112 protein-coding genes and 2 pseudogenes (1 of these 114 only partly in view) are annotated in these 113,625 nt (G+C 54.2%); 52 read left to right on the top strand and 62 right to left on the bottom strand.

Annotated features, from left to right (window positions below; translation table 11 throughout):
• The 4 genes in view from AC2FH6_RS13615 to AC2FH6_RS13600 are tightly spaced (each overlapping or abutting the next) and all read left to right on the top strand, a layout consistent with a single transcriptional unit that may run on beyond the window.
• Positions 1–298, top strand: the 3' portion of a protein-coding gene (locus tag AC2FH6_RS13615) for a 2-dehydro-3-deoxygalactonokinase (protein WP_496703136.1). It extends 596 nt beyond the left edge of the window; the window shows 298 of its 894 coding nt (coding positions 597–894); the start codon falls outside the window, past its left edge; it ends in the stop codon at positions 296–298.
• Positions 295–900 (top strand): 2-dehydro-3-deoxy-6-phosphogalactonate aldolase, encoded by a 606-nt coding sequence (locus tag AC2FH6_RS13610; RefSeq protein WP_496703134.1) that lies wholly within the window; start codon positions 295–297, stop codon positions 898–900. Before AC2FH6_RS13615 ends, AC2FH6_RS13610 begins: the two co-directional genes overlap by 4 nt.
• Positions 897–1,757: an SMP-30/gluconolactonase/LRE family protein gene (locus AC2FH6_RS13605; protein WP_496703132.1), complete on the top strand. Its 861-nt coding sequence runs from the start codon at positions 897–899 to the stop codon at positions 1,755–1,757. Before AC2FH6_RS13610 ends, AC2FH6_RS13605 begins: the two co-directional genes overlap by 4 nt.
• The gene (locus tag AC2FH6_RS13600) at positions 1,754–3,673 is read left to right on the top strand and encodes a beta-galactosidase (RefSeq protein WP_496703131.1); all 1,920 of its coding nucleotides are present in this window, start codon (positions 1,754–1,756) and stop codon (positions 3,671–3,673) included. Before AC2FH6_RS13605 ends, AC2FH6_RS13600 begins: the two co-directional genes overlap by 4 nt.
• Positions 3,674–3,700: 27 nt before the next feature.
• Here the strand turns inward: AC2FH6_RS13600 and AC2FH6_RS13595 are convergent, their stop codons facing one another.
• The 14 genes from AC2FH6_RS13595 to AC2FH6_RS13530 form a co-directional block, all read right to left on the bottom strand.
• Positions 3,701–4,951: an ABC transporter permease gene (locus AC2FH6_RS13595; RefSeq protein WP_142636150.1), complete on the bottom strand. Its 1,251-nt coding sequence runs from the start codon at positions 4,949–4,951 to the stop codon at positions 3,701–3,703.
• A complete protein-coding gene (locus tag AC2FH6_RS13590) occupies positions 4,948–5,868 on the bottom strand; it encodes an ABC transporter permease (RefSeq protein ID WP_142636148.1) in 921 nt (306 codons plus the stop codon). Before AC2FH6_RS13590 ends, AC2FH6_RS13595 begins: the two co-directional genes overlap by 4 nt.
• A gap of 12 nt (positions 5,869–5,880) precedes the next feature.
• Positions 5,881–6,993 carry an ABC transporter ATP-binding protein gene (locus tag AC2FH6_RS13585; RefSeq protein ID WP_142636146.1) on the bottom strand — a complete coding sequence of 371 codons (1,113 nt, stop codon included), beginning with the start codon at positions 6,991–6,993 and terminating at the stop codon, positions 5,881–5,883.
• A 117-nt stretch (positions 6,994–7,110) separates the two neighbouring features.
• The gene (locus AC2FH6_RS13580; RefSeq protein WP_496691368.1) at positions 7,111–8,235 is read right to left on the bottom strand and encodes an extracellular solute-binding protein; all 1,125 of its coding nucleotides are present in this window, start codon (positions 8,233–8,235) and stop codon (positions 7,111–7,113) included.
• Positions 8,236–8,376: 141 nt separating this feature from the next.
• Positions 8,377–10,341, bottom strand: a complete 1,965-nt coding sequence (locus tag AC2FH6_RS13575) for a beta-galactosidase (protein ID WP_496703129.1) — start codon at positions 10,339–10,341, stop codon at positions 8,377–8,379.
• On the bottom strand, positions 10,338–11,984 hold the full coding sequence (locus AC2FH6_RS13570) for an amino acid ABC transporter permease (RefSeq protein ID WP_496703127.1): 1,647 nt from the start codon (positions 11,982–11,984) through the stop codon (positions 10,338–10,340). The genes AC2FH6_RS13575 and AC2FH6_RS13570 overlap by 4 nt, the downstream gene beginning before the upstream one ends.
• Before the next feature lie 65 nt (positions 11,985–12,049).
• Positions 12,050–12,799 carry a basic amino acid ABC transporter substrate-binding protein gene (locus AC2FH6_RS13565; RefSeq protein WP_142636138.1) on the bottom strand — a complete coding sequence of 250 codons (750 nt, stop codon included), beginning with the start codon at positions 12,797–12,799 and terminating at the stop codon, positions 12,050–12,052.
• A gap of 22 nt (positions 12,800–12,821) precedes the next feature.
• Positions 12,822–13,868, bottom strand: a complete 1,047-nt coding sequence (locus tag AC2FH6_RS13560) for a LacI family DNA-binding transcriptional regulator (protein ID WP_496703125.1) — start codon at positions 13,866–13,868, stop codon at positions 12,822–12,824.
• On the bottom strand, positions 13,868–14,620 hold the full coding sequence (locus AC2FH6_RS13555) for a sugar phosphate isomerase/epimerase family protein (RefSeq protein ID WP_496703123.1): 753 nt from the start codon (positions 14,618–14,620) through the stop codon (positions 13,868–13,870). The genes AC2FH6_RS13560 and AC2FH6_RS13555 overlap by 1 nt, the downstream gene beginning before the upstream one ends.
• Before the next feature lie 84 nt (positions 14,621–14,704).
• Complete coding sequence (locus AC2FH6_RS13550; RefSeq protein ID WP_496691373.1) at positions 14,705–15,787, bottom strand: ABC transporter ATP-binding protein; 1,083 nt, start codon at positions 15,785–15,787, stop codon at positions 14,705–14,707.
• Between the two features lie 3 nt (positions 15,788–15,790).
• On the bottom strand, positions 15,791–17,446 hold the full coding sequence (locus AC2FH6_RS13545; RefSeq protein ID WP_496703121.1) for an alpha-amylase family glycosyl hydrolase: 1,656 nt from the start codon (positions 17,444–17,446) through the stop codon (positions 15,791–15,793).
• A 9-nt stretch (positions 17,447–17,455) separates the two neighbouring features.
• Entirely contained in the window at positions 17,456–18,604 is a 1,149-nt protein-coding gene (locus AC2FH6_RS13540) for a carbohydrate ABC transporter permease (protein ID WP_281972974.1), read from the bottom strand.
• Positions 18,605–18,607: 3 nt separating this feature from the next.
• Positions 18,608–19,615, bottom strand: coding sequence for a carbohydrate ABC transporter permease (locus AC2FH6_RS13535; protein WP_496703120.1), 1,008 nt, complete (start codon positions 19,613–19,615; stop codon positions 18,608–18,610).
• Between the two features lie 66 nt (positions 19,616–19,681).
• Complete coding sequence (locus tag AC2FH6_RS13530; protein WP_282027174.1) at positions 19,682–20,950, bottom strand: ABC transporter substrate-binding protein; 1,269 nt, start codon at positions 20,948–20,950, stop codon at positions 19,682–19,684.
• A gap of 223 nt (positions 20,951–21,173) precedes the next feature.
• Here AC2FH6_RS13530 and AC2FH6_RS13525 point away from each other — a divergent pair, with 223 nt between their 5' ends.
• The 7 genes and pseudogenes from AC2FH6_RS13525 (at position 21,174) to AC2FH6_RS13495 (ending at position 27,057) form a co-directional block, all read left to right on the top strand.
• Complete coding sequence (locus tag AC2FH6_RS13525) at positions 21,174–22,205, top strand: LacI family DNA-binding transcriptional regulator (protein ID WP_496703118.1); 1,032 nt, start codon at positions 21,174–21,176, stop codon at positions 22,203–22,205.
• Between the two features lie 2 nt (positions 22,206–22,207).
• Positions 22,208–23,512: pseudogene (locus AC2FH6_RS13520) on the top strand (GH1 family beta-glucosidase); the annotation flags it as partial.
• A 39-nt stretch (positions 23,513–23,551) separates the two neighbouring features.
• Positions 23,552–24,532, top strand: coding sequence for a glucokinase (locus AC2FH6_RS13515; protein ID WP_496703232.1), 981 nt, complete (start codon positions 23,552–23,554; stop codon positions 24,530–24,532).
• 36 nt (positions 24,533–24,568) lie between these two features.
• The gene (locus tag AC2FH6_RS13510; protein WP_496703116.1) at positions 24,569–25,495 is read left to right on the top strand and encodes a carbohydrate kinase family protein; all 927 of its coding nucleotides are present in this window, start codon (positions 24,569–24,571) and stop codon (positions 25,493–25,495) included.
• Between the two features lie 16 nt (positions 25,496–25,511).
• A complete protein-coding gene (locus AC2FH6_RS13505; RefSeq protein ID WP_496701954.1) occupies positions 25,512–26,177 on the top strand; it encodes a D-lyxose/D-mannose family sugar isomerase in 666 nt (221 codons plus the stop codon).
• A 127-nt stretch (positions 26,178–26,304) separates the two neighbouring features.
• On the top strand, positions 26,305–26,574 hold the full coding sequence (locus AC2FH6_RS13500; RefSeq protein ID WP_496701956.1) for a hypothetical protein: 270 nt from the start codon (positions 26,305–26,307) through the stop codon (positions 26,572–26,574).
• Positions 26,575–26,583: 9 nt separating this feature from the next.
• Positions 26,584–27,057 (top strand): hypothetical protein, encoded by a 474-nt coding sequence (locus AC2FH6_RS13495; RefSeq protein ID WP_496703113.1) that lies wholly within the window; start codon positions 26,584–26,586, stop codon positions 27,055–27,057.
• Positions 27,058–27,060: 3 nt separating this feature from the next.
• On the opposite strand, the gene AC2FH6_RS13490 is transcribed toward AC2FH6_RS13495, so the two are convergent.
• The 6 genes from AC2FH6_RS13490 to AC2FH6_RS13465 form a co-directional block, all read right to left on the bottom strand.
• Positions 27,061–28,233, bottom strand: coding sequence for an acetate/propionate family kinase (locus tag AC2FH6_RS13490; RefSeq protein ID WP_496701960.1), 1,173 nt, complete (start codon positions 28,231–28,233; stop codon positions 27,061–27,063).
• Positions 28,226–29,650 carry a bifunctional enoyl-CoA hydratase/phosphate acetyltransferase gene (locus AC2FH6_RS13485; protein WP_496703111.1) on the bottom strand — a complete coding sequence of 475 codons (1,425 nt, stop codon included), beginning with the start codon at positions 29,648–29,650 and terminating at the stop codon, positions 28,226–28,228. The genes AC2FH6_RS13490 and AC2FH6_RS13485 overlap by 8 nt, the downstream gene beginning before the upstream one ends.
• A 491-nt stretch (positions 29,651–30,141) precedes the next feature.
• On the bottom strand, positions 30,142–31,218 hold the full coding sequence (locus AC2FH6_RS13480) for a helix-turn-helix domain-containing protein (RefSeq protein WP_496701962.1): 1,077 nt from the start codon (positions 31,216–31,218) through the stop codon (positions 30,142–30,144).
• Between the two features lie 54 nt (positions 31,219–31,272).
• Positions 31,273–32,013, bottom strand: coding sequence for a hypothetical protein (locus AC2FH6_RS13475; RefSeq protein WP_496703109.1), 741 nt, complete (start codon positions 32,011–32,013; stop codon positions 31,273–31,275).
• Positions 32,010–32,558: an RNA polymerase sigma factor gene (locus tag AC2FH6_RS13470; RefSeq protein WP_496703108.1), complete on the bottom strand. Its 549-nt coding sequence runs from the start codon at positions 32,556–32,558 to the stop codon at positions 32,010–32,012. Before AC2FH6_RS13470 ends, AC2FH6_RS13475 begins: the two co-directional genes overlap by 4 nt.
• Before the next feature lie 293 nt (positions 32,559–32,851).
• Entirely contained in the window at positions 32,852–33,784 is a 933-nt protein-coding gene (locus AC2FH6_RS13465; RefSeq protein WP_496701964.1) for a LysR family transcriptional regulator, read from the bottom strand.
• Between the two features lie 146 nt (positions 33,785–33,930).
• On the opposite strand from AC2FH6_RS13465, the gene AC2FH6_RS13460 reads away from it, so the two are divergent.
• The 7 genes from AC2FH6_RS13460 (at position 33,931) to AC2FH6_RS13430 (ending at position 40,407) form a co-directional block, all read left to right on the top strand.
• Entirely contained in the window at positions 33,931–34,677 is a 747-nt protein-coding gene (locus AC2FH6_RS13460) for a class II aldolase/adducin family protein (protein ID WP_496701966.1), read from the top strand.
• A gap of 88 nt (positions 34,678–34,765) precedes the next feature.
• Positions 34,766–35,947: a 3-hydroxybenzoate 6-monooxygenase gene (locus AC2FH6_RS13455; RefSeq protein ID WP_496701968.1), complete on the top strand. Its 1,182-nt coding sequence runs from the start codon at positions 34,766–34,768 to the stop codon at positions 35,945–35,947.
• A 10-nt stretch (positions 35,948–35,957) separates the two neighbouring features.
• Positions 35,958–36,653, top strand: a complete 696-nt coding sequence (locus AC2FH6_RS13450) for a fumarylacetoacetate hydrolase family protein (RefSeq protein ID WP_496701970.1) — start codon at positions 35,958–35,960, stop codon at positions 36,651–36,653.
• Complete coding sequence (maiA, locus tag AC2FH6_RS13445; protein WP_496703105.1) at positions 36,650–37,297, top strand: maleylacetoacetate isomerase; 648 nt, start codon at positions 36,650–36,652, stop codon at positions 37,295–37,297. The genes AC2FH6_RS13450 and maiA overlap by 4 nt, the downstream gene beginning before the upstream one ends.
• A 22-nt stretch (positions 37,298–37,319) precedes the next feature.
• Positions 37,320–38,423 (top strand): cupin domain-containing protein, encoded by a 1,104-nt coding sequence (locus AC2FH6_RS13440; protein WP_496703104.1) that lies wholly within the window; start codon positions 37,320–37,322, stop codon positions 38,421–38,423.
• A 32-nt stretch (positions 38,424–38,455) separates the two neighbouring features.
• On the top strand, positions 38,456–38,974 hold the full coding sequence (locus AC2FH6_RS13435; RefSeq protein WP_496702092.1) for a maleylpyruvate isomerase N-terminal domain-containing protein: 519 nt from the start codon (positions 38,456–38,458) through the stop codon (positions 38,972–38,974).
• Positions 38,975–39,309: 335 nt separating this feature from the next.
• Positions 39,310–40,407, top strand: coding sequence for an autotransporter outer membrane beta-barrel domain-containing protein (locus AC2FH6_RS13430; protein WP_496703103.1), 1,098 nt, complete (start codon positions 39,310–39,312; stop codon positions 40,405–40,407).
• A 139-nt stretch (positions 40,408–40,546) separates the two neighbouring features.
• Here the strand turns inward: AC2FH6_RS13430 and AC2FH6_RS13425 are convergent, their stop codons facing one another.
• Complete coding sequence (locus AC2FH6_RS13425) at positions 40,547–40,984, bottom strand: MarR family winged helix-turn-helix transcriptional regulator (protein ID WP_496703101.1); 438 nt, start codon at positions 40,982–40,984, stop codon at positions 40,547–40,549.
• 100 nt (positions 40,985–41,084) lie between these two features.
• On the opposite strand from AC2FH6_RS13425, the gene AC2FH6_RS13420 reads away from it, so the two are divergent.
• Positions 41,085–42,164 (top strand): CDGSH iron-sulfur domain-containing protein, encoded by a 1,080-nt coding sequence (locus AC2FH6_RS13420; protein ID WP_496703099.1) that lies wholly within the window; start codon positions 41,085–41,087, stop codon positions 42,162–42,164.
• A gap of 27 nt (positions 42,165–42,191) precedes the next feature.
• Positions 42,192–42,728, top strand: a complete 537-nt coding sequence (locus tag AC2FH6_RS13415; RefSeq protein ID WP_496703097.1) for a cytochrome b — start codon at positions 42,192–42,194, stop codon at positions 42,726–42,728.
• Between the two features lie 33 nt (positions 42,729–42,761).
• Here the strand turns inward: AC2FH6_RS13415 and AC2FH6_RS13410 are convergent, their stop codons facing one another.
• Entirely contained in the window at positions 42,762–43,202 is a 441-nt protein-coding gene (locus AC2FH6_RS13410; RefSeq protein WP_496703095.1) for a MarR family winged helix-turn-helix transcriptional regulator, read from the bottom strand.
• A gap of 141 nt (positions 43,203–43,343) precedes the next feature.
• Between AC2FH6_RS13410 and AC2FH6_RS13405 the strand changes: the two genes are divergently transcribed.
• The 6 genes from AC2FH6_RS13405 (at position 43,344) to AC2FH6_RS13380 (ending at position 46,213) form a co-directional block, all read left to right on the top strand.
• Entirely contained in the window at positions 43,344–43,796 is a 453-nt protein-coding gene (locus AC2FH6_RS13405; RefSeq protein WP_496703093.1) for a hypothetical protein, read from the top strand.
• The gene (locus AC2FH6_RS13400; protein ID WP_496703092.1) at positions 43,793–44,248 is read left to right on the top strand and encodes an anthrone oxygenase family protein; all 456 of its coding nucleotides are present in this window, start codon (positions 43,793–43,795) and stop codon (positions 44,246–44,248) included. The genes AC2FH6_RS13405 and AC2FH6_RS13400 overlap by 4 nt, the downstream gene beginning before the upstream one ends.
• Before the next feature lie 32 nt (positions 44,249–44,280).
• Positions 44,281–44,670: a hypothetical protein gene (locus tag AC2FH6_RS13395; RefSeq protein WP_496703090.1), complete on the top strand. Its 390-nt coding sequence runs from the start codon at positions 44,281–44,283 to the stop codon at positions 44,668–44,670.
• Between the two features lie 12 nt (positions 44,671–44,682).
• Complete coding sequence (locus tag AC2FH6_RS13390) at positions 44,683–45,015, top strand: c-type cytochrome (protein WP_496703088.1); 333 nt, start codon at positions 44,683–44,685, stop codon at positions 45,013–45,015.
• A gap of 2 nt (positions 45,016–45,017) precedes the next feature.
• Positions 45,018–45,524, top strand: a complete 507-nt coding sequence (locus AC2FH6_RS13385; RefSeq protein WP_496703086.1) for a cytochrome b — start codon at positions 45,018–45,020, stop codon at positions 45,522–45,524.
• A 107-nt stretch (positions 45,525–45,631) separates the two neighbouring features.
• A complete protein-coding gene (locus AC2FH6_RS13380; RefSeq protein ID WP_496703084.1) occupies positions 45,632–46,213 on the top strand; it encodes a DUF2269 family protein in 582 nt (193 codons plus the stop codon).
• A gap of 167 nt (positions 46,214–46,380) precedes the next feature.
• Here AC2FH6_RS13380 and AC2FH6_RS13375 read toward each other — a convergent pair whose 3' ends face one another.
• Positions 46,381–46,749, bottom strand: a complete 369-nt coding sequence (locus tag AC2FH6_RS13375; RefSeq protein ID WP_496701997.1) for an antibiotic biosynthesis monooxygenase family protein — start codon at positions 46,747–46,749, stop codon at positions 46,381–46,383.
• Positions 46,750–47,128: 379 nt separating this feature from the next.
• Here AC2FH6_RS13375 and AC2FH6_RS13370 point away from each other — a divergent pair, with 379 nt between their 5' ends.
• From AC2FH6_RS13370 to AC2FH6_RS13360, 3 genes are all read left to right on the top strand, one after another.
• Positions 47,129–48,118 carry a TAXI family TRAP transporter solute-binding subunit gene (locus tag AC2FH6_RS13370; protein ID WP_496701999.1) on the top strand — a complete coding sequence of 330 codons (990 nt, stop codon included), beginning with the start codon at positions 47,129–47,131 and terminating at the stop codon, positions 48,116–48,118.
• Positions 48,119–48,261: 143 nt separating this feature from the next.
• Positions 48,262–48,975, top strand: coding sequence for a dienelactone hydrolase family protein (locus AC2FH6_RS13365; protein WP_496703081.1), 714 nt, complete (start codon positions 48,262–48,264; stop codon positions 48,973–48,975).
• A gap of 158 nt (positions 48,976–49,133) precedes the next feature.
• Positions 49,134–49,553: a DUF4345 family protein gene (locus tag AC2FH6_RS13360; protein WP_496703079.1), complete on the top strand. Its 420-nt coding sequence runs from the start codon at positions 49,134–49,136 to the stop codon at positions 49,551–49,553.
• Between the two features lie 94 nt (positions 49,554–49,647).
• Here the strand turns inward: AC2FH6_RS13360 and AC2FH6_RS13355 are convergent, their stop codons facing one another.
• Both AC2FH6_RS13355 and AC2FH6_RS13350 read right to left on the bottom strand, forming a co-directional pair.
• A complete protein-coding gene (locus tag AC2FH6_RS13355) occupies positions 49,648–50,235 on the bottom strand; it encodes a YceI family protein (protein WP_496703077.1) in 588 nt (195 codons plus the stop codon).
• A gap of 75 nt (positions 50,236–50,310) precedes the next feature.
• Positions 50,311–51,531 carry an NAD(P)/FAD-dependent oxidoreductase gene (locus AC2FH6_RS13350; RefSeq protein ID WP_496703075.1) on the bottom strand — a complete coding sequence of 407 codons (1,221 nt, stop codon included), beginning with the start codon at positions 51,529–51,531 and terminating at the stop codon, positions 50,311–50,313.
• Between the two features lie 262 nt (positions 51,532–51,793).
• On the opposite strand from AC2FH6_RS13350, the gene AC2FH6_RS13345 reads away from it, so the two are divergent.
• From AC2FH6_RS13345 to AC2FH6_RS13325, 5 genes are read left to right on the top strand one after another with little or no spacing between them, the layout of a single operon-like run.
• A complete protein-coding gene (locus tag AC2FH6_RS13345; RefSeq protein WP_496702006.1) occupies positions 51,794–52,114 on the top strand; it encodes an SCP2 sterol-binding domain-containing protein in 321 nt (106 codons plus the stop codon).
• Positions 52,115–52,152: 38 nt separating this feature from the next.
• On the top strand, positions 52,153–52,845 hold the full coding sequence (locus AC2FH6_RS13340; protein WP_496703072.1) for a cupin domain-containing protein: 693 nt from the start codon (positions 52,153–52,155) through the stop codon (positions 52,843–52,845).
• Positions 52,846–52,866: 21 nt separating this feature from the next.
• Complete coding sequence (locus AC2FH6_RS13335) at positions 52,867–53,436, top strand: cupin domain-containing protein (protein ID WP_496702010.1); 570 nt, start codon at positions 52,867–52,869, stop codon at positions 53,434–53,436.
• 52 nt (positions 53,437–53,488) lie between these two features.
• Positions 53,489–54,271 carry an IclR family transcriptional regulator gene (locus tag AC2FH6_RS13330; RefSeq protein ID WP_496703070.1) on the top strand — a complete coding sequence of 261 codons (783 nt, stop codon included), beginning with the start codon at positions 53,489–53,491 and terminating at the stop codon, positions 54,269–54,271.
• Between the two features lie 43 nt (positions 54,272–54,314).
• Entirely contained in the window at positions 54,315–54,785 is a 471-nt protein-coding gene (locus AC2FH6_RS13325) for a flavodoxin domain-containing protein (protein WP_496702014.1), read from the top strand.
• Between the two features lie 115 nt (positions 54,786–54,900).
• On the opposite strand, the gene AC2FH6_RS13320 is transcribed toward AC2FH6_RS13325, so the two are convergent.
• From AC2FH6_RS13320 to mhpA, 12 genes are all read right to left on the bottom strand, one after another.
• Complete coding sequence (locus AC2FH6_RS13320; RefSeq protein ID WP_496703067.1) at positions 54,901–55,665, bottom strand: LamB/YcsF family protein; 765 nt, start codon at positions 55,663–55,665, stop codon at positions 54,901–54,903.
• 31 nt (positions 55,666–55,696) lie between these two features.
• Positions 55,697–57,601, bottom strand: a complete 1,905-nt coding sequence (locus AC2FH6_RS13315) for a TRAP transporter permease (protein ID WP_496703065.1) — start codon at positions 57,599–57,601, stop codon at positions 55,697–55,699.
• Positions 57,602–57,619: 18 nt separating this feature from the next.
• The gene (locus AC2FH6_RS13310; protein WP_496703063.1) at positions 57,620–58,576 is read right to left on the bottom strand and encodes a TAXI family TRAP transporter solute-binding subunit; all 957 of its coding nucleotides are present in this window, start codon (positions 58,574–58,576) and stop codon (positions 57,620–57,622) included.
• Between the two features lie 318 nt (positions 58,577–58,894).
• The gene (locus AC2FH6_RS13305) at positions 58,895–59,734 is read right to left on the bottom strand and encodes a 3-oxoadipate:acetyl-CoA acetyltransferase (RefSeq protein WP_496703061.1); all 840 of its coding nucleotides are present in this window, start codon (positions 59,732–59,734) and stop codon (positions 58,895–58,897) included.
• A gap of 4 nt (positions 59,735–59,738) precedes the next feature.
• Positions 59,739–60,614: a dioxygenase family protein gene (locus AC2FH6_RS13300; RefSeq protein WP_496703059.1), complete on the bottom strand. Its 876-nt coding sequence runs from the start codon at positions 60,612–60,614 to the stop codon at positions 59,739–59,741.
• A 25-nt stretch (positions 60,615–60,639) separates the two neighbouring features.
• A complete protein-coding gene (locus AC2FH6_RS13295; protein ID WP_496703057.1) occupies positions 60,640–61,674 on the bottom strand; it encodes a branched-chain amino acid ABC transporter permease in 1,035 nt (344 codons plus the stop codon).
• Positions 61,675–61,684: 10 nt separating this feature from the next.
• Positions 61,685–62,548, bottom strand: a complete 864-nt coding sequence (locus AC2FH6_RS13290; RefSeq protein ID WP_496703055.1) for a branched-chain amino acid ABC transporter permease — start codon at positions 62,546–62,548, stop codon at positions 61,685–61,687.
• Positions 62,545–63,258: an ABC transporter ATP-binding protein gene (locus AC2FH6_RS13285; protein ID WP_496703053.1), complete on the bottom strand. Its 714-nt coding sequence runs from the start codon at positions 63,256–63,258 to the stop codon at positions 62,545–62,547. The genes AC2FH6_RS13290 and AC2FH6_RS13285 overlap by 4 nt, the downstream gene beginning before the upstream one ends.
• Complete coding sequence (locus AC2FH6_RS13280; protein WP_496702032.1) at positions 63,255–63,974, bottom strand: ABC transporter ATP-binding protein; 720 nt, start codon at positions 63,972–63,974, stop codon at positions 63,255–63,257. The genes AC2FH6_RS13285 and AC2FH6_RS13280 overlap by 4 nt, the downstream gene beginning before the upstream one ends.
• 59 nt (positions 63,975–64,033) lie before the next feature.
• Positions 64,034–65,299 carry an ABC transporter substrate-binding protein gene (locus AC2FH6_RS13275; protein WP_496702034.1) on the bottom strand — a complete coding sequence of 422 codons (1,266 nt, stop codon included), beginning with the start codon at positions 65,297–65,299 and terminating at the stop codon, positions 64,034–64,036.
• A gap of 41 nt (positions 65,300–65,340) precedes the next feature.
• Positions 65,341–66,399, bottom strand: coding sequence for a maleylacetate reductase (locus AC2FH6_RS13270; RefSeq protein WP_496703050.1), 1,059 nt, complete (start codon positions 66,397–66,399; stop codon positions 65,341–65,343).
• An 11-nt stretch (positions 66,400–66,410) separates the two neighbouring features.
• Positions 66,411–68,057: a bifunctional 3-(3-hydroxy-phenyl)propionate/3-hydroxycinnamic acid hydroxylase MhpA gene (gene mhpA, locus AC2FH6_RS13265; RefSeq protein ID WP_496703048.1), complete on the bottom strand. Its 1,647-nt coding sequence runs from the start codon at positions 68,055–68,057 to the stop codon at positions 66,411–66,413.
• A gap of 331 nt (positions 68,058–68,388) precedes the next feature.
• On the opposite strand from mhpA, the gene AC2FH6_RS13260 reads away from it, so the two are divergent.
• Positions 68,389–69,027 carry a TetR/AcrR family transcriptional regulator gene (locus AC2FH6_RS13260; protein ID WP_496702039.1) on the top strand — a complete coding sequence of 213 codons (639 nt, stop codon included), beginning with the start codon at positions 68,389–68,391 and terminating at the stop codon, positions 69,025–69,027.
• A gap of 17 nt (positions 69,028–69,044) precedes the next feature.
• Here the strand turns inward: AC2FH6_RS13260 and AC2FH6_RS13255 are convergent, their stop codons facing one another.
• The 3 genes from AC2FH6_RS13255 to AC2FH6_RS13245 are packed head-to-tail and all read right to left on the bottom strand — an operon-like array spanning position 69,045 to position 71,813.
• Positions 69,045–70,334, bottom strand: a complete 1,290-nt coding sequence (locus AC2FH6_RS13255) for a TRAP transporter large permease (RefSeq protein ID WP_496703046.1) — start codon at positions 70,332–70,334, stop codon at positions 69,045–69,047.
• Between the two features lie 4 nt (positions 70,335–70,338).
• The gene (locus AC2FH6_RS13250) at positions 70,339–70,818 is read right to left on the bottom strand and encodes a TRAP transporter small permease (protein ID WP_496703044.1); all 480 of its coding nucleotides are present in this window, start codon (positions 70,816–70,818) and stop codon (positions 70,339–70,341) included.
• Positions 70,819–70,823: 5 nt separating this feature from the next.
• On the bottom strand, positions 70,824–71,813 hold the full coding sequence (locus tag AC2FH6_RS13245; RefSeq protein ID WP_496703042.1) for a TRAP transporter substrate-binding protein: 990 nt from the start codon (positions 71,811–71,813) through the stop codon (positions 70,824–70,826).
• A gap of 500 nt (positions 71,814–72,313) precedes the next feature.
• On the opposite strand from AC2FH6_RS13245, the gene AC2FH6_RS13240 reads away from it, so the two are divergent.
• The 6 genes from AC2FH6_RS13240 (at position 72,314) to AC2FH6_RS13215 (ending at position 78,115) form a co-directional block, all read left to right on the top strand.
• A complete protein-coding gene (locus AC2FH6_RS13240; protein WP_496697140.1) occupies positions 72,314–72,607 on the top strand; it encodes a ribbon-helix-helix domain-containing protein in 294 nt (97 codons plus the stop codon).
• A 110-nt stretch (positions 72,608–72,717) separates the two neighbouring features.
• The gene (locus AC2FH6_RS13235; protein ID WP_496703040.1) at positions 72,718–73,113 is read left to right on the top strand and encodes a VOC family protein; all 396 of its coding nucleotides are present in this window, start codon (positions 72,718–72,720) and stop codon (positions 73,111–73,113) included.
• Between the two features lie 18 nt (positions 73,114–73,131).
• Positions 73,132–73,656, top strand: coding sequence for a twin-arginine translocation signal domain-containing protein (locus tag AC2FH6_RS13230; RefSeq protein WP_496702048.1), 525 nt, complete (start codon positions 73,132–73,134; stop codon positions 73,654–73,656).
• Positions 73,657–73,672: 16 nt separating this feature from the next.
• Positions 73,673–75,244, top strand: coding sequence for a GMC family oxidoreductase (locus tag AC2FH6_RS13225; RefSeq protein WP_496703037.1), 1,572 nt, complete (start codon positions 73,673–73,675; stop codon positions 75,242–75,244).
• A gap of 301 nt (positions 75,245–75,545) precedes the next feature.
• The gene (locus AC2FH6_RS13220) at positions 75,546–76,028 is read left to right on the top strand and encodes a hypothetical protein (RefSeq protein WP_496702052.1); all 483 of its coding nucleotides are present in this window, start codon (positions 75,546–75,548) and stop codon (positions 76,026–76,028) included.
• 143 nt (positions 76,029–76,171) lie between these two features.
• Complete coding sequence (locus AC2FH6_RS13215) at positions 76,172–78,115, top strand: sigma-54-dependent Fis family transcriptional regulator (protein WP_496703035.1); 1,944 nt, start codon at positions 76,172–76,174, stop codon at positions 78,113–78,115.
• A 101-nt stretch (positions 78,116–78,216) separates the two neighbouring features.
• Here AC2FH6_RS13215 and AC2FH6_RS13210 read toward each other — a convergent pair whose 3' ends face one another.
• The 9 genes from AC2FH6_RS13210 to AC2FH6_RS13170 form a co-directional block, all read right to left on the bottom strand.
• Entirely contained in the window at positions 78,217–79,260 is a 1,044-nt protein-coding gene (locus AC2FH6_RS13210) for an NAD(P)-dependent alcohol dehydrogenase (RefSeq protein ID WP_496697152.1), read from the bottom strand.
• Between the two features lie 48 nt (positions 79,261–79,308).
• Positions 79,309–80,946, bottom strand: coding sequence for a molecular chaperone GroEL (locus tag AC2FH6_RS13205; RefSeq protein ID WP_496702055.1), 1,638 nt, complete (start codon positions 80,944–80,946; stop codon positions 79,309–79,311).
• 66 nt (positions 80,947–81,012) lie between these two features.
• Complete coding sequence (locus AC2FH6_RS13200; protein WP_496703032.1) at positions 81,013–81,816, bottom strand: iron-sulfur cluster assembly protein; 804 nt, start codon at positions 81,814–81,816, stop codon at positions 81,013–81,015.
• A gap of 4 nt (positions 81,817–81,820) precedes the next feature.
• Positions 81,821–82,843, bottom strand: a complete 1,023-nt coding sequence (locus AC2FH6_RS13195; protein ID WP_496697158.1) for an amidohydrolase family protein — start codon at positions 82,841–82,843, stop codon at positions 81,821–81,823.
• An 87-nt stretch (positions 82,844–82,930) separates the two neighbouring features.
• Positions 82,931–83,302 carry an MmoB/DmpM family protein gene (locus tag AC2FH6_RS13190; RefSeq protein WP_496697160.1) on the bottom strand — a complete coding sequence of 124 codons (372 nt, stop codon included), beginning with the start codon at positions 83,300–83,302 and terminating at the stop codon, positions 82,931–82,933.
• 18 nt (positions 83,303–83,320) lie between these two features.
• Positions 83,321–84,385, bottom strand: a complete 1,065-nt coding sequence (locus AC2FH6_RS13185; protein WP_496697161.1) for an aromatic/alkene monooxygenase hydroxylase subunit beta — start codon at positions 84,383–84,385, stop codon at positions 83,321–83,323.
• Between the two features lie 51 nt (positions 84,386–84,436).
• Positions 84,437–85,495 (bottom strand): NADH:ubiquinone reductase (Na(+)-transporting) subunit F, encoded by a 1,059-nt coding sequence (locus tag AC2FH6_RS13180; protein WP_496703029.1) that lies wholly within the window; start codon positions 85,493–85,495, stop codon positions 84,437–84,439.
• A gap of 89 nt (positions 85,496–85,584) precedes the next feature.
• Positions 85,585–87,249: an aromatic/alkene/methane monooxygenase hydroxylase/oxygenase subunit alpha gene (locus tag AC2FH6_RS13175; protein ID WP_496697165.1), complete on the bottom strand. Its 1,665-nt coding sequence runs from the start codon at positions 87,247–87,249 to the stop codon at positions 85,585–85,587.
• 1,080 nt (positions 87,250–88,329) lie between these two features.
• Positions 88,330–88,605 carry a hypothetical protein gene (locus tag AC2FH6_RS13170; protein WP_496703027.1) on the bottom strand — a complete coding sequence of 92 codons (276 nt, stop codon included), beginning with the start codon at positions 88,603–88,605 and terminating at the stop codon, positions 88,330–88,332.
• 54 nt (positions 88,606–88,659) lie between these two features.
• On the opposite strand from AC2FH6_RS13170, the gene AC2FH6_RS13165 reads away from it, so the two are divergent.
• Genes AC2FH6_RS13165 through AC2FH6_RS13155 form a run of 3 tightly spaced genes read left to right on the top strand, consistent with a single transcriptional unit; the run spans position 88,660 to position 90,283 of the window.
• Complete coding sequence (locus tag AC2FH6_RS13165; protein ID WP_496703025.1) at positions 88,660–88,941, top strand: hypothetical protein; 282 nt, start codon at positions 88,660–88,662, stop codon at positions 88,939–88,941.
• Positions 88,941–90,071 (top strand): WD40 repeat domain-containing protein, encoded by a 1,131-nt coding sequence (locus tag AC2FH6_RS13160; protein ID WP_496703024.1) that lies wholly within the window; start codon positions 88,941–88,943, stop codon positions 90,069–90,071. Before AC2FH6_RS13165 ends, AC2FH6_RS13160 begins: the two co-directional genes overlap by 1 nt.
• A gap of 32 nt (positions 90,072–90,103) precedes the next feature.
• Positions 90,104–90,283, top strand: coding sequence for a hypothetical protein (locus tag AC2FH6_RS13155; protein WP_496697173.1), 180 nt, complete (start codon positions 90,104–90,106; stop codon positions 90,281–90,283).
• A 2-nt stretch (positions 90,284–90,285) separates the two neighbouring features.
• Here AC2FH6_RS13155 and AC2FH6_RS13150 read toward each other — a convergent pair whose 3' ends face one another.
• Positions 90,286–91,254, bottom strand: coding sequence for a hypothetical protein (locus AC2FH6_RS13150; protein WP_496697175.1), 969 nt, complete (start codon positions 91,252–91,254; stop codon positions 90,286–90,288).
• A 119-nt stretch (positions 91,255–91,373) separates the two neighbouring features.
• Here AC2FH6_RS13150 and rpoN point away from each other — a divergent pair, with 119 nt between their 5' ends.
• The 3 genes from rpoN to AC2FH6_RS13135 all read left to right on the top strand — a co-directional run bounded on the left by rpoN (position 91,374) and on the right by AC2FH6_RS13135 (position 94,531).
• Entirely contained in the window at positions 91,374–92,738 is a 1,365-nt protein-coding gene (gene rpoN / locus AC2FH6_RS13145) for an RNA polymerase factor sigma-54 (RefSeq protein WP_496703021.1), read from the top strand.
• A 79-nt stretch (positions 92,739–92,817) separates the two neighbouring features.
• Positions 92,818–93,327 (top strand): GNAT family N-acetyltransferase, encoded by a 510-nt coding sequence (locus AC2FH6_RS13140; protein ID WP_496703019.1) that lies wholly within the window; start codon positions 92,818–92,820, stop codon positions 93,325–93,327.
• A 316-nt stretch (positions 93,328–93,643) separates the two neighbouring features.
• Positions 93,644–94,531, top strand: a complete 888-nt coding sequence (locus AC2FH6_RS13135) for an MBL fold metallo-hydrolase (RefSeq protein ID WP_496702067.1) — start codon at positions 93,644–93,646, stop codon at positions 94,529–94,531.
• A gap of 151 nt (positions 94,532–94,682) precedes the next feature.
• Here AC2FH6_RS13135 and AC2FH6_RS13130 read toward each other — a convergent pair whose 3' ends face one another.
• The 8 genes from AC2FH6_RS13130 to AC2FH6_RS13095 all read right to left on the bottom strand — a co-directional run bounded on the left by AC2FH6_RS13130 (position 94,683) and on the right by AC2FH6_RS13095 (position 105,207).
• On the bottom strand, positions 94,683–96,197 hold the full coding sequence (locus AC2FH6_RS13130; protein WP_496703017.1) for a M81 family metallopeptidase: 1,515 nt from the start codon (positions 96,195–96,197) through the stop codon (positions 94,683–94,685).
• Positions 96,194–97,840, bottom strand: coding sequence for an amidohydrolase (locus AC2FH6_RS13125; RefSeq protein WP_271948714.1), 1,647 nt, complete (start codon positions 97,838–97,840; stop codon positions 96,194–96,196). The genes AC2FH6_RS13130 and AC2FH6_RS13125 overlap by 4 nt, the downstream gene beginning before the upstream one ends.
• A gap of 11 nt (positions 97,841–97,851) precedes the next feature.
• Positions 97,852–98,775: an oligopeptide/dipeptide ABC transporter ATP-binding protein gene (locus AC2FH6_RS13120; protein ID WP_142636099.1), complete on the bottom strand. Its 924-nt coding sequence runs from the start codon at positions 98,773–98,775 to the stop codon at positions 97,852–97,854.
• Positions 98,772–99,752 carry an ABC transporter ATP-binding protein gene (locus tag AC2FH6_RS13115; RefSeq protein ID WP_496691388.1) on the bottom strand — a complete coding sequence of 327 codons (981 nt, stop codon included), beginning with the start codon at positions 99,750–99,752 and terminating at the stop codon, positions 98,772–98,774. Before AC2FH6_RS13115 ends, AC2FH6_RS13120 begins: the two co-directional genes overlap by 4 nt.
• Positions 99,749–100,606 (bottom strand): ABC transporter permease, encoded by an 858-nt coding sequence (locus tag AC2FH6_RS13110; protein WP_496703015.1) that lies wholly within the window; start codon positions 100,604–100,606, stop codon positions 99,749–99,751. The genes AC2FH6_RS13115 and AC2FH6_RS13110 overlap by 4 nt, the downstream gene beginning before the upstream one ends.
• Positions 100,607–100,618: 12 nt before the next feature.
• Positions 100,619–101,557, bottom strand: a complete 939-nt coding sequence (locus tag AC2FH6_RS13105; RefSeq protein WP_271948705.1) for an ABC transporter permease — start codon at positions 101,555–101,557, stop codon at positions 100,619–100,621.
• Between the two features lie 86 nt (positions 101,558–101,643).
• Positions 101,644–103,209 (bottom strand): ABC transporter substrate-binding protein, encoded by a 1,566-nt coding sequence (locus AC2FH6_RS13100; RefSeq protein WP_496703013.1) that lies wholly within the window; start codon positions 103,207–103,209, stop codon positions 101,644–101,646.
• Between the two features lie 21 nt (positions 103,210–103,230).
• The gene (locus AC2FH6_RS13095) at positions 103,231–105,207 is read right to left on the bottom strand and encodes a CocE/NonD family hydrolase (protein ID WP_496703011.1); all 1,977 of its coding nucleotides are present in this window, start codon (positions 105,205–105,207) and stop codon (positions 103,231–103,233) included.
• Between the two features lie 128 nt (positions 105,208–105,335).
• Between AC2FH6_RS13095 and AC2FH6_RS13090 the strand changes: the two genes are divergently transcribed.
• Positions 105,336–106,097 (top strand): helix-turn-helix transcriptional regulator, encoded by a 762-nt coding sequence (locus AC2FH6_RS13090; RefSeq protein ID WP_281972993.1) that lies wholly within the window; start codon positions 105,336–105,338, stop codon positions 106,095–106,097.
• A 371-nt stretch (positions 106,098–106,468) separates the two neighbouring features.
• Here AC2FH6_RS13090 and AC2FH6_RS13085 read toward each other — a convergent pair whose 3' ends face one another.
• Positions 106,469–108,295 carry a BCCT family transporter gene (locus AC2FH6_RS13085; RefSeq protein WP_496703009.1) on the bottom strand — a complete coding sequence of 609 codons (1,827 nt, stop codon included), beginning with the start codon at positions 108,293–108,295 and terminating at the stop codon, positions 106,469–106,471.
• Between the two features lie 485 nt (positions 108,296–108,780).
• Positions 108,781–108,936 carry a hypothetical protein gene (locus tag AC2FH6_RS13080; protein ID WP_496703007.1) on the bottom strand — a complete coding sequence of 52 codons (156 nt, stop codon included), beginning with the start codon at positions 108,934–108,936 and terminating at the stop codon, positions 108,781–108,783.
• Positions 108,937–109,023: 87 nt separating this feature from the next.
• On the opposite strand from AC2FH6_RS13080, the gene AC2FH6_RS13075 reads away from it, so the two are divergent.
• The 4 genes from AC2FH6_RS13075 to AC2FH6_RS13060 all read left to right on the top strand — a co-directional run bounded on the left by AC2FH6_RS13075 (position 109,024) and on the right by AC2FH6_RS13060 (position 112,530).
• Complete coding sequence (locus AC2FH6_RS13075) at positions 109,024–109,782, top strand: IclR family transcriptional regulator (protein ID WP_282021716.1); 759 nt, start codon at positions 109,024–109,026, stop codon at positions 109,780–109,782.
• Between the two features lie 81 nt (positions 109,783–109,863).
• Positions 109,864–111,264 carry a selenium-binding protein SBP56-related protein gene (locus AC2FH6_RS13070; RefSeq protein WP_142636082.1) on the top strand — a complete coding sequence of 467 codons (1,401 nt, stop codon included), beginning with the start codon at positions 109,864–109,866 and terminating at the stop codon, positions 111,262–111,264.
• A 21-nt stretch (positions 111,265–111,285) separates the two neighbouring features.
• Positions 111,286–111,936, top strand: a complete 651-nt coding sequence (locus tag AC2FH6_RS13065) for a hypothetical protein (RefSeq protein WP_496703005.1) — start codon at positions 111,286–111,288, stop codon at positions 111,934–111,936.
• A gap of 285 nt (positions 111,937–112,221) precedes the next feature.
• A complete protein-coding gene (locus AC2FH6_RS13060; protein ID WP_496703230.1) occupies positions 112,222–112,530 on the top strand; it encodes a DDE-type integrase/transposase/recombinase in 309 nt (102 codons plus the stop codon).
• Here AC2FH6_RS13060 and AC2FH6_RS13055 read toward each other — a convergent pair.
• Positions 112,441–113,328: a LysR family transcriptional regulator gene (locus AC2FH6_RS13055; protein ID WP_496703003.1), complete on the bottom strand. Its 888-nt coding sequence runs from the start codon at positions 113,326–113,328 to the stop codon at positions 112,441–112,443. The two genes, AC2FH6_RS13060 and AC2FH6_RS13055, sit on opposite strands and share 90 nt — an antisense overlap.
• A 201-nt stretch (positions 113,329–113,529) precedes the next feature.
• Positions 113,530–113,625 (bottom strand): annotated as a pseudogene (locus tag AC2FH6_RS13050) (IS6 family transposase); the annotation flags it as partial.

Raw genomic sequence — 113,625 nt, 5'->3', positions numbered from 1 at the left:
CCGACCGGAACAACTTGCCGCGCGCCTTTTCGGCCTGCGGGCCACTGATCTGCTGCAGGGTCAGGGCTCCGGTGTCGCACGTGCGCGTCTGTCGGGATACCTGATCGGAGCGGAACTGGCCGCGTCCCGTCCCTATTGGTTGGGCCAGCAGATTGCCATTATCGGGGACCAAAGCCTCTCGGAAATCTATGCCATCGCGCTGAAACAGCAGGGTGCATTTGTTGAAATAGCCGACAGCACGCAATCTACATTGGCAGGTCTTTTGCAGGCCCGAAATCTGACGAGGCAAACCGCATGAGCCGTCCTATCATTGCAATTCTGCGCGGTCTGCAACCCACCGAGGCCGCCGAAGTCGGGCATGCCCTGATCGACGCGGGCATAGACCGGATCGAGGTGCCCCTGAACTCACCCGATCCGTTGACCAGCATCGGCATTCTGGCGGAACGTTTCGGCGATCGCGCATTGATCGGCGCCGGAACCGTCCTGACCATCGAACAGGTTGATGCGGTGGCCGGGGTCGGCGGCAAGCTGATCGTCTCGCCAAATTTCGACGCTGAGGTGATACAGCAGACGATCCAACTGGGCATACAAAGCTGGCCTGGCGTCTATACCCCGACCGAGGCCTTTGGCGCGCTCAGGGCAGGGGCAACCGGGCTCAAACTGTTTCCGGGCGTGATGGCGGGGCCCTCGGGCCTGGCCGCAATACGCCCGATCGTGCCCAAAGACGCGCTGGTCTTTGCTGTGGGCGGGGCGGGCCCCGAAAACTTTGCCGATTGGCTCAAGGCCGGGGCGGACGGGTTCGGGATCGGCTCGGCCCTGTATAAACCGGGAATGGCCGTTGCCGACATTGCAGAGCGCGCGCGAAAGATCGTCTTGGCCTATGACAAGGCCGCCCAATGAGTGTGGTGTTTGACGACCGTCCCTGCGATCTGGGCGAAGGGCCTTTGTGGCACCCGGAACGGGCGCAGCTATTCTGGTTCGACATCACCGGAAACCGCCTGATGACCCAGAAGGACGGGCAGCAGCAAAGCTGGCAGTTCCCGGAAAATGTTTCAGCAGCAGGCTGGGTGGATAGGGACACGCTGTTGATGGCTTCCGAGACCGGGCTGTGGCGCTTTGAACTGAAAACCGGTGAGCGTAGCTTGGTCACCCATCTAGAGGCGGACGATACGGTCACCCGTTCCAACGATGGCCGCGCTGATCCCTGGGGCGGTTTCTGGATCGGCACCATGGGCAAAAACGCCGAACCCGGCGCTGGGTCCATCTATCGGTTCTGGCGCGGAGAACTGCGGCGGCTGGTGCCGGATGTCACGATCTCGAACGCCATCTGTTTTGCGCCGGATCGCTCTTGCGCCTATTTCACCGACACGGTCACCAGACAGGTCATGCGCTGGAGTTTGGACCCGGAAACCGGGTGGCCAGAAGGCCAAAGCACCGTGTTCCTCGACCTTACCAAAGACCAGCTGAACCCTGATGGAGCAGTGGTCGATACGAGCGGAAATATCTGGATCGCCCAATGGGGCGCCAACCGCGTGGCTGCTTACTCGCCTGAGGGTCGGTTCCTGAAGGCGTTCGGTTTTGACGCGGCCCATGCCTCGTGCCCGGCTTTTGGCGGGCCAGACCTGACAACGCTGTTCTGCACCACCGCTCGCCAAGGGCTGGATGCGGCACAGATTGAAACCCAACCTACCAACGGAATGACCTTTGCCGCGCCCGACGCAGGCAAAGGTCAGGCAGAGCACAGAGTCATCCTATGAATCCCGAACTTGGCGTTTGCTATTACCCCGAACATTGGCCAGAGGCGATGTGGGCGGACGATGCAGCACGTATGGTCGAAACCGGCCTGACATGGGTGCGGATAGGCGAGTTCGGCTGGAGCCGGATGGAGCCCACGTCGGACGATCTGCACTTCGACTGGCTGGATCGCGCAATCGAAACCTTAGGTTCTGCCGGGTTGAAAGTGGTGCTGGGCACGCCAACAGCGACGCCGCCACGCTGGATGCTGGACAAACACCCGGACATGCTTGCCGTGGATGCGCAGGGTCAGCCGCGCAAGTTCGGCTCTCGCAGACATTATTGCTTTAGCCACACCGGGTATATCGAAGAATGCGTTCGGATCGCACGTGTCATGGGCGAACGCTATGGGCGCAACCCGCATGTCGCAGCATGGCAGATCGACAATGAATATGGCTGCCACGACACCACTGTCAGCTATAGCCAACCCGCCCTACACGCATTTCAAAACTGGCTGGAAGGTCAATACAGCACGATTGAAACCCTGAATGCAGCGTGGGGAAATGTGTTCTGGTCAATGGAATATGACAGGTTTGATCAGATCGACCTGCCGAACCTGACAGTGACAGAACCCAACCCGGCCCATGTTCTGGCCTTCCGGCGGTTCAGTTCAGATCAGGTGGTGGCCTTCAACAGGGCACAGGTCAAAGTGCTGCGGCCCCTGACCGATGCGCCTTTGCTGCACAATTACATGGGGCGTGTGCTGGATTTCGACCACTTCGCAGTGGGTACCGATTTGGATATCGCCACATGGGACAGCTATCCGATCGGGTTTCTATCTGACCGGCTTGAGGCGGATAAGGCACATAAGTCGGCCTTTCTGCAGCAAGGCGATCCCGACATGCAGGCCTTTCATCACGATCTGTATCGCGCTGTGGGGCGCGGGCGTTGGTGGGTGATGGAACAGCAACCCGGCCCGGTGAACTGGGCCCCTTACAACCCTGCACCTCTGCCCGGTATGGTGCGCCTGTGGTCGCTTGAGGCCGTGGCGCATGGGGCCGAGGTGGTCAGCTATTTCCGCTGGCGGCAGGCGCCCTTTGCGCAAGAACAGATGCATGCAGGACTGCTGACGCCGGACAACCGCTCTGCCCCGGCTTTGGCCGAGGCACGCCAAACCGCCGATGATCTGGCCGGGCTGGGAGCAATCACACAGGCCCGAACGGATGTCGCGATCCTGTTCGACTATGCCTCGGATTGGGCCTGGGCGACGCAACCTCAAGGGGCTGGGTTCGACTATTTCAAACTGGTCTTTTCAACCTACCAAGCCCTGCGCCGGGCTGGATTGTCAGTGGATTTCCTGCCTGCGGATAACATCCCAATGGCGGGATATAAGGTGATCCTTGCACCGGGTCTGGCGACCATTGGTCCCGATCTGGAACAACGCCTGACCGATGGTTGTGATCTGGCTGTTCTGGGCCCGCGCTCTGGCGCCATCACGCAGGACTTTCAAATACCCGCAACTGGTCGCCCTGGGCTGACTGCACTGGATTGCACTGTCGCTCTTGTGGAAACCCTGCCCCCTCAGGTGACCCGGGAAGTTGATGGTGGCGGCGCATCCCGTCACTGGGTCGACCGCCTGTCAGGAAAGGCCCCGGACCTTTTGACATTTCAAGACGGAACACCTGCCCTGAAAGGAACCGACCACATGTGGTATCTGGCCGGGTTCCCGGATGACACGTTATGGGCTCGCGTGATCAGCATGGCCGCTGCTCGGACAGGCATTGCCTTGCATCCGATGCCTCAGGGTCTGCGGCGGCGCCAGACGGCCGGGCATACATTCCTGATCAACTACAATTCGGCGCCGGTTGAATGGAACGGCCGGATGATCGAAGCCTGTGATGTGTTCATTCAGGAAAATGACACGCCCGCCGAGGGGTAACCTCGGCGGGCGCAAACTGCGAGGCGCTTAGTTCGCCTGCAAACTGTTGGGATCAAAGGCACCGCCATTGCCCGAAGGCGTTTCAGTACCAGAATCCTCTTCTTCGTCACCCAGAGTATTCGGCGCAAACACATTGCCGAAACCGCTGTTATTCGAGGGTTTCGGGGCCGATTCCTGCGCACCCTCTCCCTCTTGCTCAGCCGCTTCCGCCTCGCGCTTTTTGCGCTGTTCTTCGCGCTGCTTGCGCAGCTCTTGAATACGCAGATCAGCTTCAAGGCGCTTTTGCTCTTTGACATCTGCGACACACTGAGCCGGATTGTAGGCGGTTGCGGTTCCGACCACAGTGATCGTGGCAACCGCAAAGACAACCAGCAGAACCGCAGCAAGGTTCCCGGCAAAGAAGCTGGGAAGCTTGATCTTGCCCGCCAGTTCCTCGACCGTGGCGTTCTTGCGTGCAGCAGCCACCAGTTCCTGTCGCTTCAGCTTGGCCTCGTTCAGCAGGGCAAAGAACACCGTCAGCGCCACGATGATGAAGGCCAGCGCCGAGATCGAGGGCGTGATGCCATAGCGCACCTTCTGCGCCAGTTCGATGGTCAGCGTCGGGTATTCACCAAAGGTGAAGGTGGTGGTGTTGTAGTTCTCAAACGAGGCCAAGAACGCCAGCACTGCCGCGCTGGCAATCGCCGGACGCATGAACGGAAGCATGATCTTGCGGAACGCCTGAGCATGGGTTGCACCCAGATCCAGCGCGGCCTCGGTCAGCGCCATATCATAGCGCTGCAACCGTGCCACCAGCACCAGCATGCAATAGCTGGCGATAAAGGTGGATTGGCCGATCACCGTCAGGAATATCCCGTTTGACAGGAAACTGTCGGCACCCAAGCCCAACATCCGGTTGATCCGGTCCCAGAACACCAGTGTCGAGATACCCAGAACAACGCCCGGGATCAGGATCGGCGCGATGATGACCGTATAGTAGGTCGCGCGCAGTTTTGGCCAGATCTGCGTCAGCATCAGCGCGCCCGCAAGACCCATCGCCACCGATAGAACCACCGTTCCGGCGCCGATGATCAGTGAGTTCTTGATGCCGTTCAGGATACGTTGGTCCTGAAACAATTCGCCAAACCACTGGAAGGTCAGACACTCCCACGGTGTCATCCTTGGGAATTCGGACGAGTTGAAGGCCGTGACCGACATGATCACCAGCGGACCCAGAAGGTACAGGAAGAACAGCACCAGGTAGACCCAAATGCTTACACGGAGGAAGGACAAATTCATTTCCCGATATCCCCCATATTCACCTTGAACAGGCGCATAACGGCCAGCACGAACAAGATACAGGTCACCAGCAGAACGATGGCGTAGGCGGCACCCTGCGGCCAGTCATTGTTGTCGTTGAACTGCTGATAGATCAGCTGCGTGAACCACAGGGAGGACGGCCCGCCCAGAATTTGCGGCGCGGCCAGCGCACCCGCGGACAGCATGAACACCATAGTACAGCCCGAACTGATCCCTGGCTTGGCATAGGGAATGACCACGCGCCAATGGATACGCCACCAGGGGGCTCCCAAATCTCGCGCCGCCTCGATCTGGTTTTTATCCAGACTTTCTATGACGTTATACATCGGGAAGATCATCAGCAAGATATAGGCATAGCCCAGCCCGGCATAGAGCGCGATGTCATTGCGGATGAAATCAAACGGCATATCCCAGACCCCCAGCCCAGTGAACAGCGTGTTCAGTACACCGGTTTCGCCAAAGATGATCCGCAGGGCAAAGGCGCGCAGGATCTCATTGATCCAGTAGGGGATGATCAGCATGATCGCAAAGATGCGGATGTGACTGCCCTTGGACTGACCCAGATAATAGGCGATCGGATAGCACAGGATCAGGTTGAAAATCGTAACGCATACCGCGGCCAGAAGGGTGCGGAAAAACACCCTCAGATCGACGGCGTTATAGTCCTGGCTGCCGCCTTCCGGGCCATAGATCAGGTATTTGTAGTTCTCCAGCGTATAGACATCCTTTGGCCCCCCGATCTCGGGCGGGGGCAGGTTTGGCCGGAATGAGAAATCCAGCATCGACAGCTGCGGCAGGATGATCAGGCCGATGGTCCAGAACAGGACCAAACCCAGTATCATCAATCCCATGCCGGTGCCGTTGCGGTTGAAGAATTCTTTCAGAAAATGGGGCATATTTTTATCCCCTTATTCCGCGGCCAGCTCACCCGCTGGAACCAGAACCGCATTATGGGTCTGATATTCCAACGTGATGGTCTGCCCGGTATGGTCATCGAAAGATTGGCCTAGATTGGGCAGCGATACCTTAATTTCCTTGCCGCCATCGCCTTCGGTGAAAATATTGAAGGCGTTACCTTCGAATTCTTCATGGTTCACGCGGGCGGTTACAAAATGGTCGCCCACTGCACCGTCCGGTGCAATCGCCAGCGCCTCGGGGCGAATGAACATCATCGCGTCATCGCCTTCTTTCAGCTTACCCTGATTTACAGTGGAAATCCGTGCAACCAGATCGCCGGATCGGTTGGTTGCAATCAGCGCCTCATCTCCCATGACTTGCTTGATCTTGCCGCGGAAAACGTTGTTTTCGCCAACGAACGACGCCGCAAAAGCCGTGTTGGGGTCATTGTAAATTGTCTTGCCATCGGCAATCTGGTCGATCACTCCTGCACGCATTACGGCGATATTGTCCGACATGGTCAGCGCTTCGCCCTGGTCGTGGGTGATGTAGATGAAGGTGATACCGACACGCTTCTGAATCTCGCGCAGCTCGGTGCGCATATGCTGGCGCAACTTCAGGTCCAGCGCCGAAAGCGGTTCGTCCAGCAGCAGTACATCGGGTTCGGCACATAGGGCGCGGGCAATCGCCACGCGCTGACGCTGACCACCCGAAAGTTCGCTGGGCAGCTTGTCACCCTGTCCCGGCAGCGCGATCATGTCCAACAGCTCATCGGCCCGCTTGCGGCGCTCGGCCGCGCTGGCGCCTTTGATCTCCATCGAGAAAGTGATGTTTTCCCAGACTTTCATCAAGGGGAACAGCGCGAGGTTCTGAAAGATCAGGGCAGTCGGGCGCTTGTTGGGCCCGATGCCGCGCATGTCATTACCACCGATCAGAACCTTACCCTCGCTGGGGTCCAGAAACCCCGAAACAGCGCGCAAAATCGTTGTCTTGCCGCAACCGGATGGTCCCAGGAACGAAAAGAAATCGCCCCCGTTTATGTTCACATTTGCGTCCCGCACCGCGACAAAATCGCCGAAACGGATCCACAGGTTTTCAAGATCTACACCGACCCCTGCACTCATTTTTGGTATCTCCGATTGATGCGCTTGGTGGTGCGCACCCAAATGGGTTCCGTCACGCAGTGGCGTGCGGGTTGGGAGCCCCCCGCGTTTGGCGGAGGGCACTTTTTTGAAAAGCTATCAGGCGCTTTTGAACTTGTTGACGAACTCGGTCCGGGTTTCCGCATACCAGGGCGCTTCGGCCGGCCACGGATTGAGGTTGGCCAGCGAGTCGCCCGGATAGGCTTCGGCGAAGTTCTTCTTGTAGGTGTCGCCCGAATATTGGTCGGCACCCAGAACGGGCGAGTTGTACCCGTGGCTGTCGATCGCAACACCGGCCGGTTTGGCCTGGTAGGCAAAGTCGATGAAGGCATAGATCTGGTCGATATTGGCAGCACCTGTTGGAATTGCCATACCATCAACCCAGGCCATCGCCCCTTCAACCGGAGCCTGATAATGCACAGGCTCACCTGCAGATTTAAGTGCCAGCGGCGGGCCATCCCATGTCTGACCAACAATCACGCCTTCGTTCAACAGACCGTTCTTCTGTGTGTCGGCGTCGTTCCAGATCAGCTTGATGCGGTTCTTACGTTCGATGCACCAATCTGCGATCTGACCCCAAACCTTGCGCATGGTATCTTCGTCGCCATAGGCGGCCCAGACGGAACCGGGCTCCATCTCGCCTGCGCGCTCCATGTACAGGCCTGCGCCCAGCATCATCGAGTGCGCGCGGCCCATGGTCTTACCTGCGTTTGCTTCGGACCAGACGTCGCCATAGGACGGCGCGTCACCTTCAGGCAGCCACAGGTCAGTCCGATATGCGATGCCTTCAGTTCCCCAGATATGTGGCAACCAATGCACACCGGAATCGCCAAAGTTCCAGGCATCTGTACCAATCGCTGCCATCGCCGGGTTCACCAGATCAATCGGAACCTTGTTCATGTCGAAAGGCTGCAACAGCTCAAGCGGTTCCCACTGCAAAGACCGGTTATTGGTCGGCGACACGATGTCGAAACCCTGACCCTTGGTGGCCTTCATCTTGTTGATGATTTCTTCGTTCGACCCGATACCGGTATAGTTCACCTTGATTCCGGTCAGTGTTTCGAATTCCTGCAAGAATGCTGGTGGCAGGTAATCGGACCACATCAAGATGTTGATCTCACCCGAGGACGCCAGCGCGCTTTTGCTGTAAAGCGGTGCAGCAAGTGCTGCCGCCCCTGCGCTCTTCAAGATAGTACGTCTGGAAAGGTTTTTCCGTTCGGCCATATTCGATTCTCCCATAGTTGGACTTTCAGTCCTATTGTTATGCAATCACAGGCTAGAGGGTTGCTGCAAAGCTGTCAGTCCAAAAGGGACAGTTTGCAGAATTCATAGGTCCAGTTTGCAATCATGTCCGCAAGCTCTGGTTTACTTCCACTTCCAGACTGAGACACCATAGGATGGGATTTCTGAAGTACCAACAATATATTGCCGATTTTCGTCATCCGGCAGAACCTGTGCGGCAGCCCCGAAGTTGAACGCAAAGCCGAGGTCACCCCGCTGTGTAACACGAAGGTCCGGGTCACATTCCCGTATCGGAAGGCCCGCCCATGTCAGCGCTTTAATAAGGATCGCCCGTAGCAACGGCCCGTTGGGGATCATCGCCAGATACAAAGCCCGGTCCGATTGCACAATCGCCGGACTGCCAGCCCTGTAAGCACTTACGAAATGCGCGATTACCTGATTTTCGGTCTCGATGACTTCCCGCCAGCCCTTAAAATCAAAGGTTCCGGTGCTCTCGAGGCTTACGGATTCACCCGCCAGATCCGGCAGGGATTCGACGCGTATGACTTTTATCCCTGCAAGATCGGCCAACTCTCCGGGAGCGAGATTTTCAGGGGTCCACATGTCCACAGTCTTGCTGCCCGCACGGGCACCGATCAGCAATTTGGCCTGGCTGTGGTGCAATCTCTTTGCCAGATCGGGCGAGATGATCATGTTTTGCGGCAATACGATCAATGAATACCCTGTCAGATCATCATCGGGACCAACGAAATCCAGATCGACCCCCAATGCACGCAGGCCAGCATACCAAACCCGGAAAATCCCGGCATTCGGGAATGCGTCATCTTGCGGCAGGATATCTGCAGCCCAAATGGATTCGTAATCCAACAGAATTGCCACAGCTGCCTTCTGCCGGGTGACTTCCGGCAGGGCAGCACGCTCTTGTGCAACCTGCGCCAGTTCCAGCGCAGCCTGATCCGGGCTGCCATCCGATCGCAGAAGCGCCGTGTGGAATTGTTCCTGCGCGAACTTCGCCTGACGCCATCGGAAGAACATCACTGCCTGTGCACCGTGGGCAAAAGCGGCCCAAGTCCAAAGCCTGACCATCCCATCCGCAGGTGAGGGGTTCTTTTCGGCCCAGTCCACCGGACCGGGCTGTTGTTCCAGAACCCACATTCGGCCCCTGCCCTGGCTGCGATACAAATCGCAGTGAAACCCCTGATAGTCCGGCGCGCCTGTTCGCAGGTATCGACGTTTGTCTTCATCAGACAGCGACGATCCCAACAGGTTGCCAAGCGGATAGCTGTCAAAACCGACTACATCCAGATCCGCCGCAACAGCGTGATGGTCGAACTCAAAGCTGCCTGCCATGAAATTATGGGTAATATCGCGCCCCGGCGCAAACCTGCGCAGAATATCCGCCTGAGCACGATTGAAATCCCGCACCCGATCCGAAGAATAGCGGGCAAAATCCAGAGCATGGGTCGGGTTCGGGCTGGCCACCAAACTTATAGGCAGTTCGATCTGATCAAAATCGGAATAGAGCGACCCCCAAAACACTGTCCCCCATGTTCGGTTAAGCGCCTCAATCGTGCCATAGCGGTCTTGCAACCATCTGCGAAAACCGGTGCGAGCGGCATTGGAATAGCTCAGAACCGTATCGTGATCGTTATATTCATTGTCGATCTGCCAGGCACGAACAAATGGATTTTCGCCATATCGACGGGCATATTCCGTGGTGATCCGACGGGCCTCGGTCAGGTAGATATCGCTGGAAAAACAATAATGTCGGCGCGACCCGAACCCACGCACCCGGCCATCCGGCCCCACTGGCAGGATCTCAGGGCAGTCATCCACTAGCCATTTCGGAGGTGCAGCCGTAGGCGTCGACATCATCACGCGCAAACCGGCATCGCCCAAAATTCCAATTACCTCGTCCAGCCAGCCCCATTCAAACCGGCCTCTTTCCGGCTCGATCAGGCCCCAGGTGAATTCAGCAATCCGAACCCAATCCAATCCCATATCGACCATGCGCTTAGCATCGTCGCGCCACAGCGATTTGTCCCATTGCTCGGGGTAATAGCAAACGCCCAGCTCAAGCCTGCTCATCGGTTTACCCGTGCGCTGCGGCGTTCGATCCATTTGAGGAAACTAGCGCAACCAAGCGTCACCACGACATAGAGGATCGCCGCTGTGTTGAATGGCGCGAAGGGCAGAAAACTTGAGGCCTGAAACTCGCGCATGCGTTGGGTCATGTCGCGAACCGACAGGATAGACAGCAATGAGGTATCTTTAATCATCGCGATAAACTCATTGCCCAAAGGCGGCGTCACGATGCGCAACGCCTGCGGCAGGATGATCAGCCGGGCAGTTTGCCAGCGGGACAGCCCAAGCGAGCCGCCTGCTTCGATCTGACCTCGTGGGATGGCCTCAATCCCTGATCGGAAAATCTCGGCCATATAGGCCGAATACCCTATGGAAATGGCGATGATGCCGCGAGTCATGTTGGTCATGTCGATGCCGCCACCTGTCGCATCCTTGACCGCACCGGCAAGCGGCAAGCCGATATAGAGGATGATGACCAGCATTGGAATGCCGCGAATGGTATCGACAAAAAACTCGGCCCCTACAGCCAGCGGATGCAGCTTGTGCTGTGCGCCTCCGACCGTCAGTGTCAGAAGCAAAAACCCAAAAACCGCAAAAGTCAGCGCCGGGTTACGAAACTTGTCTGGCAGAAAACTGGATTGCCAGATCACCGGATAGCCCTGCGTATGAACGCCAGCCGGAACAAAAGCACCAGATACGCTGTCGACGGTTGTAATCTGATCCAGTGCAGAGACGGCATCGGGGGCGCTGCGAATGCGATACTGTTGGCCTTCACCTCCGTCGAACTCTCCGAAGCGGATCAAATCCGCCTGGGCCTGCGGCGTACCCCGAACAATGGCAATTCTTGCTTCAGTACTGCCAACCAGAACAAAGCTCACCTTTGGTTGCATAAAAAAGAACGCCGACACGGCCAATAGTGTCAGGCTGATGGACCCATAGACAACGGTTGTCCGAGCTTTGGGCTTGAAGGACTGCAAACCGACCCAGACCAGACCCATAATGGCCGCAAAGATATAGGCAAAGATCGCTGCACGGAACGTTATCGCGACCCCGGTCGCAAATTGCCAATGCGCCAGAAACATCAGGTAAAACAAAACCAGCCCGGTCAGCAGTTCGAGTCCAATCTGAACATAGACTTTCATGGATTGTGGGAAACGGGCCGTAAGAGGGATCACCGCAACCACCATCGCAAACCCTACCAGCAGGGCCTGTAATCTCATTTGCACCTTTGCGACGATCTCGGGGAACAAGACCCAAGGTTGCGAAGATCGGTCAATGAACTCAGACGTGTTTTCGCTGAGCGCATTAAAGAAGACGGATTCCGCAAAGGGCATCAGCACCTGAGGCTGGACAAGTCCAAGGATCGCCAACCCGACCGAGGCCGGGATTGCCAAAACCGCCGCAACCCTCAACCAGTTCGGCGCTATCGTTTGAAACCGGATGTGGCGCGCCGAGAGATAGGCCAATATGGCCACAGCCAGTATCAGAAGAAACCCAACAAAAATGGGCCCCGCATTTTCACCAATCCCCAAAATGGCAACCAATGACCTCAGATATTTCGAGGATGAGGCAAACAGGTAGATGATGAACGGGGCAGCGGCGAGCAAAACAAGATTACTCGGCCGGATCGAGCTTAGGCGGATCATGGCGTCCCTCGGGTTATGCGTGACCCGGCAGGTTTTCCCGCCGGGTCAGAAAGGGTTTCAACGGCTCAATCAGTGCCCCAGTATTTGGCAACCAATGCGTCCATCGTACCGTCAGCCTGAATGGCGGCCAGCCCTTCGTTTATGGCGTCAACGGTTGCGTCGCCTTCCTGAAACACAATACCCAGTGGATCAGACTGAAGGCCTGTTATGCCTACAGCCAATTCCCCGGCAAATTCCTGTTCATATGCCGATGCCGAGGTTCCATCAATGATTACCCCCTGTACGTCAGCATTCTGCAAAGCCAGAATCGCAGCCGAAAAATTGTCATACAGGCTGACATTCTCGCGTCCGACCAGCTCTTCGGCCAGCTGGGCATTGGTGGTGCCGGTCTGCGCGGCCAGTTTCTGACCGCCCGCCTTGAAGTCGTCCAACGTCATGTCGGCATTATCGACCTGCAGCAGGATGGCCTGACTTACAATGATATAAGGCTCGGAAAAATCCATGTTCTCTTCGCGTTCCGGAGTGATCGAGACACCCGAGATCACGAGGTCGAACTCCCCTTGCTGAAGCGCGGCAAAGATCCCATCCCAGGCTGTATTTACGAAATTCGGGACGCAGTTCACCTTTTCACAGATCGCATTCATGACATCGACATCAAATCCCACAATCTGACCCGTGGACTCATCGACCGTCTCCATGGGCGGATAGGTGGCATCTGTTCCGATCTTAAGTACGCGCCCTTCAAGATCCGCTGCAAACACAGCAGGCGCGGCAAGCGCGGTCAGGGCGGCGGCGGCAAATAGGTTTCTTAACATCTCCGGTTACTCCTTTGTTGGTTCAGGTGTTTAGCGCCGCTTCCGGCGCGACTGTGTCAGGTTGCCGCTCGATCAAAATGGCCCTGATCTTTTTTTGTGTTTCGGACGGGTCAACCCCGTCCAAAGCCTTGAGCATATACTCACCCAGCAATCGACTGGTTTCCTCAATAGGGACGTAATAGGTGCTGGGCGGAGGGACAAAATAACGGCTAAGTTGCAGATCATCGGTCGAGATCACGGTCAGTTCGCGACCGACCTCAACACCCGCCGCATGGGCAGCAGAAAGCACACCCAGGGTCATGGCTTCGTTCGCGCAGATGATCGCGGTTGGCCTGTCGGATAGCCGCATCAAAACTTCAAAGGCATTATACCCCGTTCGCGCGGTCGTAGGCCCGCTGAAGATCAGGGCCGGGTCAACGGCCAGACCGGACGCTCTGAACGCCTGGGCATAGCCCGTTCGACGTTGCGTCGCATAAACCAGATCATCCGGCGGGTTCACCAGGGCAATCCGGCGATGCCCCAAGGCTAGCAGTCGTTGCGTTGCATCGTGACCTGCTGCCTGACTGTCTATATCGACATAGGCATGTGATCTGCCGCTGTCGCTCATACCCATGGTGACAAAGGGGAAACCATTCTGTTGCAGATAGGCAATGCGCGGATCGGCGTGGCGCGTACCCGAGAATATCACCCCGTCTGCCAATCCGTTCTGAACGATTTCCTTCAGCGTCGCCATCGTTCCCTGCAGGCCCGCCACGCTGTGAACGCCAAGCTCATAACGCGACCCTTTCAAAGCCCGCGAAATACCCGCGACAATGCGTGTGAATTCGACGCCTTCCCATTCTTCATCTGAATCAGGTGACACGCTGACCAGAACGCCGATGCGATAGGACTTTTTTGTCCGCAGCTTCAGCCCGTCCAGATTGACCCGGTATCCAAGCTGTTCGGCGGCAGACTGAATCTGCTGCCGCGTTTCTTTCTTGACGGTTTCGGCACCACGCAGCGCGTTCGAGACGGTTCCGACAGAAAACCCCGTCTGCTTTGCAATCGACTTGATCGTCGCGCGCGCCACTATGTCACCTCAACGCTGCGCATTCGCATCAACAGGTCATGTCCCGTCTGCAATGTTTGCGCGTGATCGGCAGTTTCATCATGTTCCACAAAAAGGTCAGCGCAGGGACTGTCAGCCAGTACACGCAGGACCAGAGGCCAGTCCACAACCCCCTGCCCCAGATTTCGCCAGCGCTCGTCGCCTTGCCCGGCCAATAGATCGACGTCTTTAGTATGGACGGAAACGATCCGGTCGGAATAACGGCTCAGCAGTGCAGCCGGGTCAGAAAGCGCCGAATATAGCCAACCGATATCCGGCTGCCATCCAATGGTCTCATGCGACAGGACCATATCCAATGGCGAGCCCTGCCCAAGATCGACAAGGTCAAAATCGTGGTTATGATAGGCAAGGCGCACACCGTTTGCCGACAAGGCAACAGCCCATTCCGCCAACCGGCCCGACACTGCCTTCCACCCCTCGGCGGTGCCGGGCCGAGCCTTGGGCGACAGCCAAGGCATGACCGCCACAGGGCATTCCAAAGCTTCAAGCATTCTAAGAATGTCATCAAACCGTGTTTCAAATTCTTCCCAGTCAAAATGGGCCGATCGAACGGTGAAACCAGCCTGTCTAACCTCATTGGTAACCTGCTTGGGGGTAAGATCGTGGAACCCGACCGTTTCAATATCGGTGAACCCGCAGGCACGCACCAAGTCAAGCTGGGCCGCCAAATCCCCAACCTGCCGGACTGTGTATAACTGCGCTGAAACTCGCATTTTCACGGTTCTACCACAAAATGAAACGTTTCAATCAAGTTGAAACAGCATCAGGGGTCTTGTCAAGAACCGTGTTGGAAAGGGTTATTTCCGCATGGAAACCCCCTGATGGAACAAATGAACCTTGTCAGGATTCGCAGAGACCATCACAGTTTTGCCCCGCATATTCTTCTGAACGCCCGGAAGCTTGGCAATAAGGGCATCCGTCCCATCCTCGACCGCGAAGTATAACAGCGTCACCTCGCCCAAAGCCTCGGTAAAGTCTACGACCCCTTCAAGGATTGGGTCGCTATCCACGGACACAAAATCCTCGGGGCGGACGCCGATATTCACCTGCTTGCCTTCGTCTCCAGCCTCGGTTGGTACCGCTGATATCGCCGTGCCGCCACCGTCCAGCTTGACGACTGTCTGTGCGCCGGTCGCGGTAATGACCCCCGACATCAGGTTCATTGCTGGTGAACCGATGAATTGCGCGACAAACTCGTTGTCCGGCGTCTCATACAGCTCCAGCGGCGTGCCAACTTGGGCGATCCCTTTGTTGGCTAGCACAACGATACGGCTGGCCAGGGTCATCGCTTCGACCTGATCATGGGTGACATAGATCATCGTGCTGTCCGGCATCGCCTCTTTCAGGCGGGCGATTTCGATCCGGGTGGCGACACGCAGCGCCGCGTCCAGGTTCGAAAGCGGTTCGTCGAACAGGTAAACCTTGGGGTCACGCACAATGGCGCGCCCGATTGCGACACGCTGACGCTGACCGCCGGATAGCGCTTTGGGCAACCGGTCCAGATAAGGTTCAAGCTGTAGGATGCGGGCCGCCCGATCGACCGCGGCGCCGACTTCAGCCACCGGCATTTTGGCTATCTTCAGCGCAAAGGCCATGTTTTCGCGAACGGTCATATGTGGGTACAGCGCATAGCTTTGGAACACCATCGCGATGCCTCGCTGTGCTGGCGGCACATCGTTCATCACCTGCCCTTCAATCTCGAGCGTTCCGCCCGAGATCTTTTCCAACCCGGCGACCATGCGCAGCAAGGTGGATTTGCCACAGCCCGAAGGCCCGACAAAAACGATCAACTCGCCCCGCTCAATCTCAAGATTGATGTTCTTCAGAACATCCACATTGCCATAGGTTTTGGCGACATCTGTGAGGTTTAGCTCTGACATGGTTTATTCCTTCTCCCTCAACAGCAGGCAGAATTGTGCAGCACCCAGAGACACTGTCCCCGTTCCTGCGACGCCGCCCAACTCTTCCCCGATCACGCGCCAGTTCCCGTCTGGCAAAATTACTTCGGAACGTTCGGTACCGAGGTTAAATGCGCAGAACACCTCTTCTGCATGATCTTCACGCGTGAAGGTCAAAACGGTCCCGATCTGCGTCATGTTCTTTTGCGCCCCCAACATCAAAGCCGGATGGGCATGGCGGAATGCAATCGCACGACGATAGTGGTGAAGCATGGACTTGGGCTCAGCCTCTGATCGGTCCACGGCACGCTCGGCCTGAGGGTCACTGACAGGCAACCAAGGCTTGCCGGTGCTAAAGCCCGATTGTTCATCCTGCGCAGCCCAAACCATCGGCGTCCGGCATCCGTCGCGGCCCTTGAACTCGGGCCAGAATTCGACGCCATACGGGTCTTGCAGATCGTCAAAGGCCACGTCCGCCTCGGGCAGGCCCAACTCTTCGCCTTGATACAAGCAGGCCGAGCCGCGCATGCACATCATCAAAACTGCATGCTGTCTGGTGGCCGGATCGTCCAGACGCCAGCGCGACGCGTGACGTTCCACGTCATGGTTCGAAAATGCCCAGCAAGGCCAGGCATCACCTGCTTTGTCCTCGAGCTGATCAAATACCTGCTGTGCATAGCTGGCAGTCAAAGCGCGCTTTTCAAGGAACTCGAACGCATAGCACATGTGCATGCGCTTATTACCGCTGGTGTATTCGCCCATAATCTCAAGCCCACGCTGTGCGTCGCCCACCTCGCCCAGACAGGCGCGACCTTCATATTGATCGGTCAGGGCCCGCAGGCGTTCCAGAAAGGCAATGTTCTCGGGCTGGCTTTTGGAGAACAGGTGGTCCTGATGGTTATACGGGTTTACCATCGGCGCGATTGAGGCATTGCGCTGCTCCACGGGCAGGGCAGGATTATCTCGCAGCTTTTTGTCGTGTAAATAGAAGTTGATTGTATCCAGACGAAACCCATCGACACCCAGATCAAGCCAGAAACTGGCGACATCCAGCAAGGCGTCCTGCACATCCGCGCAGTGAAAATTCAGATCCGGCTGTGAGGTCAGGAAATTATGCAGGTAATACTGCAACCGCCGAGCGTCCCACTGCCAGGCCGAGCCCCCGAAAATCGACAACCAGTTGTTCGGCGGCGTACCGTCCGGTTTTGGATCGGCCCAGACATACCAGTCGGACTTGGCGTTTTCACGGCTGGCGCGGCTTTCGCTGAACCAGGGGTGCTGATCTGACGTGTGCGACAGAACCAGATCGATCATCACCTTCAACCCCTGGGCATGGGCGTGATCCAGCAGGTCCCGAAAATCCTCCATCGTGCCGAACATCGGATCAACATCGCGATAGTCGCTGACGTCATATCCGAAATCCTTCATCGGAGATTTGAAGAAGGGCGAAATCCAGATCGCATCAACGCCCAGAGAGGCAATGTACCCCAATCGCTGGGTGATGCCTTTCAGGTCTCCGATCCCGTCACCATTGCTGTCCTGAAAGCTGCGCGGATAGATCTGATAGATGACGCCACCACGCCACCAGTCAGCGGCCACCTTGGTTGCATTGGAAAGTTCTGTTGTGTTCTGCACGTTCATCAGACGCCTCTATTTGACGGACCCGGCCAGCAGGCCTCGGACCAGGTATTTTTGCATTGCGAAAAAGACAGCCAGCGGCACAGCGATCGAGACGAAGGCCGCCGTGGCAAGGATTTCCCAGTTCCCACCGCGCGTGCCCAACAGCTCGACAATCCGGTTTGTCATCACTGTGGTCTGGCCGGACGCATCGATCAGGAACACTTTGGCAACCAGCAGATCATTCCAAGTCCAGAGAAATTGGAAGATGGCAAAAGACGCCAATGCCGGAAAGCTGAGCGGCAGGATCAGTTTGGTAAAGATCTGGAACTCGGTCGCGCCATCAACGCGTGCGTTTTCGATCAGATCGCGCGGCAGCCCGGCCATGTAGTTGCGCAACAGGTAGATGGCCAAGGGCATCCCGAACCCGGTATGGGCCATCCAGACGCCCAAATAGCCTTTCTCAATTCCGATGCTCAGGTGAAATTTCAGCAGTGGGATCAGTGCCAGTTGCAGCGGCACCACCAACAGGCCAACAACCGCAGCGATCAACAGTGCCCGACCGGGGAAATCCATCCACGCCAAGGCATAGGCGGCAAAAGCGGCTACAAGGATCGGAATGATCGTTGCCGGTATCGTGACCGTCAGCGTATTGAAAAACGCCCGTCCCATACTGTCGGTGCTGTCTTCTGCCAACAGAACCTTATGGTAATTGGCCAAGGTGAACTCGGGAGGCAGTTCCGCCGTCACAAAGACGCGCGTGCCGCGACTGCCGGTGAACTCTTCGGTGTTTTCCATCCGGTATTTGCCATCGGCATCCACCGTGATCGTGCCACCCTTGCGCAGCTCTGCCGTGTCACCGGGTACAAAATCATCGATCGCACGAGAACTGATGCCCCATTTCGAGATCGCCGCCTGCGCGCCGGTTTCAAACAGGTTGCCCTCGATCATGTAAACGCCGTTCTCCAGCACCTGAGTTTCCGGTGCGGCAGCGCGCAGCGTTAGGTTCTGCTCGGATGGGAACAGCGACCGCCACCAGCCGCTTGTGGCAATCTGGTCGGCAGTACGAAAGGATGAGATCAACAGCCCCAGCGTCGGCACCACCCAGAGCACGACCAAAAAAAGCACCGAGGCATGGACAGCCCAGCGAAGGGCGGGTTTGGTTCCTGCTATATCGCTCATGGCCTACTCCATCTCTTTGCGCGCATTGCGCACATTCCAGACAAGGATCGGTGCCACCAGCAGCATGATCACCATGGCCGAAGCCGAGCCCACGCCCCAGTCATTGGTGCGGAACAGCTTGTCATACATGTAATTGGCCAGAACCTGCGTTTCCCACTGGCCGTTGGTCATGGCAAACACGATGTCAAAGACCTTGAGCACGGTGATGGTGATCGTGGTCCAGACCACCAGGATGGTGGTCTTGATCTGCGGCACTTTGATACGGAAGAAAATCTGGAACGGATTGGCCCCATCCAGAATGGCAGCTTCGATGGTTTCCTCGGGAATGCCGCGCAGGGCGGCTGACAGGATAACCATGGCAAAACCAGTCTGAATCCAGACCAGCACAACCATAAGAAAAAAGCTGTTCCAGAAGGGAATGGTCAACCATGTCTGCGGCTCGACTCCTCCGAAAAAGATGTAAAGCGCGTTCAGCATCCCGATCTGGTCCTGCTCAACCGGACGGGTGTCATAGACCAGCTTCCAGATCACCGAGGCCCCCACGAACGAGATGGCCATCGGCATGAAAATCAGAGACTTGGCGATGTTGCCCCAACGGATGCGGTCGGTCAGCTGAGCCACCAATAGGCCAAACGCTGTCGACATTGCAGGCACCACGATCAGCCATAGCATGTTGTTGCGCATGGCTTCCCAGAATTTGGGCTCTTGCGCCATCTGGACATAGTTGTCCAGCCCGACCCATTTGTAGCCGCCGCCCGGGACACGATCAGTCAGTGACAGGCGTAGGGTTTCGACAACCGGATAGGCCAGATACAAGCCCAAAGCAGCCAGCGCTGGGAACAGAAACAACCAAGGCCGGATCATGTTCGCGCGGTTGATATTGCGGCCAGCATTCGGCCCCCTAGGCGGGAACAGAACTTTGTCCAGAAACTGATTGGATAGATAGAAGTAGCCCACGCAACCTGACACGCCGATGGCGATGGTCAGCAGGCCTTGAAATGCCGGGTGCATGCCGCTCTCCCTTGCGACGATAGGTTCGGGCAACCCGGCAGAGCGGGTTGCCCAATCTCAGACGCTTTAGTCCAGCGCGTCCCACGAGGATTGGATTTCGTCGGCGACGTCCTGGGCAGGTGTTCCGCCCGTATAGTCGACCATACCAGTCCAGAAGGTTCCTGCACCCACGCCGCCCGGCATCAGGTCGGAACCGTCAAACCGGAAGGTGGTGGCCCCCAGAAGAATGTCGTTCATCTTCTTCAGCGTTGGGTCTGAGAAGACCGAGGTATCGACGCCTTTGTGCGGCGTCAGGAACCCGGTCAGAGCCATCCAGGCTTCATGCGCCTCGGGTGTCTCCAGGTATTTCATCAGCGCATGCGCGCCCGGGCTGTCATTGGTGATTGCCCAAACTGTTCCGGCCCCAAGGACCGGGCTGCCGAGATCCTTGCCTTCATAGGCCGGGAAATAGAAGAAATCGGCATCCTCGCCCACAACCGTGCCTTCAGGGAAGAAGGCCGGAATGAACGAAGCCTGACGGTGCATGTAGCATTGCGGAGGCGAGCTGAACATGCCCTTCGGGCTGTCACGGAAGTCAGTCGTTGCAACCGCGCCAGCTCCGCCGGCCACGTAATCATCGTTGCGCGCAAACGCTCCGAATTCTTCAATCGCGGCGACAACCTTAGGATCGTTAAATTTCAATTTGTTGGCGACCCAGGCGTCATAATCTTCGGGCGGCAACGTGCGCAGCATCATGTCTTCAACCCAGTCAGTCGCTGGCCAACCTGTCGCTCCGCCGGAACCCAGCCCGATGCACCATGGCGTTTCGCCATCTGCAACGATCTGATCGGACAGCGCCTTGAGCTCTTCCATCGTGGTCGGAATCTCATAACCGGCATCTTCGAAGTTTTCCGGCACGAACCAAACCAGCGACTTCACGTCGACCTTGTAGAAGAAGCCATATAGGTGATCCTGCCCGTCCGGACCTTGGTAGGTTCCCAGATCCACCCAGGACTGACCAGCCGCATAGTTGTCGCGAATCCAATCCGCGGTTCCTTCACTCAGGGGAGTCAGGAAACCCGCCTTGGCCATATCTGACGCCAGACCGGGCTGAGGGAACACTGCTACGTTGGGCGCCGATCCGGCTTCGGCATCAATTCTGATTTGCTGCTCAAAGCTGTCCGAGCCGACATAGCTGTACTCATGCCCGGTCGCCGCCGCGAACCCATCCAGTACCTTTTCGACATTCTCTTGGTCCGGCCCCAGCCACGGGCCGAATACGGTAACCTTGTCGGCCTGCGCGACGCCCCCGACCAGGGTAAATGCGGCGACGCCAGCATAAAGCGAGTGTTTCATGAATTTCTCCTCCCAACGATATCTCGCGCCTTTGGTCTCAAATATCCAAAGCGCTTTGGTTGGAGTGAGTTTATGCGCTAACAGCCTCCACCTGTCAATGATTGCTTTGCGAATGTCCATAAATACAAATATCAAACGAGATGTTCGTGAAATCTGTTGACCACCAGAGAAAATGCCCGCAAAAACAAGAATACGCAGTAATTTGTAGGCGCTTTGAACAAATATGAACCTAAAGCAGCTCTCTGAAATCCTTGGTTTGTCCCAAACAACCGTCAGCCGTGCGCTGAACGGATACCCCGAGGTCAGCGAAGCCACGCGCACAAGGGTTCAGGCCGCCGCAACAAAACACGGGTACCGCCCGAACAGCCGGGCCAAGGGTCTGGCGACAGGTCGATCACACGTGATCGGGCACGTGATTCCCAGCTCATCCCAGCATGAAATGGTGAACCCAATCTTTGGCGATTTTGTCGCCGGGGCTGCTCGTAGATATGCCGAACACGGCTATGACATGATGTTCACCAGCGCCGACGACACATCTATTGAACGCGCATATCGCGACCTGTTTCAGCGTGGTGCCGTGGACGGTGTCGTTCTGCAGGGCCCCAAGGTGAACGAGCAGCGGATTGAAGTCCTCAATCGCATGGGCGCGCCCTTCATTGTGCACGGACGATCCACTGGAATAGACGCGCCCTATGACTGGGTTGATGTGAACAACAAAAGCTCGTTCAAGCGCGCCACCCAGTTTCTGATCGACCTGGGGCATCGACGGATCGCCCTTATCAACGGACTTGAAGATATGGATTTCGCCCAACGCCGCCGGGCCGGTTACCTGCAGGCCCTGGATCAAGCCGGTCTGTCACCGGACCCTGAATTGATGCGCAGCGCCGAGATGACAGAGGTGTATGGCCACCACGAAGCGCGCGATATGGCTCAACTTAAGAACCCTCCGACCGCCATCCTGGTTTCGTCAATGATTTCGGCCATCGGAGTTCGGCGGGCATTGAACGAAGCAGGGCTGCAGATGGGCCGCGATGTTTCGGTGATCGCCCATGATGACGACCTGTCCTATCTGAAAAACGGGCAGGATGTACCGATCTTCACCGCCACGCGATCCTCGGTTCGGTTGGCCGGTGAAATTGCTGCCGAAATGCTGATCGAACGAATAAATGCGCCCAAAGACCCGGCCAAAACTAGATTGCTGGAGGCCGAGCTGGTAGTTGGCGGCTCGACCGGCCCCGCCCCCAACAGGTTCTGAATATGAAATACAACCGCACTGATTTCCCCAAAGATTTCCTCTTTGGCGTCGCGACCTCGGCCTATCAGATCGAAGGCCACGCACAGGGAGGGGCCGGGCAAACCCATTGGGATACCTTTGCCAGGACCCCCGGCAATGTTGTGCGAAATGAAAACGGGGATCTGGCCTGTGACCACCTGAACCGGTTCCCGCAGGATCTGGATCTGGTGCGCGATGGCGGCTTTGATTGCTACCGGTTTTCGACCAGCTGGGCGCGGGTTCTGCCCGAAGGCCGTGGTCAGGTGAATGAGGCCGGGCTGGATTACTATGATCGGCTGGCCGATGCGCTGCTGGAACGCGGTATCCGCCCCTGCGCCACGCTTTACCATTGGGAGCTGCCCTCGCCGCTGTCCGATCTGGGCGGCTGGCGCAATCGCGATATCGCCGGGTGGTTCGCCGATTTCACCGAGGTCATCATGGGCCGCATCGGCGATCGGATGTACAGCGTCGCCCCCATAAATGAGCCGTGGTGCGTCAGCTGGCTCAGCCATTTCGAAGGCCATCACGCTCCGGGTCTGCGCGACATCCGTGCAACCGCCCGCGCAATGCACCACGTCCTTCTGGCCCATGGCAGCGCCATCGACGCGATGCGGGGCCTTGGCATGTCCAACCTGGGCGCGGTTTTCAACCTGGAATGGGCCGAACCCGCAGATGACAGCCCCGAAGCGCGCCGCGCGGCTGATCTGTATGACGGCATCTACAACCGGTTCTTTCTGGGCGGCGTTTTCAACAAGGCCTATCCAGACAACGTTCTGGAGGGGTTAGAGCCCTACCTGCCCGCTGGCTGGCAGGATGATTTCGACATCATCGGTACGCCGGTCGATTGGTGTGGTCTGAACTACTATACCCGCAAGTTGATTGCGCCTTCGGAGACCACCTGGCCCAGTCTGCAGGAAATCGCCGGCCCGCTGCCCAAAACTCAGATGGGGTGGGAGATCGAACCCGCCGCCCTGACCCGGTTTCTGACCCGCACCAAGCAGGATTACACCGGGGACCTACCGATTCTGGTGACGGAAAATGGCATGGCCAGCCCCGAACGGCAGCAGGATAGCGACCGGATCGACTATCTGAACCAACATCTATCGGCGGTACAGGACGCCTTGGCACAGGGCGTGCCGATCAAGGGTTACTTCATCTGGTCCCTGCTGGACAACTACGAATGGGCGCTGGGATATGAGAAGCGGTTCGGCCTTGTGGACGTGGACTTTCAGACGATGGAACGGACACCCAAGGCATCCTACACCGCAGTACAAAAGGCCCTGACGGGAGGCACCGTGTCCTTGCCGCTGGCGCAACCGGCAGGGGCCATGCACGACCATTGGAACCTCGTGGCCGATATCGGCGGCACCAATACGCGGCTTGGCGTGATCACCAATGGTGAGCTGACGGATCTGCGCAAATACCCCACCGGCAAGCTGCCCGAATTGCTCGAAGCCTTTCACAGCCTGCGCGACGAGATCGGAACCGACCCACGGGCCGTGGTTGCCGCCGGGGCAGGACCTGTCCGCAACGGTACAATCAGGCTGACCAACGCCCAACTTGATCTGTCAGAGGATGATATCGCTCAGGCAACGGGCGCCCGGCATACCTTTGTGATCAACGACTTCACTGCCGCTGCGTGGTCTGTTGCCGAAATTTCCCATGACAATGTTGAAGTCTTGCAAGGGGCCAAGCATCCACCGACCGGCACACGTCTGGTCGTCGGGCCTGGAACCGGGCTAGGTGTCGGATCGCTGCTATATTCGAATGGCCGCTATCACACGGTGTCCGGCGAAGGCGGCCATATCGGCCTCTCGCCCCGAAATCAGGACGAGGTCGAAATATTCAACGCCGCGCGGCAGGTAGCCCCCGAGTGTTTCTTTGACGACACCCTGACACTTGAGGCGGAAATGTTCCTCAGCGGTACGGGTTTGCCAATCCTCTATCAGGCCATCGAACTGGCAGGGGGTCGGGCAAAGGCCGAGCCCCGAACCGCGCGCGATATCCTTCAGGATGCACGCGACGGAACCGATGCCCATGCCGTCAAGGCCGCGCATATGTTCACCACACATCTAGGCGCGGTCATGGGCGATCTGGCGGTCGTCATGATGCCTTCCGGTGGCGTGTTCCTTGTGGGCGGCGTGGCCGAAAAAAACCGCTGGCTGTTCAAGGACGCCTTCCGAGACGCCTTTAATGCCGGAGGCCGGTTCAGCGAGTTGCGCCGATCCATGAACCTGTATGTCTCGGAACAGGATGAATTTGGCATTGTTGGCGCTAACAATTTCTGTAAAAATGCGCTAAGGCGGTAGTCTGACCGCACGTTTCAGAAACAGAAAGGTCCCGGCATGATCCTATGCTGTGGTGAAGCCCTGATCGATATGATCGAGACGCCCACGATCTCGGGCGAACTGGGGTTTGTGCCCCATTCTGGCGGTGCGATTTTCAACACGGCTATTGCCCTGGGTCGATTGGATACGCCGGTGGGTCTGCTGACCGGGCTTTCCTCTGACATGTTCGGGCAACAGCTTATGACCGCCCTCAAGGCCAGCCATGTTGACTCCGACCGGGTAATCCACTCGGACCGCCCGACAACATTGGCATTTGTACAGCTCAAGGATGGGCAGGCGGCCTACAGTTTCGTCGATGAAAACTCGGCCGGACGGATGTTGACGCCAGAGGATATGCCAAGCCATCTGCCCTCGGTCTCGGCGCTGTATCTGGGCGGGATCAGTCTGGCATGCGAGCCTTGCGCAGATGCCTATGCGGCGGTGCTTGACCGCTTTGGATCAGAGCGCGCCGTCATGTTGGACCCAAACATTCGCCCGGATTTCATCCGGGATCAGACCCGGTATCGCACCCGGCTGAACCGCATGATTGCGCAAGCGGATATCGTCAAGGTCTCGGACGAAGATCTGAACTGGATCATTCCGGGCCCAGAAAGCCTTGCTGAGAAAGTTCCGCTGTTGCTGCAGGCAGGACCTTCGGTGGTGATCGTCACCCGGGGCAGCGAAGGCGCGATCGGGTATCTTGCGGACGGGTCCGACGTTTCTGTTCCCGTAAAAAAGGTCGAGGTCGTCGACACCGTTGGCGCCGGTGACACTTTCAACGCAGGCGTCTTGTCCGCCCTAGATCAATCAGGCCACTTAACAAAACCCGAATTGCGCACATTGCCAGCAAACGCCTTGCGCGCAGCCCTTTCGAAAGGGGCGGAAGTCGCCGCTGTTACTGTCGCACGCGCCGGGGCAAACCCGCCCTGGGCACATGAACTTTGACCCAACGAAGAAGCCGATGAAACGTTCCGAAATCAACGAAATCAAATCCGAGGCCGAGGCCTTTATCCGTTCCTTTGGGGCAGTGCTGCCGCCGTTTGCGGGCTGGTCGCCCGAGAAAATGCGCAGCGAACAGGCCGCCGGTATCCGTGAACGCGGGCTTGGGTGGGACATAACCGACTATGGCCAGGGTCGGTTTGACGAACTTGGCCTGTTCCTGTTCACCCTACGCAATGGCGATGTCAGCGATCTGAACAAGGGGCAAGGCATGCTCTATGCCGAGAAACTGCTGGTGTCGCGGGACAAGCAGCTTTCGCCGATGCACCGGCACATCGTCAAAGCCGAGGATATCATCAACCGGGGCGGTGGCGATCTGGTGATGGAAATCTACGCCTCAGACCCTCAGGGCGGCATTGACCGCGATACCCCTGTGACCGTGCCTAGCGACAACTGCCCTGTGACGCTTCAACCTGGCGAACTGCTGCGGCTAAAGCCCGGTCAAAGCGTGACCTTGATGCCGGGTATCTGGCACGCGTTCTGGGCGGAAAAAGGCGATTGTTTGATTGGCGAAGTGTCTACCGTCAATGACGACCGAACCGACAACGTCTTCGAACAGCCGATCCCTCGCTTTGCGACAATCGAGGAAGACGCCATCCCGGATTTCCTGCTGGTTGCGGATTATTGACATTGGCGCATAGGCGCGCTGGCACCGGCTTTGAACCCGATAAGCCCCTTTTACTAAATCGGAAAATCAGTCTACCATGGGCGATACTGGCACGCTGATAGTGGTCCGCCGGGAAGGAGCCTGAGCAATGGTGACAAAAGCCGAGCTTGAAGCAGAGATCGCAGAGTTGCGGCGGCAACTTGCCGAGCAGCCAACTGCAAAAAACGCTTCGCCAGATAAAGGGGCTGACGCCCCGCTGCACGAAACCATCGCCGACCGGCTTACAGATAACCTCGAATCCTGGTCCACACAGCTTGACGATATACTTGAGGAATTCGAAGATCTGCCGCACAGAAAATCAATTCTGTTTGCCGCTGGTATTTTTGCCCTAGGCTACATGCTTGGCCGGTCACGCTAGGAGACGCCCATGAGCCGCATATCCCGCAATGTCTCAGTCATTTTGCGCGCTGAACGCTTGATCGCACGCGCACAGCTTGCGATCACCGTGAAACGGGCCGGGTTTTACCTAGCCGCCGGAGTGGCGGTGGGCCTGGCGATCATCATGCTGAATCTCGCCGGATTTTTCTGGCTTTCCGCGACCCTGTCGAAACCCGTTGCTGCGATACTTGTTGCGGGGACCAATCTGGTACTTGCTTTGGTTCTGGTTCTGCTCGCCAATTCGATAAACCAACACGGCGATGCCTCGGCCGCAGTCGAACTTCGGGATATGGCGCTGCAAGACATTGAATCCGAAATCAGGGAATCCCTGGCCGAGGTCCAAAACACCGTAGTCGGAATTCGCCGCGACCCGGTTGGCGTACTGGCGCCCGAAGCCATCACGGCCTTGCTGAGCATGCTGCTGAAATACGCCCGGCGCCGGAAAGAAACGCCGAACGAATAAGACCTACTCCAGAAAATTCACCGCAGCCTGCGCGATCACCATCTCCTCATTTGTGGGGATCGTCAGAATCCGGACACGGCTGAAATCCGTGGACAGAACTGTTCCACCATCGGCATTCCTGGCGTGATCCATTTCGATCCCGATCCATCGCATTCCATCACACACCATCTGCCGGATCTGGGCCGCGTTCTCACCAACGCCACCGGTGAAGACAAGCGCATCAATCCCCTCAAGTGCGGCGGACAGGGCGCCAAGCTCTCGCCGGATACGGAAGACGTAATAGTCGATTGCCTTTCGGGCTTCGGGCGTATCAGCGGCCAACAACGTGCGCATATCCGATGATATCCCCGACAGGCCCAGCAGGCCGGATTTTCTGTACAACATTTCGGCAATCTCTTCTGCGGTCATTCCGTCCTGCTGCAGCATATACAGCACGACACCTGGATCCAGCTGACCGCAGCGCGTGCCCATCGGCAACCCGTCAAGCGCCGAGAACCCCATGGTCGAAGCCACAGCGCGCCCACCTGAAACCGCGCACATGGATGCCCCGTTTCCAAGATGGGCGATAACCACACGGCCATCATACAGACCCGGTGCCGTTTCTTTCAGCTTGTTCGAAATGTAGTCATAGCTCAGCCCGTGGAACCCATAGCGGCGAACGCCTTTGTCATAGTAGCTTTTCGGCAAGGCAAAGGTGTCGTTTACCCACGGATGGGTGCGATGAAACGCCGTGTCAAAACAGGCAACCTGAGTTGTTCCGGGGAAGGCAGCGCTGGCTGCACGAATACCCGAAAGACTGTAGGGCTGATGCAAAGGAGCAAAAGGAATAAACCCTTCTAAAGTGTTGATGACAGTGTCATCCACGCGCACAGGCTCGGAATAGACCGTTCCCCCATGCACTACGCGATGACCTATTGCGCACACATGAATGTCAGGAAGATATTCCCGCGCCATTTCAAGAAATGCGTGGATCGCTTCATCATGGCTTTTGGTGCTCGACAGGGGACGATCTACTGATCTGCCGCCTGCCGACTGGGCCAATAGGCGTGGTGCATCACCTAAACGTTCTATTTGTCCGCGCCACCGCATGCTGGGACGGTTGTCATCAACCAGTTCGTACAGCGCGAATTTCAGTGATGAGGACCCGGCGTTCAGTGCCAGAACATGGTCAGCCATGGAGTTTGCCTTTACTTGCATATGCATGAAGCGCCGCCACCGCGCAGGACGCCAGACGCGAGTCGTCATCATCCGAACGCGAGGTTAGGATAATCGGAGCAGCAGCCCCGACCACGATCCCTGCCGCCTCGGCATGAGAGATGAAGGTCAGCTGTTTCGCCACCATATTGCCTGCTTCTATGTTTGGGGCGACAAGAATGTCCGCAGCACCAGCCACCTCGGACGTAATCCCTTTGGTGCGTGCCGCATTCAGATCGACCGCGTTGTCCATAGCCAGGGGGCCGTCAACCAACCCTCCTGTGATCTGACCCCGTTCGGCCATCTTCGACAGCAAGGCGGCATCAACTGACGACGCCATGCGCGGGTTGATCGTCTCAATGGCTGAAAGCACGCCTACCTTTGGGGTCTCAATCCCGATGGAATGTGCCAGATGGATTGCATTCTGAACAATATCAGCCTTGGTTTCGAGGTCAGGGGCAATATTCACGGCCGCGTCAGTGACCATGATCGGACGCGACATCCCCGGAACATCCATAACGAATATATGTGACAGCCTTCGCCCGGTTCTCAACCCGTTTTCGCGGCGCAGAACCGCGCGCAACAGGTCATCGGTGTGCAAATGCCCCTTCATCAGTGTTTGCGCCCTGCCCTCAACCACCAGGTCAACCGCGCGATGGGCGGCGGCTTGGTGGCCATAGGCCTCGATAATTTCAAATCCGGACAGATCGGCACCCAGTGCCTCGGCTGCGGCAGCGATCTTGCCGGGATCACCCACAAGGATCGGCGTGATAATGCTGTTGCTATACCCCAGCAAAGCACCCCCCAATGAGTTTGGCTCTTCAGGTGCAACAACAGCAGTTGGCATCGGGTCAAGGGGTCTGGCTTTCGCCAGCAGCGCTTCGAAATGTCGGTGGCGTTGTACGATAAGTCCCGGCACCTCGATCGAATCGAATTCCATATGCTTTGCGGGCGGCGTGACTCGGACATCTCCGCTCAGGACCAGGGTGCTGTCGCCAACACGCCGAACCTCGGCGGTGCAGATAACATCACCATCGTCGGATTTTTCTGTAACCCGAACAACTGCGGTCAACTCATCTCCGGCCAGAACGATCGCGTGAAACCGTAGATTGGCCGCGCGGGTCTGGGTTCCCGCGCCCGGCAAAATATTCCCCAAGACAGCCGCCACCAGACCGGCGGGCCAAAGCGCAGGGGCCACCGCCTCGGGGTGTCCGTCGCCGTCACCGTCATAGGCCGCCAGATGCAGAGGATTGTGATCCCCCGATGCCGAGGCGAAGGCGTAAAGATCGTCAACCGTGCACAATCGTGTCAGCTGGGCTTCGTCTCCGACCTCGAGCTGTGAAAAGGTTCGGTTTTCCTGGATCTTCATTTTGGTCAGGCCTTTTTTCAGACGGTGCATCGGCATGCCTCGGAATTGGCGGCGGGTCGGAGCGGGGCATTCTCGGTCACTATTCGACCTGCGCCAAATCCTCCAGATCGGATGACGGATCCATACCTTCGCCAATAACACGTTAACCTACCTCTAGCCGATCCTCTGCTGACGGCAATAGGCCGGACAATGTTTCAACAGCCCAATTTAAAATGATGGTTTGTTCGACAACAGCACTGCCCGGACCCTCCGAAGGAGTACTGCGCCTGAGGTGGCTTGCCATCCACACCGTCAACCAAGAATAGTTTTCACAAATTGCGAGTTAAATTTTTGATTTAAGAACCACTTTTGACATATATACGATCCGGCCAAACACTTTGCCGCCCTTAGACCTGTTTCCACTAGCCAGTAATGCGGGGGCAAAAATGGGACGGGCATTCACATCTGCACAGGCAAAAACCTGCGGAAGCTGGTATTCAATGCGGCAGACCGGGCATATTGGTCTGATGACCCTGTTTGGGCTACAGCGCCGCTGTCCAAACTCTGTAACGTCCTTGCCCTGTCACCTCGCGGATCAAGCCCCTCCGGCTGAAACGGTCAATGTTGCGCTGAACCGCAGCGCGTGAGGCTTTAGTCAGCTCTTCCGCCAATGGGGCCGAAACCATTGGCCAAGCCGTAAACACGTCGATCAGTCTTGGTGGTGTGCGCCCGCTCAACTCTGCAGTGGTCTCTCTGGCGCGTTGCTCCCAGGCGCTGACCCGGTCCAGGTGCAGCAAGGCGGACAATACCGCCTGCCCTGTTCCCCTGATCCAGGTAGCAAGCTTTTCTGATGGTTCACCAACACCTCTCAACGCACCCGGACCCGACAGAACCAAGGGCATGAACACAGCCCCGCCCCGCCCCATCTTGGCCGCATGACGGGCGGCAATGATTGCAGCCTCGGTATCCTGTCCGATGCCTTGAGACAGGGCCCGCCAGGCATGAAAACCGATGGCGGCCTGCGTCACCGGGTGCAGCCCCTCGGAATTGCGCATGACTTCGGCAAGATCGGCGATGGCTTCGGGGACTTCGTCAATCCCCTGCGCAATTCGATCTAAAAAGGCTGTCAGGCCAATCTCCCACCCGCCATCCGATGGCGCGGCGCCGGATGTTAGCCGCCGTACGGCCCAACCCGCGCGGTACAGGGCCTGCACATCATCCCCGGTTGCACCAATGCGAAGCCCGGTCCAAAGCGCCAGCCGATCAACGCTGATCCGGTCGCCGGTCCACCATCCCAAATCGGATACATCCATCAGCGCCAGCCGGTGTGTCCACCCATCCGGACCGGCGCGCAAACGTTCGTCCAAGGCGCCAAAACTAACTGCCAGATCGGCCAGTTCCAACGACAGATCTGCCTGCGCCGCACGCCAGTCCCTGGGATCAAACAAAAGACTGCGGTCGACCCTTGGACCGGGCGGCAGGAAATCCTCGACGGCCTCTTCGTCAGGTGGCAGGAACCACAGATCATCCTCATCAGCGTCGTCATCATCATAGATGCTGCGCGGGCCGAGGGGGTCCTCGTCCTCATCCGGATTGGGAATGACGGGTGTGGTGGTCATGTCCGCTATATTTCTGGTATTTCCGCAGGTTCACAAGGCGTTTTTGACGCCACCTCAGCTTGCAAAGGTCGCGGTCAGAATATCCAGCTTACTTTCCAGGTCAGTCTGATCGCTGTCACCAATCAACATATAGCCATAACCGTCTTTGGACCAGGTGGCCGTCGCCAACCCGCTGAGCACTGCCTCTTTCAAATCCTTGCTTGGCGCGCCTTCACCCTGACGAATGACACAGAAGGCAAAAGGCTGGCCCTGTTCATTCGCAAAGACCACTTGAACCAACGGTTTGCCCCTGAAAGACAACACCTGCGCACGCTTCAATTCCATCCCCGGCAACGCCTCAAGAGTGTCACGTCTCAAGGACAGACCCAGCTGTGCCTCGGCCTGATCAAACTGAGTTGTCAACGCCTGTTCCGAGCTGTCCATCCCCGCGATCGTGTCCGCCGCATATAGTGATTGATAGATCGCCGCCTGCTCAGCCCACCCCATGGGCTGAGGCCTGGTTACCAAATATGTGGCCGACACAGAAATCACCGCGACAGATGCAGCTACGGCCAACAGGCGCAGAGGACCGCCACTGGTTTGTATCTCGGCATTTGGGTCAGGCAAAACCATCCGGGGCATCTCGGCCGGGACATGTTCAAACACCGCTTGTACCACCGGTGCGAATGGATCATGCCCCATCAGGCGCGCCTCAAGCTCGGGTTCGGCCGCAACCGCAGCTTCTATCGCCTGGGCCTCGGCTTCATTCGCTTTGCCTTCCAGGTACGCTTTGAGAACTTCATCGGAAAACTTCATTTGCGACTCCGTCGAACGGCATCTGCCGCCTCATGCTGCATCACGACTTTCAGTTTTTGTCGCGCATTGGACAGCCTGCTCATGATCGTTCCTATTGGCACCTCCAGCAATGCTGCGGCCTCGCGGTAGCTATAGCCTTCGACATAGACCAGCATCACCGTTTCTCGCTGTGCTTCTGGCAACTGCATCACTTGGGTAAACACTTCGGCGGCGAATATATTCGTTTCCGAGTCCGGTCCGGATGCAATCAGCTCTGACTCTGGGGTCAACGACAGTGCCTGCGCTTTTCGGACCGAGCGGGCACGCAGCTCGTTCAACCAGATTGAACGGCAGATCGTCATCAACCAACTGTCCAACCGCTCAAATGACGTGACCTGGTGGTGGCGTTCAAGCGCACGCAGGCAAGTAGCCTGCAACAGATCATCGGCCACATCGGAAGCACCCGACAGGGCAAGCCCAAACCGCCAGACGCGCCTCGAATGCGTCTGGATCGCGCCGCGCACGGCCTGCTCGGAACTCAATTCACCGACCATAGTTTGCTTCACGACCTCTATCATTTTCACGAACCAGGTTCGCTGGGTCAGGCCTGACATACCCTGCGCGGGAAAGAAATGGAACTTATGTTGAAAAGGAAAGTACCATGCGGTCTTTGAAATTTCCCGTGATCTGATCGGAAATCCGCATGCTCTGATCGAAACATCCTCACTAGGAACGGAGTCTACATCCAGACAGCCGGATCAAGGAGATGGGTTTAGGTCGCGAAGATACACGTACATATCCTGCGCACTCTATTTTCTGGATCGTTGTTGTGAGGTCAGATTTCAGGCATGGAGCCGCTTCACGACTGCGCTTCATCTAGGCGTTTGATCTCTGTGCAGATATACTCGGCCAGCTTTTGTTGAAATGCTGTGAGGTTCCGGTCTTTTCGTTGAACAAGATAGATCGGAAAGGCCAGCGACATCCCCGGTGTTTTTATCTCTCGTAAAGACCCGTTTTCCAATTCGTCTTTAACAGAAGACCAAAACAGGAATGAGATGCCCGCCCCTGCCCGGACGGCCTGTTTGATGGCTTCGCCATGTCCAAATTCCAGTGTGACATTGCTTCTGATTATTCCATGAGTCATCAGCGCATAGTCTTCGAGATCGCGCCGGGCAGTATTTGTCCTTGCGGTGACAAATGGAAGGTCCTTCAACTTCTCTGGTGTCACCTGATTGCCAACAAAGGTCGTCTTATCTGACCCCGCCAAGATCAATCTTTCATTGTACAACGGCGTTACATCAAGCCCGCGGATTCCGTGAATCTGGTCGACAATCGTCAGTCCAAAGTCACATTCGCCTCTCAATACCTGCTCGCTGGCCAGTTTTGGGCTCGCAACCTGCACTGAAATATCACTCTGTTCGTGGTCCGTTTTGAACTGAGAAACAATGGACGGCAGGATGTATGACCCCAAAGTCATTGACGCGGCGATTGAGGCGTGCCCAACCGCGCCGGATTTGCGGTCCTGAAGTTCCTGCTCAAGCTCTCGTGTCTGCGACACGATTTCCTTGGCCCAGACGTATATGCGTTTCCCATCTTCTGTCAGCGCTATCCGCCGCCCATTGCGCTGCGTAAGCTGCACCCCCAGTTTTTCAGAAAGCGCCTTGATATGCGTTGTTACAACGGGCTGTGCGATGCTGCATTCCTCAGCAGCCCGCGAAACGCTTTCTAACTCGGCGACGTGACAAAACACTTCAAGCTTGTGAAGTGTTAGCTGACTGATGAGTGACCGCATCTGTTGACCCTCGCCCTTGGACTTTTTTGTTCTGATGAACTTCCACTGTCATATCTAGTATATGATATGAATTACCCCTGTACTATATATTTTTCATCAGGCGTCAGCGTTTCTATTTTGCATCCCAACTTGGCTTGGAGATGTAGATGCCTCTTGATCACGACTCACAAAACGACGCTCGGCTAATTGATGCGGCTATAAACGAGTTGGTTTTGGCCAATAGAATTCTTGCGCGTGAAGACGTTATAGACAGTTTTGGGCACGTCAGCGTGCGCCACCCGCTGCGGAAAGATCGCTATTTTCTGTCCCGTTCGCGCAGCCCTATCAATGTGACTCGCGAGGACATCATGGAGTTCACTTTGGAAGGTGAACTTATCGGCGAAGATCATCGTCGGCCATATAACGAACGACATATTCATGGGGCGATCTACAAAGACCGACCCGATGTGAACTCGGTGGCGCATCATCATGCGCGCTCGATCATTCCGTTCACAATGAATGATGTGTCCTTGCGTCCGATCTTTCACATGTCGTCAGTCATCGGCAAAGAAGTTCCGACCTGGGACAGCCAGGACGAGTTTGGTGACACCAACATGTTGGTTGACCGGATGGATATGGGCCACTCTCTTTCGCGCGCGCTTGGGCAAAACAGTGTTGCCCTGCTGCGTGGCCACGGCTGTATCTGTGTGGCTGCAAACATCCGGGCAGTTTGCATGGTTGCGACCGGTCTTAAAGACAATGCCGCGCTGGTTCAGCAGTCGCTGGCGCTGGGTTCCCTCAAACATCTTACAGATGGTGAAATCGACAAAACCAGCGCGATGCTTTTGGGCGACATGCCCCTGGCCCGGGCCTGGGATTACTGGGTGTCGCGTGCGGGCTTCGCCGGCTTGTAACAAAGCCGAGCCGCGCATTTCCGGCAAATGGATATAGCTAAGAGCGTTGCCTGTGTGACCTCTTGCCAAAGTGACTAAGGAGGCAACAGTGCCAATAGAGCCTATTTTGATTGCAGGTGCCGGAATCGGCGGCTTGGCCGCCGCAGCTGGTCTTGCCCGCAAGGGTTTTCGTTCGATCGTTGTCGAACAGGCCCCCATTTTGGGAGAGATCGGTGCTGGTATCCAGATCGGACCAAATGCCTTTCACGCTTTTGACTATCTGGGCGTTGGAGACGAAGCGCGATCCAAGGCCGTGTATGTCGATTCACTGCGTCTAATGGATGCTAAGAACGGGAATGATATCACGACAATCCCGTTGGGTGAGGACTTCAGAAAACGTATGGGCAACCCATACGCTGTTGTTCACCGCGCCGATCTGCACTCGGTCCTACTGGATTATTGCGAAGCAAGTGACCTGATCGACATTCGAACGAACACACTTGTTAGCGGTTACGAACAGGATGGAAAATCCGTCAGCCTCAAGACATCTCTGGGTGTATTCAAAGGCGCTGCGCTGATCGGTGCGGAAGGGCTTCGTTCACCAATCCGAGCCCAAATGATCGGAGATGGCGAGCCCAGAATTTCAGGTCACACCACATATCGAAGCGTCATTCCCACAGAGCAGATGCCTGAAGATCTGCGCTGGAATGCTGCAACATTGTGGGCTGGCCCCAAATGCCACATCGTGCACTATCCGCTGAAGGGCGGGAAGGTTTACAATCTGGTTGTCACCTATCACCGCGACCTGCAGGAGCCTATTGCAGGTCGACCCGTTAGCCGCAAAGAAGTGATGCAGGGCTTTGAACACATTGCCCCCCGAGCGCGTCAGATCATCGAACACGGTCAGGACTGGAAGCTTTGGGTGCTTTGTGACCGCGATCCGATTTCCAACTGGCGCGATGGTCGCGTGGCTCTCTTGGGCGATGCGGCTCATCCAATGCTGCAGTATTTTGCTCAGGGCGCATGTATGGCGCTCGAGGATGCTGTCTGCTTGTCGCATTGCATGGAAAACTACGGCGACAACATCGAGAACGCGTTGGAAACCTACCAGAACCAACGCCGGGTTCGGACGGCACGTGTTCAGATGAACTCGCGCCTGATCGGCGACTATATCTATCACCCGGACGATGCGCAGGCCGCCGTACGCGACCACGTAATGTCGAACATGACACCCGACGAATGGTGCGACCAACTTCATTGGTTGTACGGATCGAATGGACTTGAAAATTAAAGGATAACAGATGGGCTACGTTTTCCCCCCTCAAAACACCGTAACCCTTCCGGTAGCTGGCAGCGATGATCGTCTGCCAGTGCGCCGTATTTTGTGCGTCGGCCGGAACTATGCGGCACACGCACGCGAAATGGGTAAAGACCCTGACCGCGATCCGCCGTTCTTCTTTTCGAAACCCGCCGATGCAGTGGTTATGGACGGCGAAACCGTCGCATACCCGGCTGAGACCGCCAATTTCCACTACGAAGCGGAATTGGTCGTTGCGATCGGCAAAGAAGGTCGCAACATTCCAATGAACAACAGCCTCGATCACGTCTGGGGCTACGCTGTCGGCAATGACCTGACCCGCCGGGACCTGCAGCTTGCAGCCCGGGAACAGGGACGCCCCTGGGACATGGGTAAGTCGTTTGACCGCTCGGCCCCGATTGGCCCGATCCACCCGGTTTCGGCCGTTGGCCACCTGTCAACCGGGGAAATCAAGCTGACCGTCAACGGAGAAGTTAAGCAGCAGGCTGATCTTTCGGAATTAATTTGGTCCGTTCCCGAAATCGTTTCGATCCTGTCCAGCTTCATCGAGCTAAAACCAGGCGACCTGATCATGACCGGCACGCCGGCAGGTGTTGGATCGATGGATCCTGGTGATGTCTGTGTCGTCAGCATCGAAGGGCTGGGGCACATCACCACAACAATCGGGGCCGCTGAATGAACTTTCAGCTGCATAACTTCTTCAGGTCTTCAACATCGACGCGTTTGCGTGCGGTGTTGAACCTGAAAGGGTTGGACTACGACTATATCGCCTATGTTCTTCGCACGGGCGAAACCAGAAGTCCCCAATATCTGGCTATGAACCCCCAAGGGTTGGTTCCTTCCCTTGTACGGGAAGATGGCACGGTCATGACCCAATCCCTTGCCATCATCGAATGGCTGGATGAGGTTTATCCCGAACCTGCACTTTTTCCTTCCGATCCAGACGGAAAGGCACAGGACCGTGCGCTTGCCTATATGATTGCATGTGACATCCATCCGCTGAACAACCTGCGCGTATTGCAATATTTGGGCAGTGAATTCGATGCGGATGAGGAAAAGCAGAAAAGCTGGTTCACACATTGGGTGAAAACCACACTTGATGCGTTTGAACAGACGCTGGCGTCTCGGGAAGAACAATCAATCTATTGCTTGTCCGACACACCCGGATTGGCCGATGTCTGTTTGTATGCGCAAATCTGGAACAATAAGAGATTTGGCATCCCGATGAATGATTGGCCAAACATATCGCGTATTTACAAAGCATTGGATGCACTTCCTGCGTTCCGAAATGCGGCGCCACCGAACCAGCCCGATGCAGTATAATGAAAGACTTTAGGAGACTGTTTTGAGTTCCGATACCAGCCACGAGAACGTTGAGCATTCAATGCAGCCCGAAGACAGCCCCGAGCTGCGCAATTTGTACAAGAATTTTGCAGACGAGCATATCATTCCGCTCTGGACTCAGCTTGGGGATTTGATGCCCATGCATCCCAAGCCGAAGGCCATTCCTTATGTTTGGAAGTGGCAAACGATCCTGCCTCTGGCCGAAGCGTCTGGTGATCTTGTCCCGGTCGGTCGGGGTGGCGAGCGTCGCGCGTTGGGATTGGCCAATCCCGGCCTTGGCGGCAACGCATACATAACCCCCACGCTTTGGGCAGCGATCCAATACTTGGGCCCCAAGGAAACCGCGCCTGAACACCGCCACTCACAAAATGCGTTTCGTTTCGTCGTCGAAGGCGAAGGGGTTTGGACCGTTGTCAATGGCGATCCGGTTCGAATGAGCCGCGGAGACCTGTTGCTGACACCAGGTTGGAACTTCCATGGTCATCACAACGATACCGACAATCCCATGGCCTGGATTGATGGTCTGGACATTCCGTTCAGCCAACAAAACGATGTCGGATTCTTCGAGTTCGGATCGGATCGGGTAACCGATTATGCGACGCCGCGGTTCTCACAAGGAGAGCGTCTGTGGTGCCACCCAGGTCTGCGGCCATTGTCGCAACTGCAGAACACCGTTTCGTCGCCAATCGGCGCATATCGCTGGGAGTTCACGGACCGGGCGCTGACAGAACAGCTTTTGCTGGAAGACGAAGGAAACCCGGCAACCATAGCGCCGGGCCACGCCGCGATCCGATATGTGAATCCAACGACCGGAGGCGATGTGATGTCGACAATCCGGTGCGAATTCCATCGTCTGCGTGAAGGAACAAATACCCAGACACGACGCGATGTCGGATCAACCGTGTTCCAGGTATTCGAAGGCAGTGGTGCGGTCATCATAAACGGTGAACGTCGCGCGTTGGACATCGGCGACCTGTTTGTGATCCCGTCCTGGGTTCCATGGGCCTTGGAGGCGGAAACACAATTTGATCTTTTCCGTTTTTCGGATGCCCCGATTATGGAACGGCTCAACTTCGCGCGCAGCTACGTCGAAGGCCAAGAGTGACCGATAAGGCACGGCAAGACCACCGAGCAAGAATGGGTTCTGGCGCCAGATTTGATTCAGATCTGGCACCAAAGCAAGACTTGCTTCTAGCCCGCCGCGGCACCGCATTTTTTGCACGCTTATTAAATGATCTACCCGATACCGCTTTATCAGCGGACAGCACTGTGCCTGGTTGGCAGCGGCGACATGTCATTGCTTCAGTCGGTTTGCACGCCCGGGACATGTGCGAAACGATTGAACGTGTTCGATCTGATAGCCCCAGCTTTGAAACAACGGTCCCTGGGCGAAATGACATACATGAATACGCAACAATTCCAGCCCGCGCGCTTCATCATCTCTTCAGCCACGCGGCCGTTCACTTAAATGTAGTTTGGCGTGACTTAACTGATTTCGAATGGGGAATGTCCGATCCTCAGACCTCAATATCGGACACGCCTTCCGAACGTGCAAAGGTCATATGGGGCGCGGCGCTTGACTTGAATGTCGGGGCTGACTCCGCTGTATTTCCAGATCAGGCCCGGGCCCTTTTGGAAGAGCGCCATCACCAATAGACGGCGAGTGGATCCGTCTGAATATCGCTTCTGATCGCTGGGCGTGAATGCACATCAAAACAGCGACGAAAGTCCATTCGACTTCAATCTTTGCGCGATCTACGAATGCTAGATAGCAATTCGAATCTCTCGCTTTGCATCCCCCAAAAGGCGTCAAAGTTTCTCTTTTGGTTGTCAATCCTGACAAACTTCAACCCCAGTTTGAAAATCTATGACAGAATTATCATTTTAAAGGAAAAACACTGTATTTTTAAAAGTGTTTTCTTTGTATTTGGGAATTCTGTACTCTATAAGCTTCCAAATACTCATATTTAGGGATTTCTAGGGAGGACCTCATGAATACCAAGACACCACTAATGGGCATGGCCTTGGCGGCGTGTGCTACCATGGCAATGGCAGAAGAACAGGACACTCAGGATGGCGGCCAGCAGGGCCAGCTACCGGTTGGGATTGCTGCGATCTACAACCTTGGCGGGTCTGGCTTGCTGGAAAGCTATCTGTCGAATGAACCGTTTGGCATAGCTCAGACAAGGATTGGGGTCGCGCGCGCTGTTACCGGTGTCGCGCATGCAGGAGGGCCAACATCCGGATATGAGACGTCACCTGTCTCGGGGATCATTGATATTCATGCGTTGAAGATGATCGGGCCGGATTCCTTCATTCGGTTTTCGACTGAATACGTCGCCACAGATGGTGATGGCAGCATCGTCGTGGTAGACGCCGACACCATTCGTCTCGATGCTCAGTACGTCAAATTTTTTGATGTGAATACGATGCTTGCATTCGGCGCCTTTTACGAAAACACCGACATCGAAAACATTGGCGTTGCCGATTTGACCTATGGCGGATGGGGTCTGCGCGCGGATGCCTTGAAGCAATTCAATCCAAATTGGGGCATGTCGGCTCGGATGGAATACATGTTCGGCGAGACTGATATCTCGCTGCCGGTAAGCCCAACAGCCACATTGACCCAAAACCAGGACGATGATCGCCTGTACATCCAATCTGAGCTTGTCGGCCGGTTTGATAAGTCAGACTTGAAATGGTTGCCCCAAGGATGGGTGTTGAACCCAATCTTTGGCGTTTTGTACCAACGGGCATGGATCGAAGAGACTGCTGACAGCTTTGGCAATCTGGCGTCAGGTGTCGATGGTCCGGACGAGACCTATAGCACAATCTGGGCCAAGGCCAGGATCTCAAAAGAGCTGAGACCAGGAACTTGGTCACCCAAGGCGACGTTGGGCCTTGAACATGAGTTGGTCAACGACTTGGATGAGTACCTTGACGAACCGACCTACGGTGTTGTCGGACTGGGGATTACGCATCTGACGAATTCCGGTGGCTATTTCGACCTGACATATTCCGGTCGCCTCGGCCTAAACGGTGCGCGCCGGCAAAACGGGCTCACTTTTGCCTTCACCAAGGCGTTCTGATCTATCGAGAAAAAGGGCGGCACATCTGTGCCGCCCATTACCCAAGTACAACAACATTCAATAGCTGCAGAAGAAAGCCGACCCTGTTAAACGATCCGGCGGCTACTTTTGATAGGCTGTATGTTCTCGTCGCCCAGTTCTAGTGCCCTGAATCTTGTAACGTATGAAGCACGCGTTGCATCAGGCGCACAAATTGCTCCCGTTCGTCCGGAGCAAGGTCTTTCAATGCCAAATCGTTGACTTTCGTCGCAGCTTCGTAGGCATCATCGCGGATCGATTTGGCTTTTTCTGACAGAAAAATGAACTTTGCGCGGCCATCTGTCGGGTGATGTTTACGCGAAATCAAACCATCACGTTCCATTCTGTTCAACGTGTTCGCCATAGTCGCCTGCTCGATGTCCAGCTTGTCGACAAGTTCCTTCTGCGTTTGCCCATCCTTCTGCCACAGCGCAAGTAATGCGGGGAATTGTCCCGGCACTATGCCCAAAGGTTCAATACGTCTGCGCAATTCCTCAAAAAACAAACGAGCCAAATGGTTTATGAGGTACCCGGGCGAAGACGTGTGATCAAATTCCATAGAACCTTTTAGATTTGCATAGCGGTGGATGCAATGATATATAGCAGGCTATGCACAGCCAGGTGTACGACACGCGCAACTGCATAGAAGGACTATCCAGATGAAAACCCGCATCCATGCCACCGCCGGTGGCATCGCGTTTCTAACAATTTTGACATTTTGGACGTCGAGTGTTTTTTCAGAACTGTTCCTTGATCATGAAGCCATTGCATCGGTGAAGACCATGATTTTGCGGGGTATGTTTATCCTGATACCCGCGATGATCGTTGCGGGCGGCTCTGGTATGGCGCTTGGGAAAAACCGGACGGACCAGCTGGTGTTGGGCAAGAAAAGGCGCATGCCGTTCATTGCCGGAAATGGAATTCTCGTCCTTATCCCATGTGCATTTTTCCTTTCCAGCAAGGCCTCGGCAGGAGAATTTGACACTGTGTTCTATGTCGTACAGGCCGTCGAACTTCTTGCCGGTGCAACCAACCTCAGCCTGCTGGGGATGAATATACGGGATGGGCTGCGTATGACCGGCAAGATCGGCGGCGGTTCTAGCGTTGCGGACAATACCGCAACGATCCGCGGTCTTCCGGATGGCCCCCTTCTGGCTAGAGAGATCCCCAGATTGACCGATGCTGACGGTTCCGATGTAGCCGTGAAAAAATCTTTGGCCTTGTGTCGTTGCGGAGCGTCAAAGTCCAAGCCTTACTGCGACAATTCACATACTAGTATTGGCTTTAGTTCAGCGGTGTCCAAGGATCGAACCCCGGACAAGCTGACCGCCTATCAAGGCAAGGATATCACAGTTCACTACAATCGCCTGTTGTGTTCCCATGCGGGGGAATGCGGCCGCAGATTGAAGCCTGTTTTCGACTCGAGCAGAAAGCCATGGATTGAGCCTGACAATGGCGACGCCAATGCAATTCGCGAAATTGTTGCAGCCTGCCCTTCCGGCGCATTGTCCTGGAGCGAACCAGGTGGCGAGCCACAGCAACCCAGCGTCGACAACCCCGGCATTACAATCGAGCGTAACGGACCCTTTCGGGTAACCGGAGTTGACTTGCAGGATGTTCAGTGGGCTGAGGGCGCGTCATCCAATAAATACGTCCTTTGCCGGTGCGGTGCCTCCAAGAACAAACCATTCTGCGATGGGTCGCATGTCGACATTGGTTGGGAAGACAGCGCTGTGTGATCTCGATATTCAACTGAGGCAATCGAAATGAAAAGTACAACAACGTCTTATGGGACTGTGGCAATCACTCTGCATTGGCTCAGCGCAGCATTAATCATTGCGCTGTTTGCAAGCGGGTTTCGGGCGGCGTCCATTGATGTCAGCGCCGCGAAGGCAGGGGTTCTTTCAGTCCATGTCCCGATCGGTATTTCGGTACTGTTGCTCACACTTATCCGTATCGGGTGGTGGATGTTTGCTGATCAAAAGCCCGCCCATTTGGAAACTGATCCGGCTTGGCAGGTGTTTATCGGCAAAGCGGTTCATCTCCTGCTCTATATCGTTACCTTGGGTATGGTCGCCAGCGGAATAGGCATGGTCGTGATGTCTGGCGCCGGGACTATTCTATTCGGCGGATCAACTGCACCGTTACCGAACTTCTTCGACTATCCGCCACGGCTTGCACATGGGGCCGGTGCGCGGTTTCTGCTTGTTTTGCTAGCGCTTCATGTCGTTGGCGCGCTTTACCATCACTATGTCAAAAAAGACGGCACTTTCGGGCGCATGTGGTTTGGCCAAGTTAACTAACTGATTGGGGCGCGGTGCGATTTAGGCCGCGTCTCAATATCTAGCTCGCGTGCCATTTGCGTTGATAGCTTTGGTAATAAGAGCAACAATTTGCTGCTGCTCAGTATCGCTTAGCCCCTCCAGTATTAACTCGTTTTGCTTGCTTGCCCGCTTCAGCGTTGGCTCTTTCAAAGACTTGCCATGCTCTGTCAGCCATGTTTGTCGGATGCGCCCATCTTCTGTATCTCGTCGACGGATGATCAGGCCGTCTCGCTCCATCCGAGCCAAAGTATAGGCCATTGTTGCCTGTTCGATCCCGACACGCTCAACCAGTTGTTTTTGCGTCAGGCCGTCGTCTTCCCATAAGTGCACCATGATCGGGAAAACACCTGTTGAAAGGCCAAGAGGCTTTATTTGCTCCTGTAGCGCGTTCGCAAACAGGCGCGCGAGGTGATTAATCAGATATCCCGGAGAATTCTCTCGTGAAAAGGTCATATTCCATCGATTCTTTTACATAGTAGACTATACAATTATTGTATAGCTTGCTATATGTGTTCTGGCAATGAGTCGTTTCACATAAGACTCACACCATTATACATAGCTTACTATGTAATGATGCAAGAAAGGAGACTTCAGATGACCAAGAAAATTCACCCGATTGCAGGCGCCCTTGCCTTTATTATGATCGCCAGTTTTTGGCTTTCCACTGTGATCGTCGAATTCTTTGGCACCGAAGCACAGATCATCGCGGTCAAAACGACAATACCTTGGGGCTTCTTAATTCTCGTCCCGGCAATGGCCGCTGTTGGCGGCTCGGGCTTCACCCTTGCAGGCAAGCGTCGCGGCGGGGTCCTTGGGGACAAGGCCCGCCGGATGCCAATCATCGCCTTCAACGGCATAGCGATCCTGATTCCTGCAGCCCTTTTTCTGGCCGCTAAAGCGAAAGCCGGAGAACTCGATAGTACCTTTTATCTGGTGCAAACTCTCGAGCTGGTCGCCGGTGCGACGAACCTCACGCTAATGAGCCTTAGCATGCGCGACGGTCTTCGCATGAAAGGTCGACTTCGTCATCGGAAGGTAAAAGCATGATGTCCTTGGCCCGCACGGCGGAAGCGATCACAATCATAGCCTCGGGCATGTTTGCCGGGTCGATGCTGTTTATTGGAATGACGCTTGGCGGCTATTGGCAAAGCCTTGACGCGCAGCAGTTCCTGGACTGGTTTGCTGTGAACAACGTTTTCATCCAGCGAACCATACCCTTGGTATCGATGCCGGCTCTTCTCGGCTCGATTCTCTGCGTGGCATTGTTTTGGCGAAGCCCCGCTCGTGGAATGTGGATTGCAGCGCTACTCAGTTGGATGATCGTGGCGCTCCTGACATTCGCATTCTTTGTTCCGACGAACACGGCTTTTGCCTCTGGGGGTCTGCCAACAGCCGAAGTTGCTGACACGCTGGAGCTTTGGCTGCAGGTGCATTGGCTTCGGATCATCTGCGGGATTGCCGCAACTGTCTTCGCTTATCTGGCAATACGACGAGCTTAAAATCTCGGCACTGACCAAAGGAACCTAAGACGATGAAATCACCTCTCATTCTAGCCACAGCCATAGTGATCACCACGGCTGCATGCGGCGCGACCTATTTGCAAACCGTTCAAGATGCCAAAGCTGCATTACAAGGTGCTCCTGCCGAACGTCTGAAAACCTGCATTGGCGAACCCGCGACTGTGGAAACTCAGGGCCGTCATTTCATTGCCACCTATAGTTCTGCTCAGGCGCGCGGACCGGACGGATTAACACTGCCATCAGCTGCAGCCGCCGAAGACCCTAAGGCTTGCGTCTTCAACCTCACCATCTCGGACCGCGTTATTCAAAGCATCAATAGCGAAAACCGCGCCGGTTGGGGCGGTGGCAGCATCACGAAATGTGCTGAACTTGTAAAAGCCTGCACAAATCAGGCTCAGTGAAAGGGTTCAAAAATGGCTTTTGAAATTGGACTTCGCGGGGGGCTTTCCGCGCTGGTGACCGTGTTCGCTTTCAGCGCTGGCAGCCCGGTTGTTGCAGATAATACTACCTTTCAATCCGTATGTGCAGAATGCCACACGGGCGGCTTTAAAGGCTTCATGTCAGGTGCGCCCAACGTCAAGAAACCGGACACCTGGCAAAAGTTCCTGCAACGGGATTCAGAACAGCGCATGCGCGATATCGTGTTACGTGGCACCAAGGACCATAAAGCGAAAGGCGGCTGCACCACCTGTAGCAACGAACAGATCGACGCTGCGATCGACTACATGTTGGAGTTGGTGAAGTAACAATGGACCGTTACCACCCTCTTCTTGTTACGCTGCATTGGCTTATGGCAATTCTCATAATCCTGACACTTTTGTCGGGAGGCATTGCCCCTCTGAGTTTCCATTTGACCAGCGGAATCTTGATCCTGGGGCTGACAATGCTTCGGCTTCTTGTCCGTTTCAAAACAGAGAAACCAAGCGCGCCGGAAAGTGGATTGAATATACAAGTGCGACCGGCAAGCTGGATGCATACCGCCTTGTATATTCTTCTTGGCGCCGTCGTCGTATCGGGCACCGGGATCGCAGTCGAGTCAGATTTGATACACGTGGTTCAAGGCAACAAGATGCTACCCGCCGGGTTCACTGAGACAGTCCTGTACAGGGTTCATAGCCTTGCAACGGATCTGTTGATGGTCGCAGTCGTCGCTCATGCCTTCGCTGCCGCTTGGCATCAGTTCGTTCAAAAAGACAAGCTCTTTGCGCGGATGTGGTTCAAAAGGCCCAAGCGTGGCCGTGCACAGACATCCTGATACTTGATGAACGACATCGCGAAATTTGCGCACCAGTGCACCAAACTATTAAGTCAGACGCCAAAATCTGAGCTTTTAGCTCTTTAGTTAAATCCCGAGGCACACCGATGCTGTTTACGCTTATGAAGTTCACTCACTTGTTCGGAATCCTACTGGTCGCGGCCGGTTTGTTTTCGGTTTTTGTCCAAGACATTCTGTCCCGCAGAATTGCAACACAGGCTGGCTACAAGAACGCACTTGAGGCCATGGGCATTGCCTATAGCTTCCTCGCCCTGCCGGGGGCCCTGTTTGTCATCTCATCAGGCGGATGGCTGATTGCGAACTACTATGGCCCGGTTGAATTATTAGAAACACCATGGTTGGCGGGCATGGTTGGCCTGTTTTCGGTTTGGCTGTTTGTGGTTCACGTCAAAGTAAGATTTGACCTGCGTCGCTGTCGTAGAATGCTTGGCGAGGGACAAACGGTCAAAAAGCTCGAGGCACTTCGAAACAACGGTTTGTCCTTATTTTGTCTGGCTCTGGATTTACCGATACTTATTTTGATCTTGGTCCTGGGAACCTTTCGGCCCGAAAGCTGGGCCCTGCTTTTGATCGGGATCGGCTTCGCGATCGAATTCGCGCTTATTCTGACAACCGTAGGTCCTTGGCTCTGTCGCCAAGCTAATCGTCAGGAAGCCACGGGTTTTTGACAGAGTGATGGACTTTAACGCGTTGGGACCGCTCAGCACTAAGCTATTGCCGGTTCCTCGCGCATCGCTTGGCTAGTAATGCCCCACGAATTTCAGAGGTAATGGTGGCCCTTTGGCCCGAAGAACCAGAAGTCATCGGGCCAAAAGATTGATGACAATACTGAGTATTAACCCACGCAGAAACCTGGGACGGTCATCTTGGTGAACAAGTGAGGACGCACGACTGCGCTCTCAGGGTATTGACCGATCCGGGCCTGGAATTCCGGGTTGGTAAACGCGTTGCGGAAAGACGCGACGTCCTCCCAGATTGCATAGTTCATATAAGTTCCGCTACCGGCCAGACCTTTGTGCATCTGAGTCGAAATGTAGCCAGGCTGCGCCTTCATAAAGCCGGCATCATGCGCCCACGCGGCAACCAGCGCTTCTTCGTCTTTCGGATCGATCGAGAATACGTTCACCAGAACAACTGGGCCTTCACTGCTGCCCAGTTGCTCGGCCAATGTGACGACCTCATCAAGTTCTACAAGTTTAGCCATGATTTTCTCCTAGTTGGTGGGTTTGCTAACTGTTGCGGGTCAAATCTGCGTCCTACCCGCCTGGATTCTGGTGCGCCTTTTTGCGCCCAAACGCCTATGACTAGGCATGCTTTGTGTTGACCAAATAACATAGTCAGCTATGATTTTATATATGATCTTTTTTGACATCATCAAATAGACCCTACGAACATCGTGCAAGCTTTGGCGCTATCTTGTCATTGTGCAAAGGTTCGGCTTCAGATCAGTTTCACCTTGTTTTGAATGAGTTAGCTGCGCACTTCACTTTCTTTATCATTTTTCCCACTTTACGGGAATTTCTTCATTGTTAAATATTCATTAATCCTATAAAGAGACAAAAGCAACAGGAGATGCCCTTAAGATGACAACTGCGCCAAATATGGACAAACAGCCAAAACTTGATCGCAGTGTTCACCTGAACTTTACTGGTGACTGGGGCCAAGCAAATTTTCACCGCATCTGCTCATGGCTGTGCCAGGAGGTCTGCGACCGCACCGAAAAAGGATCGCGCGTTGCAATTTGGAATCTGATTGCCGGTGCTGACTCTCCGATTGCTGTGTCTAACGGTGAGGTTGATCTCTGCATCGCCACGCCCGTCCAAATGTTGCCCGGCGCGCTGGCTGGGGAAGGGATCTTCGAAGGAAGCCCGCTTCCACGTCTGCGCACGCTTGCAATTCTTCCACAAACAGACCGCATGGTTTTCGCCATCGATCCAAAATATGGCGTCTCAACATTTGAAGAGCTGCGTGAGAAAAAACCACCAATCACACTCGCCACTTCGGAAGATGACGGTGTAAATCTGATCGGTTATACGGCCGCCCGTTATCTAGAGGCCCATGGCATCGACCGCGACACTCTGGAGTCCTGGGGTGGTAAATTGATTACGGATACCAGACCCGAACAATCGGTGTTCCGTATGCGTGATGGCGAAGTCGACGCCCTACTGCAGGAGGCATATATGACGCCTTGGTGGCGGGATGCTGTCGCAAACCGCTCTCTGGTGTTCTTACCAGCAGAAGATGCTGCCCTGACAAAGCTGGAGACCCAGTACGGCTGGCCCCGTGCCGTTGTGCCTGCTCATTTCTGGGAAGGTCAAACCGAAGATCTGCCCGCGTTGAATTTCTCTGATTTCGCCGTGCTTGTGCGTGATGATATGCCCGAAGATCTTGCGCATCTGTTGACCTGGTGTCTGGTCGAAACTCGCGAGGTTATCGAACAACAATTCCGTCACATCCCATCACATCACAGCCCCCTCAGCTATCCGCTTGTGCCGGAACGCATGGCGGATTCCCCGATACCCTTACATCCCGGTGCTGCGCGCTATTACAAAGAAGCGGGCATCATCGAGTAGAACAACCCCATAACACCTACTCACTCACAAACCCCCCTCGCTCTACCACTCACACCCCCCCTCACTCACAGACCCCCTCGTTCTACCACTCACAACCCCCCTCGAACTTGTTCCCTTCAACATTCAACACGGAGCACGACATTATGGCTATTGATAGTAAGACAATCACTATTGCTGCAGCTGATGGCCAATCGTTTTCAGCCTATCGCAGCAGACCGTCATCGACCGACGCTATCGGTGGAATCGTTCTGATCCAGGAAATTTTCGGTGTAAACGACAATATCCGAGCAGCATCCGACTGGTTTGCCGAGCAAGGTTATGATGTCATCGCACCGGATATGTTCTGGCGGCAGGAGCGCGATATCGAACTGAACGCCGCACTGGAAGAAGATCGCGAAAAGGCGATGGGGTTTATGCAGGGGTTTGACCTCGAGGCAAGCCTTGGCGACATGGATGCCGCCGTTGCACTTCTTCGCGAGGATGCCAAGCTGCAAGGCAAGATCGGTGTTGTTGGCTATTGTCTGGGAGGGCGCGTTGCCTTCCGCATGGCGACGTCCAATGCTGCCGATGCCGTCGTTTGCTTTTATCCAGTGGCTATCAGTCAGGATCTTGGGACCAGCACTGGTCCTCAGGCTCCGCTTTTGATCCATTTGGGTGCCGACGATCATCTTTGCCCGCCTGAAGCTCAGACCGCGATTACTGAACATGTCGAGCAGTCAAAAGACGGCTCTGTAACTGTACATGACGGCGTCGGCCACGCATTTGCACGTTTGGGCCGTTCTGGTCGTGCAGAAGAAGCTGCTATTGCCGCAGAATCGGCCACTCTGGAGTTCTTCAAAAAGCATCTGGGTGCATAAACCCAAGGCGAACCAAGCGGGTCACCTGCTCTTCAAACGTTATGAGAACCGGATTTCGTAAGTCCGGTTCTTATTGCACGCGCAAGCACCTACTCAGCTTGCTGAGCCTGCTGCGAGCTGCGCAACGTCCGTAAACTCTAACTCGATGGGGAATGTAAATGAGCACGATGCCAAGAAAGATAATATCCTGGATTCCAAGACTAACTTTGCTGATGTGTGGGCTCATCATGTGTCTCGCCGGTATTGCTGGCGTAATGGACCCTACCGTCATCAGTGGAACTGCAACTCTTGCTCCTGACGGGATCACCAGCATCCGCGTCGACTTCGGCGGCTTCCACTTGGGTTTGGGACTGTTCGCTCTTTACGGCGTATTCTTTCGGTCGTTTTTGAAGCCTGGGTTGGTGGCAGTTGCCACCACACTGACTCTTGTTGTCATTACCAGACTTACCGGGATCAATCTGGACGGGTCGAACGATGCCCAGCTCACAATCCTATCCAGAGAATTGGTTCCCTTCACCCTCTCGGTCGTGGGATTGCTATGCCTCGTAGTTTCATCCAGAGCGCATTCTGAAACCTGAAGCTCTTTTAGGGCAATCATCCGATTACAAAGACTTGCCCGCGGCCCCTACCTATCCAGTGAGAGCAGGTAGGGGTCAAACGCTTCGCTTAAATTTATTTAGCTTTCATAGCTTCGATCGAAATCGAAATGTCGACTTTGTCGCTGACACCCGGCGCGTATTTGCCCAAACCAAATTCAGACCGTAGCACGGATGCTGTCGCATCGAACCCCACCCAGTCCTTTTGCTCTTTGTCATGGAAACCCATTTTATTCATTCTTGCATCAAGAGTGACTGGATGTGTTGAGCCATTCATCGTCAGGTCGCCAGTTATCTTGGCCGTTGTCTCACCAGTGACTTCAATATGCGTTGACTTGAACTCGATCTGATCATTCTCAGTCGCAACAAAAAAATCTCCACCGACGGTAAAGTTCGCATCTCTCTGCTCGAGGCCGGTGAACATCGTTGACACCGGGAACCAGACCGCAACACTGGATCCTCCCGGGTTCTCTTTGTCAAAGTCGATCTCACCTTCAATACCTGAGAACATGCCGGTTGTTCTGGAGTAACCAAGATGATCGTAGCTAAATATAATTTGTGACCATTTCGGCGCCAGAAGGTATTTTTCCGAGTCAGCCACACTGGTGGATGCCAGAGCCGAGGCAGTTAAGGCCATTGCGGCAAACAACACCGAAAGCTTCATGAAATATCTCCTGATAGAAGCGTGAAATTCTAAGGACAAAAAGCCACTCGTAAGAAAGAGCTCACTTAGTGTCCGCTAGCGTCGTGCTGATTTCATTATCTTCCTTAGCGGCACGGAATCGTCACTAAAGATGGCTTCGTCACCGTGAAAATTCGGGTCGGCGATCATTCTCCGTAACAAAGGCATATCGCGGGCCTGATTGATCGTAACCGCACCTTGGATCTTGTTGTCGACAAGCTGAATCAGGGTCAGCCCATCATCCTCGCCCGCACGCTCAATACAAGGCATCTCTGCGTCCAACTGCCCCAAAATTTGAATATTCAGATCGCCCTGATCAGACCAGAACCACGGAATCGTGGAAACTTCGGTCAGCTCGCCCACCACCGATTTACCGACCGCATCACCCTGTACATTGGCATTTTCCCAAGATTCCAGGCGCATGTGACGATCATATTCAGGGTTCATCTGGTTAACTGCATCACCTATGGCGAAAATATCAGGATCAGAAGTTCTGCCAAAACTATCCGTCTTGATGCCGTTTTCGATAGTCAATCCAGCATCTTCGGCAAGCGATGTTTCGGGGTCTACCCCAATACCGACTAGGATCATATCGGTGGGAACAGACGTGCCGTTCGACAATACTAGGTTTTCGCCATCCATTGCCTGGGCCTGAACACCAAACAGAAAGCGCACGCCTTTGTCAGAGTGATAGGTCTGAACAAAGGTACTGACAGTGGGTGATCCAACTCGGGGCAACAGCGTTTCACCAGCTTCTACGATTGTGACAGTGCACCCAAGCTTTTGGGCCGTTGCCGCAACCTCAAGTCCGATGAACCCTCCACCAATGACGGTCAATCGTTTGCCTTTTGTCAGTTGATCCCGCAATTTGCTGCAGTCATCCATGCTGCGAAGATAGTGAACACAGTCCTCTTCGGCACCGTCCAACGAGATACGCCTTAGCCGGCTACCGGTCGCGAGAATCAGTTTGTCATATGCTATGTTTTCGCCATCTTCGAGAAGAACGGTTTTTGTCGCCCGATCAATTTTTGTCACCGACACTCCCGTGTGCAAACGAATATCCCGTTCCTTGGCCGTCGCATCATCGAAGACAAAAGGAAGTTTGGTTTCGTCATCCAGCAACATGGCTTTCGACAGAATCGGCCTTTCGTATGGTGCGCAAGGCTCCATTGAGATCAGAGAGATGTCGGCAGCTGGGTCTGATGCGCGCGCCGCCAGAGCCGCACGGCCACCCGCTTGTCCGCCACCCACAATCACGATTTTTTGTCGCTGTGACAATGCTCCACCCTTTCTTTCGTGAGTCGGGCTTCGATGAACCCTTCCTGCGATATGGAATCCTGCCTGGCGAGTGCGAATATGTCAGGAAATGCACGCTCAGACAGCATTCAATTTCAATCGCATATGGCACATTTTCTCGCATTTAACAATAAAATTAGATCTTCTATTTGACATTTTTCCCATCATATGCGATTTCTGGCCTAAATTGGTGAACAAGCTGAACACCTATTAACGAACCATTGCTCAATGGGAGGAAATCCAAATGGCTAAACCAACACTTGAAGAAATGACTCAGGAAATGCGCAAGCGCGTCGGTGAAGACAGCGGCTTTGGGCACACCGTAAAATTCAACTTTGGCGACGAAGGCGTCATCTATATTGATGCCAAAAATGTCCCTCATATCGTTTCGAATGAAGACAATGACGCCGAAACAATCGTAAACATCAAATTTGGGGATTTCTGCAAGATTTCTGACGGCAGCAAAGACCCAACCGAAGCCTTTATGGCTGGCCGGATGACGATCGACGGAAACGTTGACGCAGGCTGGAAGCTCGGCTCGATCATCGGACCCGACCGGGCTTGAGTGGAAATTAGTTGAAACCCAACATGGGACGTTAGCGAATGAGCACAGACAGCACCCAACTAACTATTGCGCCACCTGATCCGGATCGCCCGCCTATGGCGTCGAACGCATTCCATGCAGCTCGGACAGCAAATACGACACTTACAACCCCGTTCCCTTATGTGACGGACGAATGCCTTGTTCCTGGTATCGCCTTGTTCCAAGGCGATCTGGGGGATGATGGCATGGGCCATTTCCATCACACGAACTCAGTTGATGAGACCTTCCTTTGCCTGGCTTCCAAGGGCTCGGCGGTCAGAACTGGTACACTGATGGTTGGTCCACGTAGCCACCACGTTGGGTCATTCTTTGAGAACGAGAGAGACCCGGAAAACGTGATGCTGATGATCGTTGTTCAACGTCAATCAGCAGAAGGTATACGTCAGCATGAAGGTCTGACCTTCCATTGCCACAAGTGCCAGAATGTTATGCTGGATCACGAATTCGACGTTGAGAATTACAACGAAATCCGCGGCCCTGTGCCTGGGTACTTTGCTCCGCTGGAAACGCTGCTCAAGAGCTATGAATTCGGCAAAGAGTACAACGATGACCCAGAAGTTCGGAAATGTTCCAAATGTGGGCACGAGCACAACCTGTTCCCGATGCACGTCTGGGGTTGGACGAGCTACCATACAAACTACGAAGCCAGTGAGCATTGCCGCGATTTGCTCATCGAAGCGACGTCCGCTTGAATTTAGCGAGGAGACAGAAAGATGCCACGTAGGCGATTTCATCAAACCTATCAACTCGCTCAGCAGATCGGCTGCTATGACGAGTATCCAGCAATCTCTGAAGGTGTCGACCCGCAGGTCAATATCAGCCGAAGCGACCGCATTCAGCCGTTCCATCTGATTTGTGAAAAAGACACAATGATCGTACTGATGTCGGGCGCAGCCAAGGTTGAATTCCGCGACAGCAGCGTGAATTACGTCAAAGGCACGCCGGGTGAAATGATCTATGTTCCGGCCCGTACCCCGCATCGCGTCGTACCTTCGGAAGAGACCATCCATTATCGTTACAAAGCAGAGCATGCCGGTTTGGAGGCTGTTGCTTGGTATTGCGAGAAATGCTCATCAGAAGTTGCGCGCGTAACTTGGGATACGGCCGAGGAACTCCCTCAGGAGGCGTATCTGCGTGCGACCAACGCCTTTAACAGTGACAAAGACATGCGCACATGCGGCGACTGCGGCACCGAACATCCGCCGGTGGATACTACCGGCAACAGATGGCAGGCAATAGTCGACGAGTTAACGGCTGAAACAGACGACGATGACGACTGGTAGGTTGTGCTGCGATTAATTACCATCGGCGATCAGCAAATAGGAGAAAAGCTATATGACAACTGCAGATAAACTTTTATCAGTCATGAAGCTTTTCACCATTGAAGAACCGGAATGGACAGTGGAAGAGGCGACCAAACGTCTTTCCCTGTCCAGCAGCTCGACTTACCGCTACTTCAACAGTCTGAGTGCTTTCGGTCTGGTCGAGGCCTTGAACCCCGGCGTTTACACTCTTGGTCCGGCGATTATCGAATTCGACAGAATGATAAGGCGTCAGGATCAATTAGTGAAAACGGCAACGCCGATCATGCGTAAGCTGGTCGATCTGACGGGCGACAATGGTTCCGCATTGCTGTGCCGAAAGTATCGCCATCAGGTCATGTGTGTTCACTCGGAAGGGTTTGTCGATCCGGAAAAATCCCTTTCCTATGAGAGGGGCCGGCCTTTGGGGTTGTTTCTTGGCGCAGCATCCCGAGTTGTCCTTGCCTACATCCCTAGCAGAAACCTGAAAGCGATCTTTGCCGAACACGAGAAGGAAATCGAAGCTGCCGGTCTTGGGGCAACCTGGGAAGAGTTTCGTCGCAACTTGAAGCGTATCCGGTCCAACTCCATCGTAGTTGCGTATGGGCAGCTGGATCCAGGGAAGGTCGGAATCGCCGCACCTATATTCGCAGCAAACAAGTCTGTGATCGGCAGCATGACGCTTGTCTTGAACGAGCATGAAGTGAATTCGCAGATGGTCGAACGGCTATCAATTTATGTTCAGGCTGCAGCTCAGGAAGTAACCTTGGGTCTCTCAGCAGCCTTTATCGAAAAACAGTCCGGTTCGACCGGTTAAAAGAATGCAAAACCCAAATGACGGGTGCTGCGAAAGGATAGAAATGAACGATCATCCAGTTGTTGTTCTGGTCGCGTCTATGAGCGGCGTTGCAGAAATGGTCGCGGATGAAGTGGCCGATAAGCTTGTTGAAACCGGGTACAAAGCCCGCGTTGTCCGCATGGAAAAAGCATCACAAAAAATGCTGGATGCACGCGATACCTATGTGATCTGCAGTTCGACATATGGCACTGGTGAAGTGCCGGACAACGGCAAAGAGTTTCACGAGTTCCTGACAAAAGATCGCCCCGATCTGTCGTCTGTGCGCTATGGCGTCATTGCTTTGGGAAGCATGGATTATCCACAGACATTCTGCGGTGGCGGCAAAGCCTTTGATGCAACCTTCGCTGAATTGGGTGCCAAGCGGCTGGTAGATCGCATGGAACATGATGCGAAATCCGGCGTCTATCCTGAAGAAGCCGCGCTGGACTGGATCGACGGTTGGGTCGCGGCACTATCCAAAGAAATGGCCTAAAAAACCGGGAACCTTGCACCTTGCGAGGTTCCCATACAACTTGTGAGGACGGCCTTCAGAAATCAGGTTTTGTCACGGCAGTTCCCGAAGCATTTCGCCAGGAAATGCAATGAATCTACGCCTCAAACATTTTGATACCGATACCTGCGTCAACAAGATTTCTGCGAATTTTGGTTCCCATAGCAACGGCACCAACAGTATCGCCATGCAAACACACCGTATCAACGCGACATGGAAGGCGTTTCCCGGTTTTGGTGATAACCGCCTGCTCTTTCAACATCATCATGATGCGCTCGGCGGCATAGTCGGCATCCTCCAAAACAGCGCCCGGTTGCCTGCGGTCTACCAAGGTTCCGTCATTTTCGTAAGCGCGGTCAGCGTAGACCTCGCCTACCCATGAGCAATCCAGTTCCTTCACTGCCTGCTCCATCGCAGTTGATGCAATCGCCATGAGTATGATTTCGGGCTGAACTTTCAACGCGGCCTCAAAGCAGGTTCTGGCAATATTGATGTCTTCCGACGCCATGTTTCCCAAGGCACCATGCAGCTTAAGGTGTCGAACTTTTCCACCCGACAGTAGCGCCATCGCCTGCGCCGCACCCAGCTGATATCCAATCATATTGGTCAGCTCATCCGAGGAAAAACTCATCCGACGGCGCCCGAATCCAGTCAGATCGGGAAAACCGGGATGTGCACCAATTCCGGTCCCTTTTTGGACCGCAATTTTCATGGTCTGGGCCATAATATTCTGATCTCCGGCGTGGAATCCGCAGGCGATGTTCGCAGATGAAACGATGTCCATCAGTGCAAGATCATCCCCCATTTTCCACGCACCAAAACCTTCGCCAAGATCCGAATTTAGATCAACCACATTAGTCATTATTGACAGGCCCTAATTCTTAGATGTCAGATTATTGAGTGTCTGAGGCAGCCACGCGGTTTCTCGAACCCACAATGAAGAAAGCAAGCACAGACAAGCCCACAATATCTGTCCAGATCGCGGAGGGAAACAAATCTGAAGGCAACAGACACAGCACCCCACAAAGCGTCAAAGTTAAGCGACCGATGAACCCCCTGACATGTTGGAAAAACCCAACGAAGCCAGCAGTTACCATGTAAATACCAACCAATGCTGTTGCTATTGACCAAAGTGCCTTCAGCAGATTGCCTTCCAAAATCAATCCGGGTGCAAACAGAAAAAGAAACGGGACCAAATAAGCCGGCCAAGCCAGCTTCATTGCCTCTTTGCTTGTCTCCCATGCTGATGACCCCGCGATATTCGCTGCGGCAAATGACGCCAGTGCAACAGGCGGAGTGATCATCGACATCAGCCCGAAATAGAACACGAAAAGATGTGCTGCCATCACTGGGACACCGAATTCGATCAAAGCCGGGGCGACCAGTGTCGCCAACAGAATGTAGACCCCAACAGTTGGCATCCCCATCCCCAAAACAATGGAAATCAACGCCGTGATCAAGGCGAGCACCAGCAGACTGCCACCGCTTGCGGTGATTATGTGCAGTGTCAAATTAAAGGCAAGGCCGGTGATATTCAGAATACCAATGATCAGTCCAGCAGCTGCACAGACAACAACCAGCCCGATAGCCGATTGGCCCGCAGACGCTATGGCCTGCCAAATCTGAATTGGCCTGATACGACGGCCTTTGTAGCCAAAAATCAAGCTGCCGACCAATAACACCACAATCGAAATGACCGCAGAACGCTCCGGTCTCATGTTCAGGGCGAACAGCGTATAAATCAGCACAACGAACGGTAAAATGAAGTGCCAACCCTGCTTGAGTGCCTCGCGGCCGCTCGGGATATCAGCTTCTTCAACCTGTGCCACCCCTCGCCTGGCCGCTGTCAGATCAACATTGATGAAAATAGCGCTGTAGTAGAGCAGAGCAGATGGCAAAGCCGCCAACATCACGGTCGAATAATCCACGCCAATAAAGTCGGCCATGATAAAGGCCGCGGCCCCCATCACAGGCGGCACCAGTTGCCCACCCGTAGACGCGACCGCCTCAACCGCGCCAGCATATCTTCCATTAAAACCAGCTTTTTTCATCATCGGGATCGTAACCACGCCCGTGCCGACGACATTTCCAACCGCTGATCCTGAAATAGATCCGAACAAAGCCGACGCCGAGACTGCTACTTTTGCTGGTCCACCCCTGAAACGACCCATCCCTGATAAAGCCAGGTCATTGAAAAAATCCGCGGCTCCACAGGCCGTCAGAAACTGACCGAACAACAGGTAGGGAACGACAATTACGACGGCGACTTTCAATGCTGCGCCAAGAATGCCGTTTGCATCCAGGCTCAGATAGATGACAAGTTCGTCCCAATAAGTAGGGCGGCTCTGGAGATCACCGGGGAGAAGATGCCCCCAGAGCCCGTAGGCTATGAAGACTAGCACTACGATTAGAATTCCGGTGCCCGCAGAACGCCGCAACAACAAAAGCAACCCACCCAGCAGAACGCAGCTGATCGCAACCAGCAAAGAGGGCACAAACGGAGCGTCCATCGAAAGCCGGACATAGTTCACCGCAACGTAGCCACCGGTAACAAGTGTGACCGCGGCCCACAGGACAACAATTCTGCGGGTGATCGGCCTGTCCGCGGTTTTCGCAAAACTTAAAATTCCAGAGGCGAGTGCGAGCGCGAAAGACGCGACCAATAATTGCGCATCATAGACGGACACCCCGACATAGCGATGCAGATTGGCAGCATAGATGACCGAGAGGGCCACGATCAGCCCTCTCAGCACCTGATTGGCTTGCTCCAAACGAGCGGTTTCGGATGTTCCAACCATGATTTATGTCAGCAGACGTTACTGCGACAAACCTGCTTTCTGATAATAGGTGGCCGCTGCCGGATGGTAGACGAGATCCCCCATATCAGGCGCCATTTTTTCCGGGTCGAACCGCGCGAAAGTTTTAAAGATACTCCGCACTTTTTCCGGATTCTGGTGAATGTATTCGACAATCGGGGCGATCGTTTCATCCGAAACATGCGCGCCTGCCAATAGCACATAATCATAGAACATCATGTTCGTATCGACATCCACACCAGGGGCCGATCCTGCGGCTACAGTGTCAATATATGCGGTCGGAACGAATTCGCGCACACCGGCGAGTGCCTCGGGTGTGTTCTCCAGCCCCAACCAACGGACTCCTATCGCGGCGTCCGCTTCGCGTGTCTTGCCCCCAGCAAGGGCAAAGAACGCAACTTCAGCGGTGCCGGAAATCAAGTCGTCGACGCCGTTTGGCACCGACGGTACATTGTCGAGCTGCATCTCATCGATGCTTAAACCGCCGCCTGCAAGAATGGCGTCGACCTGTGGCCGAAGCGTCGGTTGTGCGGTGTATCCATAGGTGATCGTTTTGCCTTTGGCGTCTGAGACCATGGCCATGTCGGTGTCTTTGTTAACCATGAAACCATAGGCGGACCCACCCATGGCTGCAACGATGCGCAAATTACCTAGCTGTCGCCCTTCGAAGGCACCTGTACCACCCGCGGCGGCAGAAAAGTCAGGGCTGGGAGCAAGCAGCAAATCCAAGCGGGCATTATCGACCAGAGGCATTGTTTGGCCTGATCCCCCAAACGATTGCACTCGAATATCGTACCCAAGCTCATCGGCCAGAAGTTTTGCGAAACCAGCATTGGCCGCATAATTCTGTGATCCCTGTTTACTGGCTCCGATCCCCAAGCTTTGTGCGCTGGCAACTGTGCCAAGCGTCGCAATACCCAAGGCAAGAATTGCCATCCGGTTGATCTTACTGAACATAAAAATCCCTCCCTGTCAGGGTTGGCTCTTGGCTCATGCGGCAAAAGACGAGTGTTTTTAGGCTCTTAAAGTTTGCCAATGGTTTTGGGCGAGCAAAGCCAACCTCTATGGTGGGGATGATTTTTAGCAGAATTTCTATATAAAAATAATACAATACACGGCATATTACATATCATATAAAGTATACTTATCTATTCAATTCGCTCAGCCAAGGCTGAAGCACGCCTGCCACGCGCCCCTTTCAACTTGAGGGACAGGAGGTTGCGCACCGACCCAGGCAAGTCGATGGCTGGTCAAACAACCAGCCTTCTCATTAGGTTACACTGCGGGCTGCGAAAGCCCCAGAAGTGACCGCGCTTCTGTCCAGGTTGCCACTGGGCGGCCGTGATTATGACAAATCTCTGCAGTTCGGGCCACCAAAGCGGCATTTGATGGGGCAAGTGTGTTTCGATCAAGTCGGACATTGTCCTCAAGCCCGGTTCTTGCATGACCGCCGGCCGCAATCGACCATTCGTTCAGTTCAAGCTGATGCCTTCCAATCCCGGCTGCACACCATTCCGCGTCCGGGGCAAGCCTTTGCATTGTTTTCACATAGTAATTGAAGACATTCTTGTCGGCCGGCATTGAGTTTTTCACACCCATCACGAACTGCACGTAAAGCTTGCCCGGAAGCTTACCTGCGTTACTCATGGCGACAGCCTGGTGAATATGGCTCAGATCGAACGCCTCGATCTCTGCGGTAATTTCGTATTTCGTCATTTCCGCAGCCAGCCAATCGACCAGATCGGGTGGATTGTCGTAGGTCCGAGTTGGAAAGTTTGTCGATCCAACGGACAAAGAGGCCATATCGGGACGCAACGGCAAACTGCCCCCGCGTTCATGTCCTGCGCCCGATCGTCCTCCGGTCGAGAACTGAACAATCATACCCGGGCAATGTTTGTTCAAACCTTCAAGCAACCGGCCGAATTTATCGGGATCCGAGGTAGGCGAGCCATCGTCATTGCGAACATGACAATGTGCGATCGTCGCCCCGGCTTCGAATGCAGCTTGTGTGCTTTCTATTTGCTCGGAGACCGTGATAGGCACCGCCGGGTTATCTGATTTTTGGGGCAAAGATCCTGTAATTGCCACACAAATAATACAAGGCTTTTGCGTCATTGGCTTAGGACTCCACCTTTTCTGGCACCATCACAAAGTCAAAAGGAGAACGCCAAACTGTATCACCGTCCTTATTTTCAACAAATGGGGCAACCAGCGTCGCCTTTACGCCGAAAACCGCATCAGACTTGAGGTATTCATCTTCGCCAACAAAGGTATGCGTCACGATTTTCTCATGGCCAGGCGCCGTCACCATGTAATGCATATGCGCAGGGCGGAAGGGGTGGCGATCGAGCTTGATCAGAAGTTTTCCAACCGGCCCATCATGGGGGATCGGATATGACACCGGCTTAATCCCCTTGAAGTGGTAGCACCCATCCGGGCCAGTCGTGAAGACACCCCGATTGTTCCACTTGGGCTGAATACCGGGTTGCTGAACGTCGTAGAAACCATCTTCGTTGTCGCACCAGACATCGATACGCGCACCTTCGATCGGGTTTCCTTCAAGGTCCAAGACCCGCCCCTCAAACAGGCAAGACTGTCCCTTGCCGTCCAATGAGATGTCGGCACCCATTTCGTATTCAGGGGCGTTTTCGACATGGAATGGGCCAAACACCGTGTTCTCGGTTGCGCCTTTCGGGCGTCGGTTATTGATTGCGTCTGTCAGCATCGAGAAACCCATGACATCGCTCAACAAGATAAATTCCTGCCGGTTTTCGTCACAGATTTGACCGGTTGCCGTAAGGAAATCGATTGCGATGTCCCACTCGTCCTGACGCAATTCGACGTCCTTGGCAAAAGCATGCAAATGCTTGATCAATGCACCCCAAATCTGTGCCAGACGGGCATCGGCATTTGAACCATTGCGCCCAAGCACGGCCTCAACAGATGACTCTTCAGTGAAATAGTCGATTTTGGAAAGATCAACCAAATTTGACATGGGTATACCTCTATATTTGTGTGTGTCAGCGCGCTTGGTTTTCTTCCGGGGGCAGCTGTCGCAGAGACAAAAGCTCAATTCCGGTTTTTTCAGTGAACAGCCCCCACAATCCGCGCCGGGCGAATAGCATCACGGCAATCCCGAGACAGCCCAGAACGATCAGATAGACCGTGCCATAATCAGCAAGGGCCCGTTGCAGGAAATAGAACACGATCACACCGATGATCGGTCCCGGCAGTGTTCCGATTCCACCAATCACGGTTATAAAGATCACGAAAGCGGTCCAATCCACCACCGAGAATGCCGCCTCGGGTGTAACCCGTGTAATCTGAATGAACAGAAGTGCACCGCAAAGACCGGTACCAAAAGCCGTCAGCATGAACACCCAAGCTTTCAGACGCGTAGGATTTACACCGACTGACCGGGCAGCCTCTTCGTTGTCGCGCAGCGATTGCAGGCCCAGGCCCATTCGTGACTTTAGGAAAAGATACGCCGCAATAAGGGTTGCAAGGGCCAGGGTCAGTGCTAGCCAATAGGTCAAAGCGTCAGATGCGGCGGATGAACTACCACCCAACCAACTTTTGATCTCAGGCACGCCAAACATGGTTTTTGTGGTGCCTTTCGGCAATGAGGTGCCGGTACCGCCGCCAAGTGCTTTCCATTGGGCAAAGCAAAGGCGCGTTATCTCTGCGATGACCCATGTTCCGATGGCAAAATAGGCCCCGGCCAACCGGAATGAAAAGAAGGCCATTGGAATTGCCAGGATCATGGCAGTGATACCTCCAACGGCGATGCCAATCAGAGGATCCAGACCCAGCAGGATAACGCAGGCGAACATGGCATATGCACCAACGCCGACAAAAGCCTGCTGGCCCACGGATACCAACCCGGCAAATCCTGCAAGCAGATTCCAATTCTGCGCCAGGATCAAAAGCGTCAGCACGCCAAACAGATCTTGCACCAAGGCCCGGGAGCCAATGACAGGCACGAGAAACAAAAGTACGATGCCAGCAAGGCCAAAAAGCTGAAGCAAGCGGGTCATATTCTTTTGATCAGACACTGCGGGTACCTCAGTCTTTGGAACGTGGGAAAAGTCCGCGGGGGCGAACGAGAAGGACAGCGACAAATGCGATATGTCCCGACAGAATTTGCCATTCGGGGTTGATGGAAGCGCCCAAAGCCTGAGCGACACCGATAATCACCCCACCAGCCAAAGTGCCCCAAAGCGAGCCAAGCCCACCAATGATCACCGCCTCAAATGCGTAAAGAAGGCGTGCGGGGCCAATGCTGGGATCGAAATTGGCGCGAATGCCAAGATACAAGGCTGCAATCGTGGCAACTACCATCGCAATACCTGTAGCGACTGCAAAGACGTTATTGGGGCGGATCCCCATCAGACCCACGGTCTCGCGGTCGTCCGAAGTGGCTCGGAATGCACGCCCAAGCTTGGTTCTGTAGAAGATCTGGTTCAGCGCAAAGATAACCACAACAGCGGATACAAAGGTCAGCAAAGGCATCACCCCAACGGTAACCGGCCCCAGCGCCAAAGACTGTGCCTCGATGGGCCCGGCTGTCAGTTTCTGACTATCCGCTGTGAATATTTCCAGCAAACCATTCTGAATCACCACAGACAGGCCGAAAGTCACCAGCAAGGGCGGCAGGATATCGTCCCCCAGCACACGGTTCAGCAAATAGGTTTGCAGCCCCCACCCCACAGCAAACATGATAGGAAACGCGAGGATCACGGCAACAAACGGGCCGAGATTCAGAGCCGTGCCGATGGACAAAATGACAAATGCTGCCAGTACAATCAGATCACCATGTGCCAAGTTGACAAGGCGCATAACGCCAAACACCAGGCTAAGCCCGGCAGCGAACAGAGCATATAGGCCACCAAGCAAAATGCCCTGAATGAGTGTGTCGACTAAGATCATGCGCTTACCCCGAAATACGCGTTGTGAATCTCTTCTCGCGACAACTCGTCGGGCGTGCCCTGTAACGTCACGCGACCTTCCATCATGCAAAACACCCGGTCTGCAACTTTCATCGCTTGCCCAATATCTTGCTCAACGACGACAACAGAGGCTCCGCGCTCTTTGATCGTCGGGAACGAAGCATAGATTTCTTTGATGACAACAGGTGCCAGCCCAAGGCTGAGTTCGTCACAGAGCAAAAGATCCGGGTTTGACATCAACGCCCGACCAATCGCTACCATTTGCTGCTGACCACCGGATAATGCGGTACCCGGATGATCCCGGCGGTCCTTCAGTGCAGGAACGACTTCGTAAACACTCTCAAGGTTCCAGACCCCATTTCCGGTTCTGGTATGTGCCCCGATCAGAAGGTTTTCTTCCACCGTGAGAGAGGGAAACAACCGTCGCCCTTCCGGGACCATGGAAATCCCCCGCTCCAGCACCTCTGGTGCAGAGAGGTCACCAATGCTCTCACCCCGAAGTTTGATTGCGTCCGGTTTGTTCTTCAATAGACCCGTGATGGCATGCATCAGTGTGGATTTTCCTGCACCGTTCGCACCGATGATGGCAATCGTTTCGCCCTGCTTGATGTCGATATCGACACCAAACAGGGCCTGGAAATCACCGTAGTGAGCCGTAAGTCCGTGAGTGGATAATAGTGGCTCAGTCATACTTCAATCCCCAGATAGATTTCTCGGACCGCAGGGGCGTTCATGACCTCGTCAACCCCTCCGACCATGAGATTCTTACCGAAATTCAACACCATAAGACGATCGACAACCGAGTTGAGAGCATGCAGCACATGTTCAATCCAGATGATCGACGTACCCTGACTGTGGATGTTCTTGATCGTCTTGATCAGATCGACACACTCACCGTCGGTTAGACCTCCGGCAATTTCATCCAACAAGATCAGCTTTGGCGAGGTCGCCATAGCCCGCGCCAATTCCAGGCGCTTGCGCTGCAACAGTGATAGACCACCCGCCAAATCGCGTGCGCATGATTCAAGGCCGGTTTCAGACAAAATGGACATGCAAAATGTCCCTGCCTCGTATCCCCGATGTTCTCCTCCGAACTGGGCGGCAACCATCAAGTTTTCGTAGACACTTAAATGCGCAAAAGGTTGTGGAATTTGGAACGACCGCCCGACCCCGGCATGAACTCTTTCCATGGGTGTCCGCTGAGTAACGTCCACACCCTCAAGAAAGACCTGCCCTTCATCCGGTTTGATGTTCCCGGCAATCAGATTGAACAGGGTCGACTTCCCTGCCCCGTTGGGCCCGATAATTCCCAGAGCTTCCCCTGCCTGAACGTCCAGAGACACATCGTCCGTAACCTTCAAAGCCCCAAACGATTTGGATACTGATTTGAGTGTCAGGATAGACATTCGAATCTCCGAACAAAAGGAATTGGCACCGGGCCCGATTGGCCCGATGCTCAAAGGCGCTAGTTGAGGGTTTCGAGCGTACCGTCGAGCGGGATCTCGGGCGCGTTGCTGTTCTCAACGATCAGAAGTTCGAAATCACCACTGTCCTGGCGGCGCCACTGGCCACCGACCAGAGGTGTCTTGGCCACGTTTTTCTGCGCAAATGGTGGCAGGTTGTCTTTGCCCCAACCGATATGGCCAACCACTGTTTCCAGATCGGTGCTGGCAATCGCTTCAGCCAATGCATCTCCGTCTGTTGGGTCTTCGGTGCGCTGAATTGCGCTGGCCGCAACTTCGAAAAGGGCGTGTGTAAAGCCGACGGGTTGCGTCCATTTGCGCTTAGCCGCTGTTTCGAAACCGGCGGCTAGCTCAGCGCTTGTTTCACCAGTCAGTGACGATTTGAAGGGGAACGAAGGAGTCCAGTAGACTTCGCAGGTCAAGTTGTTCCCGAGATCGCCAAGTTGCTGAACGCTTTCGGGGAACAACAATGCCTTGGCGATCGAAGCCATCTTTGGATTATAGCCCTGCTGTTTCGCCTGAGTCCAAAACGTGGTGAAATCCGGAGGGATCGGAATGCCCGTGAAAATTTCCGCGTTCGCATTTTTATAAGCGTTGATCTGCGCGCTGAAATCATCGGTCAGGTTTTGGTACCGACCCGGATCGATCAGCTGATATCCTGCAGCCGCTGCAGCCGGTGGCATGCCAACATCACTTGCCCAGGCGTTCCCGTCCCCATCATTGGGCCACAGCGCCCCTAGTACCTTGTTGCTTTCAATGCTGTTCCACATGTTCAGGAACACGGACACGTTGTCTTCCAGCCCCCAGAAGAAGTGGTAGACATAGTCGAATTCCTGCCAGCTGGACGGATCACCCGGATTGCCTTGCTGACCGATGAACCACGGCTGCCACGGAGCCACAGAAGAAATCACCGGGATTTCTTCGGCTTCTGCAATGGTGCAGACAGGGTTTGTAGTTTCAGGTGTCGATGCGACACAGATCAGATTGACCTCATCGCGGACAATCAATTCGCGCGCAACTTCGGCCGCACGGTTGGGATTGGATTGGCTGTCCTTGACGATCACTTCAACATTCAGACCGCTTGCGGCACTGTTCTTGATGAATTGTTCGATGACATAGTTGTCAGCCTCGGAAAATGCGCTGAGCGGGCCGGACTGCGGGCTGACATAGCCAATCTTAACCGTTCCGTTCTGGGCCAGGGCTGGCATCGCCAAGGCGGTGGCCCCGGCGGCCGCGCCTGTTTTCAGAAGTGTGCGTCGTGTCAGCATGTTGGTTTCCTCCCTGATGCATTTGACGGTATTTCAGGCTGTTACTCTGGTCGGCGACCTTCAAAGGCCTGCTGCAGCAATTCCCTGATAGGCTGACGTTCTATTGGGCGTGGATTCCAATAAGGATTCTGGGTCGCAATCTCGGTCGCGAGGTCCAGATCGACTGCTTTGACATTCAAATCGCGCAGTGCCAGCGGGGCATTCAGAGATTTCGCAAAATCCCACAATCCTCCGCCAATAGAACCACCGAACAGATCGGCGATCGGTTGCATCTCATCAACCGCAGCAGGCGCGTTATATGCGGCTGAGTGTGGCAACATGATCGCGTGCGTTTCCGCATGCGGCAGATCAAATGTCCCGCCCAGTGTGTGGCAAATCTTGTGGTGCAAAGCCATGCCCACAGTCCCCAGGACCGCGCCACAAAGCCAGGCACCATACAGTGCTTCGCTGCGTGCTTCGATGTTTTTTGGGTTCTCCACAATGCCGGGCAGAGCGTCTCGTAGCGCGCGAACACCTTCCGCTGCCATAAGCGAGGTCACCGGGTTGCGGTTTTCAGCGTAAACAGCCTCGACCGCATGCGCCATCGCATTCAGCCCCGACGTTACGCTCATGCCTACGGGCAGACCCACGGTCAATTCGGGATCATAAATCACAACTTCGGGCAGGATCTTGGCGTGACGGACAGTTGTCTTCAGTCCATTTTCAGTCTGCCCGAGGATCGGCGTGACCTCTGATCCCGCGTAAGTGGTTGCAATCACGACCTGAGGGGTATCATTGCGATAGGCGATTGCCTTGCCGAGGCCGATAGTGGACCCTCCGCCCAAGGCAATAACACAGTCAGAATTCGCTGCTTCATAGGCAGCCATGGCTTTCTCAGTAACATCCACAGGCGTATGCATGGCCGCCTGTGAGAACACCCCAACGGCAAGTGAGCCCAGATCCGCAGCCAGTTTTTCAGCGTCATTCGCCTGAAATGGCGTCGACAAAACCAGTGCGCGGCTACAGCCCAGGCTGCTAACTTCTGCCGCGACATTGGTCGATGCTCCCAGCCCGAATACGATCCGCGCTGGATTTGCGTTGTAGGTAAACCCTGAAAACATGGCGCCCAACCTCACTCGGCGGCTACGGCGACGGCCGTATCCAGGTGCAATGCTGACATGACCTTGTCAAAACGAGATTGGAGATTTTCCGGTGTGTTGGCGGTAATAGCCACGTAAAAATCAGGACGTACCAAGACATATTTCGCGTCGATGTCTTCCAACCAGGCCTTATAGGTCCCTTCGGTGTCGACAACATCATGCTGACCGCCTGGTGCACCAATCTGAACGCCGAAGCCTTCCAATTTTCCTAGTTGCTCACGCTGGGTTTCAGTCAATGCTGCAATCGGGTCCGCCTCATAACCGATCAGAACCCAACCCCGACCAACGGCCTGGTCAAAGCGACCGTTGTTTCCATTGTATTCGACAACGCCTTGCACAGAAAGTTCACCGGCATGAGCGCTTTCATCACACCAGACACCCTCGCCCAGATGGCAGATATCTGTCGGTACCGGCTGATTGTTCCGATGTTTCAGATCGGCGATCATACGCGCGTCGCGGTCAATCGCTTCCTTCTCATCACTGATACAGATGATGCTGCCCAGCTCCTGGCTGAAGTTGATGTAGTGTTTGGCGTGCTCAATGCGTTCTGAGGAGTAGCTTTCCAGCACTTCAATCCCGGTCTTACCCTCAAGAATGGCATTCAGACGCCAGCCCATCGCCACTGCATCGCGCAAACCAGCGCACATCCCTTCGCCAGCAAAAGGCGGCATCAGGTGTGCAGCGTCACCGCCGATGAGGCACCGGCCGCTATGCCATTTCTTGGCCCAGCGGGCCTGAAAGCGATAGACTGCAGCGCGTTCCAATTCAGAGTTTTCCGGGGTCAGCCCCCAGGGCTTCAACAACCTCCAGGCATTTTCCTCTTTCTGAACTTCTTCCACGGACTCACCAGGGAGAACCATGAATTCCCAACGTCGGCGATCCGGGCCACCTTCGACAGGGCCGGGCCCGCCTGGCACAATCGTTGTTGGGCGCTTTGGATCGCACAGCTGCCACTGCGCCGGATCTTCCGGGCGTGAGGCGCAATAGTCGAACTGCGGGACCATATCCAGGATGAGCCAATCGAAGAAGTAACCCTTGTCTTCGTTCTCGATACCTAAGCTTTCGCGTACGAAACTGTTCGCGCCATCGGTTCCAACGGCGAATTTTGCGCGAATGACTTTGCGTTCTCCGTCGGGCCCAAATTCTTCGGGGTTTTGCTTAAGCGACAGCGACACGCCAGTGCTATCCTGATCCAGAGCAACGCCGTCCCAACCGCGCAAGATTGTTACGTCGGGGATTTCACCGGCAATCTTCAGCAAGCGCTTTTCAAGCAGCGGCTGGTTGAACCAGTAACGCACACGCCAGCCGCTGGCTGATTGGCTCTGCCAGTCAACAATCTGCAGGTTCTGACCATCCCGGTTGCGCCAGTAATACAACTCATCATGACAGTTGATCGCTGAATCGGTTTCAGAATCGATTCCAAGGGACGCCAGAATGCGGGCAATCTCGTGGTCGTATGTAACCGCACGCGGCAGGCCGTAATGCGTGGACCACCGCTCAACCAGAGTGACCTTCTTCCCCTTCTGGCCCAGCAGAATGGCCAGCATGGTGCCAACCGGACCAGCACCTACAATTGCAACATCAGTATCGAAATCACTGTTGGTCGCGGGATGGGTCATCTTTGTCTCCTCCTAAGCCCTTAGCCGTTCAACCAGAGCCCTTAAACGGGCTGGGACGGCCAAAAAGTTACCTCTTCTTGACGCTAGATCGTTTTCGAATACTCGTCAAGTTTGGATACTATTCGTTATTGGAGGCCACTCTTTCCAGTGAAGGTGAGAAATATTATTGTTTGTTTATCGTAAGTTATGATCGCATTCCGGCGTTTTAGGGTGAGATCCAAAAATACGACAGAAGCAATCCATAGGCTTCAACTTTCCCAATGGTTGTGAAAGAAGTTGTGGCAAAATTCAAAATTGAATATGATTCGATTATTGTCAGGCGGAACTCAAAATGAGCGAAATGATCCCCGTTAAGGAGGGCCGAGTTGCAAAGCGTCAGCGTCGAAATAAACAGGCGCTGATTGGGGCTGCTCGTGAAATCATGTCCGAGCGCGGCGTCGATGCCGCGACCATGTTGGAGATTGCCGAAAAGGCAGATGTCGGCGCTGGCACAGTCTATAGCTATTTCAAATCGAAAGACGAATTGGCAATCGCCGTTTTGGAAACCCTGATGCATGATCTGGCGTTGAGGATCGAAGAGGTCACGGACACGTTCGACGACCCCGCCCAGGTCTACGCCTTTGGTATTAGAACCGTGCTCGATACAGCAACAGGCGACACGCACTGGAAACAGCTTTTGCACAGATCTGAGGTCATATCAGACACGATGTTCCGGATGATGGGTCCCTTCGCCATTCGCGACTTGAGGCGGGCCTCACAGGCCGGTCGATTTCAGGTCTCTGATGCCGAGCTGGTCTGGAGGTTGACCACACATGCCCTGATTGGTGCCGCCCTTGCGATAACCAATGACAATGTCCCTCACAGCAGCAAAAGCCAAATCATCACCCAACTTTTGTGCATGACGGGAATTGGCAAGAATGCAGCGGTTGAGCTGGCTGCGCGTCCACGTCCGGAAATCAGTGGTCAATAGCACCTACGCTTCAACGCCTACTGCCCAAGCATGAGGTTCGGCAGCCACAAGGTCAACGCAGGGAAGAACACGACCAGGGCCAGCAAGACAGCCAATGCGATTAGGAACACTCCGGCTTCACGCACGACCTGGCCAACTCTGGCACCAGACTGGGCAGCGGTTACGAACAGCAAAATGCCAACAGGTGGAGTAACCAGACCAATCGCACCGGCCAGGACCACCACAAGTCCAAACTGAACTATATCCACCCCCGTCATGATCGCTGTGGGTGCCACAATCGGGGCCACAACGATTGTGATGATCACCGGGTCCAGTACCGTCCCCAGAATCAGCATAAAAACCGCCACAAGAGCCAAAAACATTGTCGGAGTGGGCTGAATCCCATTCATCATTGAAACGAATTGCGCCCCAACCCCCATGCGTGCGGTGATCCAGATGAATGCACCGGACACACTGACGATGATCAGGACCTTGGCGCTGTCAATCGCAGCACCCCCAAGCGCCGCACAAAAGCTGCGCAGCGTCGTCTCGCGATATATGAGAAGTGAGACAATTATCGAATACAGTACGGCAATCGAACCAATTTCTGAAACAGTTGCGAAGCCAGATACCATCCCTCCAATGACGACAACTGGCAGGATCAGCGCAAGGATACTGCGCCGCAATGCGACCCAAACCGCACGCCAGCCCTGCCAACGCTGAGCGGGATATCCGCGCTTGATCGAAACGACGATCGATACGCCCAAAAGGAAAATCCCCATGAGAATCCCCGGCAAAATCGCAGCCACGAAAAGTCGCGTGATATCTGCACCCGTAAACAGCGCAAAAACGACCATCGGAATTGAGGGGGGAATGACAATTCCGATGGTCGCAGAGGCTGCAGTCACCGCCGCCGCGTAGGCAGGGCTATACCCATCGCGTTTCATTGCGGGGATCATTACTGATCCAACTGCGGCGACATCAGCTATGGCAGAGCCTGAGATACCGGCGAAAATCATGCTCGACCCGATATTGGCATGGCTCAATCCACCCCGGATATGCGCCAACAGAGTCCGGGCGAGATCCAGCAATCGCGCACTCATGCCTCCGGCGTTCATGATTGTGCCAACAGCCATGAAGTAGACCAGCGCCGTAAAGGCGGAATTGTCGAGGCCCTGAACCAATCCCTGCACCACGACCGAGGGGCGCATGATCGGTGCATAGACAAACGCAAAAGCTACGACCGAAAGTGCCATCGCATAAAACACCGGAAACCGTAGCAGCATCAGGACAATCATTACGGCTACGGTAAACGCAGTCTCTAACACGGCTTCAGTCCTTTTGAACGAGTGCCGTGATACTGACCAAGATCAGTAAAAACGACCCCACCATCACTGGAAAGAACTTCTGGTTTGCATGCGCGCCAGGTATTGATGTCAGATCAATCTGCGCATAGCGGGCCGCAGCCTCAGACGCGTGATACAACAGGAATCCACCGCTCACCGCCATGGAAAGCTGTAAAACAATTTGCCCCACCCTGCGCAGGGACCGGATGTTTGGCACAGGTATGAAATCGACGGATATATGCGAACGTTTCATCCACAACAGAGGGGCGCCCAGCCAAGCCAGCCACATCAACCCGATTGTTGAAACATCTCTTGCCCAAGGCAACCCCAGCGCAAAAAAGTAGCGCAGAATGACCTGCGTAGACTCCAGCAACACCAACCCGACCAAAAGCCCCCCCAGCACAGCCCGCAAAAACCATGTAAGGGAGGTGTCGATCTGTTTAGACCAATCAACGACGTGCAACATGAACCTCAGAGACCTTTGATCTGGTCGTACAACCCAGCGGGCCACATCTCTCCGTCAAGTTTTTCGATGACTGGGGCTATGGCCTCCTGAAAGGCCTCAATATCCGGCGTCGAAATCGTGACACCACGCTCCGCCGCAAGCGCCTGAGCGGCCTCCATCCGGGCTTCTCCGGCCGCGTTTATAGTCGCAGAAGTGACAGTTGCGGCTTCGGTCACCCAACCCTTTTGCTCCTCTGTAAGTGTGTCCCACTTTCCACCTGACATCCAAAGCCCCATGCCGGCATGGACGGTATTGATCGGCGCGTAATAGGGACTGGCCTCATCATAGCCCGCGTCAAGGTAGTCTACGAGACCTTGATCTTGGCCATCTACCGTTCCGGTTTTTAAAGCGATCATAAGTTCGGGCGACGGGATCGGTGTCGGCACCGCACCAAACGCTTCGTAAGTCGCTACGATGGCCGGGTGCATGGCCACACGCACCCTTTGGCCCGAAAGGTCTTCGGGTTTGACAACTTCAATATCACGGGTGGAAACCGCACGTGGATAGCGATCGCCAACATACCCGACATAATGAATTCCGGTCGCAGTGTCAGCGCGGTCCATCATGGCCTTGAACAGCTCGCTTTCTGTAAACCGGTGTAGATGCGCTTGATCTTCAAACAGATAAGGCGCGAAGAGCACTGAAAAGTCCGACGCTTCCTTCATGAAGCTGACGCCGACAAGTTCAAACAGATGCAGATCCAGATCACCGGCCCGCAATTGAGCCCAGTGATCCGGAATACCCCCCAGTGCGCCGCCGCCGACAATATCCACGGCAACCGTTCCGCCGGATAGGGTGTCCAGTGACTCGGCAAAAATCTCGGCACTTTCCTGAAACACCGAATTTGTTGGTGCGGTATGACCTAACAAAAGTGTGACATCTGCTGCATATGCAGCGCCTGCGCTTAACGTCAGTGATGCAATAGTACCGTTCATCAATCTCGCAAGCATTCCCATGAGTTTTCCCCTCCGTATTCGGTTTCAAACAACCCTGAATTAATCCAGTCGGCATCTCTCTGAACTGGACAGCCAATGGCGCGGTTGTTTCCGGGGCCGATCTCAGAATTCACATTGAGCGCATCAGAGATGTCGCAATCCTTGCAAGCTGACGGCACATCGATAGCGTTGGTCTACATTTCGAACCTATTAGCCAAAACGGCCCCCAATTCGGCTAACGATTGTAGCCTAATGTCGTAGAAAACATTGTGTGAAATACATAATTTTTGCCCCATTAATATCCTATTGGATATGTTTCAGAAAACTACAAAGAGGTTGCCGCAATGGAAATCCCGAGACAGCTCCCAAACCTAGTGAGCGAGGACAAGGCACTCAATCCAACCTGAGGAATCCGCCTTAGGTCGGTCATCCTGGCCAGGATGACGCATCGCGCTTGTCAAAAAAGATGCAAAACTTCGGTTTTTGTGCAGACTAGAAAAGAAACCGAAGGGAGAATGCGCATGTGCCAGGTATTTGCCGGTCAAGACCCGGAACGTTATGCGAGCGCAACGCGGCGCATTCGTATTAATGGCCAAAGCACGAGCATCAGACTCGAAAATGCATTTTGGCAAGTCATTGATACGATTGCGGATAATGACGGGATGACGACACCGGTTTTCATCTCGAAGCTGCATAGCGAAGTTCTGGAGCTTCGCGGAGAACCCGTTAATTTTACGTCGCTTTTACGCTGTGCCTGTTTGAAATTCATGGAGATTTCTACCCATGATGAACAGCCAGCGGTAGCCGCGGAATAGCCGCGGAGTTCTTAGAATATAAATTCTGCAGGGTAGTAAGCCTATACTACCTGCCTAGCCAATGATGGTCTGTAGACTGCTTCTGTCACAACAGAAGGGGGAAGCGGGCTTTGGCAAAAGCAATACACTCGATGATACGTGTTCTGAACGAGGCACGATCCGTCAGCTTCTACGGCACAGCATTCGGCCTCAAAGTTGCCGATCGTCTTGATTTCGAGAATTTTACGCTCGTTTATCTCAGCAACCCTGAAAGCAGTTTCGAGCTGGAACTGACCATCAACAAAGGCCAGACCGAAGCCTATGGGCTGGGAAATGGCTACGGCCATTTTGCGGTGTCTGTCGACAACCTTGATGAAGAACATGCGCGGTTCGAACGCGAAGGGTTATCTCCACGTAAGCTCGTCGAGTTTACCCCGGACGGCAGACTTGTCGGCCGCTTCTTCTTTGTCACCGACCCGGATGGCTATGAGATTGAAGTTCTCGAACGGTCTGGTCGCTTTCAGTAAAATCAAAGGGAGGAAAAGATGGAGAGTTTAAAACGCCGGAAGGGGCTGACACGTCGACAGCTTTTGTCTAATGCGACAGCAATAGGCGCGTCCTTCGTCGTCGGTGCAACATTCATCGCCGCACCAAACGCAGCCTGGGCCGTCGAAACGTCAGTTCTAAAGCCCGAGACATTTGCAACGCTGGTTCAGATGGCACGCGATATCTACCCGCACGACAAAGTGGGTGACGAATTCTACGTGATCGCGGTCAAAGGATATGACACCGACGAAGCCGCAGCATCTGTCGAGGCCGGTATTGACGCCCTGAACGCGGCTGCACAGGGCAAGGGATATGACAGCTACCTGGGCACCGGCTGGGAACGAGATCGCGTCGATATTCTGCGCAGCATGGAAGATAGCCCGTTTTTCCAGACAGTTCGCGGTGGTCTTGTGACCGGCCTTTACAACCAAAAAGCCGTTTGGCCAATTTTTGGGTATGAGGGCTCCTCTTTCGAGTTCGGGGGGTACATCGACCGAGGCTTCAACGACATCAACTGGCTTTAAAGGGAGAGATGGCACCATGACGGCACCTTTTGATCTCACCGACGACAGCGTTGTTGTCGTAATTGGAACCGGCGCTGGCGGCGGCGTTCTGTCAAACGAATTGGCGCAGAAAGGCATTAGTGTTGTCGCGCTCGAAGCTGGCGGGCGATACCTGCCAGAAGATTATGTAAATGACGAATGGGAAAGTTTCGGCCAGCTTGCCTGGGTCGACCCTCGAACGACATCGGGTGACTGGCGTGTTGCAAAGGATTTTTCTGGCCTGCCTGCCTGGATCGTCAAGGCCGTTGGCGGCACCACAACGCATTGGGCCGGAGCGTCGCTGCGCTTTCAGGACCACGAGTGGAAGGCCGCGACGACCTATGGTGACGTTCAGGGTGCAAACCTATTGGACTGGCCCATCGACCCGCGCGAGTTGGATGATTACTATACCAAAGCCGAAAACAAACTGGGTGTGACCCGAACCGGAGATCGTGCCGGCTTGCCGGGAAACAACAACTATCTCGTCTTCGAAAAAGGCGCAAAGGCGCTTGGGTACGAGCAGGTTAATACCGGTCGTATGGCAATCAACTCTGCCGAAACCGAAGATCGCTTGGCCTGCCAACAAACCGGGTTTTGTTTTCAAGGATGTAAGTGGGGTGCGAAATGGTCCGCAGCGTACACTGATATCCCAGCAGGCGAGGCCACCGGCAACCTAGAGGTGCGCGAAAACTCCCATGTCGCACGCATCCTGCACAATGATGAAGGCAAAGTCACCGGCGTCGAATACTTCGACAAAGATGGCAATCTTCAGATGCAACAGGCCCGTGTAGTTTGTGTTGCGGGCAACTCGTTCGAAAGCCCGAGAATGCTTTTGAACTCTGCCTCTTCGATGTTCCCTGACGGTTTGGCAAACAGCTCTGGCCAGGTGGGGCGGAACTATATGCGTCACATGACCGGTTCGGTCTATGCTGTCTTCGATCAACCCGTGAAAATGTGGCGCGGCACCACGATGGCAGGGATCATCCAAGATGAATCACGTCATGATCCAAGTCGCGGTTTTGTCGGCGGTTATGAACTTGAAACTCTGGCTCTTGGGTTGCCATTCATGGCGGCCTTCTTGGATCCGGGCGCTTGGGGCCGTGAATTCACATCAGCTTTGGATTCATACGAGAATATGGCCGGTATGTGGATCGTTGGCGAAGACATGCCACAAGAAACAAACCGCGTTACGCTCAACCACGAAGTGAAAGACCAGCATGGACTGCCAGTCGTGAATGTACATTTCGATGATCACCCAAATGACATTGCAATGCGTAATCACGCCTATGCGCAAGGCGCTGCTGTCTATGAAGCGGTTGGTGCGACACGGGTCTTCCCGACGCCACCTTACCCCTCCACCCATAACCTCGGGACAAATCGAATGTCCGAGAATCCGCGGGACGGCGTAGTGAATAAATGGGGCCAGACCCATGACATTTCCAACCTCTTCATCTCGGATGGTTCGCAGTTCACAACCGGCGCTGCCGAGAACCCGACACTGACCATTGTGGCTCTTGCCATCCGTCAAGCCGACCACCTTGCCGAACAAATGTCAGCGGGTAACCTCTGAAACTTTATTTGCGTGCCCGGGCAATCCGGGCACCAAAACATCATATTTGGATCGCATTATTTCAGCGTGAATCCGCTGGATTTTGAAGATACAAGAAAAACTATGCCAGAGCCCATGTTTTTAAGGGCATTTCATCGTTGTATTCGGTGCTCAGCCTAGACTCAGAAGGCTGAAATTGCTAGTTTAAGATACATAATAAAAAGCCAAAATAGCACGCGGACAAACATATCGCTTTTTGTCACGGTTGTTGCCCCGTTGTTTTTTTGGCGAACCGAACAAACAGGGAACTGCGAGATTAGGCATGGTTGATATTTTCTCGAAAAAAGACGGCCCGCGCCGTGAAGACCAAGACGCAAGGCGCCTTCTGCAAGGGAACGGCGCAACCATTCGTCGACTAGCAGATCAAATCAGCGGCGGCGGATACTCTCGCTCCCGCGCTGCCATGGCAAACGCCAAGAAAGAACCAGAGCCTGAGGGCCTGAACATCCATGTCTATGGCGGTCCATCTGCGCCCTCGGAACTAAATCCCGTCGTTCGCATCAGTACAAATGAACGTGTTTTTGTTATGGATGCGAACTCTGGTAAACAAATGGAGTTCCTAGGACAAATACGCGTAAATGATGGCGTAAAGTTCTTTGCTCTGGCGACCAAAGAAAATGGGTTTGTATCTCCACTCCCCGATGAAGTCACAGAGGTTTTGAGCGACCTGAACAACATCGTAATCGAGTCTGATGAAATAAAGGAAAAGCTCGCAGATGTCATAACACGTCGTCTCGAACTTTGAGGCCATCCCAGAAGTAGCCGTTTTTTGAACCGCCTATCTATTAGAGGTGGTGTCAGTGAAAGAAAAACATGCGAAACAGATCCTCCACCTTCCCCAAAACCCCCCTCACGCAAGTCAGCAACGACAGCGACCAAAGAGCGACAATGAACGCTTGGGAAGCTTTCGTCGACACTGGGCGAAAGTCCGAAGAAGTCGAGAAAACCGTAAGGCGGGAAATCCTGGACTCGTGGACGAGGTGCACAGATTTAGGCATCAACGCACTGACGCCGGCGGGCACACCGCAAAAAATTGGCGACGAACGCGTAGACGAATTGAAGCGGAAAAACGCTTCTTTATGCCGTGCTGCGCGCTCGGCTTTTCTGCGGCTTGGCCCCCATTTGTCAGAGTCCGGTGCTGTCCTTCTTTTGACCGACCGAAACGGAACAATAATCGATGCCATTGGCGATGATAAAACCCTGGACGAAGGGCGTGATATCCAACTGGAAGTAGGCGGTGTCTGGGACGAAAATGTCATTGGCACAAACGGTATCGGCACAGCTTTGCGCACAGGAAAACCAACCTATGTGCACGCGTCAGAACACTTCTGTCAGGGCATCAAATCCTGGACCTGTGCCGGTGTTCCGATCTTTGATCCGCTTGACCGGCAAGTCTTAGGGGTCGTCGATCTGTCGGGACCACTGGATATTTTTCGCCCCCATAATTTAGCGCTGGTTGTGGCCGCCGCAAAAGAAATTGAAATCGCTCTGGCAGAACAACAAAGGGAAGAACGAACCAATTTGCTTGAGGCATTTATCGATTTGCAAAAGCCGCGCAGCACAGACGACACTGTCGTCTTGCTGGATTCAACCGGCCGGATCGTTTTCAGTCGAAATACCGAGGTTGAACCTATTCTGAAAACTGGCGGCCTACCGATCGGAAAACAGCTTTTGTCCTGGACGCCAGATATGACGGACGGGGATTTGGTCGCAGCATTACCATCTTCACTGAGCGGTATTGAGATAGATATTCTAAAGTCCGGAACGCAGATTCAAGGCGCGGCACTAATACTTCCAGAGAAAAGAACATCCCCGACACCTACACGATCCACTGGGATCACCATTCGGCCACGGCATGGCGTTGAAGAAGACGAGATCCAAATTCTCGGCGAATGTCCTAAGATGTTGGAAGCTATCGAATTCGCCCACCGGGCCGCAAAGGCAAACGTCACGGTTCTTGTTCAGGGCGAAACCGGCGTTGGAAAAGAACTGTTCGCCCGTCTCATCCACAGCCATCACGCCGATAAAAAAGCCCCCTTCATTGCCGTCAACTGTGCAGCGATTTCGGGTGAACTTATCGGGGGTGAACTGTTCGGCCATGTTGCCGGGGCCTTTACCGGTGCCTTACGTGAAGGTCGGCCCGGAAAGTTTGAGCTGGCAAATGGCGGTGTCCTTTGCCTGGACGAAGTTGGTGATATGCCACCCGAGCTGCAAACATATCTGCTGCGCACGCTAGAGCAGAGGGCGCTTTATCGAATTGGCTGTGACAAACGCCGTCCGATTGACGTTCAACTGGTGGCGGTGACAAACAGAAACCTTCGGCAGGACATCGAAGCCGGCCGGTTCCGCAGGGATCTTTTCTATCGAATTGGCACCATAGTCATCGATGTACCTCCACTGCGTGAACGTGGGCGGGACATCGTCTTGCTGACTGAACATTTCAATCAAAAACTGTCGGCGAATTTTGATCGTGAACCGCTGCAATTTGATCAAGAAGCCATGGCCGCTCTTCAAAGCTATCATTGGCCTGGAAATGTCCGTGAATTGCGCAACATAGTCGAACGGCTTTGCCTGTTGCACGGTACCGCAAGGGTATCTTTCGCCGATCTACCCGAAGAGATTTCCAGCCCCGAACCAAGCGACAGCATGTTTGGGAATACACCCCGGAATGTATCCACCAATTTCAATCTGCATGGAATTGAATCCGAAGCCATCCAACGTGCCATTGAACAGGAAAATGGGAACCTGACGAAGGTGGCTCAATCACTCGGAATTTCGCGCCCAACTTTGTACCGGAAGATAAACCTGTACGGTCTTGGCCGCGGGAAATAATAGATGCGGCGACAGATCAAATCTGCCGCCGCATTTAGGGACCGATTTTCCATGGGGAGACGGACAGAACAGGTTCCCTAATTAGGCTGTTATTCGCGACTCTAAGGAACGATGACAGCGCGTCCCGTGAACTTGCGGTTTTTGAAATCGTCAATCGCTTGATTGATGTTATCAAGCGAATACTCAGTCTGGTGCATCTTCACCAACCCATCGGCATTCAGCTCCATCAACTCTACAAGTTCGGTATAGTCTCCAACCAGGCTACCGCCGATTTTGATCTCATTGACTACCAGGTCGACAGTCGGGATCTCGATCTTACCACCATAACCCACAACGATCAGTTCGCCGCCTTGCCGCAAAAGCTTCCAGCAAATGTTCTCGACGCCAAGCTCGCCGACAAAGTCGATGACAACATGGCTACCACCGCCAGTTACATCCATGACCTGTTCGATCAAATCCGGACCACCATCAAGAACAATGTCGGCACCAAGTTCCTTGGCCAGAACCTGCGCGCCTGGCTCACGGTCTACTGCGATAACTCGGGCGCCGCACAGGTTCTTCAAACACTGAATCGCAATATGCCCTAGGCCACCAACGCCCAGAACAGTGACATATGCGCCTGGGTAAACCAGTTCGGCCGCACGCTTTGCGGCGCGATATGCAGTAATGCCCGCATCAGCCATAGGGGCAACTTCCAACGGAGTCACATTGGTGTTCAACTTGATCAATGAGCTCTCGTTTGTAACGAAATACTCTGCAAATCCGCCGTCCAGACCGAGGCCGGGAAACAAGCCATGATCACAATACATATCGTGGCCATACCGACAGTTTAAACAGATCCCGCAACTGCGATGTGGATGGCAAATCACCGCATCACCGGGTTTGACAGAGGTCACGTTGCTGCCAACATCTTCCACCCAACCGGCATTCTCATGGCCCATAATGTAAGGCAAAAGGCTACCTTCGACATCCATGATATCTTTCCAGACGCCTTCAATGATGTGCAAATCAGTACGGCACAAACCTGCGGCACCGACTTTCACAATCACCTCATCCGGAGAATTTACCGTTGGGGCAGCGACCTCTTCGATCTTTAGCTGAACATTCATGGCCGGATCGTAATCATACAAGCGTGCGGCTTTCATGTTTCATTCCTTTTCTTAACTTATTTTCGGGTCTTCAAAAGCGATAGGTTACGGGCGGCCCAACAATTCGGCACCGCCACCCAGGGCCGGGCCTTCGGTCGGATCGGCTTCACCTTCTGACAGGTCACCGACCAGTGTTTCAGTGGTCAGGATCAGCGTTGCGACTGATGTCGCATTGACCAAGGCACTGGCAGTGACACGAACGGGATCGATTATTCCTGCTTCAAACATGTCTCGGAACTCGCCCTTTGACGCATCAAAACCGTGCCCTCTTGGACCGGCCGTAATGGATGCAATCACTGCATTCGGATCCGCGCCGGCGTTGCTGGCGATCCGTTCGACTGGACGGGTCAGAACCGAGCGAACCAATTCAACACCTTTGCTGACATCGCCGTCATTCGCCGAAACGATGCCTTCCAGGACCGAGCCAATCTGAGCAAGCGCCGTTCCACCACCTGCGACGACCCCATCTTCAGAGGCCGCGCGAACCGCACAGAGGGAGTCCTCGATCAACTGAATTTTGCGCTTTTGTTCAACAGGTGTGAAACCACCGGCATAGATAACAGCAGTTCCGCCGGATAGTTTGGACACACGCTCACGCAACTTGTCCTGCTCAATATTCGGCGGAGCGGCGTCATGCTGGCGCTGCACCTGCGCGCGTCGAGCGCGCACAGCAGCCGGGTCACCGTCACCCTTCAGTATGCTGGTCAGAGAGGATGTAACCCGCGCCTTTTGAGCACCACCTAGTTGTGCCAATGTGACGTTTTCGATCTTTTTGCCAAGGTCACGCGCAAGCACTTCACCGCCGGTCATGATCGCAAGATCATCCATCATCGCGGCGCGCCAGTGACCATACTCGGGTGGGTGCACAATCAGGTATTTGCCCGCACCGTTATTGTCCATCAACGAGATCACGACTTCTGGCGCAATTTCTTCAGCGATCACCAACAAAGGTCGTTTCTGTTCGTCGGCAATGCGTCTTGCATTATCCAGAATCTCAGGACGCAGGATTTTTTGATCCGTCATCAAAATCAGCGGATTCTCCAGGACCGCCTCCATGTTTTCACGGTCCGTCACCATATGATGTGAGATATAGCCCCGTTCGAAGGACATACCCTCGACCACCTCAAGCGTTGTGTCGATCGTCACCCCGAAATCGGCAGTGATTACACCCTCTTTCCCTACACGTTTGAAAGCTTCGGCAACCAACGATCCCAGTTCAGGTTCTGTTGCGGACACCCGCGCGACGGATTCCAGATAACTGGGGTTATCGTCGCAGGACCGCGATGCCTCATCCAGCGCGTTGATGATTTTATGTACAGCCAGCTCTATGCCTTTGCACAAATCCACGGGTTTGACACCCTCGGCGGTCAATTCGACGCCTTTCTGAATCAAAGCATTGGCCAGAACTATTGCAGTGGTCGTTCCGTCGCCCGCGACTTCATTGGTCTGCATCGACACTTCACGGACCACTTGGGCGCCCATGTTTTCAAATCGGTCGGACAACTCAATTTCGGATGCGATGGATACACCGTCCCGGGTCACCAAAGGGGTGCCGACGGGCCGGTCAATCATCGCGTTCAGCCCCTTGGGACCAAGGGTCGGCTCCACTGCCGCGGCCAGTTTGGAAACACCCTTGGCGAGCGCCCGCCGTGCTGTTCCGTTGTGTATCAGTAGTTTTGCCATGACTTCTCCCTTCCATCGGCTTAGAACCGATGGCTTCTTATGTTGACGGTTACGCGTGAAACGTTTTTAGCTGCGGGCTTCAGAAACTCTTGGTGGCACCCGGTTCTGAATGAAATCGATCAATGTCGGTCCATCTTCACCAATTTCAACCTCCTTGTACCGTGTGGATTGAAGCCCCCGACAAAGCGCGCCGTTGAACTCCATGTTGATGCGAACACCCCTGAGCTTACCCAGGTAATCGCGCAATCCAGCCGCTGTTAGACGGTCACCTTCCCAAGTGACAAAAGCCGGATCTTCTGCTGATTTTGCCAAGTTTTGGGACAGCAGCAATTCGCGGTAACGCGGTTTCTGCTTGGACTCCTCACCGCCGGAAAACTCGATGGCGTCAAATTCTGAAAGTGTCATGTTGACGATCTTGGGCCCTGAAAAACCTTTGGCTTCCAACCCAAGCAATACGGTTTCCTGACGGCGTATAAATGCCTTCTCCAGAAACTTCGCACGGATTGAATTGAGATCATCACCATTACAATATTCAGCGAACACTTCGGTGAAGTCTTTCTCACCGTTAACGCCGTCATTCACTCGATCTGCAAAACAGTGATCATTAAGGGTGACTCTCACCTGACGAACCCAACTCAGCTTGCCAAGCTCATGGCGAATATCAAACGCCATGAGAAAAGCAAAATTTGGAGAGCACCAATAGGTCGGGAGCCGAAATTCGACCTCTACAAGTTTTGAATCGATGTTCACATCAACAAGTTCGACAAACCCCATATCGGTGATCGGTTCGTCCAACTCAGGATCCGTGACCAGATCGAGACGTTGCCAAATCTCCAACTCCAGCTCATCCTTGTGCATCTCCAAAAACATCGGCTTACTCCGCCGCGATCTGCACTGGTGATGCGCTAAGCTCAGCCTTCTTAGCTTCGACATCGATATCGTAAAGTGCTGCTGCATTCAGACCCAGTATCTTTTCTTTGATCTCATCGGTCAGTTGAACGCCGCGTTCTTTGGCGATGTCTTCAGGGATCTGATACTCCCAGAATTGCTCAACAAGCCATTGAGGGGTCCAGATTGCATAGTCCGAGCCGAACAGGATCTTATCCTCGCCGATCCAGAACAGCAGTTCCGCCATCACTTCACCGAAATACCTGGGACGGGTGAAAATGAACGGCATGGCAACGGCAAGACCGCCGTAGACATTGGTTTCCTGCGTCGCAATCCAGCAGAAATCATCCAAGCGCGGCAATCCGCAATGCTCAATTATCCAGTTCAGATTCTGGAAATCGGTAGCGGCATAATCCACATCACGAACGTCAAACGCATCCATGCTGAGCGGAATGATGGTCGGACCTTTGTGAACATGGATATTCTTGATACCCAGCTTGTCGCACAGTTCAAAGCACTTGTAAGCGGCAGGGTCATTGAGGGCCCAACCCTTGCTCTCTCCGTTCCATTCAGCGGTGTACATTTTGACACCTTGGATATCGAAGTTTTCCTTCATGTAATGGATGTATTCCAGCGCTTTCTCACCGTCTCTCGGATCGAATGACCCGTTCACGATAAAGCGCTCAGGATGGCGCGAGGCCATTGAGCTGCTGCGCTCAATGCTAGAAAAACCATTCTTGTAGAAGTCGCGCAGATATGTCGACTGGATGATCGCCACATCATCAGGCCCATCGATGAACAGATCCCGATAGACATCATCTTCCGAGTACTTTTCGAACCGTCCTTTTTCCCACAGCTGTTCCGGCGGGCTTAGGTTGGTGTGGTAAGCATAGAAGCAGTCAATGAACTGCTTACCGTGAATATTGCTCTGGTTTTCCGGGCTGCCGTCCCAAAAATGAGTGTGACCGTCGACCACGAATATTTCTTTGCCATCTTTGGTTTTAAACATCGATTCCTCCTCAGGTAGTCTGAATTTTCACGCCGTGAAGTTTGGGAATGCGAACCCGAGCAAAGCCGGGTTCGCACATCGATTTTGTCACTCGATATATTCGAAGACGTCGTCCATGTTTCCAAACAGGACGACGGTGTTGTCATCGACCCGGACCATCCGGCCATAATGAGTGGACGTGTTGACTTCGAAAGTTTCCGCAGTCATTTCGCGACCCAGAAATTCACTGATCTCATCCATTTTGAAAACCAGTTTGCCCTCGCCGTCGACACGGATGGTCGCAGGGTTGTGGGTTACTGTGACTTTGGGATCTTCGCCCATGAACTCGGCAATCGCCCGGGCTTCAACAGAGTCATTCATGGTCACACCGCACTGGTGCGAAATGGTCTGTTCAAACTTGATTTCGTTCATCGGCTTGAAGATGTTTTGTTTTGAAGCGTCGCGTGCTGTACTCGACATCGTAAATTCTCCTTTGGGTTAGCGGCTCAGGCCAAGTTCAGACAGGATTTGGCCAAGACGCTCTTGCGAGACGGCTTTGACATCTTCGAAAGCAACGGGCTTGGAATGCGGCTGTGACCAGACTGGTTGCAACGCCAGTACGGCTTTGTCAGCCAGATCAGCATGTTTCTTGATCCAAGTTTGGAACAATGCCTTGTTATGCGCACCATGCTCTTCATCGTTTGCCAGCAGGTACATAAGGTCGATTGTGTTCGCGAGGTTGCGCTCATAATCGGCCTCGGCGGCCGAGATAACTGGCGGCGTGATGAAGTCATTGTTCGCAGCGGCGGCCTGCATCAGGAAACCCGACCGGAAAAGCTCGCCAACCAGCGGTTCAAAGATCAGATTGATCGCGAAATATTGCTCAAGGTAGTCTTCCGACCCCATGATGGTTTCGATCGCCTCGCGGCACGGTTGCCACATTGGATCTTCCAGCCAGGCTTTCTTGCCCAGTTCATCGTTCCAACCTTCGATATCCATTCCGATCTCGGCCAGATACAACGTGATGTCCTGGCACAACCGCATTTTGTAGGACGAGTTGGTCAACGTGGCGTTGTTGATCATCTGAGTATAGCCATACCGCTGGGCTTGCATCAGAGATGTGCCAAGACCAAACTCTGCATGTTTCCAGGCACCCAAATGAGTTTGCAGGATACGCTCCCAAGCCTTGTCAAAAGACTTGTGGGCCCCTGCCTTGCGCGCATTGTCGACAACCGATTTTACCATTGAACAGATTTTGGACTGGCGCTGATAATGCGTGCGCTCCCATTCCTGATCAGGGGCTCGGAAGGCGTGCCAGTTTGAACTCAGCGCAGCTGTATTGTCCTTTTGATAGGCACCGCCGCCTTTGCCCCCTTCGAACTCGATGATCCAGTTTTGGATCAGATAGCGTTCGGGATCTGGTTGCACGTCGACAGTTACGTCTTCGTAATGCGTGGCACGTTTGCCGCGTGGTTCAAAATAGTTGTATTTGCGGCTGGTCGATCCGACGAACGTTGCAGCGCCTGCGGCACCGGATCCAACGGAACTTGATGTAGCTACCATGGTAGCCTCCCTTGTTGTGTTTCATTCACATGACTAGCGATCAACCCAGCATCAGTGGGTCGATGAACCGGAAGTCGGTGTGAATTTGTCGTAAAAAACGCGCTCGCCATCGAAGTCGTTCATGAACAGCGCCGGCGTCAGTGCATCGATCATGGGAGGGGGGCCGCAGGCGTAAACATCGCCTTCTCCATCGACGTCCAATTCCTTTAGATATTCGTCCACGATCTCGTGAACGAAGCCCCTGGCACCCGTCCAGTTATCGTCATCATCTGCGTGGCTTAACACTGGGATGAATTTCACATTCGCATTGGCGCCAGTGATCTCTGCGATCTCGTCCAGCTTGAACAGATCCTCTTGCGTGCGAGCCCCGTAAAAGAAATAAATATCGCGATCTTCGCCACTGCTGAGTTGATCATGCAGTATTGACCAGACCGGCGACATGCCGGAACCCGCCCCGACCAGGATCACCGGTCCTTGTCGGCCTTCCCGTCGGAAACACATTCCGTACGGTCCGCTGATTTCGACGGTGGCGCCTTTTTTGATCCCCCCTGCGTCGAGCTCGTTTGAGAACCTCCCGTCTGGGTATTTTTTGATGATGAAGGAGAGTTTCTGGGCTTCGCTCGGCGAATTTGCCATGGAGAACGAGCGTGTAATCTTCTCCCCTTTTTCGGTGGTAACCGTGATGTCGACATATTGCCCCGCCCAAAATTTGAGCGGTGTATCAATTTCAATATCAACACCGCGAATGTCATGGGTCAGCTTTTGGAAATCGACAATTCGGCCATTGAATTCTTTGACCGGAATGGATTTCGATAAAACCTCCTCGTCATAGTTCAGGAGTTCAATTTCGACGTCGCTATACGCCACAGTTCTGCACATCAGAACGTGTCCACTTTCCTTCTCAAAGTCATTGAGTGCGAAGGTTGAATACTTGAGCATTTCGGTTTCGCCATCCAACTGGACACATTTGCAAGCCGAACACTGGCCTTCTTTGCATCCATGCGGCAGAGCTATGCCTTGGCGGAAAGCGGCATCGAGAATGGTTTCATCCTCTTCAACCTCTATTTCCAAGCCAACCGGCTCAAAACGAACCCTGTATATTTCACCCATTAGTCGAGTCTCCTGTGTCCCGAAATCACGCGCGGAATTCGGACCTTCCTGTATGCAAGGGCCAATCAAGGCCCTTGCAAAAGATTGCTTTAGTTGAAGGGTGTGATGGTGAAACCAGCACGGTACTCGGCCAGATGCGCTTCACGCTCACCGTCCGACATGCCACGCAGTGCATTAAGCGGCGAGCCAAGGGTATGACCGCGAACATCGTCCAGCGTCCACATATCCTTGTTGTCAAAGCGCAGATGCGGCTGCGGCACCAGTGTCTTACCGTCTTCACGAACGAAGTTGAGGTCTTTGATGGCATCCGCCAGATCCCAACCGTCGTAAACAGTTTCCCACTCACGTTTGCCCGAGAACTTGCCCATCGCCGGCGTTGGCCGACCCTGGTATTCGTCTGCGAACGCTTCAACAGCGGTCCAGCGATCAAGCTCATGTGCAAAGGTGTGCAGCTGACCGTCGATTTCGTCGACAACCATGTCTTCGCGGATCAGGCACGGCACCAGGCACGACCAGCAGCGATGCGGATAAACATAGCCAACTTCTTCGTTGAAGGTGATGACTTTCTGGCCCGGAACGCTCAACTTGGCATACCATTTCCAGAAGTCGCCAAACTCGGCATACCAACCCGGATACTTGTGCTCAAACCACTCAAAATCTTTCTCGGTCTGAGCTTCAATCCGCCAGAAGTTCACCGGCCAACCGACTGCGAAGAACTGAGCAACTTTGTGCACATAGTTCTTCTCGGTGATCCGCTTCCAGGCTTCCTGCACATCGTCGTGATGTACTTTTACGCCGTATTTCTCGAGCGGCAGCATGTAGGTCCGGTAGTAGTCTTCAAAGATCCAGCGATGCCACATCTCCGCATAGGATTCCTTTTCCTTGTCGCGGTTGGTGGTGCCATATTCGATGAACGTACCGATCGCCGCATCAACGATGGCGTGGTTCTGCCAGAAGGAGTACCGCAGGTCGCGTTCCAAAAGCAGATGGTTCTCTGGCTCTTTCAGGGCCGCCATCAGAAGCGAGTGACCGTTACCGATGTGACGACTTTCGTCAGACTGAACCGACAGGAACACAGTTGGCAAAGCATAATCGCCATTGCGGGCGGCCTCTGAAGGCATTGCCACAAAGAGAGTGTTCGTAAACGCGGTTTCAGCAACAACGGTCAGATACATGCATGCGGCGGTCATTGTGTCGCCGGTGATGAACCCTTCGCCGAATTGACGGCCAATGGTGGTGGCATAACACTTACCAAAGGCTTCTTCGGTGATGTCGAAACCAGCCGGATCGATGTAGTTTTCCATGTACCACTTTTTCAGGTTCATCTGAATTGTGGAGTGACGGAATTCATCAACCATCTGCATGGTGAAACCCGTGCGCAGGTCTTCACCCGGCGCCAGACGAGCCACCATGGCCATCGAACGCGCAGCCGAAATTTCCGGGAACGGAATGATCGCCAGGAACAGCTTCATCCATTCGATCCAGCGCGGTTCAACGTTGCGGAACATGTCACCACGCAGCGCAGCGTCGAGCGCACCGTATACCCGGTTGTCTTTCTCTTCTTCCATCGGGAAGTAAGAGCGCAGAACCTGCTTCATCGGGTCGCGCGGCGCTTTGGTGATCTTATAGTCTGTGGGGAAAGTATTCGCTTCCTGAACATAGGTTGGATTCCAACCCAGGTCCGAAATCTTCTTGGTGGCCTCCCCTACCGAGATTCCTCTCTGAGAGGTAATTTTATTTAGCGTAATCGCCATGCCATGAGACTCCTTTGTTGCTGACCAATTTCTCGGTCGGTTGGAGACAGCGCATGCTGCCGTTTCTTCGACCCGATCACTGAACAGAGCCAAAAGGCACGGTCAGTTGATCCAGTCGTTCGGATCACGGCAAAGGTTTCGGAATGTATGCTCGGCGCTACGCGTCAGTTCCTGCCGAAATCATCGGCGGGCACTCACTTCTTTGGCCGAACCCTCCCTGGTCCTTCGTTCTTGATGGTCCCCGTTTGAACGGGAACGCGGCGTTATGCCTAATTACATGCAAGGGGCATGCCAGATTTTGGATTTGGGTGATATTTTGGCTTAGAAAATCAGAGTAATTTATATAACATATTGTTTTATATGTTTATTTTATTTCTAAAAATTCTACTTCGTTCACACATGCAGTGAAGAGATCGTGTATTGACAGTTCCAGAATCCTGTCAAAACTGTCACGTTGCTTTACAAACTTTACGTTCACACCACTATTTACACTTAGCGTTACGATTAGGCCGCACGCACGGTAACATGTATTTTTTCTGCGCTTATATTCCGACTTCAGAGGCTTCTTTGCTCGAATTGACGACACACTCTGTGCTGCGTTGAACCTGTTCCGGACCACGCGCCACTTTCAGAGTGCATCTACAGGAGCGCAAATAGGTAAGCCCACTACCCGAGCGCTTGGCAACCCAATGCGCAAAACCGATCGCGAATCACCACTTCGGTCAGACAGGCATACCCAACGACAGCAGGACGTTGAATTTTCCCTTTGTAAAACAATGAAACTAATCCGCGTTACACTCTGTAAACATGTTTAACTAATCGCGCCAAGGTTGTGAAAAAAGATGCTTTTTCGAGGCATATTTTGCGCTGAACATTCTTTGTAGACCAGACAACTGATGATAATTTGAGCACTGCAAACATCGTACGTCTTCAGTCAGGTCAGCCGCAATCGGGCGAAGCGTTTAGAGGCAGCACAGTCGAGTAAGGACAGTGTTTAATCGTATCTTTTCGGGGGATCAAATGAGCGACCGAGGCACAATCAAAATCGCCCCAGGTCGCCGCGTGGCAGTGTCTCAAATGTCAGTTCGGTCGTTCGGTTTTCACAGCGTAGGGCATCTGGTCCCAAATCGCTTCGATATCGCTGCTCAAGAGCGCGTGGAGTTCCCGAAGTATTTGTTCACGAAGATCATCCGAAGTTTGTGCCAGCGCCTCTTGCGCGGATACGAGGTTTATCGGGCTTGGCTCGAAAGCCGCCTTTTCAGCCGCATGTGTCAGCAAGCTGTCCTTACCGCACAAATCCAGACTGATTTTGTGCAGGCCCTGAAAGAACCGATCGGTTGCGTCTTTCTGTTTCACGAGAAGTCTCTCATCTGTTCCAAGCAACAGCTCGAATTTCTAAAGGAGGTTTGAATGGCCGGTCAATCCTCAGCAGTCTCGGATTTGTTTCTCAAGCGCATGGAACTAATCAACGGTTTGTCGCAAGCCAATGTAGAGCACCTGCGCATTTTACAACAAATCGCCGGCTACGACATCTTACTGATGAAAGACCCGGACTGTGCGCAGACGCTCGATGCAATTGACAAATCTTCGAACGAATTGACCGCTTCACAGGAACATATCGACGCTTTGGAACGCGATGTTGCGAAGATCGATGAACAAATTGAAAACGCCCGCAATCTGGAGGACGGATAATGGTCGAAAATAGTGCCGCAGGGCTTTCTTTGTTTGACCTTCTGGGCCGAGACTGGGCATTGGATGATGCAATAGATCAGGTTCTCTTCAATAAAGAAGACAGTTGTGCAGCCTTCAAACTGACATCTGGAAAATTGGCGTTGGCTGCTGTCGAAGATCTGGAAAGTCCAAAAATTCGAACCCGAATGGATTTGGAAACCGGTCGGACAACCATCCGTCCGCGCGAAAACCCGATAGCGCCGGTTAAGACCCCGGACATCTCTGTTCGTACTGACCTATCCATCGTTCGTTTTGGAGCGCAGGGCTTCGCGGCAATCTGTGACGACGGGGTTCTACGGCAGATCACGGCGGGGGGACAGGTTGTTGACAGGCTCAAGCTGCAAAATCGGAACGTAACAGGTGCCGCAGGCACTAATAATGGCGATCAAATCGCCATTGCGACAGACACGCTGATTGATGTTATCTCAACATCAGAATTGACGTCCGTAATCACACTCACAACAAGTCATCCTGTTGTTTGCCTGTCATATTCCGACGATGGCCGCGCTCTTGCTAGCTGGGGTGATGGCAAACTGACCCTGTTTGATCTGGGCGCCCCCGATACGGCCCCTGTCACATATGAAATCGCAAGCGAGATTACGGAAATCAAATGGCGTCATACAGCAAACCATCTGTGTTGTGCCTCAGCTGACAACAGCTTTTATCTTATCGACCGCAGTGCGGGATCGGTCCAGCAGGTCGAAGGATACCCTGCACCGGTTCGCAATGTCGCGTTCAGCAAATCGGCCAATGCGCTCGTGACATCAGGTGCGTTCCGTCTTGTTGGCTGGGACGCAAATGACCTGCCGCAGAATGACGAGGCAGGCACACCAATCGCTACTGGCAAACCCGGCTTTGTCGTACTGAACGCGATTGCCGCACATCCCAAGCGGGACGTTGTCGCAACAGGATATGCCAGTGGTCTGGTGACTTTAGCCAGCGTCGGAACTCCACAAGACATGATGTTACATCAAGAACGCGGAACCGAAGTGACCAGCCTGGCCTGGTCAAAGACCGGAGAGCATCTGGCAATCGGGTTTGCATCTGGAAAGGCTGCACTGGCGACCTTCCCTTCTCAGATGTTCAAATAAACCACTCCACCCAAGCCATCAGGAGATAGAAAATGTCCAAGACCTTGTCCCCGGAAGAGCAAAGTAAAGATAAATACTTCGCTCAACTATCGAAAATTTCAGAAGCGATGATCGAAGAACATGGCAAAGACTTTGCCATGGGCGCTTTGGTAATGGCGGCGCAATGGATCGCTAAGAACCAGTTGGGCCCGCAAGAAGATATCGTGCACTAGAACTAACTGTGCAGAACTGCCAACACGCCAGCCGCGTCAACCGCAAGCATCCGCCTCATCTGATCAACGGTTACTTCGGAAATCAGCGGCGTCATGCGCCCGATGCCGTCATGTGCATCTGGCCCCTCAGCATTGCGAACCGCAGCCAGATCCTGCCCGAAATCACCGTTTAGAACATGAGAATACGCACACATCTCTTGCAAGCGCAGAGTGACGAAATAGAGGCAATCCCCGGTTTCGTCGAACTGGCCTGCGTATGGTTTGGATCCACGTTTTCCGGAACCAGAGAAAGAGGTATGAACAGCAGTGCCCAGGATAGCCTTAACCTGTTGGCGCCAAGCGGCATACGTCCCATCCTGATCAAATTCCAGGCCTGCGCGGTAAAGTCGTTCGCTTACTGCTTTGAACGCGCGACCGCCTGCAATATGACGCCGCCAAAAGTCTTGAGCTTCCTCGATGGTCGTGCACTCGACAAATCGTTTGGCCAGCTTCGGTCTGGATACAAACGCCAGCGCCATATCCACATCTTCAGAAATAGATCGTGCAATCTGCATAGACGGCGTCGGCAAATCATGTTGGAAAAGCAACCGGATCGCGTCCAACTGTTCGATCATTCGAAACGTCAATGCGCGAAGCGCCTCCCACTGATCCGTTGTAAGCCCACTGTCCGGCAAATTGACTGCCTCAACCGACGCAGAGTGCAGAGACGCAACCCAGATGGCAGCCTGATCAAACATAAAGAACGTATCGACTGCATGGCTGTCGGTACCAATGTCCCAATCTTCAAGAAAGCTAAAGCCGCGAAATCGGACAATCGTCTTTCGCCAAACGTCATCCAGGTCGAGACCTTTTGCCGACCACATTTGCCGGGTCCGCGCAAGAAGTTGAGGGGAAACACCGGGATAGCTGCGTTCAAAAGAGCCTGGGAAAACATGAGACGTGTCAGATTGCATGTCGAAATTGTCTCTCATTGGGTTGCGTCAGTCTATCAACGATCTCTGACGCGACAAACCATCAATGCAAAGCATCCGCGCCAAACGATACGTAATTTCGACCGATCTTTGGCATTTGAGGTCTGAGGGGTAATCCAATGGTTATGAGTTTCCGACATTCGCAACGTCAGACCGGGCTTTTGAACCACTCGATGGCGCAAGCGATCAAGTTGATGCGGATGCATAAGTTCGAACTACTGAACCACTTGGCGCAAGTCACAGAAGAAAACCCGTTTCTCGAAGCTGGTTCTGAGGACCTTGGAGAGCAATCGGGCGGGTTAGTTGCACCCATGACTGACATGTCCGACACTGTTGCCGACACCAAGACCAGCCTTTACCAAAATATAGCTGAACAACTGCCGCTGATTTTCGACAAAAATAGCGACATCAGCATTGCATTGGCATTCCTGGCCGAGATCGAACCCAGCGGATGGCTTGGGGCTTCGGTGGATGACGTCGCCGCTGCCTATGGCTTTTGCCCCAAAACCTGCGCCGAAGTCCTGTCAAAGCTGCAAACAGTCGAACCGGCTGGACTGTTTGCCCGCGACCTCAAGGAATGCCTGCGCCTACAGGCGAGTGACCGCGGAATTCTAAACGGAGCTATGTCGAAACTGATCGACAATCTCGACGCACTGATGGATTGCGATCTGCCAAGTTTGGCACGAAAACTCGGGGTGGATCTGGCAGATATTGCACGATGTCTGGATGACATACGCAAAATGAATCCAAAACCAGGGGCTAACTTCGAAAGTGATGAAACACTGGCACGGGAAAGTGACGCCACAGTAGAGATCGTTGGTACCGACCTGTTGATAGCGTTGAATTCGTCAAGCTTTCCGACTGTTCGATTATCGCGGGCGCTGAACTCGAGCGAGCCTGCCAAAGCCGCACTGCAAAATCACCACGTTTCAATGATACGACAAGCCAAGTCATTGCGTTCAGCATTGGAGGTCAGAAACGCAACTGCGATGGCAGTAATTACAGCGATATGTATGCGTCAACGCAGGTTTCTTGCACGCGGATTCTATTCGTTGCGCCCAATGCGCATGAGTGATGTTGCCGAAGACACTGGCTTCAGCGAAGCGACGATAAGTCGGGTCGTGTCAGGTCTGACGATTCAATGTCCATTGGGTAATATTTTGGCCAAATCGCTTTTTTGTGCACCAATTGCCCAGGGTGCCCTGTCCGAGACCAAACATGTGGCGTTGCATCAAATCAGGCGTTTAATTGCGTCCGAAGACAAATTCGCTCCTCTCAGTGATGGAGACATCGCAGTTCATGTGAATAAATCTGGTTTCGCTCTGTCTAGGCGAACAATTACCAAGTACCGGCAATCACTTGGACTTAGCGCACCCAGCGTCAGACGAAAAAAAGCCGAAATAGAAATGCTGTCGATAACCGCAAGAAAGGGAAGAACCTTAGGTCAGCGGGGATTTGGCGAGAAACAGAACCTGGGAACCTGAATGTCCCAAGGTAACCCCCAGTGAAACCCGCTATTATTCAGTCAACTGAGAAACAGGCGACGCCTGAAACGAAACAATCATGAACCGAACACCAAACGAGTTCGTAGAGCCGGTTATGCTGCGTAGCTTACGCCCTGTCTCGCTCGATGACCTAGGGGCCGTGCACGGGGCCCTTCAAAACCACGACCTGGTCCGCTGGCTGGGGGCATTGCCATTGAATGTCGATTGGGAAACGTCCCGGAAGTACCTTGAGTTCCTCCTGGACCCAGAAGTGGAATCTGCCGCAATCTGTTTGGGTGACCGACTGGTCGGAACCGTCAGCAATGGCCTCGAATTATCATTCTGGCTGGAACCTCGCCTTCACCGTCGCGGCTTGGGAAATTGGGCTATCTCGACTTTTATCGAGAGGCTTCCATCTCATTGTAACACGATTACTGCATGCTGCATGATAGACAATTTCGCGGCTTCGGCAGTGCTGGGGCAAATCGGGTTCCAGCGAGATAACCTGCCGTTAAGACGATTTTCGTTTGTTCACGAACACTCTGTTCCGATGTGGCGACACACACTGAAACGGTTCCCTGAAATTTAGGAATCCCAACACAAATTTCGCTTGCTAATTTACATTGCCAGCTATTGATACTCAACCTCTACGGATTACTTTGATAGCGTTGAGATACTCTGGAAGCTCAGTAGGGAAAAGCCTTGCCGAGGAAACCAATAGCTGAGGACGTCCTTACATATGTGCACTGTGGTGACCTTGTGAAAATAGCGTGTTCATTAATCACCAGCAGCGCGCGCCCAAAACAAGCGGAGCGCCAAGGGGCGTTCAGGTATCTTCCTGAACGGTCTATTGATCACGCCCCTACGATCACAGCAGGATAGAATTTGAAAAGGAAACAACTGAAATGACAAAAGCAGGCTCGTCAGACAGATCATTCTTACACGGACATGCTGACGGAGGCGTATGGGATAAGGCCGGTGCCCCGACGGGCGAAGATGCGTGGGATCCGGTTGATCTCGGGAACGGGATTTTTATGTTGGAAGTCGGCAGTGGGAACCCCGGCGGGACGCTCGGGCTTTTGGTTGGTGATGAAGGTTCTGTCCTGATCGACAACGGTTTGCAAAAAGCCGCCGATGTCACTGTATCCACAACCGAGAAGCTGGCTGGCGGACCGATAGATTTCCTTATCAGTACGCACCTTCATGGCGATCACGTCGGCTGTAATGCGAATTACGCGGCAAGGGGCGCAACTATTCTAGCCCATGACGAAACACGCCGCGCGCTGTTGGAAGATGATCAGTTCGACAAGGCCGGATTGCCGGTCATCACTTTCAATGACAGGATGACGTTCCACCTGAATGGGCAGACAATTGAACTGATGCACTTTGCTAATGCGCACACCGTCAGCGACACAATCGTCCATTTTGTCGAAGCTAATGTCATTCATGCTGCTGATCTGTTCTTTAACAAGATCTATCCGTTCGTCGATCTTGAGAATGGCGGTAGCATCGACGGGTTTATTTCAGCTCAAAGACAGATCATCGATTTGGCCAACGACGACACTGTTATCATTGCAGGGCACGGTCCGGCGGGTAACAAGTTCGACATGCAGGCTTCGGTCGATTTGATGCTTGCGATCAAGGACACGATGAAACCCCTCGTCGATCAGGGCATGTCCATGGATGAAGTCCTGGCGCAGAATCCGTTATCCGTCTTTGAGAAGTTCGCCTGGTTTCACATTCCAACCGAGCGGATGACGATGATCATCTATTGTCTGCTGGCAGAGAACTGAAATTCTCTTGGCCGAATTCACCTCCTAGAATTTGGCCGTCAAGAATAAGGGCACAATGCGAGGCAGTAAGCTGCCTCGCTCAAAACCCCACACAGCCCGCAATAGGCGCGCTTCACAGATGATAATGGACCCGCTAGATCAACGGAATTCACTAGCCAGTGCCAGTTGAGGCAACGGTACCGCAGCGAGTGTTCGCCAGCCTTCTGGTGATACAAGTGTAGGGGATTTCTTTCAGGTTGCAGAGAAAGGCACCTGGCGAAGAAACGGAACAGATATTTCCTGCAATAGGTTCGAAATCCGCTCGGAAATGTACGGTGCTTTTTACACAGATAACCGCGTAGTTCGTTGGGTCTAATCCGATATGAGTAAAATGCGCGCGATCAAGACATTGGTTCCGTATACTTGTGACAACAAGGTCAATACTTGCCTCATGCCCAATCAAACGTAGGGCAGCTGTCTCGCCCAGCGTAGCTACCCCACCGCCATACATTTTTCCGGTATAGCGACAAAGGCCATCACCCAAAGCCAGAACTTCAAACTCTGCTTTGACTGGAACGTGCCCAGCCAAGTTGGACTTTGCACCGACCGCAAGTTTTATCCGTGCACCTTCTCCGGCCTTATGGGCTTGTTTTGCACTTTCAGGGTCATGGAACAGACCCATTAAGACACTCTTTGTCCCGCCCTCAATCAGTGCTGCCAGCAAGCCTGTAGTATCTGATGTCCCGCCCGCACCAGCGTTGTCCTGGACATCTGCGACAACAATGGGTTTTCGCCGCCTCTCGCGACATATCGAAACGGTTTCCTCTAGAGACAACATCGAACAATCAAGATCGGCTTCGCGAGATACGAACAAATGCACGACTTCTTCCGCGGCAGCAGCAGCTTTCTGGGCTGTGGCCGCGTAGGCAAGACATGATGGGCCTGTGTCTGAGAAGTCCGCCGCGGTGAAGCCGAGGGCGATTTCTGCCAGAATTTCCTGCTGCTCAAATCTTTCGGGCAACTGATAGATCTCGCTGAATGGCTTGGAGCCCGTATGTTGCGCATGCAGAGGGATGAGGTAAGGCACCGGTTGGAAAGCCTTGTAGAGCGGTTCGCCCGCTAGCAACCGCTGCAGGACTGGAACGCATCGTGCGCCCGTTTCCGCCATATCCAAGTGGGGATAGGTTCTAAAAACAGACAAATAGTCTGCATTGTCGACCATCTCAGCCGAGATGTTGGCGTGAAGGTCCAAACTTGCGACCACTGGTACTTCGAAGCCCACAACATCACGTACACGACGCAGAAGCTCTCCCTCACCGTCAGCGAGGCTTTCGGTGACCATTGCCCCATGGAGATCGAGATAAACGCCATCAATGTCGCCCACATCCCGGATGCGATCCAACAACATTTCGCAAATTGTTTCGAATGCGTGATCGGTTACATGTGCAGACGGCTCGGCAGAACACCACAGGGTTGGTGCGACTTCAAATCCTGCTGCCGCTGCAGCCTTCGCAAAACCGGCGATAGGTAGGTTCATGCCAAACGTTTCCGATATCACCTGCGCACCGTGCAACATGCCGGGCCAGGAATCGGCCATCTCAAACTCGTGCAGACCGGCCTGCGTCACACCAAAGCAATTAGTTTCATGCTGAAAACCCGCGATCGCAATACGCTTGGTCGCCATCATGTGTGCTCGATTTCTTGTTCGGCATGGGGTGCAGCAAAAACACTTTGGCCATTGCGGATCGTTTCAAGCACCCGCGTATCTGTCAGGCGGTCCGGATCGTGCAGTGGGTTACGCGAAAGGACAACAAAGTCAGCAACTTTACCCGGTTCGACAGAACCGCGCTGCTCGTCCTTGAAGACTTGCCAAGCAGCGTCGATGGTCTGAGCGCGTAAGGCTGACAGAACGCTGATCTTCTGATCTTCACCGAGCACGCGACCAGAAACGGATTTTCGATTTACCGCACAGTGGGCCAGATGGATCGGACGCGTCGGAGTGACCGAGGCATCATTGTGGATTGTATATCGCAAGCCAAACCGCTCGGCAGACGCCGCAGGGGATATCCGCTCGGAGCGCTGCGGCCCCAAGAATGTATCGTAGTGGCGATCACCCCAAAAATGTATATGAGCCGGAAAGAAACTGACGGTAAGTCCAAGCTGGGCCATACGCTCCAACTGATCATCCCGCAGAGCCTGACCGTGGATAATGGTGTGGCGATGATCTTGGCGAGGATGCGCAATAAGCGCCTTTTCCACCGCATCTATGAACATCTCGGCACCGGCATCACCATTGCAGTGGCAATGCATTTGGAAGCCCTTGCCATGGAGTTTTCTGACGTCGGCATCTAACTGTTCTTGTGAGGTGTAAACCATCCCACAAGGGTGGCAGGGATCGGACGGCTTGAAATACGGGGTAGACAAAAACGCGGTCTGCAACTGAAAAGCCCCGTCCGTGAACAATTTGCGCGGACCCAGTGTGAAATGCGGGTTGCCGGGCCAGTTCGTACCGATCCAATGCTCGGACAATTCGGGTTCCAGACTTCCGACGGGTAAGAGCTCAATGTCTATTCCCGGATCCAGATCCGCGGGCTGGCTGGCAAAGTGTTCCAACATGGTTTGCGACGCCCAGGCGTTTTGGGCATAGGTCACACCATAGGATAGGTATTCGTCACGACAGGCCTCAAAGCCTAGCCAGAACCTTTCGCGGTCGATCAGGAAATCAGTATCGCCCATCTCGCCCATGGCCGATAATCCTTCGATCAATCCCGTCAGGGCTCCGGTTTCAGGATCACGGCCAAAGCGGCCGCCTTCTGGATCAGGTGTTTGACAGGTTAACCCGCGCCTCTGAAGGGCAACAGAATTGGCCACGCCACAGTGCCCCGACGCATGAATAACCCAGATTGGATGACGCTGTGATACATCGTCCAGCTCAGCCCGCGTAGGCATGCGGCCTTCGCGAATGGCAGTATTATCAAACAACACGCCCATGACCCACTCACCCTCGGGCGTCTCGCCAGCCTTTTCCCGAATCCTGTTCAACGCCTGCGCCATGTGCTTGCAGTCCCCTAAAGGGGGCGACGATAAGTCGACACGGAACAGCCGTATGAACCCTGGATCCGGGAAATGCCCGTGCGGGTCGATAAACGCCGGCATCAGTGTACGACCTTGTAGGTTATACTCATGTGAGTCAGCCGGCATGCGTGCGCGCAGATCTGCTTCAGCACCGACGGCCTGAATTCTTTTGCCCTCGGTCAGAACAGCCTCTGGAGAGGAGTTCTGTGCATCCATAGTCAGGATTGTGCCGTTAAAATATAGTGTGCTTGGCATTGGGTTTCCTACTACGACAGCGGGGCCAGACAACGCAGCCCGTGGCCGCCATTTACTTCCCATTCCGGAGTCTGGGTGCAGATATCCTTGGCAAAGGGACAACGCTCGCGGAACTCACAACCGGACGGGCGTTTGAGCAAACTGGGGGGCTCACCTTTAAGAGCGATCCGTTCCAACCGCGCATCCGGGTCCGGCTCTGGGTTGGCACTCAGCAGGCAGCGGGTATAGGGATGGCGCGGCTCGTTAAAGATGGCCTCGGTTGTACCTTCTTCAACCAATCGGCCCAAATACATGATGCCCATTCTGTCAGCCACATGGCGTACGACGCTAAGGTTATGCGTGATAATCACCATCGCAAGCCCCAGCCTTTCGCGCAGGTCGTTGAGCAGGTTCAGCAGCTCGCCCTGAACCGACACATCGAGACCTGCAGTGGGCTCATCCGCAAGGATCAATTTGGGTTCCAGTGCCAGTGCACGTGCCACACCCACACGCCGAGCTTGGCCACCAGATAGCTGATAAGGATAGCGGTCCGCGAAATGCGTGGGCAAGTTGACCATTTCCAACAGGCGCTTGGCTTCGGCGTCCATGTCACGGTCTTTCATGCCCTGAATGCGGTAAGGCTCGGTAATCAGACTGCGGATGGTCAGACGCGGCGACAGGCTTCCAACCGGGTCTTGAAACATCATCGCCATGTCTTTGCGCAACGGGCGCATGACACTTTCGGGTGCGCCCCGAATTTCCTGACCTTCGAAGGTGACCGAGCCATCTTGCGCAGGTGCTAACCCGGCAATGGCGCGAATGACCGTGGTTTTACCAGACCCACTTTCACCAACCAGCGCGTAAGTCTCTCCGGGTTCTACGGTAAAGCTGACACCCGCCAGTACATTGACCGGGCCATAGCTGGTATTGAGGTCCACAACGTTCAGCAAGCTCATGATGCGACCTCCTGATGGTTCAGCCAGCACGCAGCGTGATGGCCTTCTTTCAATTGATCCAGTGGCGGCACTTCGGTGGCGCAGCGCGCCATGGCCTGATCACAACGATCCCTGAAAATGCAGCCCCCAGGCAGGTTGGCCAAGTCGGGCACTTCACCGGGAATGGTTGGCAATACACGGGCACGCTCTTTGATGTGACCGGGGTCGCATTCGATCAGTCGGCGTGTGTAAGGGTGTTTAGGATTGTGGAAAATCTCCCGCACGTCCCCGCTTTCAACAACTGCGCCAGCATACATCACAACAACCCTGTCGCAGAGTTCTGCGATCACGCCCAAATGGTGCGAGATGAACAGGATGGCACAGTGAAACTCGCGCTGCAGCTCTTGCAGGCGCTCAATAATCTGCACCTCCAGTGTCGCATCCAGTGCAGTTGTCGGCTCATCCGCAATCAAAAGATCAGGTTCGGACATCAACGCCATCGCGATGGCGATCCGTTGACGCATCCCGCCAGAGAATTCATGCGGATATTGCGCCAGACGCGCCTCAGGGTCAGGAATGCCAACAGCGCCCAACAATTTGGCCGCGTGCGCCAACTTGTCAGCCTTGGACTGTCTGGATCGGTGCTGAATATCCAGCATCTGCTGACCGATAGTCAGAACCGGGTTGTGCGTTTGCATCGGATCCTGAAAGACGATGGATATATCCGCCCCGCGCAGGTCCCGCATGTGCCGATCAGAAGCTTGCAGCAAATCCTTCCCCTTGAACCTAATTTCTCCTTCACGGAACCGGGTATTGGGCGCGGTCAAACGCAGAATGGATGAAATCAATGTGGATTTACCACAACCGGACTCTCCCACGATGCCAACGATTTCGCCTTTGTTGACGTTGAATGTGATGTCCCTCAATGCCCTGAGGTCGCCACGGCCTGTTTCGTAATCGACGCAAAGCTGGTCGATTTCCAGAAGTGTCTCGGTCATCGCTGTTTCCTCAGTTTCGGGTCAACTACATCGCGCAGGCTTTCACCCAGAAACGTGAAGCCAAGCGTTGCCAGAATGATCGGCAGGCCTCCGCCAACAACCAACCAAGGAGTTTGGCGGATCAGGGAATAGCCATCCTTAAGCAAAGAACCCCAGCTCGGGGTCGGAGGCTTAACGCCCAGACCCAGGAAGGACAGGCCGGCCTCAAGCGCGATGACTGTAGGGATATCCATTGCCGCCAACACAGCCAGAACGCCAATGATGTTGGGCAGCATATGAACGCCTAGAATGCGCGCCATGCTGGCCCCCATTGAACGTTCAGCCAGGATGAACTCAGAGTTGCGGAGTGTCAGCGTTTGGGTCCGCGCCACGCGCCCATATGTTGGGATCGAGGTCGCCATGACGACAAACACGACCGTCTGCAGACTGGGCCCGATCAGGGCCACAACGGCCAGCGCGAACATCACTGTCGGAAAAGACCGGATGGTATCGAAGAACAGCATTAGAAGATTATCGAGCCATTTCGGCCCATACCCTGCAATCATGCCCAGTGTCAGGCCAATCGCCATTGCTCCGAACACGGCGGGCAATGCCACCTTGAGCGCAACTTGGCCCCCCGCGATGACCCGCGAAAACGTATCGCGCCCTAACTGATCTGTGCCCAGCAGGTGTGCTGTGGACGGTCCCTGCAAGCGGGATTTGATATCCATCGCAATCGGATCATAGGGTACGATCCAATACGCAAAGATTGCGCAGAAAACGATGATACCGACGATGATTAAGCCCATGAGACCAAGCGGGTCGCGCGCAACGCCGACTATGATCTGGCCCATTTCGGAACGAGATTTTTCCATGTGCCTGCCTCCTCAATGAGCCGTGCGCGCGCGTGGATCAAGCAGCGCATTGATCAGATCGGCCAATGCGGTCGACACCACGAACAAAGCTGTTGATACTAGGACAGAGCCCATCACAATCGGGTAGTTTCGGGTCGTAATGCTGTCGATGACCAGTTTGCCCAAACCAGGTCGGGCAAAGACGATTTCAGCGAAAACCGCCGAGCTGAGAAGAAAACCCATCCCAACACCGATTACGGTAACCACGGGCAAAATGGCGATCCGCAGCGCGTACACCATGACCACGCGACGTTCGGCGATACCAAAGGCTCGGGCCGTGCGGACATGGCTTTCACCCATAACCTCCAGCATCGACGCGCGTACCAACCGGGCAATATAGCCAACCCAACTGAGCCCGATGGCAAAGGCGGGCAGGACCAGATGGTCAAGACGGTCAAGGAAGCCTTCCCCGGCACCGATCGCGGGAAACCACTGTAGATGCACTGCAAAAACCAAAAGAGCCAAGAGCGCGACAACAAAGGCCGGAGCGGCCACAAAACTGACAGATATCGCGGCGGCAACCCGGTCGATCAACGTATTGGGATGCGCAGCCGCATAGGCGCCGAGTGCGATGCCCAGCGTAGCTGACCACAGGATCGACGCGAAAATCAGTTCCAATGTGAATGGTAGTTGCTGGAACACGATGTCAGTCACGGAACGACCCGAAAAGACATCGGTTCCCAAGTCACCCTGCAAGAGGTTTCCGTAAAAAATCAAAAGCTGTTTCCAGATTGGCTGGTCCAGCCCCAACGCTACTGTGAGTTGGGCCTGAAGCTCGGGCGTGGCGCGTGGGCCGAGCATGATTTGGACCGGGTCGCCTGGCACGGCGCGGATCATCAGGAACATGACGGTGACCGCCACGAACAGGATAAGCAGCGACAGCCCGAAGCGACGGGTTGCGAATTTCAGCATGGCCAACTGGCTCCTTTTGGCTTGATGGCGTTGGTGTTGGTACGGCGAGCGTTACGCACCCGCCGCACCCGGTCGACCTGGGGAGATCAGGTCGCCTTGCCAAAATAGCGAAGCAGGGACAGGCCATCTGGCCGCAGCGCTGGAATGACGCGTGCGCTGTGAATAACCGGTGTCGCCTCGTGAGTGATAAAGCGATAAGCACCGCTTTCTTCCATCAGATCCTGCGCACGCTGATACATTTCAGCTCGCTTTGCGATGTCCGTTTCAGCAGCCGCAGATTCATGGATTTCGTTAAATTCCGGGCTGTTAAACCGTTCCCAGTTCCATTTCCCGATCTGTTCTGGTGTGAACCACGACGTCGCATAATACGGATCAGGCGTCATCGAGAAACGGTTCAGAACAAGCTGTAGGTTCTCATTGTCACCGGACGCCCAGAATGCCCCAGATTCCAGAACGTTAACCTCAACCGTGATTCCGATCTGCGCCAGCGTCGCCTGAATAATCTGTGCAGTTGTTGTAAAGGTCGTCTTGTTCAACGTATCGAGGGTTAGCGTGACATTGGTTTCACCGGATTCCGCGAGCAACTGAGCGGCTTTTTCAAAGTTCGCTGCAGGGGGTACAAGCGATGACGGCCGATGGCCTGCAAGGCCCGGTGCAATGATACCGGTCGCCGGTTCCGCAGCACCAAAATAGGCGGCCTCCAGGATGCTCGGAACATCCACTGCGTGCTGAATTGCCTGCCGCAGTTTTTGATTTTGCAGCTTTGGATGCTCGACGTTCATTCCCATCCAGACATAGTAAAGCGAGGGTTTCTCAACCAGCGACCCACCATTGGGAACCCCGGCGCGATACCGCTCAACCGAGCCCAGCGACACGCGAGTTACGTCCAACTCGCCTGCCTCGAACGCAATCTCGGCCGTGTTTTCATCATCGATCGGATAGATCTCGACGGTATCCCAAGCGGGGGCATCCCCTTTCCAGTCAGGGTTGCGCTTTAGAACGGTCTTTTCTTTGGGCGACCAACTGTCTCGCAGATACGGGCCGGATTCCGCAACCGGATCAGCACCGATCCGGCCACCGGCGGCTTCGACCGCTGCCTTCGAGACGATGTTTCCAGTAATATACGGCAGGGCAATCGACCAGATCGGGGCAAACGGGCTGTTCAGAACGATTGTCCCTTCACGGTCTCCTGTCACTTCAACATGGCTGAATGGCCCTAGGTCGGGCTTATTCGGACTGTCGGTCGTGTCGTCCACGATCCGTTCCATGCTGAATTTGACGTCTTCAGCAGTCATCGCGCCAAATCCGTTGGTGAATCCAATATCGTCACGCAATGCGAACTTGATATGGGTCGGGTCAACCTGCTCGATCATAGTTGCCGCATCCATTTGCCAACCCCATTCCTCGCCCGGCTTGTATTGGATCAGCTTGTTGTAGATGGAGGCATGCACTTCTTCTTCAACGACACCAACGGAATGTGCTGGATCCATGTTCTGTGCATCACCATAAGCCCGCACCCGCAGAACACCGTCATCTGCTGCAACCGCGCGGTTCGCCCACCCCATCGGAAGCGCTGTAGCGGCCCCTAGCGCAGTTGCACCTTTCAGAAACCTCCGGCGACCAACATTGGCCTTTGTCCATTCGATCTTCATAGTATCCTCCCTTAGATTAAGTCAGAGAAGTCCGCGTGGAACGGTTTCGGACCATTCCCTTGTTAGGACTTCGATTTCATTTGCGCCTTCGGTGGCGCGTAGTTTGCGGTAGAGATAGAAATTCTCGGTGTCACAGCTCATGCGGCACTCGGTCGTGATGGCGACCTGCCATTCTTCGCGCTCGAACGAAAAACTCCAAGCGATCTCGAAATACGCGGTTTTCGGATCATCGGGGTGAATGCGGTAAAGCATGCGTACGTCGCTACCAACAATCAGATCGTGGTAGGGATCGCGCATTTTACCATAGTCATCAAACGTCTCCAGAACCACGCAACCGCTTTCCGTCACCGTGCGTTCTGATTGCGCTGAAGGTAAACGCAACTGCTCAGCTGCCAGAACCGGATACGCCTGCGCCGGGCCGGGTTCAGAGGCTTGAATTTCATGCGCAACTTCGCGCACCGGCAGATGAAGAGTACAATCCAGCAAGTGTAAAGTTACCGTGGCCGATTGAGGTGCTGGCCAGACAATCGGCCAATAAGACGTCGACAACGCCAGTCGCAAAACGTGGCCCTCGCGCAAATGGTGCGCACATTCGTTCAGCGTGATTTCAGCCTCGTAGATCTCACCTGGCTGCAGGACCTGCGGCGTCTCATGACTGTGGTAGTGACACAGGTTCAACGGACGATAGCTGATCCGCTGTGACACACCTTCGGGTGAAACATCACACAGCCGCGCGACAAGCTGGGCAACAGGCTGATCCACTGAAAACTGGAACTTTAGCTTTGCCCGACCCAGCAGCTCGAGCGGTGCTTGCAGCGGCGAGCTGTCAAAACAGACCGATAAGGCATCATCACCGGCCTGATCCCCTGCAAGTTCATTGTCGATACGCATGCCCGCACAGAAATATCCGCCTTCCCCACCAACATGGTTGGGCGACGTGACAACGACCGTACCAACCACCGGGTCCCGCGAAAACCCACCAGGAACCAGATGCCAGACCCGTTCTGAGACATGAGGTGACGGCCATGCCGTCTCTGCAATCCAACGACCTTTCCGAGGACCGTTTTGCGCAGTCGGATTGAAGTGTTCCTGCATGTAAGTCCGATAGGCAGGCAAATCCTCGGCGCCGTTTTGTTGTCCCTTCAGCCAGCGGTCAAACCACCCGACGACTTCGGAATGAAAATCTGCGGGATCGAGCTTTGAGATGTGCGGATAGCGGTGTTCCCACGGCCCAATGATAGCTTTGGTTGGCGCTGTCAGGTTGGCTGCCAAAGCCGGAGGCGCATTGACGTAAGCATCTGCCCAGCCTGTAATCGCCAAGACAGGGGTTTGGATCGCGGTCCAATCCTCGCAAACTGAGCCGTGCTTCCAATATGGGTCGCGCGTCTGATGTCGCAGCCAATCTGCAGAAGAGAATGGGACGCTTTGCAATCGGGCAAGCCAGTCCTGTCGCCAATCTGCGCGAAGCTCTGGATCAGCTGGGCGCGTCAGATAGGCAAACATCTGACTGCCCCAATTCATGTTGTCACTCAGCAGGCACCCACCCATGAAATGGATGTCATCGGCATATCGATCCACAGTCGAAGCGACACTGACGATGGCTTTCAGTGCAGGTGGTTGCCTGAAGGCCAGCTGCAGACCATTAAACCCGCCCCAAGATATCCCAATCATCCCGACATTGCCGTCACACCAATCCTGCGCGGCAATCCAGGCTATGACTTCCTCACCATCATGCAGTTCCTGTTCCGAGTATTCGTCGTCGAATTGCCCTTCGCTGTCCCCGGTGCCAGCTATGTCGACCCGAATACAGGCATAGCCCGCCTTTGCAAAAACCGTGTGTGTTGTTTCGTCTCTGGGCGCGGTGCCGTCACGTTTGCGATATGGCAGATATTCCAGAATGGCCGGTGTGGGGCCTGTCTCGGGCAACCAGAGGCGCGCCGCAAGCCGTCGCCCATCGGCAAGTGTGATCCATGTGTTTTCGATTGTTTCGATTGGCATCTGAAGCTTGTCTGTTACGATCTGATGCTGAAGAAGAAACCGATTTGCAGATAAATCAAATTGTGCAATCTTATGCGAGTTGACGCAGTTTGCAGTGATATAGCGTCAAAACGCGAAAGGTTTTTCTTGTGTCCGAGTATTTTTCTGCCAACTTACGATCGTTGTGCGCAGAGCATGGAAACATTTCGCAGATTTGCCGCGAAATCGGCGTCAATAGACAGCAATTCAATCGCTATTTGAATGGCTCCAGCCTGCCCTCTGCCCACAACATGCGCCGCATTGCACGTCATTTCGACCTGACCGAAGCACAGCTTTTCGAGGAAACTGCAAGCTTCGAACGAATGCTAAGAGGCGTCCTGCCACAAGTTGGGAAAACGCCCACAGATGCATTTTTGGAACCCTTCCGGGGGCAACAGAAGAACCTGAGGCGCTATATAGGTTTTTATCATTCCTATTTCTGCACGCCATCTTGGGAAGGAAAAATCTTCTGTTCATTGATCCGCATTCAGGAAGTTGAAGGGCTAATCACGATCCGGTCCCGTGAAATTGCCACGTCTCCAGACAAGAGCATGCATCAGATTTCGCGCTACGCTGGCTTTGTAACTATGCGCGGGAACAGGATATTCGTGACCGAACACGAGCTCGCGCGCGAAGGCAGCGTTTCAAATACAATCTTGTACTCGGCGCATCGCCAGCAACTGAAGTATTTGCGAGGGATGACCATGGGCGTTGCTTGGCGCCCATACCCCCATCCATACGCAGCCAAAACAATCTGGAAACGTCTGCACGAACGCGTAACTGCGCGCGAGGCGATCGCAGCTTGTGGCATTTACCCAATTCAAAGTAATAGGATTGATCCAACTGTCAGAAAGCACCTGACCGAGGTTTGAATCGCCGGATTGACATAAGCGGCAGCACCGTTCTTTAGGTGCTGACTCCAATTCCGATAGCAATTTTTCGTCCAAACTGTATGAGATCAATTCGTACCAGTTCTTCGAGACAGCACTGACAATGCCGCAAGTCTAGCTCGTGCAACGGGTAATGTTCGTCACTGATTGCTGCGAAGAGGCGGACTATGACCCAGGCATCACCACCGATCTGGCAATACCATGTGCGCACAGTAGCATTTGTGCTGCTTCTGCAAACATGCTGCCTGTCTGACGTCTGGCACGAAACACTGGTCAGAACTTAATCCACCGCTGCACGAAAACGCCGCCCCCGATCAAAGGGGCGGCGCAAGGTTCGTAACGCTATAGGTTGATTACTCGGCAGCCTGTGTGCTTGCGTCAGCATGCTTGTCACGCTGTCCATCGCGGTAAAGCGCTTTGGTCAGCGAGACCATCATCAGGGCCATCACCATGGTAAATGGCAATGCACCGATGATCATCGCGTTGCGCAACGCATCCATCGGGTTGTTTTCCCCTGCAGCAAGGATCAGCGCGCCGATCACAGCCGTCAGGATCACCCCCCAGATGATGCGGTGCTTGATGCCGGTCTCCTGGCTGCCGCCGGACATGATGGTGTTCATCACCAGAATGCCCGAGTCAGCTGAGGTCACCAGGAAGGTCATGATCAGGATCACGCACATGACGTTCAGCATGGACAGCAGCCCTCCGTCGATCATGTAGGACAGGGTCACGAACAGCTTGTTGGTGTTCGAGGCACCAATGATCGCGCCTTCTGCGGCACCGGCCAGTTCCAGATCAATCGCGGTGCCACCCAGTACAGTCATCCAGGCGAAGCACACCAGCGCCGGTGCAAGCACGCAGCCCAGAATGAACTCACGCACGGAGCGACCTTTGGAGATACGCGCCAGGAACAGGCCCACAAACGGCGAGAATGCAATCCACCAGGCCCAGTAGAACGTGGTCCAGCCAGACTGCCAGCCGAACTGGCGGCCCTGCTCACCCGCTGCATAAGCTGCGGCCAAAGTTGCTTCGTCCAACTCCGCAGCTGCACCTTCTAGACCACTCTTGAAGCCGTCAAAGCTTCCCCAGGCATTGGTCGCGCCACCCATCAGGGCGTCCGCATGCGCCTGCGCTTCGGCCGGCAGTGCCGCCGCAAAGGCTTCGGTCGACAATGGACCATATGCACCAAAGCTCAGCGAAAGGAAGTGCAGAAGGTAGTCAACCAGGGCCGTACCATATGTGGTCATGGCAAAGACGAAGGACCCGAAGATCACGAACGTGCCCAACAGGATGATCGACAGGACAAGGTTCAGGTTCGAGAGGTATTTAACACCACGACCCACACCCGAAACCGCCGAAATGATCGACAGGCCCATGATGACGACCAGACCTGCAATCAGTCCAACCTTGCTTGGCGTGGGAACATCTCCGCCCAGATCCATGATCCACTCCATGCCGGTGATGGCATAAAGGCCGTCAATGAACTGGCTGACACCAAACCCGATCGTCACAGAAACGCCCAGGATCGTTGCCACAACACCCAGAACGTCAACAACGTGTCCGAGAAAACCGTTCATCAGACGTCCGAACAGCGGTGTAAGAGCCGCACGAATGGTCAGAGGCATATTACGGGTATAGGCGTAATAGGCCAGTGACAGGCCGGTCACCACATAGATCGCCCAAGCATGAAAACCATAGTGCAGGAACGTGTAGCGATACGCCGACTGAATGGAGTCGGGATCATTGCCGACCACTGCACCGGACACGACCTCGGGGTTTGATCCCCACAGGCCCAGCGGTTCAGCCGTTGCAAAAACCATCAAACCAACACCCAGACCGGCACCGAACATCATCGAGAACCAGGAGAAATTCGAAAACTCAGGTTTTTCGCCCGGCGTACCCATAACCCGCTTTCCGGTCGACGGAAGGATAGCCACAATGACCAGGAAGATTACAAACAGGCCGACAATAACAATGTAGAAGCTGTTGAAGATTTCCAGCAGCTTGCCATTCCAGCTACCGAGGGTGCTGTTGGCATTGGCTGGGAAGACAAGCGCCCACAGTACAAGGGCAACCATGATGCCCTTGCTGATCAGCGCAATCGGTACGCTGTAATTCTCATAGAAACCGGCATCCGCCGTTTCTATCTCTAGATCCGTAAATGGTTCAGGTAATGACATAAGGTTCCTCCCAGTTGTCACTTTTTCATTATTTTTCCGCACAGGTTAGTTGGCTTTGTACCATGAACCCGACGGGCCTTTGGTTCGAACACACGTGCCAATCTTCTCATGCAGCGTGGCGGTTAGCGCTACGTCTCCGGTAGCGGCACATTCAAGGATTACCGACGGCTCACATCTGGCAGGCGAGCATTGCTCGCCGACTGAAACGACGCGATCAGGTTCAGAAGTGGTCACGTCTGGCTCCAAATTCGGCAATTCCGATTCAGAGCAGAATGCAGCTAGAGGGCGATATCAGTCAAACTCAATTAGCTTTAATTAACTTCAGTAAAGATGAAGTCGGTAACTTTCCTTGCCAGAATTCAACAACCGCACGGATCTACTTAGGTGCATGCATAGGGTCGACACTAATGATCTGACCCGCGCCAACAGGTCGTAACCTTTGAATAGCGTTGGGCCTATCCCGCCCTATCCGACGCGAAACCGGTTCAGTCAATTTCGGCCTCGGCCGGGTTGGTAACAGCTACAGTCCCCGTCGCATAGATCTCTATCAGGGCTTCGCCAGTCTGTGATCCTTCTAGCTCAACCTCAATGATCTCAAGGAATTTTTCGGTCTCAATCGCAGCCGCCGCCACTGTCCGCATATAGATTTCCCAAAGATTATACTTGCGTTTGGGCGAAAGATTCCCATCATTCGATATGCAGTCTCGTATTGTGAGAATTTCATTAACATGCACCTAGAACGTCTGATCCAGATACTTGAAATCATCGCAGTCGTCGGACGCCCTGTTTCGGTGGCAGAGGTTCAACGTGCAACCGATCTGCCCAAGCCCACATGTTACCGGCTCATTCAGTCACTTGTTGAACAAAATCTCCTCGACGAACCCTCTGATGACGGAAAATACATCATTGGCGAGCGGATGATCAGGATTGCCTTGCTTGGAAAGTCCGATGCCGATGTCCGACGCTGTGCAGCCCCCCTCATGCGCCTCGCAGCGACAAATTTTAATGAAACGGTTTTTCTTGCGCGCTTTCGCGACAACAAAGTTGAAATCATCCACGTAGAAACACCCGATGATCCCGCTCGTGCCTTCATTCATCCGGGCTTGGGCGTACGTCCCATGCATGCCTGCTCGTGCTCGAAAGCCATTGCCGCTTTTGCGGAACCGGAATTTCGCGAAAGCATCATGTCAGGGAGCCTGAAGGCGTATACTGAACACACCAAGACGTCCGAAGATGAGCTACGCCGCGAATTCGAGATAATTAGCGAACGCGGCTTTGCCGATTGTGATCAGGAAATCGACATCGGAATTGCCAGCGTTGCGGCACCGGTATCGATCGGCAACATCGGAGCTACGTTCAGTATTGGTGCGGTTGGCCCCATTCGCCGGTTCCGCACCGAATACCGCATCGAGATCGGCGAGAAACTGAAAGGCTTGTCCAAGAAGGTCAGTGGCGCAATCCAGCTGTGCAACGTAACGGATACATAAGGAAACGAATAACTAAGGGCCCTTTTGGCCAAAAGGATGACACTGAGAATAGGAAAAATTCAACAAACCGGAGGAAACCAAATGAACCTGAGACCAGATCCAACGTTTCACGCCTCGCCTAAGCTTGCAATGCAGGCACCGGTGGAAAACTACGCCTTCACTGTAATGCTCAGCCCGGACGGATCGCAATCTGATGGCATCGCGGTCATTGACCTCAAACCGGACTCCGACACCTATGGCCAGATCGTACATCAGGTCATTGTTCCCAACAAAGGCGACGAATTTCACCATTTCGGCTGGAACGCCTGTTCGTCATCTCTGTCTCCTCTGACCGGGCACGCCTTTCTGGAACGACGTTATCTGATCGTACCTGGAATCCGATCCTCACGTATTTACGTCATCGACGTGAAAGACCCGTTGAAGGCCAAGATCCACAAGACGATCGAACCCGAAGAACTATTTGCAAAAACCGGTTATTCGCGCCCGCACACCATCCATTGCGGTCCCGAAGGGATCTATGTTTCCTGCCTTGGAGGTGGCGGCGAAGACGGTACAGACGGACCTCCGGGCATCTTCATCATGGATTGCGAGACGTTCGAAATAATCGGGCAATACGAGATGGATCGCGGCAAGCAGGACAAGCACTATGATTTCTGGTGGAATCTGCCGCAGGACTACATGGTTAGTTCCGAATGGGGTTTGCCGCCGCAGTTTGAAAACGGTGTGGTGCCCGAGGACCTGTTGTCGAACAAGTATGGCCATTCGATCCACTTCTGGGACTTGCGCGCGCGCAAGAATATCCAGACGATGGATTTCGGCGACAATTACCAGATGGCACTGGAAATTCGCCCTGCGCATGACCCGACAAAATCTTATGGTTTCTGTGGTGTCGTGGTGGACACCACCAACCTGCAAGGCGCAATTTTCACATGGTGGCGCGGTGACGACGGCAAATGGCAGTCCAAGAAAACGATCACCATCGATCCGCGCCCCGAAAAGCCCGAGAACCTGCCGCCACTGTTGCAAGGGTTCGAGGCCGTGCCGCCGCTGGTCACCGATATCGACCTGAGCCTAGACGACAAATACCTCTATGTTGCGTGCTGGGGGCTGGGCGAGATGCATCAATACGATGTCAGCGACCCGATGAACCCGAAGCTGACCGGAAAAGTCGAGCTGGGCGGCATCGCCCGCGGCACCAAGCACTCCAACGGCAAGGATTTTGCCTATGGCCCGCAAATGGTAGAAATCAGCCGCGACGGCAAGCGCGTCTACTGGACCAACTCGCTTTATTCCACCTGGGACAACCAGTTCTATCCCGACGACGAAGGCGGACAAATGGTGATGGCCGATGTGGGCGAAAACGGGGGGCTGACGCTGAACAATGACTTTTATGTCGACTTCCCCAAAGGTCTGCGCAGTCACCAAATTCGCCTGGAAGGCGGTGACTGTTCGACCGACAGCTTCTGCTATCCGTCCGTCTAAGAAATGGGCGACATAACAACAATGACAGCCCTTTGGTGGGCTGTCATTTTTTCTGGACTCTACCACGGTATCAACCCCGGCATGGGTTGGCCGCTGGCCGTTTCGGCGGCGTTGATGGAGCGAAAGCACAGCGCCCTGCCAAAAGCGCTGGCAATGTTGGCCACGGGGCATTTCCTCGCGATGATTGGCATCTTGTTGCCGCTCTCACTGATGATGTTCCTTGTTCAGTGGGAAGTTCAAATCCGCGTGGTCGCCGGGCTTTTGGTTATCGCTATGGGCCTCTATCTGCTGATCAACCGAAGACATCCGAAAATTCTGGCGCGCGTGCACCCTGCCCGGTTGGCGCTCTGGTCATTCCTCGCTGCGATGGCGCATGGGGCTGGTTTGATGCTGGTGCCGATTTTTCTGGGCATCTGTGCGATTGGAGCGAACGAAACCGGTCATGCCGCAGCACAAACACTTATGAGCAGCAACGTGACGACTGCGTTTCTTGTTGCAGCAGTACACACGTTGTCGATGACAATTGCTGGCGGCACCATCGCAGTTGTGATCTACCTTTGGCTCGGGCTCAGGTTCCTCTCAAAGACATGGTTCAATCTTGATGTCGTTTGGGCACTCAGCCTCATCGCCGTCGGAGCATTCGGACTCTATGCAGCACTTTTTGGCCATTGAAATCGGTTACCGACCAAATGCCACCTGTTCACGAGCTGGCAGAAACCAGCAATCCCGGCAGTTAATCTTTCAAAGCATCTAGTGGCACCTGAAGCACCGCGTTGCCGGTTTAGTCAGGTGGAATTTCTCCTGCAGGCTCTGCCGCAAACTTTTCAACTTGATTGCCTGGAATAACCCCGACCGGCATGATGCGTGAGTCAATCTGCAGATTGGGTGGTGAAATTCTCGCCCCAGGTCAAGATTGAGACGCATAAACGTAAGCGCCCTGGTGCAGTTTCATGGCGCATGGACGAAACCTATCTCAAAGTGCGCGGCCATTGGATGTATAGGTATCGGGCGGTTGATCGCGACGGCGAAACCCTTGATTTTATGCCGTCTGAAAGTCGCGATACCGCGGCGGCCAAGCAATTCTTCGCGGAGGTATTGGTCAACAAGGACATTCCGTTGCAGATCGTGGTCGACAAAACCGTCCCTCTCGCTGCAAAATCTGTTTTCATCCCAAGATCAAACATCTTCTTTAAACTGCTTACGCAACCAGTCCACAAAGATCTCGACCTCTGGTCGTACAGCTTTTTTGGAAACAGGTTGCATTAGGAAATGTGCATCCGGGTGTGGCAACGGTTTGCCGGCAAATCGAACGCCCGAGGCGAGCCCATTTTCGGTATTAACCAGTCGCGAGAACACTATGGCATAGCCACCGCCACTCGCGACAAGTTGCAGCGCAGAAATGGTTGTGTCTACCAGGTATTGCGGAGCGTCTTGCGGCTTGGTGCAATCATATGCGCTCAAGTATCTTTCCCAATGGCCTTCATGGCCTAATATGTGAACAAATGGACCAGACAGCAGATCCTGCACTTGCTTTGCACTGTTCTTCCGACCTTTGGTGCATATCGGGACGATCGCTTCATCAGAGAGTTTCTCGGAGAGTGCGTCGGTCCAGTTGCCACGACCCAAGCGCAGCTCTACGTCGATCTCTTCTAAATTGGTGGTCTCTGTCCAGATATTTGTCACAAGGCGAAGATCTATCGTCGGGTGGTCTTTCTTGAATGACGGAAGACGGGGCGCAAGCCAAAGTGAAGCGGTCGATATCGGCGCCTTGATCGTAACTGTCTTCGTCGCCATCGACCCGAAAAGGTTTGCCGAGGCCATATCGATATCAGCAAGCGCCTGCCGGACAGTTGAGCAATAAGCCTGACCAAGCTCTGTGAGAGAGAGGTGTCTTGCGCGCCTCACAAATAACTTGTGCTGCAACTGCTGTTCCAATGATCGGATGTGCAGGCTGACGGCAGCCTGCGTCAGCCCCAATTCGACGCTTGCACTGGTAAAATTCAGATGTCGGGCCGCGGCTTCAAAGCTACGCAGCCAGGTTAGACTTATCTGGTTGGACGGCATTTACCACCACGAAAAATTTACGATAGATCGTTTTATCTATCAATTTTCTTCTATCAGCAAGTTCCCAAATTTGATCTTGTTTTGTTCTTTCACTCGACCAGGAGATACGGGCATGACTGAAAAAAACATAAATCAGCAGGTAATTGGGGTTCTGTCGCAAACTTTTTGGATGGCGGAACATCAGTGGAATTGATTAGCAGTTTACCCCGCCAGTTGGGCGAACTGCTGAAACGGACGGAGTTTGGGTGTGAATTGACCTTTGCGGATCATGTTGACCAGTTCTATGCCTGCCAGGAC

Source organism: Ruegeria sp. CDSC045 (assembly GCF_059610725.1).
Note: the sequence above shows the minus strand (reverse complement) of the source record. Positions and strands in the feature narration are given on the sequence as shown.

Excerpts from the sequence above, each read along its gene's own strand:
- AC2FH6_RS13610 (WP_496703134.1), top strand. The coding sequence starts at position 295 with ATGAGCCGTCCTATCATTGCAATTCTGCGCGGTCTGCAACCCACCGAG.
- AC2FH6_RS13605 (WP_496703132.1), top strand. The coding sequence starts at position 897 with ATGAGTGTGGTGTTTGACGACCGTCCCTGCGATCTGGGCGAAGGGCCT.
- AC2FH6_RS13600 (WP_496703131.1), top strand. The coding sequence starts at position 1,754 with ATGAATCCCGAACTTGGCGTTTGCTATTACCCCGAACATTGGCCAGAG.
- AC2FH6_RS13595 (WP_142636150.1), bottom strand. The coding sequence starts at position 4,951 with ATGAATTTGTCCTTCCTCCGTGTAAGCATTTGGGTCTACCTGGTGCTG.
- AC2FH6_RS13590 (WP_142636148.1), bottom strand. The coding sequence starts at position 5,868 with ATGCCCCATTTTCTGAAAGAATTCTTCAACCGCAACGGCACCGGCATG.
- AC2FH6_RS13585 (WP_142636146.1), bottom strand. The coding sequence starts at position 6,993 with ATGAGTGCAGGGGTCGGTGTAGATCTTGAAAACCTGTGGATCCGTTTC.
- AC2FH6_RS13580 (WP_496691368.1), bottom strand. The coding sequence starts at position 8,235 with ATGGCCGAACGGAAAAACCTTTCCAGACGTACTATCTTGAAGAGCGCA.
- AC2FH6_RS13575 (WP_496703129.1), bottom strand. The coding sequence starts at position 10,341 with ATGAGCAGGCTTGAGCTGGGCGTTTGCTATTACCCCGAGCAATGGGAC.
- AC2FH6_RS13570 (WP_496703127.1), bottom strand. The coding sequence starts at position 11,984 with ATGATCCGCCTAAGCTCGATCCGGCCGAGTAATCTTGTTTTGCTCGCC.
- AC2FH6_RS13565 (WP_142636138.1), bottom strand. The coding sequence starts at position 12,799 with ATGTTAAGAAACCTATTTGCCGCCGCCGCCCTGACCGCGCTTGCCGCG.
- AC2FH6_RS13555 (WP_496703123.1), bottom strand. The coding sequence starts at position 14,620 with ATGCGAGTTTCAGCGCAGTTATACACAGTCCGGCAGGTTGGGGATTTG.
- AC2FH6_RS13550 (WP_496691373.1), bottom strand. The coding sequence starts at position 15,787 with ATGTCAGAGCTAAACCTCACAGATGTCGCCAAAACCTATGGCAATGTG.
- AC2FH6_RS13545 (WP_496703121.1), bottom strand. The coding sequence starts at position 17,446 with ATGAACGTGCAGAACACAACAGAACTTTCCAATGCAACCAAGGTGGCC.
- AC2FH6_RS13540 (WP_281972974.1), bottom strand. The coding sequence starts at position 18,604 with ATGAGCGATATAGCAGGAACCAAACCCGCCCTTCGCTGGGCTGTCCAT.
- AC2FH6_RS13535 (WP_496703120.1), bottom strand. The coding sequence starts at position 19,615 with ATGCACCCGGCATTTCAAGGCCTGCTGACCATCGCCATCGGCGTGTCA.
- AC2FH6_RS13530 (WP_282027174.1), bottom strand. The coding sequence starts at position 20,950 with ATGAAACACTCGCTTTATGCTGGCGTCGCCGCATTTACCCTGGTCGGG.
- AC2FH6_RS13525 (WP_496703118.1), top strand. The coding sequence starts at position 21,174 with ATGAACCTAAAGCAGCTCTCTGAAATCCTTGGTTTGTCCCAAACAACC.
- AC2FH6_RS13515 (WP_496703232.1), top strand. The coding sequence starts at position 23,552 with ATGCACGACCATTGGAACCTCGTGGCCGATATCGGCGGCACCAATACG.
- AC2FH6_RS13510 (WP_496703116.1), top strand. The coding sequence starts at position 24,569 with ATGATCCTATGCTGTGGTGAAGCCCTGATCGATATGATCGAGACGCCC.
- AC2FH6_RS13505 (WP_496701954.1), top strand. The coding sequence starts at position 25,512 with ATGAAACGTTCCGAAATCAACGAAATCAAATCCGAGGCCGAGGCCTTT.
- AC2FH6_RS13500 (WP_496701956.1), top strand. The coding sequence starts at position 26,305 with ATGGTGACAAAAGCCGAGCTTGAAGCAGAGATCGCAGAGTTGCGGCGG.
- AC2FH6_RS13495 (WP_496703113.1), top strand. The coding sequence starts at position 26,584 with ATGAGCCGCATATCCCGCAATGTCTCAGTCATTTTGCGCGCTGAACGC.
- AC2FH6_RS13490 (WP_496701960.1), bottom strand. The coding sequence starts at position 28,233 with ATGGCTGACCATGTTCTGGCACTGAACGCCGGGTCCTCATCACTGAAA.
- AC2FH6_RS13485 (WP_496703111.1), bottom strand. The coding sequence starts at position 29,650 with ATGCACCGTCTGAAAAAAGGCCTGACCAAAATGAAGATCCAGGAAAAC.
- AC2FH6_RS13480 (WP_496701962.1), bottom strand. The coding sequence starts at position 31,218 with ATGACCACCACACCCGTCATTCCCAATCCGGATGAGGACGAGGACCCC.
- AC2FH6_RS13475 (WP_496703109.1), bottom strand. The coding sequence starts at position 32,013 with ATGAAGTTTTCCGATGAAGTTCTCAAAGCGTACCTGGAAGGCAAAGCG.
- AC2FH6_RS13465 (WP_496701964.1), bottom strand. The coding sequence starts at position 33,784 with ATGCGGTCACTCATCAGTCAGCTAACACTTCACAAGCTTGAAGTGTTT.
- AC2FH6_RS13460 (WP_496701966.1), top strand. The coding sequence starts at position 33,931 with ATGCCTCTTGATCACGACTCACAAAACGACGCTCGGCTAATTGATGCG.
- AC2FH6_RS13450 (WP_496701970.1), top strand. The coding sequence starts at position 35,958 with ATGGGCTACGTTTTCCCCCCTCAAAACACCGTAACCCTTCCGGTAGCT.
- maiA (WP_496703105.1), top strand. The coding sequence starts at position 36,650 with ATGAACTTTCAGCTGCATAACTTCTTCAGGTCTTCAACATCGACGCGT.
- AC2FH6_RS13435 (WP_496702092.1), top strand. The coding sequence starts at position 38,456 with ATGGGTTCTGGCGCCAGATTTGATTCAGATCTGGCACCAAAGCAAGAC.
- AC2FH6_RS13430 (WP_496703103.1), top strand. The coding sequence starts at position 39,310 with ATGAATACCAAGACACCACTAATGGGCATGGCCTTGGCGGCGTGTGCT.
- AC2FH6_RS13425 (WP_496703101.1), bottom strand. The coding sequence starts at position 40,984 with ATGGAATTTGATCACACGTCTTCGCCCGGGTACCTCATAAACCATTTG.
- AC2FH6_RS13420 (WP_496703099.1), top strand. The coding sequence starts at position 41,085 with ATGAAAACCCGCATCCATGCCACCGCCGGTGGCATCGCGTTTCTAACA.
- AC2FH6_RS13415 (WP_496703097.1), top strand. The coding sequence starts at position 42,192 with ATGAAAAGTACAACAACGTCTTATGGGACTGTGGCAATCACTCTGCAT.
- AC2FH6_RS13410 (WP_496703095.1), bottom strand. The coding sequence starts at position 43,202 with ATGACCTTTTCACGAGAGAATTCTCCGGGATATCTGATTAATCACCTC.
- AC2FH6_RS13405 (WP_496703093.1), top strand. The coding sequence starts at position 43,344 with ATGACCAAGAAAATTCACCCGATTGCAGGCGCCCTTGCCTTTATTATG.
- AC2FH6_RS13400 (WP_496703092.1), top strand. The coding sequence starts at position 43,793 with ATGATGTCCTTGGCCCGCACGGCGGAAGCGATCACAATCATAGCCTCG.
- AC2FH6_RS13395 (WP_496703090.1), top strand. The coding sequence starts at position 44,281 with ATGAAATCACCTCTCATTCTAGCCACAGCCATAGTGATCACCACGGCT.
- AC2FH6_RS13390 (WP_496703088.1), top strand. The coding sequence starts at position 44,683 with ATGGCTTTTGAAATTGGACTTCGCGGGGGGCTTTCCGCGCTGGTGACC.
- AC2FH6_RS13385 (WP_496703086.1), top strand. The coding sequence starts at position 45,018 with ATGGACCGTTACCACCCTCTTCTTGTTACGCTGCATTGGCTTATGGCA.
- AC2FH6_RS13380 (WP_496703084.1), top strand. The coding sequence starts at position 45,632 with ATGCTGTTTACGCTTATGAAGTTCACTCACTTGTTCGGAATCCTACTG.
- AC2FH6_RS13375 (WP_496701997.1), bottom strand. The coding sequence starts at position 46,749 with ATGGCTAAACTTGTAGAACTTGATGAGGTCGTCACATTGGCCGAGCAA.
- AC2FH6_RS13370 (WP_496701999.1), top strand. The coding sequence starts at position 47,129 with ATGACAACTGCGCCAAATATGGACAAACAGCCAAAACTTGATCGCAGT.
- AC2FH6_RS13365 (WP_496703081.1), top strand. The coding sequence starts at position 48,262 with ATGGCTATTGATAGTAAGACAATCACTATTGCTGCAGCTGATGGCCAA.
- AC2FH6_RS13360 (WP_496703079.1), top strand. The coding sequence starts at position 49,134 with ATGAGCACGATGCCAAGAAAGATAATATCCTGGATTCCAAGACTAACT.
- AC2FH6_RS13355 (WP_496703077.1), bottom strand. The coding sequence starts at position 50,235 with ATGAAGCTTTCGGTGTTGTTTGCCGCAATGGCCTTAACTGCCTCGGCT.
- AC2FH6_RS13345 (WP_496702006.1), top strand. The coding sequence starts at position 51,794 with ATGGCTAAACCAACACTTGAAGAAATGACTCAGGAAATGCGCAAGCGC.
- AC2FH6_RS13340 (WP_496703072.1), top strand. The coding sequence starts at position 52,153 with ATGAGCACAGACAGCACCCAACTAACTATTGCGCCACCTGATCCGGAT.
- AC2FH6_RS13335 (WP_496702010.1), top strand. The coding sequence starts at position 52,867 with ATGCCACGTAGGCGATTTCATCAAACCTATCAACTCGCTCAGCAGATC.
- AC2FH6_RS13330 (WP_496703070.1), top strand. The coding sequence starts at position 53,489 with ATGACAACTGCAGATAAACTTTTATCAGTCATGAAGCTTTTCACCATT.
- AC2FH6_RS13325 (WP_496702014.1), top strand. The coding sequence starts at position 54,315 with ATGAACGATCATCCAGTTGTTGTTCTGGTCGCGTCTATGAGCGGCGTT.
- AC2FH6_RS13320 (WP_496703067.1), bottom strand. The coding sequence starts at position 55,665 with ATGACTAATGTGGTTGATCTAAATTCGGATCTTGGCGAAGGTTTTGGT.
- AC2FH6_RS13315 (WP_496703065.1), bottom strand. The coding sequence starts at position 57,601 with ATGGTTGGAACATCCGAAACCGCTCGTTTGGAGCAAGCCAATCAGGTG.
- AC2FH6_RS13310 (WP_496703063.1), bottom strand. The coding sequence starts at position 58,576 with ATGTTCAGTAAGATCAACCGGATGGCAATTCTTGCCTTGGGTATTGCG.
- AC2FH6_RS13305 (WP_496703061.1), bottom strand. The coding sequence starts at position 59,734 with ATGACGCAAAAGCCTTGTATTATTTGTGTGGCAATTACAGGATCTTTG.
- AC2FH6_RS13300 (WP_496703059.1), bottom strand. The coding sequence starts at position 60,614 with ATGTCAAATTTGGTTGATCTTTCCAAAATCGACTATTTCACTGAAGAG.
- AC2FH6_RS13290 (WP_496703055.1), bottom strand. The coding sequence starts at position 62,548 with ATGATCTTAGTCGACACACTCATTCAGGGCATTTTGCTTGGTGGCCTA.
- AC2FH6_RS13285 (WP_496703053.1), bottom strand. The coding sequence starts at position 63,258 with ATGACTGAGCCACTATTATCCACTCACGGACTTACGGCTCACTACGGT.
- AC2FH6_RS13280 (WP_496702032.1), bottom strand. The coding sequence starts at position 63,974 with ATGTCTATCCTGACACTCAAATCAGTATCCAAATCGTTTGGGGCTTTG.
- AC2FH6_RS13275 (WP_496702034.1), bottom strand. The coding sequence starts at position 65,299 with ATGCTGACACGACGCACACTTCTGAAAACAGGCGCGGCCGCCGGGGCC.
- AC2FH6_RS13270 (WP_496703050.1), bottom strand. The coding sequence starts at position 66,399 with ATGTTTTCAGGGTTTACCTACAACGCAAATCCAGCGCGGATCGTATTC.
- mhpA (WP_496703048.1), bottom strand. The coding sequence starts at position 68,057 with ATGACCCATCCCGCGACCAACAGTGATTTCGATACTGATGTTGCAATT.
- AC2FH6_RS13260 (WP_496702039.1), top strand. The coding sequence starts at position 68,389 with ATGAGCGAAATGATCCCCGTTAAGGAGGGCCGAGTTGCAAAGCGTCAG.
- AC2FH6_RS13250 (WP_496703044.1), bottom strand. The coding sequence starts at position 70,818 with ATGTTGCACGTCGTTGATTGGTCTAAACAGATCGACACCTCCCTTACA.
- AC2FH6_RS13245 (WP_496703042.1), bottom strand. The coding sequence starts at position 71,813 with ATGGGAATGCTTGCGAGATTGATGAACGGTACTATTGCATCACTGACG.
- AC2FH6_RS13240 (WP_496697140.1), top strand. The coding sequence starts at position 72,314 with ATGTGCCAGGTATTTGCCGGTCAAGACCCGGAACGTTATGCGAGCGCA.
- AC2FH6_RS13230 (WP_496702048.1), top strand. The coding sequence starts at position 73,132 with ATGGAGAGTTTAAAACGCCGGAAGGGGCTGACACGTCGACAGCTTTTG.
- AC2FH6_RS13225 (WP_496703037.1), top strand. The coding sequence starts at position 73,673 with ATGACGGCACCTTTTGATCTCACCGACGACAGCGTTGTTGTCGTAATT.
- AC2FH6_RS13220 (WP_496702052.1), top strand. The coding sequence starts at position 75,546 with ATGGTTGATATTTTCTCGAAAAAAGACGGCCCGCGCCGTGAAGACCAA.
- AC2FH6_RS13215 (WP_496703035.1), top strand. The coding sequence starts at position 76,172 with ATGAACGCTTGGGAAGCTTTCGTCGACACTGGGCGAAAGTCCGAAGAA.
- AC2FH6_RS13210 (WP_496697152.1), bottom strand. The coding sequence starts at position 79,260 with ATGAAAGCCGCACGCTTGTATGATTACGATCCGGCCATGAATGTTCAG.
- AC2FH6_RS13205 (WP_496702055.1), bottom strand. The coding sequence starts at position 80,946 with ATGGCAAAACTACTGATACACAACGGAACAGCACGGCGGGCGCTCGCC.
- AC2FH6_RS13200 (WP_496703032.1), bottom strand. The coding sequence starts at position 81,816 with ATGTTTTTGGAGATGCACAAGGATGAGCTGGAGTTGGAGATTTGGCAA.
- AC2FH6_RS13195 (WP_496697158.1), bottom strand. The coding sequence starts at position 82,843 with ATGTTTAAAACCAAAGATGGCAAAGAAATATTCGTGGTCGACGGTCAC.
- AC2FH6_RS13190 (WP_496697160.1), bottom strand. The coding sequence starts at position 83,302 with ATGTCGAGTACAGCACGCGACGCTTCAAAACAAAACATCTTCAAGCCG.
- AC2FH6_RS13185 (WP_496697161.1), bottom strand. The coding sequence starts at position 84,385 with ATGGTAGCTACATCAAGTTCCGTTGGATCCGGTGCCGCAGGCGCTGCA.
- AC2FH6_RS13180 (WP_496703029.1), bottom strand. The coding sequence starts at position 85,495 with ATGGGTGAAATATACAGGGTTCGTTTTGAGCCGGTTGGCTTGGAAATA.
- AC2FH6_RS13175 (WP_496697165.1), bottom strand. The coding sequence starts at position 87,249 with ATGGCGATTACGCTAAATAAAATTACCTCTCAGAGAGGAATCTCGGTA.
- AC2FH6_RS13165 (WP_496703025.1), top strand. The coding sequence starts at position 88,660 with ATGGCCGGTCAATCCTCAGCAGTCTCGGATTTGTTTCTCAAGCGCATG.
- AC2FH6_RS13160 (WP_496703024.1), top strand. The coding sequence starts at position 88,941 with ATGGTCGAAAATAGTGCCGCAGGGCTTTCTTTGTTTGACCTTCTGGGC.
- AC2FH6_RS13155 (WP_496697173.1), top strand. The coding sequence starts at position 90,104 with ATGTCCAAGACCTTGTCCCCGGAAGAGCAAAGTAAAGATAAATACTTC.
- AC2FH6_RS13150 (WP_496697175.1), bottom strand. The coding sequence starts at position 91,254 with ATGAGAGACAATTTCGACATGCAATCTGACACGTCTCATGTTTTCCCA.
- rpoN (WP_496703021.1), top strand. The coding sequence starts at position 91,374 with ATGGTTATGAGTTTCCGACATTCGCAACGTCAGACCGGGCTTTTGAAC.
- AC2FH6_RS13140 (WP_496703019.1), top strand. The coding sequence starts at position 92,818 with ATGAACCGAACACCAAACGAGTTCGTAGAGCCGGTTATGCTGCGTAGC.
- AC2FH6_RS13135 (WP_496702067.1), top strand. The coding sequence starts at position 93,644 with ATGACAAAAGCAGGCTCGTCAGACAGATCATTCTTACACGGACATGCT.
- AC2FH6_RS13130 (WP_496703017.1), bottom strand. The coding sequence starts at position 96,197 with ATGATGGCGACCAAGCGTATTGCGATCGCGGGTTTTCAGCATGAAACT.
- AC2FH6_RS13125 (WP_271948714.1), bottom strand. The coding sequence starts at position 97,840 with ATGCCAAGCACACTATATTTTAACGGCACAATCCTGACTATGGATGCA.
- AC2FH6_RS13120 (WP_142636099.1), bottom strand. The coding sequence starts at position 98,775 with ATGAGCTTGCTGAACGTTGTGGACCTCAATACCAGCTATGGCCCGGTC.
- AC2FH6_RS13115 (WP_496691388.1), bottom strand. The coding sequence starts at position 99,752 with ATGACCGAGACACTTCTGGAAATCGACCAGCTTTGCGTCGATTACGAA.
- AC2FH6_RS13110 (WP_496703015.1), bottom strand. The coding sequence starts at position 100,606 with ATGGAAAAATCTCGTTCCGAAATGGGCCAGATCATAGTCGGCGTTGCG.
- AC2FH6_RS13105 (WP_271948705.1), bottom strand. The coding sequence starts at position 101,557 with ATGCTGAAATTCGCAACCCGTCGCTTCGGGCTGTCGCTGCTTATCCTG.
- AC2FH6_RS13100 (WP_496703013.1), bottom strand. The coding sequence starts at position 103,209 with ATGAAGATCGAATGGACAAAGGCCAATGTTGGTCGCCGGAGGTTTCTG.
- AC2FH6_RS13095 (WP_496703011.1), bottom strand. The coding sequence starts at position 105,207 with ATGCCAATCGAAACAATCGAAAACACATGGATCACACTTGCCGATGGG.
- AC2FH6_RS13085 (WP_496703009.1), bottom strand. The coding sequence starts at position 108,295 with ATGTCATTACCTGAACCATTTACGGATCTAGAGATAGAAACGGCGGAT.
- AC2FH6_RS13080 (WP_496703007.1), bottom strand. The coding sequence starts at position 108,936 with ATGCGGACAGTGGCGGCGGCTGCGATTGAGACCGAAAAATTCCTTGAG.
- AC2FH6_RS13075 (WP_282021716.1), top strand. The coding sequence starts at position 109,024 with ATGCACCTAGAACGTCTGATCCAGATACTTGAAATCATCGCAGTCGTC.
- AC2FH6_RS13070 (WP_142636082.1), top strand. The coding sequence starts at position 109,864 with ATGAACCTGAGACCAGATCCAACGTTTCACGCCTCGCCTAAGCTTGCA.
- AC2FH6_RS13065 (WP_496703005.1), top strand. The coding sequence starts at position 111,286 with ATGACAGCCCTTTGGTGGGCTGTCATTTTTTCTGGACTCTACCACGGT.
- AC2FH6_RS13060 (WP_496703230.1), top strand. The coding sequence starts at position 112,222 with ATGGACGAAACCTATCTCAAAGTGCGCGGCCATTGGATGTATAGGTAT.
- AC2FH6_RS13055 (WP_496703003.1), bottom strand. The coding sequence starts at position 113,328 with ATGCCGTCCAACCAGATAAGTCTAACCTGGCTGCGTAGCTTTGAAGCC.